At 68.8% G+C, this 112,905-nt stretch carries 100 protein-coding genes, 1 tRNA gene and 1 pseudogene (1 of these 102 only partly in view); 40 read left to right on the top strand and 62 right to left on the bottom strand.

Annotation, left to right across the window (positions count from 1 at the left end; translation table 11 throughout):
- The 6 genes from ABB55_RS26440 to ABB55_RS26415 form a co-directional block, all read right to left on the bottom strand.
- Nucleotides 1-99: the 5' portion of a LysE family translocator gene (locus tag ABB55_RS26440; protein WP_054361501.1), read on the bottom strand. It extends 513 nt beyond the left edge of the window; the window shows 99 of its 612 coding nt (coding positions 1-99); its start codon is at nt 97-99; its stop codon lies beyond the left edge, outside the window.
- A 95-nt stretch (nt 100-194) separates the two neighbouring features.
- A complete protein-coding gene (locus ABB55_RS26435; RefSeq protein WP_244472129.1) occupies nt 195-1,055 on the bottom strand; it encodes an AraC family transcriptional regulator in 861 nt (286 codons plus the stop codon).
- Nucleotides 1,052-2,290, bottom strand: a complete 1,239-nt coding sequence (locus ABB55_RS26430; RefSeq protein WP_054361499.1) for a cyclic nucleotide-gated ion channel — start codon at nt 2,288-2,290, stop codon at nt 1,052-1,054. Before ABB55_RS26430 ends, ABB55_RS26435 begins: the two co-directional genes overlap by 4 nt.
- 452 nt (nt 2,291-2,742) lie before the next feature.
- Nucleotides 2,743-5,409 carry an alanine--tRNA ligase gene (gene alaS, locus ABB55_RS26425; RefSeq protein WP_054361498.1) on the bottom strand — a complete coding sequence of 889 codons (2,667 nt, stop codon included), beginning with the start codon at nt 5,407-5,409 and terminating at the stop codon, nt 2,743-2,745.
- A gap of 334 nt (nt 5,410-5,743) precedes the next feature.
- The gene (gene recA, locus ABB55_RS26420; protein WP_054361497.1) at nt 5,744-6,823 is read right to left on the bottom strand and encodes a recombinase RecA; all 1,080 of its coding nucleotides are present in this window, start codon (nt 6,821-6,823) and stop codon (nt 5,744-5,746) included.
- 312 nt (nt 6,824-7,135) lie between these two features.
- Nucleotides 7,136-9,595 (bottom strand): autotransporter outer membrane beta-barrel domain-containing protein, encoded by a 2,460-nt coding sequence (locus ABB55_RS26415; protein ID WP_054361496.1) that lies wholly within the window; start codon nt 9,593-9,595, stop codon nt 7,136-7,138.
- Between the two features lie 148 nt (nt 9,596-9,743).
- Between ABB55_RS26415 and ABB55_RS26410 the strand changes: the two genes are divergently transcribed.
- Both ABB55_RS26410 and ABB55_RS26405 read left to right on the top strand, forming a co-directional pair.
- On the top strand, nt 9,744-10,664 hold the full coding sequence (locus ABB55_RS26410) for a pseudouridine-5'-phosphate glycosidase (protein ID WP_083463971.1): 921 nt from the start codon (nt 9,744-9,746) through the stop codon (nt 10,662-10,664).
- Nucleotides 10,665-10,884: 220 nt separating this feature from the next.
- Nucleotides 10,885-11,970 (top strand): TRAP transporter substrate-binding protein, encoded by a 1,086-nt coding sequence (locus ABB55_RS26405; protein ID WP_054361494.1) that lies wholly within the window; start codon nt 10,885-10,887, stop codon nt 11,968-11,970.
- A gap of 166 nt (nt 11,971-12,136) precedes the next feature.
- Here ABB55_RS26405 and ABB55_RS26400 read toward each other — a convergent pair whose 3' ends face one another.
- A complete protein-coding gene (locus ABB55_RS26400) occupies nt 12,137-13,075 on the bottom strand; it encodes an N-carbamoyl-D-amino-acid hydrolase (protein ID WP_054361493.1) in 939 nt (312 codons plus the stop codon).
- Between the two features lie 239 nt (nt 13,076-13,314).
- Here ABB55_RS26400 and ABB55_RS26395 point away from each other — a divergent pair, with 239 nt between their 5' ends.
- Nucleotides 13,315-14,451, top strand: a complete 1,137-nt coding sequence (locus tag ABB55_RS26395; protein WP_054361492.1) for a site-2 protease family protein — start codon at nt 13,315-13,317, stop codon at nt 14,449-14,451.
- A gap of 89 nt (nt 14,452-14,540) precedes the next feature.
- On the opposite strand, the gene ABB55_RS26390 is transcribed toward ABB55_RS26395, so the two are convergent.
- Together ABB55_RS26390 and ABB55_RS26385 are read right to left on the bottom strand one after the other, a co-directional pair.
- On the bottom strand, nt 14,541-14,918 hold the full coding sequence (locus tag ABB55_RS26390; protein ID WP_054361491.1) for a DUF1850 domain-containing protein: 378 nt from the start codon (nt 14,916-14,918) through the stop codon (nt 14,541-14,543).
- 115 nt (nt 14,919-15,033) lie between these two features.
- Entirely contained in the window at nt 15,034-15,420 is a 387-nt protein-coding gene (locus ABB55_RS26385; RefSeq protein ID WP_054361490.1) for a hypothetical protein, read from the bottom strand.
- Nucleotides 15,421-15,640: 220 nt separating this feature from the next.
- Between ABB55_RS26385 and ABB55_RS26380 the strand changes: the two genes are divergently transcribed.
- Together ABB55_RS26380 and ABB55_RS30045 are read left to right on the top strand one after the other, a co-directional pair.
- A complete protein-coding gene (locus ABB55_RS26380; protein WP_054361489.1) occupies nt 15,641-16,255 on the top strand; it encodes a hypothetical protein in 615 nt (204 codons plus the stop codon).
- A gap of 68 nt (nt 16,256-16,323) precedes the next feature.
- Nucleotides 16,324-16,896, top strand: a complete 573-nt coding sequence (locus tag ABB55_RS30045) for a hypothetical protein (RefSeq protein ID WP_054361488.1) — start codon at nt 16,324-16,326, stop codon at nt 16,894-16,896.
- 12 nt (nt 16,897-16,908) lie between these two features.
- Here ABB55_RS30045 and ABB55_RS26370 read toward each other — a convergent pair whose 3' ends face one another.
- From ABB55_RS26370 to ABB55_RS26360, 3 genes are all read right to left on the bottom strand, one after another.
- Nucleotides 16,909-17,535, bottom strand: a complete 627-nt coding sequence (locus ABB55_RS26370) for a glutathione S-transferase family protein (RefSeq protein WP_054361487.1) — start codon at nt 17,533-17,535, stop codon at nt 16,909-16,911.
- Nucleotides 17,536-17,573: 38 nt separating this feature from the next.
- Complete coding sequence (locus ABB55_RS26365) at nt 17,574-19,250, bottom strand: formate--tetrahydrofolate ligase (RefSeq protein ID WP_054361486.1); 1,677 nt, start codon at nt 19,248-19,250, stop codon at nt 17,574-17,576.
- A gap of 322 nt (nt 19,251-19,572) precedes the next feature.
- A complete protein-coding gene (locus ABB55_RS26360) occupies nt 19,573-20,340 on the bottom strand; it encodes an isocitrate lyase/PEP mutase family protein (RefSeq protein ID WP_054361485.1) in 768 nt (255 codons plus the stop codon).
- 158 nt (nt 20,341-20,498) lie between these two features.
- Here ABB55_RS26360 and radA point away from each other — a divergent pair, with 158 nt between their 5' ends.
- The 4 genes from radA to ABB55_RS26340 all read left to right on the top strand — a co-directional run bounded on the left by radA (nt 20,499) and on the right by ABB55_RS26340 (nt 25,446).
- Complete coding sequence (gene radA, locus ABB55_RS26355; protein ID WP_083463966.1) at nt 20,499-22,028, top strand: DNA repair protein RadA; 1,530 nt, start codon at nt 20,499-20,501, stop codon at nt 22,026-22,028.
- Nucleotides 22,029-22,046: 18 nt separating this feature from the next.
- Nucleotides 22,047-22,706: a CvpA family protein gene (locus tag ABB55_RS26350; protein ID WP_054361484.1), complete on the top strand. Its 660-nt coding sequence runs from the start codon at nt 22,047-22,049 to the stop codon at nt 22,704-22,706.
- A gap of 278 nt (nt 22,707-22,984) precedes the next feature.
- The gene (gene purF, locus ABB55_RS26345) at nt 22,985-24,472 is read left to right on the top strand and encodes an amidophosphoribosyltransferase (RefSeq protein ID WP_054362313.1); all 1,488 of its coding nucleotides are present in this window, start codon (nt 22,985-22,987) and stop codon (nt 24,470-24,472) included.
- 242 nt (nt 24,473-24,714) lie between these two features.
- A complete protein-coding gene (locus ABB55_RS26340; RefSeq protein ID WP_054361483.1) occupies nt 24,715-25,446 on the top strand; it encodes an SDR family NAD(P)-dependent oxidoreductase in 732 nt (243 codons plus the stop codon).
- A 127-nt stretch (nt 25,447-25,573) separates the two neighbouring features.
- Here the strand turns inward: ABB55_RS26340 and ABB55_RS26335 are convergent, their stop codons facing one another.
- The 17 genes from ABB55_RS26335 to ABB55_RS26255 form a co-directional block, all read right to left on the bottom strand.
- The gene (locus ABB55_RS26335; RefSeq protein ID WP_054361482.1) at nt 25,574-27,463 is read right to left on the bottom strand and encodes a hypothetical protein; all 1,890 of its coding nucleotides are present in this window, start codon (nt 27,461-27,463) and stop codon (nt 25,574-25,576) included.
- A gap of 37 nt (nt 27,464-27,500) precedes the next feature.
- Complete coding sequence (locus tag ABB55_RS26330; protein ID WP_054361481.1) at nt 27,501-27,980, bottom strand: type III secretion system chaperone; 480 nt, start codon at nt 27,978-27,980, stop codon at nt 27,501-27,503.
- 105 nt (nt 27,981-28,085) lie between these two features.
- Complete coding sequence (gene der, locus ABB55_RS26325; protein ID WP_054361480.1) at nt 28,086-29,483, bottom strand: ribosome biogenesis GTPase Der; 1,398 nt, start codon at nt 29,481-29,483, stop codon at nt 28,086-28,088.
- Nucleotides 29,484-29,493: 10 nt separating this feature from the next.
- Nucleotides 29,494-30,843, bottom strand: coding sequence for an outer membrane protein assembly factor BamB family protein (locus ABB55_RS26320; protein ID WP_140941451.1), 1,350 nt, complete (start codon nt 30,841-30,843; stop codon nt 29,494-29,496).
- Between the two features lie 20 nt (nt 30,844-30,863).
- A complete protein-coding gene (locus ABB55_RS26315) occupies nt 30,864-31,544 on the bottom strand; it encodes a tetratricopeptide repeat protein (protein ID WP_054361479.1) in 681 nt (226 codons plus the stop codon).
- Between the two features lie 279 nt (nt 31,545-31,823).
- Nucleotides 31,824-32,408, bottom strand: coding sequence for an NnrU family protein (locus ABB55_RS26310; protein WP_054361478.1), 585 nt, complete (start codon nt 32,406-32,408; stop codon nt 31,824-31,826).
- Between the two features lie 312 nt (nt 32,409-32,720).
- Nucleotides 32,721-33,662, bottom strand: coding sequence for a competence protein CoiA (locus ABB55_RS26305; protein WP_054361477.1), 942 nt, complete (start codon nt 33,660-33,662; stop codon nt 32,721-32,723).
- Between the two features lie 48 nt (nt 33,663-33,710).
- Entirely contained in the window at nt 33,711-34,076 is a 366-nt protein-coding gene (gene sufA / locus ABB55_RS26300; RefSeq protein WP_054361476.1) for a Fe-S cluster assembly scaffold SufA, read from the bottom strand.
- A gap of 12 nt (nt 34,077-34,088) precedes the next feature.
- Nucleotides 34,089-34,484 carry an SUF system Fe-S cluster assembly protein gene (locus tag ABB55_RS26295; protein WP_054362311.1) on the bottom strand — a complete coding sequence of 132 codons (396 nt, stop codon included), beginning with the start codon at nt 34,482-34,484 and terminating at the stop codon, nt 34,089-34,091.
- 71 nt (nt 34,485-34,555) lie between these two features.
- Nucleotides 34,556-35,773 (bottom strand): cysteine desulfurase, encoded by a 1,218-nt coding sequence (locus ABB55_RS26290; RefSeq protein WP_054362310.1) that lies wholly within the window; start codon nt 35,771-35,773, stop codon nt 34,556-34,558.
- 128 nt (nt 35,774-35,901) lie between these two features.
- Complete coding sequence (gene sufD / locus ABB55_RS26285; protein WP_054361475.1) at nt 35,902-37,239, bottom strand: Fe-S cluster assembly protein SufD; 1,338 nt, start codon at nt 37,237-37,239, stop codon at nt 35,902-35,904.
- Complete coding sequence (gene sufC, locus ABB55_RS26280; RefSeq protein ID WP_054361474.1) at nt 37,239-37,994, bottom strand: Fe-S cluster assembly ATPase SufC; 756 nt, start codon at nt 37,992-37,994, stop codon at nt 37,239-37,241. Before sufC ends, sufD begins: the two co-directional genes overlap by 1 nt.
- A 7-nt stretch (nt 37,995-38,001) precedes the next feature.
- The gene (locus ABB55_RS26275; protein ID WP_338053659.1) at nt 38,002-38,334 is read right to left on the bottom strand and encodes a hypothetical protein; all 333 of its coding nucleotides are present in this window, start codon (nt 38,332-38,334) and stop codon (nt 38,002-38,004) included.
- Between the two features lie 58 nt (nt 38,335-38,392).
- A complete protein-coding gene (locus ABB55_RS26270) occupies nt 38,393-38,608 on the bottom strand; it encodes a hypothetical protein (protein WP_244472127.1) in 216 nt (71 codons plus the stop codon).
- Nucleotides 38,608-40,077: a Fe-S cluster assembly protein SufB gene (gene sufB, locus ABB55_RS26265; RefSeq protein ID WP_054361471.1), complete on the bottom strand. Its 1,470-nt coding sequence runs from the start codon at nt 40,075-40,077 to the stop codon at nt 38,608-38,610. Before sufB ends, ABB55_RS26270 begins: the two co-directional genes overlap by 1 nt.
- An 86-nt stretch (nt 40,078-40,163) precedes the next feature.
- Nucleotides 40,164-41,321 (bottom strand): cysteine desulfurase family protein, encoded by a 1,158-nt coding sequence (locus ABB55_RS26260; protein WP_054361470.1) that lies wholly within the window; start codon nt 41,319-41,321, stop codon nt 40,164-40,166.
- Between the two features lie 99 nt (nt 41,322-41,420).
- Nucleotides 41,421-41,918, bottom strand: a complete 498-nt coding sequence (locus tag ABB55_RS26255; protein ID WP_054361469.1) for a DUF1877 family protein — start codon at nt 41,916-41,918, stop codon at nt 41,421-41,423.
- Between the two features lie 184 nt (nt 41,919-42,102).
- Between ABB55_RS26255 and ABB55_RS26250 the strand changes: the two genes are divergently transcribed.
- The gene (locus ABB55_RS26250) at nt 42,103-42,756 is read left to right on the top strand and encodes an alpha/beta hydrolase (RefSeq protein WP_054361468.1); all 654 of its coding nucleotides are present in this window, start codon (nt 42,103-42,105) and stop codon (nt 42,754-42,756) included.
- 336 nt (nt 42,757-43,092) lie between these two features.
- Here ABB55_RS26250 and ABB55_RS26245 read toward each other — a convergent pair.
- Nucleotides 43,093-43,169 (bottom strand) — tRNA-Asp (locus tag ABB55_RS26245).
- 446 nt (nt 43,170-43,615) lie between these two features.
- Between ABB55_RS26245 and kce the strand changes: the two genes are divergently transcribed.
- Nucleotides 43,616-44,542 carry a 3,5-dioxohexanoate:acetyl-CoA acetone transferase gene (kce, locus tag ABB55_RS26240; protein ID WP_054361467.1) on the top strand — a complete coding sequence of 309 codons (927 nt, stop codon included), beginning with the start codon at nt 43,616-43,618 and terminating at the stop codon, nt 44,540-44,542.
- 93 nt (nt 44,543-44,635) lie between these two features.
- Here the strand turns inward: kce and ABB55_RS26235 are convergent, their stop codons facing one another.
- From ABB55_RS26235 to ABB55_RS26225, 3 genes are all read right to left on the bottom strand, one after another.
- The gene (locus ABB55_RS26235; protein ID WP_054361466.1) at nt 44,636-45,745 is read right to left on the bottom strand and encodes a hypothetical protein; all 1,110 of its coding nucleotides are present in this window, start codon (nt 45,743-45,745) and stop codon (nt 44,636-44,638) included.
- A 152-nt stretch (nt 45,746-45,897) separates the two neighbouring features.
- A complete protein-coding gene (locus tag ABB55_RS26230) occupies nt 45,898-46,389 on the bottom strand; it encodes a type III secretion system chaperone (protein WP_083463965.1) in 492 nt (163 codons plus the stop codon).
- Between the two features lie 170 nt (nt 46,390-46,559).
- Nucleotides 46,560-47,762 carry a benzoate/H(+) symporter BenE family transporter gene (locus ABB55_RS26225; protein ID WP_054361464.1) on the bottom strand — a complete coding sequence of 401 codons (1,203 nt, stop codon included), beginning with the start codon at nt 47,760-47,762 and terminating at the stop codon, nt 46,560-46,562.
- A gap of 140 nt (nt 47,763-47,902) precedes the next feature.
- Here ABB55_RS26225 and ABB55_RS26220 point away from each other — a divergent pair, with 140 nt between their 5' ends.
- On the top strand, nt 47,903-48,217 hold the full coding sequence (locus ABB55_RS26220) for a hypothetical protein (protein WP_054361463.1): 315 nt from the start codon (nt 47,903-47,905) through the stop codon (nt 48,215-48,217).
- 45 nt (nt 48,218-48,262) lie between these two features.
- On the opposite strand, the gene ABB55_RS30040 is transcribed toward ABB55_RS26220, so the two are convergent.
- From ABB55_RS30040 to ABB55_RS26165, 11 genes are all read right to left on the bottom strand, one after another.
- Complete coding sequence (locus ABB55_RS30040; RefSeq protein WP_054361462.1) at nt 48,263-49,147, bottom strand: DUF1186 domain-containing protein; 885 nt, start codon at nt 49,145-49,147, stop codon at nt 48,263-48,265.
- A 32-nt stretch (nt 49,148-49,179) separates the two neighbouring features.
- The gene (gene gyrA / locus ABB55_RS26210) at nt 49,180-51,990 is read right to left on the bottom strand and encodes a DNA gyrase subunit A (RefSeq protein ID WP_054361461.1); all 2,811 of its coding nucleotides are present in this window, start codon (nt 51,988-51,990) and stop codon (nt 49,180-49,182) included.
- A gap of 98 nt (nt 51,991-52,088) precedes the next feature.
- Complete coding sequence (gene purN / locus ABB55_RS26205; RefSeq protein ID WP_054361460.1) at nt 52,089-52,775, bottom strand: phosphoribosylglycinamide formyltransferase; 687 nt, start codon at nt 52,773-52,775, stop codon at nt 52,089-52,091.
- Nucleotides 52,772-53,851 (bottom strand): phosphoribosylformylglycinamidine cyclo-ligase, encoded by a 1,080-nt coding sequence (gene purM / locus ABB55_RS26200; RefSeq protein ID WP_054362309.1) that lies wholly within the window; start codon nt 53,849-53,851, stop codon nt 52,772-52,774. The genes purN and purM overlap by 4 nt, the downstream gene beginning before the upstream one ends.
- Nucleotides 53,852-54,076: 225 nt before the next feature.
- A complete protein-coding gene (locus ABB55_RS26195) occupies nt 54,077-55,228 on the bottom strand; it encodes a M20 family metallopeptidase (RefSeq protein WP_054361459.1) in 1,152 nt (383 codons plus the stop codon).
- The gene (locus ABB55_RS26190; RefSeq protein ID WP_054361458.1) at nt 55,225-56,646 is read right to left on the bottom strand and encodes a M20 family metallopeptidase; all 1,422 of its coding nucleotides are present in this window, start codon (nt 56,644-56,646) and stop codon (nt 55,225-55,227) included. The genes ABB55_RS26195 and ABB55_RS26190 overlap by 4 nt, the downstream gene beginning before the upstream one ends.
- Nucleotides 56,647-56,744: 98 nt before the next feature.
- On the bottom strand, nt 56,745-57,719 hold the full coding sequence (locus ABB55_RS26185; RefSeq protein ID WP_054361457.1) for an ABC transporter ATP-binding protein: 975 nt from the start codon (nt 57,717-57,719) through the stop codon (nt 56,745-56,747).
- Nucleotides 57,716-58,693 (bottom strand): ABC transporter ATP-binding protein, encoded by a 978-nt coding sequence (locus tag ABB55_RS26180; protein WP_054361456.1) that lies wholly within the window; start codon nt 58,691-58,693, stop codon nt 57,716-57,718. Before ABB55_RS26180 ends, ABB55_RS26185 begins: the two co-directional genes overlap by 4 nt.
- Nucleotides 58,694-58,697: 4 nt before the next feature.
- Nucleotides 58,698-59,621 carry an ABC transporter permease gene (locus ABB55_RS26175; RefSeq protein WP_054361455.1) on the bottom strand — a complete coding sequence of 308 codons (924 nt, stop codon included), beginning with the start codon at nt 59,619-59,621 and terminating at the stop codon, nt 58,698-58,700.
- Nucleotides 59,618-60,535 (bottom strand): ABC transporter permease, encoded by a 918-nt coding sequence (locus ABB55_RS26170; protein ID WP_054361454.1) that lies wholly within the window; start codon nt 60,533-60,535, stop codon nt 59,618-59,620. Before ABB55_RS26170 ends, ABB55_RS26175 begins: the two co-directional genes overlap by 4 nt.
- A 124-nt stretch (nt 60,536-60,659) precedes the next feature.
- On the bottom strand, nt 60,660-62,189 hold the full coding sequence (locus ABB55_RS26165) for an ABC transporter substrate-binding protein (RefSeq protein WP_054361453.1): 1,530 nt from the start codon (nt 62,187-62,189) through the stop codon (nt 60,660-60,662).
- Nucleotides 62,190-62,322: 133 nt separating this feature from the next.
- Between ABB55_RS26165 and ABB55_RS26160 the strand changes: the two genes are divergently transcribed.
- Nucleotides 62,323-63,243, top strand: coding sequence for a LysR family transcriptional regulator (locus tag ABB55_RS26160; protein WP_054362308.1), 921 nt, complete (start codon nt 62,323-62,325; stop codon nt 63,241-63,243).
- Nucleotides 63,244-63,302: 59 nt separating this feature from the next.
- Here ABB55_RS26160 and ABB55_RS26155 read toward each other — a convergent pair whose 3' ends face one another.
- The 4 genes from ABB55_RS26155 to ABB55_RS26140 are packed head-to-tail and all read right to left on the bottom strand — an operon-like array spanning nt 63,303 to nt 68,372.
- The gene (locus ABB55_RS26155; RefSeq protein WP_054361452.1) at nt 63,303-63,842 is read right to left on the bottom strand and encodes a sarcosine oxidase subunit gamma; all 540 of its coding nucleotides are present in this window, start codon (nt 63,840-63,842) and stop codon (nt 63,303-63,305) included.
- On the bottom strand, nt 63,835-66,768 hold the full coding sequence (locus ABB55_RS26150; RefSeq protein WP_054361451.1) for a sarcosine oxidase subunit alpha family protein: 2,934 nt from the start codon (nt 66,766-66,768) through the stop codon (nt 63,835-63,837). Before ABB55_RS26150 ends, ABB55_RS26155 begins: the two co-directional genes overlap by 8 nt.
- Complete coding sequence (locus ABB55_RS26145; protein ID WP_054361450.1) at nt 66,765-67,085, bottom strand: sarcosine oxidase subunit delta; 321 nt, start codon at nt 67,083-67,085, stop codon at nt 66,765-66,767. The genes ABB55_RS26150 and ABB55_RS26145 overlap by 4 nt, the downstream gene beginning before the upstream one ends.
- A 36-nt stretch (nt 67,086-67,121) precedes the next feature.
- Nucleotides 67,122-68,372 carry a sarcosine oxidase subunit beta family protein gene (locus ABB55_RS26140; protein WP_054361449.1) on the bottom strand — a complete coding sequence of 417 codons (1,251 nt, stop codon included), beginning with the start codon at nt 68,370-68,372 and terminating at the stop codon, nt 67,122-67,124.
- 103 nt (nt 68,373-68,475) lie between these two features.
- On the opposite strand from ABB55_RS26140, the gene ABB55_RS26135 reads away from it, so the two are divergent.
- Complete coding sequence (locus tag ABB55_RS26135) at nt 68,476-69,645, top strand: GlxA family transcriptional regulator (protein WP_083463963.1); 1,170 nt, start codon at nt 68,476-68,478, stop codon at nt 69,643-69,645.
- Here the strand turns inward: ABB55_RS26135 and ABB55_RS26130 are convergent.
- Complete coding sequence (locus tag ABB55_RS26130) at nt 69,564-70,379, bottom strand: RibD family protein (RefSeq protein WP_083463962.1); 816 nt, start codon at nt 70,377-70,379, stop codon at nt 69,564-69,566. The two genes, ABB55_RS26135 and ABB55_RS26130, sit on opposite strands and share 82 nt — an antisense overlap.
- A 129-nt stretch (nt 70,380-70,508) precedes the next feature.
- Here ABB55_RS26130 and ribA point away from each other — a divergent pair, with 129 nt between their 5' ends.
- On the top strand, nt 70,509-71,684 hold the full coding sequence (gene ribA, locus ABB55_RS26125) for a GTP cyclohydrolase II RibA (RefSeq protein ID WP_054361448.1): 1,176 nt from the start codon (nt 70,509-70,511) through the stop codon (nt 71,682-71,684).
- A 110-nt stretch (nt 71,685-71,794) separates the two neighbouring features.
- Nucleotides 71,795-72,319 (top strand): cytochrome b, encoded by a 525-nt coding sequence (locus tag ABB55_RS26120; RefSeq protein WP_054361447.1) that lies wholly within the window; start codon nt 71,795-71,797, stop codon nt 72,317-72,319.
- 96 nt (nt 72,320-72,415) lie between these two features.
- On the opposite strand, the gene ABB55_RS26115 is transcribed toward ABB55_RS26120, so the two are convergent.
- Together ABB55_RS26115 and ABB55_RS26110 are read right to left on the bottom strand one after the other, a co-directional pair.
- Nucleotides 72,416-73,138: a TerC family protein gene (locus ABB55_RS26115; RefSeq protein WP_054361446.1), complete on the bottom strand. Its 723-nt coding sequence runs from the start codon at nt 73,136-73,138 to the stop codon at nt 72,416-72,418.
- A 111-nt stretch (nt 73,139-73,249) separates the two neighbouring features.
- Nucleotides 73,250-74,197: a DUF2182 domain-containing protein gene (locus ABB55_RS26110; RefSeq protein ID WP_054361445.1), complete on the bottom strand. Its 948-nt coding sequence runs from the start codon at nt 74,195-74,197 to the stop codon at nt 73,250-73,252.
- 161 nt (nt 74,198-74,358) lie between these two features.
- On the opposite strand from ABB55_RS26110, the gene ABB55_RS26105 reads away from it, so the two are divergent.
- From ABB55_RS26105 to ABB55_RS29275, 3 genes are all read left to right on the top strand, one after another.
- Complete coding sequence (locus tag ABB55_RS26105) at nt 74,359-75,570, top strand: UbiH/UbiF family hydroxylase (RefSeq protein WP_054361444.1); 1,212 nt, start codon at nt 74,359-74,361, stop codon at nt 75,568-75,570.
- A gap of 264 nt (nt 75,571-75,834) precedes the next feature.
- Entirely contained in the window at nt 75,835-76,728 is an 894-nt protein-coding gene (locus ABB55_RS29280) for a tyrosine-type recombinase/integrase (protein ID WP_083463961.1), read from the top strand.
- A 9-nt stretch (nt 76,729-76,737) separates the two neighbouring features.
- Nucleotides 76,738-77,574 carry a spermine/spermidine synthase domain-containing protein gene (locus tag ABB55_RS29275; protein WP_083463960.1) on the top strand — a complete coding sequence of 279 codons (837 nt, stop codon included), beginning with the start codon at nt 76,738-76,740 and terminating at the stop codon, nt 77,572-77,574.
- Here the strand turns inward: ABB55_RS29275 and ABB55_RS30035 are convergent.
- From ABB55_RS30035 to ABB55_RS26095, 3 genes are all read right to left on the bottom strand, one after another.
- Nucleotides 77,567-78,430 carry a hypothetical protein gene (locus tag ABB55_RS30035; RefSeq protein WP_152982198.1) on the bottom strand — a complete coding sequence of 288 codons (864 nt, stop codon included), beginning with the start codon at nt 78,428-78,430 and terminating at the stop codon, nt 77,567-77,569. The genes ABB55_RS29275 and ABB55_RS30035 overlap by 8 nt on opposite strands.
- A gap of 138 nt (nt 78,431-78,568) precedes the next feature.
- Nucleotides 78,569-79,633 (bottom strand): CaiB/BaiF CoA transferase family protein, encoded by a 1,065-nt coding sequence (locus ABB55_RS26100; RefSeq protein WP_083463959.1) that lies wholly within the window; start codon nt 79,631-79,633, stop codon nt 78,569-78,571.
- A gap of 225 nt (nt 79,634-79,858) precedes the next feature.
- Complete coding sequence (locus ABB55_RS26095; protein ID WP_054361443.1) at nt 79,859-80,824, bottom strand: AEC family transporter; 966 nt, start codon at nt 80,822-80,824, stop codon at nt 79,859-79,861.
- A 188-nt stretch (nt 80,825-81,012) separates the two neighbouring features.
- Here ABB55_RS26095 and ABB55_RS26090 point away from each other — a divergent pair, with 188 nt between their 5' ends.
- The 3 genes from ABB55_RS26090 to hspQ all read left to right on the top strand — a co-directional run bounded on the left by ABB55_RS26090 (nt 81,013) and on the right by hspQ (nt 83,610).
- Complete coding sequence (locus ABB55_RS26090) at nt 81,013-81,984, top strand: lysophospholipid acyltransferase family protein (RefSeq protein WP_160321326.1); 972 nt, start codon at nt 81,013-81,015, stop codon at nt 81,982-81,984.
- Between the two features lie 168 nt (nt 81,985-82,152).
- Complete coding sequence (locus ABB55_RS26085; protein WP_054361442.1) at nt 82,153-83,193, top strand: HpcH/HpaI aldolase/citrate lyase family protein; 1,041 nt, start codon at nt 82,153-82,155, stop codon at nt 83,191-83,193.
- Between the two features lie 84 nt (nt 83,194-83,277).
- The gene (gene hspQ / locus ABB55_RS26080; protein ID WP_054361441.1) at nt 83,278-83,610 is read left to right on the top strand and encodes a heat shock protein HspQ; all 333 of its coding nucleotides are present in this window, start codon (nt 83,278-83,280) and stop codon (nt 83,608-83,610) included.
- Between the two features lie 122 nt (nt 83,611-83,732).
- Here hspQ and ABB55_RS26075 read toward each other — a convergent pair whose 3' ends face one another.
- Entirely contained in the window at nt 83,733-84,308 is a 576-nt protein-coding gene (locus tag ABB55_RS26075) for an LOG family protein (RefSeq protein ID WP_181184023.1), read from the bottom strand.
- 140 nt (nt 84,309-84,448) lie between these two features.
- Here ABB55_RS26075 and ABB55_RS26070 point away from each other — a divergent pair, with 140 nt between their 5' ends.
- Entirely contained in the window at nt 84,449-84,904 is a 456-nt protein-coding gene (locus tag ABB55_RS26070) for an RrF2 family transcriptional regulator (RefSeq protein ID WP_054361440.1), read from the top strand.
- A gap of 19 nt (nt 84,905-84,923) precedes the next feature.
- The gene (murJ, locus tag ABB55_RS26065; RefSeq protein WP_054361439.1) at nt 84,924-86,333 is read left to right on the top strand and encodes a murein biosynthesis integral membrane protein MurJ; all 1,410 of its coding nucleotides are present in this window, start codon (nt 84,924-84,926) and stop codon (nt 86,331-86,333) included.
- Here murJ and ABB55_RS26060 read toward each other — a convergent pair.
- A complete protein-coding gene (locus tag ABB55_RS26060; protein WP_152982195.1) occupies nt 86,320-86,829 on the bottom strand; it encodes a TspO/MBR family protein in 510 nt (169 codons plus the stop codon). The genes murJ and ABB55_RS26060 overlap by 14 nt on opposite strands.
- Before the next feature lie 282 nt (nt 86,830-87,111).
- Nucleotides 87,112-88,014, bottom strand: coding sequence for a transcriptional regulator GcvA (gene gcvA / locus ABB55_RS26055; RefSeq protein ID WP_054361438.1), 903 nt, complete (start codon nt 88,012-88,014; stop codon nt 87,112-87,114).
- Nucleotides 88,015-88,167: 153 nt separating this feature from the next.
- On the opposite strand from gcvA, the gene ABB55_RS26050 reads away from it, so the two are divergent.
- The 11 genes from ABB55_RS26050 to ABB55_RS26000 all read left to right on the top strand — a co-directional run bounded on the left by ABB55_RS26050 (nt 88,168) and on the right by ABB55_RS26000 (nt 102,083).
- Nucleotides 88,168-89,358: an aminotransferase class V-fold PLP-dependent enzyme gene (locus ABB55_RS26050; protein ID WP_054361437.1), complete on the top strand. Its 1,191-nt coding sequence runs from the start codon at nt 88,168-88,170 to the stop codon at nt 89,356-89,358.
- A gap of 200 nt (nt 89,359-89,558) precedes the next feature.
- Nucleotides 89,559-90,512, top strand: coding sequence for an HpcH/HpaI aldolase/citrate lyase family protein (locus ABB55_RS26045; RefSeq protein WP_054361436.1), 954 nt, complete (start codon nt 89,559-89,561; stop codon nt 90,510-90,512).
- Between the two features lie 283 nt (nt 90,513-90,795).
- Complete coding sequence (locus ABB55_RS26040) at nt 90,796-91,980, top strand: malate--CoA ligase subunit beta (protein ID WP_054361435.1); 1,185 nt, start codon at nt 90,796-90,798, stop codon at nt 91,978-91,980.
- Nucleotides 91,981-91,994: 14 nt separating this feature from the next.
- A complete protein-coding gene (gene sucD, locus ABB55_RS26035) occupies nt 91,995-92,906 on the top strand; it encodes a succinate--CoA ligase subunit alpha (protein ID WP_054361434.1) in 912 nt (303 codons plus the stop codon).
- 260 nt (nt 92,907-93,166) lie between these two features.
- A complete protein-coding gene (locus ABB55_RS26030) occupies nt 93,167-94,138 on the top strand; it encodes a 2-hydroxyacid dehydrogenase (protein WP_054361433.1) in 972 nt (323 codons plus the stop codon).
- Nucleotides 94,139-94,279: 141 nt separating this feature from the next.
- A complete protein-coding gene (locus ABB55_RS26025; protein ID WP_054361432.1) occupies nt 94,280-95,197 on the top strand; it encodes a hypothetical protein in 918 nt (305 codons plus the stop codon).
- Between the two features lie 91 nt (nt 95,198-95,288).
- On the top strand, nt 95,289-96,224 hold the full coding sequence (locus ABB55_RS26020) for a hypothetical protein (protein WP_054361431.1): 936 nt from the start codon (nt 95,289-95,291) through the stop codon (nt 96,222-96,224).
- Between the two features lie 99 nt (nt 96,225-96,323).
- On the top strand, nt 96,324-97,277 hold the full coding sequence (locus ABB55_RS26015; protein ID WP_054361430.1) for a TAXI family TRAP transporter solute-binding subunit: 954 nt from the start codon (nt 96,324-96,326) through the stop codon (nt 97,275-97,277).
- A gap of 313 nt (nt 97,278-97,590) precedes the next feature.
- Nucleotides 97,591-99,867 carry a TRAP transporter permease gene (locus tag ABB55_RS26010; RefSeq protein ID WP_054361429.1) on the top strand — a complete coding sequence of 759 codons (2,277 nt, stop codon included), beginning with the start codon at nt 97,591-97,593 and terminating at the stop codon, nt 99,865-99,867.
- Nucleotides 99,868-100,119: 252 nt separating this feature from the next.
- A complete protein-coding gene (locus tag ABB55_RS30030) occupies nt 100,120-101,673 on the top strand; it encodes a hypothetical protein (protein ID WP_152982194.1) in 1,554 nt (517 codons plus the stop codon).
- A gap of 71 nt (nt 101,674-101,744) precedes the next feature.
- Nucleotides 101,745-102,083, top strand: coding sequence for a hypothetical protein (locus tag ABB55_RS26000; RefSeq protein WP_054361428.1), 339 nt, complete (start codon nt 101,745-101,747; stop codon nt 102,081-102,083).
- Between the two features lie 393 nt (nt 102,084-102,476).
- Here the strand turns inward: ABB55_RS26000 and ABB55_RS25995 are convergent, their stop codons facing one another.
- From ABB55_RS25995 to tig, 5 genes are all read right to left on the bottom strand, one after another.
- Complete coding sequence (locus ABB55_RS25995; RefSeq protein WP_054361427.1) at nt 102,477-102,752, bottom strand: HU family DNA-binding protein; 276 nt, start codon at nt 102,750-102,752, stop codon at nt 102,477-102,479.
- 411 nt (nt 102,753-103,163) lie between these two features.
- Nucleotides 103,164-105,581, bottom strand: a complete 2,418-nt coding sequence (lon, locus tag ABB55_RS25990) for an endopeptidase La (RefSeq protein ID WP_054361426.1) — start codon at nt 105,579-105,581, stop codon at nt 103,164-103,166.
- A gap of 495 nt (nt 105,582-106,076) precedes the next feature.
- The gene (clpX, locus tag ABB55_RS25985) at nt 106,077-107,342 is read right to left on the bottom strand and encodes an ATP-dependent Clp protease ATP-binding subunit ClpX (RefSeq protein ID WP_054361425.1); all 1,266 of its coding nucleotides are present in this window, start codon (nt 107,340-107,342) and stop codon (nt 106,077-106,079) included.
- 486 nt (nt 107,343-107,828) lie between these two features.
- Entirely contained in the window at nt 107,829-108,461 is a 633-nt protein-coding gene (locus ABB55_RS25980) for an ATP-dependent Clp protease proteolytic subunit (protein WP_054361424.1), read from the bottom strand.
- 303 nt (nt 108,462-108,764) lie between these two features.
- Nucleotides 108,765-110,105, bottom strand: coding sequence for a trigger factor (gene tig / locus ABB55_RS25975; protein ID WP_054361423.1), 1,341 nt, complete (start codon nt 110,103-110,105; stop codon nt 108,765-108,767).
- A 245-nt stretch (nt 110,106-110,350) separates the two neighbouring features.
- Between tig and ABB55_RS25970 the strand changes: the two genes are divergently transcribed.
- From ABB55_RS25970 to ABB55_RS25955, 5 genes and pseudogenes are all read left to right on the top strand, one after another.
- Complete coding sequence (locus tag ABB55_RS25970; protein WP_054361422.1) at nt 110,351-110,755, top strand: type III secretion system chaperone; 405 nt, start codon at nt 110,351-110,353, stop codon at nt 110,753-110,755.
- An 18-nt stretch (nt 110,756-110,773) separates the two neighbouring features.
- A complete protein-coding gene (locus tag ABB55_RS25965; protein WP_054361421.1) occupies nt 110,774-111,664 on the top strand; it encodes an ADP-ribosyltransferase in 891 nt (296 codons plus the stop codon).
- A gap of 1 nt (nt 111,665) precedes the next feature.
- Nucleotides 111,666-111,842 (top strand): hypothetical protein, encoded by a 177-nt coding sequence (locus tag ABB55_RS30530; protein ID WP_160321325.1) that lies wholly within the window; start codon nt 111,666-111,668, stop codon nt 111,840-111,842.
- A gap of 12 nt (nt 111,843-111,854) precedes the next feature.
- Nucleotides 111,855-112,313: a type III secretion system chaperone gene (locus ABB55_RS25960; RefSeq protein ID WP_054361420.1), complete on the top strand. Its 459-nt coding sequence runs from the start codon at nt 111,855-111,857 to the stop codon at nt 112,311-112,313.
- A gap of 223 nt (nt 112,314-112,536) precedes the next feature.
- Nucleotides 112,537-112,905, top strand: a pseudogene (locus tag ABB55_RS25955) (BMP family ABC transporter substrate-binding protein); the annotation flags it as partial.

Here is a 112,905-nt window from a genome sequence, read left to right as displayed (position 1 = left end):
CCAGCGGCCACCGGCCAGCGCGGTCGAGAGGGTGTAGAGGACGCCCGGGCCGGGCGAAGCGACGACGATCAATGTGACAATCAGGAACTCTGCGGTCATGGAAGGCGGCTCCGGCGGGCCGGCGACGCGCCGGCCCCGTCCGTCATGGAAGGCCGGAACGCGCCGCTGCGTCTTGAAGCCGATTGCAGACGGGATCAGCGGCAGGCGGCGCGATAGCGGGCCGGCGTGATGCCGAACTGCCGGGAGAAGGCGCGGGTCAGATGGCTCTGGTCGGCGAAGCCGGCCTTCAGGGCCGCCTCGACGGGCGTGTCGCCGGCCGCCAGACAGGCGCGCGCCAGCCCGACGCGCCGCTGCAGGCGATAGGCCGCCGGCGAGACGCCGAAGGCACGCTCGAAGGCCCTGAGCAGCTGGAAGCGCCCGAGACCGGCGAGTGCGGCCAGTTCGGCGAGCGTGGCGGGCGCCGTGGGCGCATCGTCCAGCCGCTGCCGCACGCGCGCGACGGGCGCGGGCAGGTCCGGCCGGGGACCGCGCCGATTGCCGTAGCGGCCGAAGAGGCGGCCCAGGGCCGCAACCAGACCCTCGTCGCCGGGCAGGCTGTCGGTCGATGCGACGCTCAAGGCCCGGGCGGCACCGAGCAGGCGGGCGGCCAGATCGGCATCGGCGATGACCGGCAGGGCGATCGCGTCGGCGTGCGATCCGAGATCGTCGAGGACCGCGCCGGCCGCCGCGGGGTCGAGGTACAGCATGGTCCAGGCCCGGCGCATACCGCCGACGGCCAGTCCGTCATGCATCTCGCCGGGATTGACCGTGATGACCGAGCCGGCGCCGGCTTCGACCATGCCGCGGCCGCTCCATGAGCGCTGCCATCCCCCGGTCAGCACGCCGACCCCGAACTGGTCGTGGCTGTGGCGGGGAAAGCTGCGATCGCTATCGAGCCGACGCACTTCGACGCCGGCGCGCCCGGTCCGCGGCTGCACCACGCCATGGCCGCCGCCGGGCGCGGGCGTCTCCCTGCGCCGGGTATCCGGAGACCCGACATCCCGACCCGCGGTCACGTCCGCCCCTCCGTTGCCGGTCCGGGCGCCGCATCGATCTCCTCGGCGGCGATATCGCCCTTCGGCGTCACGCCCTCGCGCGCCACCCGGGCTCGGGCGACATGGCGGATATGGTCCGCGAGCGTATGATTCTTGGCCATCAGATGCTGCAGATCGGTGGCGTCGAGCAGCATCAGGCGGCAGGGCGTCAGCGCGACCACGTCGGCCGAGCGGGTCGCCTTGCGCAGCACCGCGATCTCGCCGAAGAAGGCACCGTCGGAGAGACGCACCTTCTCGTCCGGCAGGTCGATCTCGACCGTGCCGGAGGCGATGAAATACATGCAGTGCGCCGGCTCGCCCGCATAGGTGATGACCGTGCCGGCCTCGACCGACTGTGCGCTCAACAGCCGCGTCACATCGGCGATCTCGGCCGCGTTCAGTTCGGCAAACAGCGGCACGCGCGCCACCATGCCCCAGGTGACGACGAAATCGCGCTGGTGGATCTCGCGCGCGAAGGCGGTGGCGATGATGCCGACCGGCAGGGCGAACATGCAGAAGCCGAACAGCATGACGACCCCGGCGAGCGCCTTGCCGGCCCCCGTGACCGGGACCACATCGCCGTAGCCGACCGTGCTCAGCGTCGTGACGGCCCAATACATGGCGAGCGGGATCGAGCCGAAGCGGTCCGGCTGCACCTCGCCTTCGATGGCATGCATCAGCGAGGCGGCCGAGACGATCAGGCCGGCCATCACCACCGCGCTCGCCGTCAGCGCGCGCCGCTCGGAGGTCACCGCCTGCACCAGCGAGCCCATGCCCGGCGAGTAGCGCGACAGCTTGAGGAAGCGCAGCAGCCGGAACACGGCCAGGACATTCAGGTCCCAGATGTCGAGGACGAAGCCCAGGATGGTCGGCGCGAAGGCGAGCAGGTCGACGATCGCCGAGGGCTGCAGCATGAACCGCAGCCGCGCCCGGACCGGGCCGATGCGCCGGAACGGCCCGTGCAGGTCCGCCACCCACAGCCGGAGCAGGTATTCGGTGGCGAACATGAGGACGGTGACCAGTTCGACCGCCAGGAACAGCCGGCCATAGGCACGGGCGTAGTGCGGGACCGTCTCCAGGACGACCGCCGACAGATTGACGACGATGATGAGAACGATCACGCGGTTGGCCGCAGTGGCCATCCGGTCGCCCGGGCTGGCCAGTTCGAGCAGGTCGTAGACGCGCTGCTTGATCCGCAGCAGCGACCCGGACGGCATCGGCGGTACCTCTCCTGAACGCCCGATCGCGCGGCGATCCCTGTCTGTCCGGCCCCATCCTGCCGTGCCGTCACGACGAAGTCAGCCCGATCCTTCGTCGCGGGCGACGGTCCACACGCAAGGGGGAGAGCCGGACCCCGACATCCGCGGCCGGATCGCCGTCGGCAGCCGAAGACCGTACCAATGTGGCAAGCCCGTCCCGCCAGATCAGGCCATGGTGCGCCGCCGGACCACGCCCGGCAGGCCGGCGCCGCCCGTGGCGAGCGCGCCGAGGGCCCGCGAACCGTCGGCCGAAACCCCACCGATGTGGCAAGTCCGCGCAAATCAGGCCACGGCGCGCCGCCGCGCCGCGTCCGCCGCATCATCGGCCCGTCGACCCGACGGCCATGCGCCCGGTCCGCCGGCGCCCGCCATCATGGCCTACCGATCGCCCGCAACAGACGACGGCCGCCTCAGGCCGCCGCGATCGCCCCGGCGATCGCCTCGATCGCCTCGGCCGCCTTGCTGCCGTCCGGGCCGCCGGCCTGCGCCATGTCCGGACGGCCGCCGCCGCCCTTGCCGCCGAGCGTTTCCGAACCGATCCGGACCAGATTGACCGCGCTGTTCGCCTGCATCAGGTCCTTGGAGACGGCGACGACGATCGAGGCCTTGTTGTCTTCCGCGACGCCGACGATGGTCACGATGCCCGAACCGAGCTGGGCATTGGCCTCCTCGGCGATCGATTTCAGATCCTTCGCCGAAACCCCGGTCACGACGCGGCCGAGGAACTTGATGCCGGCAATCTCGCGAATGCCGTCGCCGGCCGCCCCGCCGCCACCGCCCATGGCGAGCTTCTTCTTGGCCTCGCCGAGTTCGCGTTCGAGCTTGCGGCGCTCGTCCATCAGCGTCTCGACACGGCCGACCAGGTCGCCCGGTGCGACGCGCAGGACGCCGGCGAGATCGCGCACGCGGCGATCCTGTTCGGCGAGATAGCGCCGGGCGCCGGCCGCCGTGACGGCTTCCAGGCGACGCACGCCGGCCGCGACCGCGCTCTCGGCGAGCACGGTGACAAGGCCGATATCGCCGGTGCGGCCGACATGCGTGCCGCCGCACAGTTCGACCGAATAGGTCTTGCCGGCCCGGTTGCCGTCCGTGTAGCGGCCCATCGACACGACGCGGACTTCCTCGCCGTATTTCTCGCCGAACAGCGCGCGCGCCCCCGAAGCGATCGCGTCGTCGACGCCCATCAGGCGGGTCACGACGGCATCGTTCTGCAGGATGATCGCGTTGGCGATCTCCTCGACACGCACGATCTCTTCGGCCGACAGCGGCTTCGGATGCGAGAAGTCGAAGCGCAGGCGCTCCGGCGCGACCATCGAGCCCTTCTGCGCGACGTGGTCGCCGAGCACTTCGCGCAGCGCCTCGTGCAGCAGGTGGGTGGCCGAATGGTTGGCGCGGATGGCGCCGCGGCGGCCGTGGTCGACGACCAGCTGCAGCGCCTGACCGGGCTCCAGCACGCCGGCCTCGACCACGCCGGAATGGACGAACAGCCCGCCGCCCTGCTTCTGGGTGTCGGTGACGCGGAAGCGGACGCCGCCTTCGCCGGTCATGACGCCTTCGTCGCCGACCTGACCGCCGGATTCGCCATAGAAGGGCGTCTGGTTCAGGACCACCGCGCCCTCGCGGCCGGCCTCCAGTCGCTGCGTCTCGGCGCCGTCGGCGACCACCGCCAGCACCACGCCTTCGGCGGTTTCGGTGTCGTAGCCGAGGAACTCGGTCGCACCGACCCGCTCCTTGATGCCGAACCAGATCGCCTCGGAGGCCGCCTCGCCGGTGCCCGCCCAGTTGGCACGGGCTTCGGCGCGCTGGCGCGCCATGGCATCCTGGAAGCCGTCGATATTGACGTGGATGTCGCGCCGGCGCAGCGCGTCCTGGGTCAGGTCGAGCGGGAAGCCGAACGTGTCGTAGAGCTTGAAGGCCGTCTCGCCGTCGAGCATGTCGCCGGGCTGGAAGCCCTGGGTCGCCTCCTCGAGCAGGCCGAGGCCGCGCTCCAGGGTCCGGCGGAAGCGGGTTTCCTCCAGTCGCAGGGTCTCAGTGACCAGCGCCTCGGCGCGGCCGAGTTCCGGATAGGCGCGGCCCATCTCGCGCACCAGCGTCGGCACGAGGCGGTAGAGCACCGGATCGCGCGCGCCGAGCAGATGCGCATGGCGCATGGCGCGGCGCATGATGCGGCGCAGCACGTAGCCGCGGCCCTCGTTCGACGGCAGCACGCCGTCGGCGATCAGGAAGGAGGTGGCGCGCAGATGGTCGGCGATGACCCGGTGGCTCGCCCGCGCATCGCCCTCGGCGGCGACGCCGGTCAGGTCGACCGAGGCGCGGATCAGCGCCTTGAACAGGTCGATATCGTAATTGTCGTGCACGCCCTGCAGCACGGCGGCGACCCGCTCCAGGCCCATGCCGGTATCGATCGAGGGCTTGGGCAGCCGGGTCCGCGTGCCGTCCGCGAACTGCTCGAACTGCATGAAGACGAGGTTCCAGATCTCGATGAAGCGGTCGCCGTCCGCCTCCGGCGAGCCGGGCGGGCCGCCCCAGATATGGTCGCCGTGATCGAAGAAGATCTCGGAGCACGGGCCGCACGGGCCGGTATCGCCCATCTGCCAGAAATTGTCCGAGGTCGAGATGCGGATGATGCGGTCTTCCGGCAACCCGGCGATCTTCTTCCAGAGCCCGAGCGCCTCGTCGTCCTCGGAATAGACCGTCACGGTCAGCCGGTTCGCCGGCAGGCCGAATTCGCGCGTGACCAGGTTCCAGGCCAGCTCAATCGCGCGGTCCTTGAAATAGTCGCCGAACGAGAAATTGCCCAGCATTTCGAAGAAGGTATGGTGCCGGGCGGTGTAGCCGACATTGTCCAGGTCGTTGTGCTTGCCGCCGGCGCGCACGCATTTCTGCGCCGTCGAGGCGCGCTGGTAGGCGCGCTTCTCGACCCCGGTGAACAGGTTCTTGAACTGCACCATGCCCGAATTGGCGAACATCAACGTCGGATCGTTGCGCGGCACGAGCGGGCTCGACGGCACGATCTCGTGCCCGGCCTTGGCGAAGTAGTCGAGGAACGCCGACCTGATCTCGTTGACGCCGCTCATGAACCTGTCGATCCTTTGGTGCTTGCTCGGAAAACCCCGGAGCTTTTAGCCGCCGGCCGGCCCCCTGTCCACCGCGACGGCACCGTTGCCACGCGCGAAACGCCGGCAAATCCGCCCGCCCAGCAAAAAGGCGCGGCACCGAGGGCACCGCGCCGCATCCGTCACCCGACCGCGGCCCCGCACCGCGAGACCGCCGACCACCGTCGCCCGGCGTTCCGTCCCGCCGGCCGGACACCGTCGGCACCACCGGCCAGACCGGCCGGCACCAGGGCGCAACCTCGGAAAACCGCGGCCGCCAGCCCTCCGGCGGGCCGGCCGCGGCGGCCTCGAAGGATCAATCCGTGACCGGGCCGTCCTCGTCTTCGGCGGTGCCGGTCGGCAGGATCTTGTCGGCGATCAGGCCGGCATTCTGCCGGATGGACGACTCGATCTTCGCCGCCACATCCTTGTTCTCGCGCAGGAAGTTCTTGGCATTCTCGCGGCCCTGGCCGACGCGCTGGCTCTCGAAGGAGAACCACGAGCCCGACTTGTCGACGATGCCGGCCTTGACGCCGAGATCGACCAGTTCGCCGACCTTGGAGATGCCCTCGCCATACATGATGTCGAATTCGACCTCCTTGAACGGCGGCGCCATCTTGTTCTTGACGACCTTGACGCGGGTCTGGTTGCCGGTCACCTCGTCGCGATCCTTGATCGCGCCGATGCGGCGGATGTCCAGCCGGATCGAGGCATAGAACTTGAGCGCGTTGCCGCCGGTGGTGGTCTCCGGATTGCCGAACATCACGCCGATCTTCTGGCGGATCTGGTTGATGAAGATCACCATGGTCTTCGACTTGGAGATCGAGCCGGTCAGCTTGCGCAGCGCCTGGCTCATCAGGCGGGCCTGCAGGCCGGGCAGGCTGTCGCCCATCTCGCCCTCAAGCTCCGCCTTCGGGGTCAAGGCGGCGACCGAATCGATCACCAGCACGTCGACGGCGCCGGACCGCACCAGCGTGTCGCAGATCTCCAGCGCCTGCTCGCCGGCATCCGGCTGGGAGATCAGCAGGTCGTCGAGATTGACGCCGAGCTTGCGGGCATAGATCGGATCGAGCGCGTGCTCGGCGTCGATGAAGGCGCAGATGCCGCCCTTCTTCTGCGCCTCGGCGATGCAATGCAGCGCCAGCGTGGTCTTGCCCGAGGATTCCGGACCGTAGATCTCGACGATGCGTCCGCGCGGCAGGCCGCCGATGCCGAGCGCGATGTCGAGCCCGATCGATCCGGTCGAGACCACCTCGACCTCGACCACCTTGCCCTGGCCGAGGCGCATGATCGACCCCTTGCCGAAACTCCGCTCGATCTGCGTCAGTGCGGCGTCCAACGCCTTGGTCTTGTCCATGCCATCCCCTTCGACCAGCCGAAGTTGCGCCTGTGCCATCTGCCGCACTCCATATCACACGCGCCTGACGACGCGCCAAACCGATCTGCTGTACTCATTTTGTTCCATACGCGATCGAGTCTGTCAAGCGCCTTTGCGGCAAGGCTTTTCGGACATTCGTTTTAGGTTTGTTCCGGCCCCGGATGGAGGCGCCCGCGGGGCCGTCCGGAGCCGCCTGGGGCCTTCGGGAGGGGGCCGGCGGCGCGACTCGGCGGCACGCCGCTATCCGCACCGCCCCGGATGCAGGAACGCCGTCCCGCAACCGGGACGGCGTCCGGGCGCCGGGACGGCACCCCATCGGAAGCGGTTGGATCAGAAGCGGATCTTGGCGCCGAGCCGGGCCGAGCCCCACAGGCTGCCGTCGCGCATCGCGGTGCCGTCGACGCTGGCGGCGACGACCGCGTTGTCGGAGACCGCCGCCTCGAAGCCGATCGCCCCATAGGCGCCGAGACCGGACTTGTCCTTGTCGCGGATGCGGAAGCCGGCGCCGCCGAACGATCCGGTCAGATCCGCGCCCTGCCCGCTCGTCCCGATCACGCCGGCCGTGCCGGTCAGCACCATGCCGGAGCCGACGGCGACGCGACCGTTCAGTTCGAGCCGGCCTTCCAGGGTGCCGGTGGTGCGATCCTTGAAGGTCAGACGGGTGCCGGCGACGGTCTCGTCGTAGCTGTCGTGGAAGACGGCGATGTAGCGCAGGCGCGCCGCCGGGGTCAGCGTGAAGCCCTGGAAGGCGATCGCCTGGGAGAGCGCCAGTTGCGGGCTGAGGAAGGTCTGGTCCGGCGAGCTCTTCGCCTTCACGGTGCCGGAGCCGCCGGCAGCCCAGGTGCGGGTGGTCTCGTCCCGCGTGCGGCCGAGGGTCAGCGATCCGTCGAGATCCATGCCGCCGAGCCCGGTCCGGCCGTAGAGGCCGGCGACCATATGGGTCAGGTCGGAGGATTGCCGGCCTTCAAGGGTGGCCGAGCCGGTCGAACCGCCGACGAAGCCGCCGACCCGCGCGCCGTTCGACAGCGTGCCGTCGATGCCGAACAGGCCGCCCGTCCAACGCGCCGAGAGATTGCGCCCGCTGCCGTCCACGTCGAAGCTGCCGCCGCCCGTAAAGGCCTGGAACCAGGCGCCCTGCCCCGGCTGCCGCCGGGCCGCATCGACGCCGTCGAAGGCCGCCGCCGCCCGGCCGCCGGTCGCCGCATAGCCCAGCGCCCCGCCCTGGCTGGACGGACCGCCGTTGAGCCGGCCCGCCAGAATGGGATCGATCGCCCCGAACAGCGCCGATGTCGTGTCGACCGGCTTTACGGTCTCGTCGAAGGTGGCGATCCGGGTCTGGCTGACGGCGACCGGACCGCGGGCATTGACCGTGACGCCGGTCGTCGAAGCCATGTCGAGGATGCGGTTCTCGCGCGCCAGATTGATCGTATCGGCGCCGCCGCCCATGTCGACCAGGCCGCCGATCACGGCGCCGCGCCGGATGGTCAGGGTGTCGTCGCCGGTGCCGAAGCCGACAGCGCCGGCCGTGCCGACGATCGCGCCGCGGGTGTCGACGACGTTGTTGTAGGCACCGAGGATGCGGACGCCCCAGCCGTCCTTGCCTTCGATCCGGCCGTCATTGACGAGGGTCGTCGCCGCGACGCCGGCCCCGCCCGAGCCGTCGTCGATCAGGATGCCGGAATTGGCGCCGGAGATCAGGCCGCCGGCATGGTTGCGGATGCTGCCGCCGCCCGCCGCAATGCCTTCGGAGCTGTTCGGCAGGCCGCCGCTGTCGAAGCCGCCAGCCCCGGTTCCCTTGATCTTGCCGTAGTTCTCGATGGTCGCCACGCCGTCGATATCGACGCCGTCGCCATCGCCGTTGTTGGCAGTCGTATCGCCGCCGGTCGCATGCGCATAGGCATTGCCGGCACCCGCATAGGCGCCGATGATCGTGCCGTAGTTGATCACCGTTCCGGTCCCGTCGCTGCCGACGCCGGAGCCGTTGCGGCCGATGATGGTCGCGCCGGCTTCGTTGCGGACCCAGATGTCGTCATCGGCGGTGATGGCGTGGCGGGACCCGGTGATGGTGCCGTAGTTGGTCACCGTCACGCCGAGATTGCCGCCGACGTCGATTGCATCGTGAGCGCTCGGCGCCCCGTTGCAGGCCGAGCCGAGATAGTCCGGGCACTTGGTGTTGACCGCGCCGTAGCTGGCGATGGTGCCGTAGTTGATGATGGCGGTATTGGCGCCGGGCCGCAGGGCGTCGTCGCCGTCGGCGCGGATCACCGCGCTGCGGACGGTCGCCGAGCCGTTGGTGATGGTGCCGCCGCCGGTCGAATCGCGCAGGTCGAGCGCCTGGCCGCTGCCGTTGGCCGCGCCGATCTGATGGATCGTGCCGAGATTGGTGATCGCGTAGGTCGCGTTGGCGTTGACCTTGACGATGTCGTCGCCGAGCGCCTGGATCACGCCGCCCTGGCCGTTGGTGACCACGAGCGACAGGGCGCTGCCGCCATTGTAGCGGATCGCGCGGCCGCTGCCGGTCTGGGCGATGGTGCCGTCGTTGACGATGGTCGCCGTGCCGGTGGAATTGGACACCGTGACGGCGACCGTCGAGCCGCCGACCGACAGCGTGCCGCCCGCTTCCACCGTGCCGGTCTCGCCGGCCGCGATGGTCTTGGCGCTGTTGTCGGTGGTGCCGTTCGGCACCGTGAAGGAGGCCGCCCCGACCGGCTGAGATCCGGCGGCGACGGACAGCACCAGGAGAGAGGCACCGGCCAGCAGGGCCGGCCTGCGCGCGAATTTCGACGTCATGTAACCCCCGACAAGCACGACCGATATCAAGATCGGCGCAACCTGCCGGCGCTCGATGACAGTTGTGTAACACCGAAGACGTTTTGCGCGCGGCTTTGCCCGGCGCGGCATCCATGCAACATGAGGCCGAACGGAGATGCCCCGCCCCATGACCCTCGCCGACATCCTCGCCCCCTCGCCCGAAGTCGCCGACGCGCTGGCCGCCGGCCGGCCGGTGGTGGCGCTGGAATCGACCATCGTCAGCCACGGCCTGCCCTGGCCGGGCAACCTGGAGACCGCCCAGGCGATCGAGGCGACCGTTCGGGCCGGCGGCGCGGTGCCGGCGACCATCGCGGTGCTGGACGGCCGGCTGCGGATCGGGCTCTCGGCGGACGATCTCGCCCGGCTGGCGCGGGCCGACGGGGTGATGAAGCTCTCCCGCGCCGATCTCGCCTTCGCGGTCGCGACCGGACGGCCGGGTGCGACCACGGTCGCGGCGACCATGATCGCCGCACGCCTTGCCGGCATCCGCGTCTTCGCGACCGGCGGCATCGGCGGCGTCCACCGCGGCGCGGAGGCGAGCTTCGACATTTCCGCCGACCTGCAGGAACTGGCGCGCAGCGAGGTGGCCGTGGTCTCGGCCGGCGCCAAGGCGATCCTCGATCTGCCCAAGACGCTGGAAGTGCTGGAGACGCTCGGCGTGCCGGTGGTCGGCTGGAAGACGGACGATTTCCCGGCCTTCTGGTCGCGCCGCTCCGGACTGCCGGCGCCGCTCCGGATCGACGACGCGCCGGCCCTGGCGCGCTTCATGGCGGCCCGGCGCGCGCTCGGGCTCGGCGGCGGCCTGCTGGTCGCCAATCCGGTGCCGCCGGCGGACGAGATCGATGCCGACGAGATGGCCGGCCATATCGCGGCCGCCCAGGCCGAGGCCGAGCGCGCCGGCATCCGCGCCAAGGCGGTGACGCCGTTCCTGCTGGCGCGCATCCTCGAATCGACCGGCGGGCGCAGCCTTGCCACCAACCGCGCGCTGGTCCTGAACAATGCGGCCGTCGCGGCCGAGATCGCCGTCGCGCTCGCCGCCGAGGCCTGACCGGCCGGCTCGGCGGCCGTTGGCGCCGTCCTATGCAATCCCGCGCGATTGACCGGCCCGGCCGGGCGTGCTCGCATCCGTGCCGGAGTGCCGGTCGAACCGGCACGCAGGACGCGGCGCCATGCGGCAGGCCAGACCGTATCGCCGCCATGAAACGGAGACCCTTTGCCGAGATCGGGTCCGTCCCGGCCTCCGCATCGGTGTCGACAGGGAGGATGGCATGAAACGCAGACAGTTCCTGACCGCCGCCGGCGCCGGCGCGGCATCGATGGTCGCCGCTCCGGCGATTGCCCAGACGGCCCCGACGATCAAGTGGCGGCTGACCTCAAGCTTCCCCAAGCAGCTCGACACCATCTACGGCACCGCGCTGATCTTCTCGAAATATGTCGCCGAGGCGACCGACGGGAAGTTCGAGATCCAGTGCTTCGCGGCCGGAGAGATCGTGCCGGGCCTCGCCGCCCTCGATGCCGTCTCCAATGCCACGGTCGAATGCGCGCAGACGCCGACCTATTTTTACATCGGCAAGGAGCCGACGCTCGGCTACGGCACCGGCATGCCGTTCGGCCTCAATGCCCGCCAGCAGCATTCCTGGTGGCATTTCGCCGGCGGCGGCGACCTGATCAACGAGGCGCTGGCCAAATTCAACACGATCGCCATGCCGATCGGCAATTCGGGCTGCCAGATGGGCGGCTTCTTCCGCAAGGAAATCCGCGAGGTCGCCGACCTGAACGGCCTGAAGTTCCGTGTCGGCGGCTATGGCGGCCGGGTCCTGGCCAAGCTCGGCGTGGTTCCGCAGCAGGTCGCCCCCGGCGACATCTATCCGGCGCTGGAGCGCGGCACGCTGGATGCGGCCGAATTCGTCGGCCCCTATGACGACGAGAAGCTCGGCCTGCACAAGATCGCGAAATACTACTACTATCCCGGCTTCTGGGAGGGCGGCGCGATGATGCATCTGTGCATCAATACCGCCAAGTGGAACGAGTTGCCGAAGCACTACCAGGCGATCGTCCGCAACGCCGCCGAGGCCGCCAACAACTGGATGCTGGCCAAGTATGATGCCGTCAACGCGCCGGCGCTGAAGCGCATCGTCGCCGGCGGCGGCGAACTGAAGGGCTTCCCGGTCTCCGTCATGGAGGCGGCCCTGAAGGCGACCAACGAGCTCAATGCCGAGATCGCCGCGACCAACCCGCTGTTCAAGAAGACCATGGAAAGCCACGACGCCTATCGCGGCGACGTGCTGCAGTGGTGGCAGGTCGGCGAACTGCAATTCGACACGTTGATGGTCCGCACCCGCGGACGCAGCTGATCGGATCCGGGCTCCGAAAGCAGGCGGCGGCGGACGCGTCGCCGCCTGCTCCCTATGAAATAAGCCGACGGCTCGCCGGCGACCGCAGCGCTGACGACGGCGGCCGGCACCGTCGACCCACCCTCGGCCTCGGCCGACCGCCCGCAAGCGGCCACCCGACTGGCGGTCAGGCTTCCGGCGGGACGGCACCCTTGCGCTCGACGATCATCCGGTACTGCTCCGGCTCGCGGTGCCGGGCGAAGTTGAACACCGTCTCCTTGTAGGAGCGCGTCCAGTCGAGGTCGCAGCGTGCCAGGATCAGTTCGTCGCCGAGCGTGCTGGCGCGGGCGATCACCTCCCCGGTCGGTGCGACGATGACCGAGCCGCCGATCAGCTCGCAGCCCTCCTCGATGCCGGCCTTGGCGATCCCGACCACGAAGGTGCCGTTCTGATAGGCACCCGCCTGCATCACGAGCGCATTGTGGAAGTCGCCGAGGGCGTCGTGGTCGGGGGCCGGCGGGTTGTGGCGCGGCGTGTTGTAGCCGAGCAGGATCATCTCGACGCCCTGCAGGCCCATCACCCGATAGCTTTCCGGCCAGCGCCGGTCGTTGCAGATCATCTGGCCGACATGGCCGCCGAGGGCGCGGACGACCGGCCAGCCGAGATTGCCGACCTCGAAATAGCGCTTCTCAAGATGCTGGAAGGCGCGCCAGGGCTCGTGCTCGGCATGGCCGGGCAGATGGATCTTGCGATATTTGTGCAGGATGCGTCCGTCCGGGCCGACCAGGATCTGGGTGTTGAAGCGCCGCGTCCGGTCGGCCTCCTGGACCTGCTCGGCGTAGCCGAACGAGATGGCGAGACCGAAGCGGGCCGCCGCGTCGAACAGCGGCGCGGTCTCGGCCGACGGCATGGCGCTTTCGAAGAACCGGTCGATCTCGGCCTGATCGGTCATGAACCAGCGCGGAAAGAAGGTCGTCAGCGTCAGTTCCGGGAAGACGACCAGATCGGCGCCGTGGCGATGCGCCTGAGCCATCAGGGCGATCATGCGCGCCACCACTTCCGATCGGTTCTCGGAACGCTGGATCGGCCCCATCTGGGCGCCCGCGACGGTCACGATACGGCTCACGGTCCTGTCTCCCCTGTGCCTGTCGGTCCGGCCTCTCGACGGATCGCCGTCCGGATGCGGCCGCACCGGCCCGGCGGCGCGATGCCCCGCCTCGAATGCAGGTTCCGGACCAGAAGCCCCGGCCGGCATCCCCGCTGTCCGGGACCCGGCCTCGCGCGGCCGCCCTTCCCATCACCGACCCGATCGACCACCATGGCGCGGCGCGGGGCCGCCCTGTCGGGTCGCCCGGGAGAGACATCATGTTCGGGTCCAGTCTGACGCTGTTCCGTGTGTTCGGCATCGAAATCAAGGTCAATCTCAGCTGGGCCTTCATCGCGCTCCTGATCGCCTGGTCGCTGGCGAGCGGCACCTTCCCGGACATGCACGAAGGCCTCGCCAAGGCGACCTACTGGGCGATGGGCATCCTGGCCGTGGTCGGCATCTTCTTCTCGATCCTGCTGCACGAGCTGGCGCATTCGCTGGTCGCGCTGAAGCACGGCATCCCGATGCGCGGGATCACGCTGCATCTCTTCGGCGGCGCCGCCGAGATGGAGGCGGAACCGACCAGCGCGCGCGCCGAATTCCTGATGGCGATCGCCGGCCCGGCCTCCAGCGTCGCGATCGGCCTCATCCTGCGCCTCGTCTTGTGGGCGAGCGGGCTCGGCGGCGACGATCCGGCCGGCATCCTGCTGCGCTATCTCGCCACCCTCAATTTCATCCTGGCCGCCTTCAACATGCTGCCGGCCTTCCCGCTCGACGGCGGCCGGGTGCTGCGCGCCGCGCTCTGGTCCCGGTCCGGCGACCGCGCTGCGGCGACCCGCACCGCCGCGCGGATCGGCGGCGCGATCGGCTTCGGCATCGCCGGGCTCGGGCTCTTGGAGATCCTGGCCGGCGCCTTCGGCGGCGGCCTGTGGCTGGTGCTGATCGGCTTCTTCATCCGCTCCGCCGCGCAGACGGCCGAGATCGATCTCGCCGCCCGCTCGGTCTTCACCGGCCATGCGGTCGCCGACTACATGACCGCGGACCTGATCACGGTCGGGCCGAACATGGCGGTCGGCGATTTTCTGGAGACCGTGGTCTACCGCTCGCGCCACGCCGCCTATCCGGTGGTCGACGGCGCCGGCACGGCCCGCGGCCTGGTCCAGGTCGGCAGCCTGCACAGACTGCCGCGCGAGGACTGGGCGACGACCCCGGTCCTCTCGATCATGGATCCGGCCTCGCCGGAGACCACCGTCAGCCCGGATCGTCCGGCCGTCGATGCGCTCGAGCAGATGCAACGGACCGGACAGGGCCGGCTGCTGGTCGTCGCCGACGGCAAGCTGGTCGGCCTTCTGACGCTGAAGGACCTGCTGGAGACCCTGAGCCTGCGGATGCAGTTCGACCGCCCGGCGAAATGACCGCCGATCCGGGGCGACGACGGTTGCCCTGGGCGACGACCGCCAATCGGGACGGTCTCGGCCGCCGGAAGGTCATTGCCGCCGGCCGATCATTCAGGCCGGCACACCGCCAGCCGGACCGGTTCGTCGGCGGCGAGCCCGGGGAGCAGGTCGACCGGCGCCATGCAGGCGTGGTGCGAGCAGAGCCGCCAGTCGGCCACGACCCCGGAACGCGCCAGACTGAGGGTCGCCTGCGGCGGCAGGTCCGGGCGCCATACCCACCAGCCGTCGACCAGCCGCGCCTCCGGCCCCGGCTCCATGCCGGCGCCCGATCCCTTGACGCGCGCCTCTACCGCGACGAGCCCGGCCGGCGTCGCCGCCCAGGTCTCGCGCCATTCGACCTTCTCGACCGAATGCGTCCAGACCAGCGTCACCAGTTCGGCAGCGGCCACGGCGGAGCGGGTCCCGGCGAGGAGGCAGATCGGCATGGTCGGCTCCTTCCGTGCGAACCGCCGCGATGTCCCGGAGGCGCGATATCCCGGGGCCGCGATGCCCCGGGGCCGCGCCGGCAACCCGGCCGCACCGGGCCCGGCGGTCGGCGAATCACGGCACCGCGTCGGCCTTGCACGGGACCGCGGTCACGTCGCGGCCTTCGGGCACGCCGGTCAAGTCGACCAGCGCCTTGCAGGCGCCGTCCCAGCAGACCTTCCAGTCGCGCGTGCCCGGATCGGCGCCGAAACTGACCACCGGGAAGGCGCGCCGCGCCGTCCGCCAGACGAACCAGTCGCCCTCGCGCTGCGCGCCCGGCAGCGGCGCCTCGGCATCGGCGGTCATCGCCCTGGCCTTCAGCTCGCCCGACACGATGGCGCCCGGCGCGCCGTTATAGGCCCGTTGCCATTCCGCGCCCGTCGCCGCGATCGTCCACGAGACCGAGAAGAGTTCGGCAGTCACGACGGCGACCTTCGCGCCGCCGACGAGGCAGATCGGCATGCTTGTTCCTCCCACGCGACGCCCTGCGGGTCGGGTGCCGAACCGGCGGCCCGCCCGTCTTGTCGTTGGGAACGAGGATTACGGCTTTCCGAACGGCGGATTCATGACGCATTCAGCCGCAGGCCTGCAGGGTCCCGACAGGACCGGCGTCGGGCCGGCGGTTGAGGACGGACCGCCGGAGCCCCAACGCCGCATCGCCCCACCGGAGACAGACCCGATCATGTCCCTCGCCCGCCCGCTTTCCGTCCTCTCCGCCGCCTGCCTGTCGGGCCTCGCCGCCGTGGCCCTGGCCGGGACGGCCGCCCAGGCCGAGGTGCGCGAGCAGCGCCCGCCCTGCACACCGGGCGCCACGGCCAATTGCCTGCCCCTGGTCATCACGCTTGCGGCGCCGGACGGCTGGCGCGAGGATTTCGCCGAAAGCGCCCGGCGCGGCGTCCAGCTGTTCCTGCCCAAGGCCAGCAGCTTCCGCGACGCGCCGGCACTGATCTACGCCAAGGTGCGCCCGAACGCCTCCGGAGCCGACCTGAAGGGCTGGCTGGCCAATTCCAACGCCAAATGGATCGCCGCCCATCCGGATGCGCGCATCGAACCGGTCGAGACGGTCGCGGCGCGTCCGGGCATCGGCACAGTGGCGATCGAGCGCTACGTCTCGCCGAGCCTGCGCGATCAGCCGGCCGAACTCAGCGCGACCTTCTTCGAGAGCGCCCCGGACGGCCGCTCCTACTCGGTCCAGCTGGTCCTGTCCGGCCTCTCCGACAAGGCGATCGCGGGTGCCGTGCCGGCCTTCAAGGCCATGCTGGCGAGCTATGCGGGCGCCACCGCGACCAGGCCGTGAGCGTGCTCCGGACCGCCCTCGCCCTCGCCCACTCCCGTCCGCCCGTCCGACCTCGCCCGGAGTTGCCGATGCGCCGCCTCGTCCTGACAGCCTCCCTCGCCATGCTGGCCTTCGGCAGCCTCGCCGGAGTGCCGGCGCGGGCGGAGGTCGAGAAGGTCATGGTGATCTGCGGCGGCACGCAGGCGCTCTGCCCCTGGTTCCGCGCCGGCGTGGCGCCGCCCGACGGCTGGGCCGAGGACCGCGCCGCGGGCCAGCGCAACGCGATCGTGGTGCTGCTCCCGAAAGGCGCGACGCTCGACGAGGCGGATATCTGGGCCTATGCGCGCGCCACCCACAATCCCGACCGCACACCACTCGATCGGGTGGTGGCCAGCGACATCGAGCGGCTCAAGGCGGAAAGCCCCGGCCTCACCGTGACGCCGCAACCGGACCGCAGCGGCCCCGGCGGGCGCGTGGTCAAGGTCTACGATCTGGCCGAGGATCAGGACGGGACGATGGTTGCCGAACGGGTCGCGACCTTCGACGACACCGACCGCGACGGCAATGCCTTCACGGTCTCGGTCACGGCCGCCGTCCAGGGCGAAGACCGGCGCGGCGAGGCCAATGCCGTGCTCGACCGGCTGCTCGCCAGCTATCGCTGACCGGGACGCCGCTCAGTTCGGCGGAATGAAGGCCTGGGAGATCGCCTGGAAGGCCGGCAGGGCTTCGAGACGGGCGGTGTGGGCGGCGAGCGACGGATGGGCTGCCGCATCGAACAGGCCGGGATGCGCCTCCCGGACGAAGCGCAGCGCGGCCGCGAGCGCGATGTCGGCATGGCCGAGCCGCCCGCCGAACAGGGCCGCCTCCGGGGCGGCCGCCGAGACCTCCTCCAGGGCCGCGAGGCCACCGGCGATCTGGCGGCGGCGGCGTCCGACCAAGAGGTCGGACGCTTCGACATGCAGCCGCATCTCGTAGAACAGGCTGACCGCCACGTCGCCGAGCCCGGTCGCAAGTCCGATCGCCCGGAGCGCCCGGCGCCGGTCGTCCGGATCGGCCGGCATCAGGACGGCCTCCGGCGCGGCGAGCCCGTCCAGATAGGCCAGGATGACGTGGCTGTCGGTCAGCACGTCGCCGGGATCGGTGACCAGCGTCGGCACGCGCGCGAGCGGGTTCAGCGCGATCAGTTTCTCGACATCGCCGAAGCTCGACCACGGCCGGTGCTCGAAGGCATGGCCGTACAGGGTCAGGGCCAGGCCGACGCGCCGCACGAAGGGAGAATCATACTGTCCAATCAGGATCATGTCGGATTCCCCTCGTGCGCCGCCTCAGGTCTCGTCGATCAGCTCAGGCCTTCGATCTGGCCGTCGGCGCCGAGGCGGATATGCTCGGCCGACGGGATCTTGGGCAGGCCCGGCATGGTCATGATGTCACCGCAGATGACCACCAGGAAGCCGGCGCCGGCCGAAAGCCGGACCTCGCGGATCGGAATGGCATGGCCGGTCGGCGCGCCCTTGATCTCCGGGTCGGCCGAGAAGGACGACTGGGTCTTGGCCACGCAGATCGGCAGGTCGCCGTAGCCGGCCGCCTCCAGATCCTTGAACCGCTTCTTGATCTTGCTGTCGGCCACGACCGAGCCGGCGCGGTAGATTTCCTTGGCGATGGTCTCGACCTTGGCGAGCAGCGGCATCTCGGAAGGGTAGAGCGGCTTGAAGCCGGTCGCCTTCGGGCCTTCCGCGATCTCCACGACGGCGCGGGCGAGTTCCTCCGAGCCCTTGGAGCCCTCGCCCCAATGGGTGCAGACGATCGCCTTGGCACCGAGCTTGTCGCGGCACAGATCGACGATCAGCTGCAGCTCGGCATCGGTGTCGGAGACGAACTTGTTGATGCCGACCACGGCCGGCACGCCGAACTTGCCGACATTCTCGACATGACGGGCGAGATTGGCGAAGCCGGCCTCCAGCGCGGCGAGGTTCTCCTTGCCGAGATCCTCCTTCTTGACGCCGCCATGCATCTTGAGCGCGCGCACGGTCGCCACGATCACGGCCGCGTCGGGCGCCAGCCCGGCCTTGCGACACTTGATGTCGAAGAACTTTTCCGCGCCCAGGTCGGCGCCGAAGCCGGCCTCGGTGACGACATAGTCGGCGAGCTTCAGGGCGGTCCGGGTGGCGCGCACCGAGTTGCAGCCATGGGCGATGTTGGCGAAGGGGCCGCCATGGACGAAGGCCGGCGTGCCTTCGAGCGTCTGCACCAGGTTGGGCTGGAACGCATCCTTGAGCAGCACCGTCATCGACGGCGAGGCCTTCAGGTCGCCGGCCGTGACCGAGCCCTTGCCGCGCGTCTCGGCGACCACCATGCGGGCGAGCCGGGCTTCGAGATCGGCGAGATCGGTCGCCAGACAGAACACCGCCATGACCTCGGAGGCGACGGTGATGTCGAAGCCGTCCTCACGCGGGAAGCCGTTCGAGACGCCGCCGAGCGAGGAGACGATCGAGCGCAGCGCGCGGTCGTTCATGTCCATGACGCGGCGCCAGGCGACGCGGCGCGGGTCGATGTCGAGCGTGTTGCCCCAGTAGATGTGGTTGTCCAGCATCGCGGCGAGCAGATTGTGCGCCGACGTGATGGCGTGGAAATCGCCCGTGAAATGAAGGTTGATCGCCTCCATCGGGATGACCTGCGCCCAGCCGCCGCCGGCCGCGCCGCCCTTGACGCCGAAGCAGGGGCCGAGCGACGGCTCGCGCAGCGCGATCGCGGCCTTCTTGCCGATGCGGGTCAGGCCGTCGCCGAGACCGACCGTGGTGGTCGTCTTGCCCTCGCCGGCCGGGGTCGGGTTGATCGCGGTGACCAGGATCAGCTTGCCGTCCGGCCGCTCGGATTGCGCCGCGATGAACTCGTTCGACACCTTGGCGATGTGGTGGCCGTAGGGATGGAGCGACTCGTAAGGAATGCCGAGCTTGGCGCCGATCTCGACGATCGGCTTCGGCGTCACGCTGCGGGCGATTTCGATGTCGCTCTTCATGAACTGTCCTCCCCTGGAGATTGATGGCCGCAAGGCCTTGCATTTGCGACTTTTGTTGCATGCGACGGAAATCACTGTCCATGCGACCGGCGGGCGCGCGACCGAAAGGCCTCCCCGCGCGCCCCGCCCGTCGGCACAGGGCCAGAAGCCCGCCTCATGACGACGGCGAGCTTACGCGCGCGCCGTCGACGGGCCAAGCCCCGGAGCCGACGCAAGTCTTCCTGTGAGCGACAAGGCGACGCAGCGTCGCCGGCCGGCCTCGACCCATGCAGCCCGCTCATGGCAGCGCGAATGGTCGCAGGGGTCCGCAGAAGCCGCAAGGTCAGCGCCGGGGCGGCACCCGTCCCTCCTCCAGGAACAGCCGCGCCGCCGCATCGAACCCGGCCCAGGCCGCCGTCGCCAGCGCCCCGCCGACCGAAACGCGCCGCACGCCGCGCGCGGCCAGATCGGCGACCCGCATCTCCGGCCCGCGCATCAGCACGTTGATCGGCTTCGGCGCCACCGCCCGCACGGTCGCCTCGATCTCGTCGAGGTCGGTCATGCCCGGCGCGTAGAGGCAATCGGCGCCGGCCGCCGCGAAGGCGGTCAGGCGGGCGATCACCTCGCCGAGGTCCGGCCGGCCGACCAGATAGGCCTCGCTGCGCGCGACCAGCAGCGTGTCGCCGCCGGCGGCATCGATCGCCGCCCGCGCCGCCGCGATCCGCGCCACGGCGAGATCGCGCTCATAGAGCCGGCCGTCCGCGGCATCCTCGATCGACAGCCCAGCGATGCCGGTCGCCACCGCCAGCGTGACGCTCTCCGCGACGCCCTCCGGCGCCTCCGCGAAGCCGTTCTCGAAATCCGCATTGACCGGCAGATCGGTCGCGCCGGCGAGCTCGGCGAGATGGTCGAGCACGGTCGCCCGGTCGAGCTCGTAATCCTTGCGTCCGCGCGTCCAGGCGAGCCCCGAACTGGTCGAGGCGACCGCCCGAAAGCCCATCGCCTCCAGCCGGCGCAGGCTGCCGAGATCCCAGGGATTGGGCAGCAGGAAGCAGCCCTCCCGGTGCATCTCGTGGAAATTCCGGCGCTTCTCCGCGGTCGCGATCGGCATGGTCGTCCTCCCTTTCGTTCTGATTGCCACCATCAAAGCACAACCGGCCGGGAGCGTGCAGGCCGGTGGGACCGCATGGCTCGGACGCACAAATCCACCCTGTACAAATCAAGAACATTCACGCATCCTGCGCCGTCAGACACGCGGGAACCCGATTCATGGCCAAGCGCTCCGCCCGTTTCACCTGCCAGAACTGCGGCAGCGTCACGACCCGCTGGGCCGGGCGTTGCGACGCCTGCGGCGAGTGGAACACGATCGTGGAGGAGAGCGACGGCGGCGTCGGCGCCGGTCCGCGCACGATCGGGCTGGCCGGCCGCAAGGGCCGGGTCTTCCCGCTGGTCGGTCTGGCCGGCGAAGCCAAGGAGGCGCCGCGCATCGTCTCCGGGATGACCGAACTGGACCGCGTCACCGGCGGCGGCTTCGTGCGCGGCTCGGCGGTGCTGATCGGCGGCGATCCGGGCATCGGCAAGTCGACGCTTCTGATCCAGGCCGCCGCGCGGCTGGCCCTCAACGGGCAGCGCGTCGTCTATGTCTCCGGCGAGGAGGCGGTCGGCCAGGTCCGCCTGCGGGCCGAACGGCTCGGTCTCGCCGGCGCGCCGGTGTCGCTCGCCGCGGAGACCAGCGTCGAGGACATCCTCGCCACCCTGCAGGCCGGCCCGACGCCGGGTCTGGTGGTGATCGATTCCATCCAGACCCTGTGGACCGAGACGGCCGAATCCGCGCCCGGCACCGTCACCCAGGTGCGCGCCTCGGCCCAGGCCCTGATCCGCTACGCCAAGGCGACCGGCGTCGCCGTGGTGCTGGTCGGCCACGTCACCAAGGACGGCCAGATCGCCGGCCCGCGCGTGGTCGAGCACATGGTCGACGCGGTGCTCTATTTCGAGGGCGACGGCGCCGACCGCTTCCGCGTGCTGCGCGCGGTCAAGAACCGGTTCGGGCCGACCGACGAGATCGGCGTCTTCGAGATGACCGGCAGCGGGCTCTCCGAAGTCGCCAACCCGTCCGAACTGTTCCTCGGCGAGCGCGACGGCAAGTCGCCCGGCGCGGCGGTCTTCGCCGGCATGGAAGGCTCGCGGCCGCTGCTGGTCGAGATCCAGGCCCTGGTCGCGCCGACCTCGCTCGGCACGCCGCGCCGCGCCGTCGTCGGCTGGGACGGCAACCGCCTGTCCATGGTGCTGGCGGTCCTGGATGCCCATTGCGGGGTGCGGCTCGCCAGCCACGATGTCTATCTGAATGTCGCCGGCGGCCTCCGAATCCAGGAGCCGGCGGCCGATCTGGCGGTCGCCGCGGCCCTGGTCTCCTCGCTCAGCGGGGTTGCTCTTCCCCGCAATAGCGTCTATTTCGGCGAAGTCAGCCTCTCGGGATCGATCCGGCCGGTCGCCCGTTCGGACCAGCGTCTCAAGGAGGCGGAAAGGCTTGGATTCACGGGGGGAATCGTGCCCCTCGCCAATCTCGGAGAAGCTGCCGGCGGGGCTCTGTCGGGTGCGGTTTCCGGGGTCGAGGCGCTTGCCGATCTGGTCGCCCGGGTGGCTGCCGGCTCTGCAGGTCTCGAGGCTCCGGCACGCAACCCTGGGATCTCCGGTCGGCCCGCCCCGAAGCCGGCGGTCGCGTTCGATCGTGATCGCAGGCCTGCCGGGAATCGTGCTATCGAAGGAGCGCCCGGCCGGCTGGCAGGGGGCCCAACCTGATCGGCGAGTGTTCGAGCAATGGATTTCCTGACCGTCCTCGACGGCATCGTCATCGTCGTCGTGCTCGTCTCCGCGCTGCTCGCCATGTATCGCGGGTTGATGCGGGAAGTCTTCTCGATCGCGTCCTGGGCTGTCGCGGCCGGGGCCGCCTTCTACTTCCACAAGCCGCTGCTCCCCTACGCCAAGCAGTATATCTCGAACGACTATGTCGCCCTCGGCGTGGTCGCCGGCGGCGTGTTTCTGGTGGTGCTGATCGTGGTCAGCTTCATCACCATGAAGATCTCCGACTTCGTCCTCGACAGCGCCTTCGGCGCGCTCGACCGCTCGGCCGGCTTCCTGTTCGGCGCCGCGCGCGGCGTGCTCCTGCTGGTCGTGGCGATGATGTTCTTCAACTGGTTCGTGCCGGTCGCCCAGCAGCCGAAATGGGTCGCTTCGGCCAAGTCGAAGCCGGTGCTCGACTATCTCGGCCAGCAGCTGATCGCGGCGCTGCCGGAGAATGCCGAGGAGACGATCCTCAACAAGATCCGCAAGCGCAAGGACGGCGACATGCCGGCCGAGCCGGGCGACCAGGACGCGCGCCCGACCACGCCGCAGCGCAGCGGCATCACCGATCCGGCCTACAAGGTCGGCGCCCGCAAGGGTCTCGATCAGTTGATCACGACGTCGGCGCGGCCCTGAGCCGCGGCCCGTGCATGGGCGGGTCGCGCGGATGCGCTGGCATTCGGGGCGGTAACGCCCGATATGGAGAGGATTGCCGGTGGGCGGGCTGAACCCCGTACCGCCGGTTTTGGGTTTTGCGGGGTCCGGGTTTCGATCGCGTCTTCGGACTCGTTCGCACCGATCCGGCCCGCTGCATGGTGCAGGCGGTGTCTGTCGACCGCCGATCCGACCGCGATCGTCGCTCCCTCGGCGATCTCGGCCGTTCCGGGACTGAGGTCCCCTCGGAGACGATGCGCATGACTGAGATCACCGGCGAGGCGGACCACGGTCTTCCGTTCGGCAGCGGCGACGACGACGATCGCTTCCACGAGGAATGCGGCGTGTTCGGCGTCTTCGCCCATCCCGAGGCCGCCGCCCTCACCGCGCTCGGCCTGCACGCGCTGCAGCATCGCGGCCAGGAGGCGGCCGGCATCGTCTCCTTCGATGGCCAGCAGTTCCATGTCGAGCGCCATATCGGCCTGGTCGGCGACAATTTCGCCAAGCCGAGCGTGATCGACCGGCTGAAGGGCAACCGCGCCATCGGCCACACCCGCTATGCCACAACCGGCGGGGCGATCCTGCGCAACGTGCAGCCGATGTTCGCCGAGTTCCACGGCGGCGGCTTCGCGGTCGCCCATAACGGCAACCTGACCAATGCCCTGACGCTGCAGCGGCAGCTGCAGAAGCGCGGCTCGATCTTCCAGTCGACCTCCGACACCGAGGCGGTCATCCACCTGACCGCGACCTCCGACAAGGGCCCGCTGGTCGACCGCTTCATCGATGCGCTGCGCCAGATCGAGGGCGCCTATGCCTTCGTGACGCTGTCCGAGAAGAAGATGATCGGCGTGCGCGATCCGCACGGCGTGCGCCCGCTGGTGCTCGGCCATGTCGACGGCGCCTTCGTGCTGGCGTCCGAGACCTGCGCGCTGGACATCATCGGCGGCCGCGTGATCCGCGAGCTCGAACCCGGCGAGATGGTGATCATCACCGAGGAGGGCATCGAGAGCCTGAAGCCGTTCGGCCCCGCCCGCTCGCGCTTCTGCATCTTCGAGTTCGTCTATTTCGCCCGCCCCGATTCGCTGATCGCCGGCACCAGCATCTATTCGGTCCGCAAGCGCATCGGCCGCGAACTGGCGCGCGAGAACCCGGCCGCCGCCGACGTGGTCATCCCGGTGCCCGATTCCGGCACGCCCGCCGCCATGGGCTTCGCCGAGGCTTCCGGCCTGCCCTTCGATCTCGGCATCATCCGCAACCATTATGTCGGCCGCACCTTCATCCAGCCGACCGATTCGATCCGCCACATGGGCGTCAAGCTGAAGCACAACCCGAACCGGGCGGTGATCGAGGGCAAGCGCGTCGTTCTGGTCGACGATTCCATCGTGCGCGGCACGACCTCGCAGAAGATCGTGCAGATGGTGCGCGATGCGGGCGCCACCGAGGTGCATATGCGCATCGCCTCGCCGCCGACCACCGATCCCTGCTTCTACGGCGTCGACACGCCGGAGAAGTCGAAGCTGATCGCCTCGCGCATGTCGGTCGAGGAACTGGCCCGCTTCATCAACGTCGACAGCCTGTCCTTCCTGACCATCGACGGGCTCTATCGCGCGGTCGGCGAGGCGCGGCGCAACAACGAGATGCCGCAATATTGCGACGCCTGCTTCACCGGCGAGTATCCGACGCGGCTGACCGATCGGTCCGGGTCCGACAATGTCCGCCAGCTCAACCTGATCGCCGAGGCGAGCTGATCCCGCCGCGGCCCGCGCGGCACGGTTGCCGCCGCCGCCTGCGCACCGGGTCGACACGGTTGACGCCGGGCCGCGACGGGTTCAGACAGCGGGCGCACGGGACCGTACCAGCGTCGCCCGCCAGGTCGCCCGCCGTGTCACCGGTCGCGTCGGCTGGCGATGGGCGGCAGGTCGGCCCGCGCCGAATGCGCCGACCGTTCGCCCCAGATCGCCCCAAGCCGCCGCCGGAGCGCCGAGCCAGCATGTCCGACAAGCCTCTCAATGACCGCATCGTCGTGGTGACCGGCGCCTCGCGCGGGATCGGCCGCGCCGTCGCCCTGGAGATCGCGCGCGCCGGCGCCCATGTGGTCGCGGTCGCGCGCACCGTCGGCGGGCTGGAGGAACTCGACGACGCCATCCTGGCGGTCGGCGGTACCGCCACGCTGGTGCCGCTCGACCTGAAGGATTTCGACGCGATCGACCGGCTCGGCGCCGCGCTTTACGGCCGCTTCGGCCGCATCGACGGCCTGGTCGGCAATGCCGGCGTGCTCGGCGTCCTGACCCCGCTCGGCCATGTCGACGTGAAGGTCTGGGACGAGGTGATGGCCGTCAACGTGACCGCCAACTGGCGCCTGATCCGCTCCTTCGACCCGCTCCTGAAGCAGTCCGGCTCGGGCCGCGCGCTGTTCGTGACCTCCGGGGCAGCTCGCAAGCGCAGTGCCTATTGGGGGCCCTATTCGATCTCCAAGGCCGCCCTCGAGGCGATGGTGGCGACCTATGCCCGCGAGGGCGCCATTGCCGGCATCAAGGCCAACCTGATCAATCCCGGCCCGATCCGCACCGCCATGCGCGAGAAGGCGATGCCCGGCGAGGATGCCGCGACGCTGCCGGCCGCCGAGGAGCTCGCCCCGTATTTCGTGCCGCTGCTCGGCACCGGTCTGGTCGAGACCGGGCGCGTCTGGGACTTTCCGAGCCGCTCCTGGCTGCCGGAGTAAGGCCGCCGGTACAAGCGGTCCGCCCGTCCCCCCGGCCCGTCCCCCTCGGGCCCATCCCCGACGTCGACGGCTCGCCATCTCCGACGGCCGTCGCCGGTCCCGGGGACCGGCTGTTTCCGGAGACCGGTTACGACGATGCGATCTTGCGCCCGAACAGCCGCTCGGTATCGACGCCGAAGGGGTTGGTGGTTTCGGTGAAGATCGCGTCCAACCGCTCCTCGAAACGCCGCTTGGCGACATCGCCGTCGAACGGGTTGGTCCCGGTGTGTTCGAACGTGATGGTGCCGTCGGTGACCACGACCTTGAAGTCGGCGTCCGTCATCTCCGTCATCAACTGGTCGACGATGCCGCTCCGGATGCGGTCGAGGGAGCGGGTCACGGTCGCGAACTGATTGTCGGACAGCTCCGTCTTCGCGCGCGCCAGATCGAACCCGGTCTGGCTCAGAAGCGTGTGCATGTTCAGCGTGTCGACGGCGATCCGGTTGATCTGCTGCGGCGACAGGGCGTTGTCGTTGTCGTCGGTCAGCTTGATGCCGTGCGCCTTCAGATAGGCCTCCGGGGCGCCCGGCTTGCCGAGATCGACCGCATTGAACTTCAGCGCCTGCGCGGGGGTGAAGGTCGGCACCTGCGACGACGAACCGGACTGCTGGGTGGTCGGCCGCGGCGGCATCGGCGGCGGCTTGGAAGTCCAGTCCGGCTGGATCTGGTCGACGTGATCCTTGTTGCCGAACGCATTGTCGAGATTGTCGAGCAGGGCGAAGGGCTCCGTGCTGCCGAGCGCGAACAGGGCATAGACCTCCTGATACGGCCCGTTCTTGTCCAGCATCGCCGTCTTCATGGACATGAGCTTGGTGATCATGTCGAGAACCGACTGCAGCTGCTCCTCGTTCAGGCCCTGCAGGAATTCGGGATCGCGCAGCATCACGAGATTGGCGTCGATCTGGTCGAGCCGCTTGTTCAGACTGGCGGCCTGCTCCTGGCAGACCTCCCGCATCCGCACGCCGGCGGCATTGCGATCGAGCCTCCCGGCCTTGTGGTCCTTCAGCACGTCGGCGACATGACCGAGGCTCTCCGACAGACCGATATGGGCCTGACCGACCAGCGCCAGCGCTTCCGAGCCGAAACGGTGCTGGCTGTAGAGCGCGTATTTCTCGGGGTTGTTCTTCTGGAGTTCCGATTTCGCATGCGCCCATTCCGGCGAATTCTGCGCCTTGCCGTAGGCCGACGACAGCGCGGGATCGTTGGCCATCGCCATCGCATATTTCAGGCCGTCACGGCCGAACTTGGCGACCGACAGCAACGCGTCGCAGTCGTTCCGGTCGTTGATGCAGCGCGCGAAGTCCTTCAGCTTCTCGGACGACCGTCCCTCCAGCCCGCCATTCTTCAGGAACCGCGTCGCCGCTTCGCGCATCTCGTCGACGGACGCGAAGCCGCCGGCGCGGACCTTGAACGGATCGGGTCGCGGCGGGGTTCGGGTCCCATCGGTGCGGTCGCTGCCCTGGCTCTGGACGTTGCCGCCGGAGCCGACCTGTCCGGAGTGGCCGACGCCCTGCTCCGATCCGGGCACATTCCCGCCCTGGACCTGACTGTCGACCTGTTGGTCCGACCCCTGCTGGACCTGGCCTTCGGGTTGCCTCCGCCGCGAACCGAGCAGGTCGACCTGGCCGCCGTCCTGGGCGACCGGGCCGAGCCCGTCGGCCTTGTTGCCGAACTCGCCCATCTTGATCAGGTCGCGCACCACGCGGGCGGTCAGCGGCTTGCCCTTGAGCCCGCCGATGGTGTCGTCGATATGCGAGCCGAGGCCCGGATAGGCGCTCTTCAGGGTCTTGACGACCTCCGACTTGACGGCCGCCTGCTCCTTTTTGGGCTGCATCATCTCCGCGATGCGCCCGAAGAAGCCGGTATTCGACCGGACGACGATGAGCTTTTCCTTGCCCTTGCCCTTGTCGGGGCCCAGGCCGAGGTTGCCGTCCGTCCCGGTGACGGCCTGTTTGAGTGCCTGAAGAGTGATCGCCATGGTGGTCCCCTGGATGGGAATTGGTATCGCCGACGGCTCAGACCCGAATCATGCCCAGGACGCCGAGATCGTCGTCGCGACCCGGCGCCGGCAGGGTCACGGCGCTGTCGGCGCTCAGGAAGGCGGGCCGCGCCAGGACGGCCTTCAGGCCTTCCAACTGGTCGATGAAGTCCTTGATGAAATCCGACAGGTCGTCGACGGTCGCACGCGCGATCGGGAAGCGTGCCGACAGCGACAGGGTGCCGTTGCTGGGATCGAGCGCGATCGCGCCGACGCCGACCATGACGGAGACGAAATTGAGCTCCATCAGTCGGCCGAGGACGACCGCCGGCATCTGCCGCGACAGCTGCGCCAGTTCGGCGGATATGAAGAAGATCCGCTGGTTCGGGCGGTGTTCGATCTCCACCTCCATGCCGTCGAAGGCCAGGAGGCTGAGATTGTCGTCGAAGGCGAGTTCGGGCAGGCCGAGCCGCACGCCGAATTCGCTCAAGAGCCGGTCACCCGCCGTCCCCACCATGCGCTGTCTCCCCGTCGCCGGTCGATCCCGGCGTGAACGGGACCGACCATAGCGGGTGCGTGCGATGGTGATGTGATATTCGTGACTGGCCCGGCGCCGGCGGCGTCAGGACTTGCCGGGATCGTAGGGATTGTCGCTGCCGCCACGGATATGCAGGCGCAGCGGAATGCCGGTCAGCTCGAACGTCTCGCGCAGATCGTTGGAGAGATAGCGGACATAGCTGTCCGGCAGCGCCTCGGGACGCGAGCAGAAGATCGCGAAGGTCGGCGGGCGCGACTTGGCCTGGGTGGCGTAGCGGATCTTGATGCGCCGCCCGGAGACCGCGGGCGGCGGATGCCGGTCGAGCACGTTGCCGAGCCAGCGGTTCAACTGGCTGGTCGAGACGCGGCGGCTCCAGACCTCCTCGATCGCGATCACCGCCGCCATCAGGTCTTCGAGCCCGTCGCCGGTCAGCCCGGAGACGCGCACCAGCGGCACGCCGCGCACCTGCGGCAGCAGCCGCTCGCAGGTCTCGCGCAGCTCGCGCCAGACCTTGTTGCGGTCCTCGATCAGATCCCACTTGTCGATCGCGATGACCAGGGCGCGGCCCTCCTTCACGATCAGGTCGGCGATCTGCAGGTCCTGCTTCTCGAACGGGATGGTCGCATCCAGGCAGAGCACGACCACCTCGGCGAAGCGGATCGCGCGCAGGCTGTCGGCGACCGAGAGCTTTTCGAGCTTGTCCTGGATGCGCGCCTTGCGGCGCAATCCGGCGGTGTCGAACAGCTTGATGCGCCGGCCGCGCCATTCCCAGTCGACCGAGATGGAATCCCGCGTGATGCCGGCTTCCGGGCCGGTCAGCATGCGGTCCTCGCCGATCAGCGCATTGACCAGCGTCGACTTGCCGGCATTCGGCCGGCCGACCATGGCGATGCGCAGCGGCTTGGCCGGACCCGGGGCAGGACCCGCCTCGCCGTCCTCGACCGCCACGTCCGTCTCCGCCACGTCGTCCTCGCCTTCCGGCTCGGGACCGTCGCAGAAGGGCATCAGCGCGTCGTAGAGATCGGACAGGCCCTCGCCATGCTCGGCGGAAAGCGGCACCGGATCGCCGAAGCCCAGCTCATAGGCCTCGTAGGCCCCCGCGCCACCGACGCGGCCCTCGGACTTGTTGGCGACCAGGATGACCGGACGGCCGGAGCGGCGGACCAGCTCGGCGAAATGGTGGTCGAGCGGCGTCAACCCGACGCGGCTGTCGGTCAGGAACAGGACCACGTCGGCGCTTCGGATCGCCTCCTCGGTCTGCGCCCGCATCCGGGCCGACAGGCTGTCGGCCTCCGCCTCTTCGAGGCCGGCGGTATCGACGATGGCAAATTCGAGATCGCCGAGCCGGGCATCGCCCATGCGGCGGTCGCGCGTCACCCCCGGCGTGTCGTCGACAAGCGCGAGGCGCTTGCCGACCAGCCGATTGAACAGGGTCGACTTGCCGACATTGGGGCGGCCAACGATGGCCACGGTCGGTCGCATAAGGGTCCGATCAGTTGAAGGCTTCGAGCGTGCCGCTGCCGGATAGCACGATCAGCTTGCCCGACGCCACTACCGGAGCGAGCATCGCGGGTTCGCCCGTGTCGCGCGTATTGACCACCTGGCCGTTGGCGGGGTTGACGGCGACCAAGCCGCCCTCGTTGGAGACCAGCCAGAGCGAGCCGCCGGCCAGCACCGGACCGGCCCAATTGGTCCGCTTCTTCTTGGTCCGCGTCACCGGCAGCTTGTTCGACCACAGCACCTCGCCGGACTTGCGGTCGAAGGCGATCAGATTGTCGTCGAGATCGACCACGAAGACCGCATTGCCGGAGACGACCGGGGTATGGGCCGAGCCGATCGCCTGTTCCCAGATCCGGTTGCCGGACTTGAGCTGCAGCGCCACGGTGCGGCTGCCGACGCCGGTCGCATAGACGACGCCGTCGTCGATCACCGGGCTGGCGGCGATATCGGCAAGACCGGTGACCGCATAGTTGCGGCTCGCCCGGGCCAGGCCGTCGCTCCACACCGGCTTGCCGGTCTTGATGTCGACCGCGACCAGCTCGCCCGACGAGAAGGGCACCACCACTCGGTCGCCGGCAACCGCCGGGTTGACCGAGGACAGGAGACCGCCGACTTCGGGTACGCCCTTGAACGTCCAGGCCTCGACGCCGTCGCCGGCATTGAGCGCATAGAGCACGTTGGCTTGGCTGACGGCGAAGACCTTGCCCTGCGCCACGGTCGGTGCGCCGCGCGCCGGCTCGCCGATCTTCTGCTCCCAGACCTTGGCGCCGGAGGTGGCGTCGAGCGCCACCACGGTGCCGTAGCCGGTCGCCGCATAGACCCGGCCGCCCTCGGCAGCGACGCCGCCGCCGGCCACCGGCTCGTCGTCGCGACCGGCCGGCCGCAGGCTGACTTTCCAGAGCCGGCCGCCGCCGTCGGCCGAATGGGCCGAGACGTTGCCGTTGGGATCGTAGACGAAGATGCGTCCGTCGGAGGCCACGGGCCGTGCGAAGACGCGCGGCGCCCCGCGCAGCATGCTGCCGGACGAGACATCAGCCGCGTTGGTCGCCCAGATGCGGTTTCCGGCGGTGCCGTCGAGCGCGACATGGCCCGGATTGTTGGTCGCCGGACCGGAGGCCTGGCCCCAATTGCCGGCGGGACGCGGGCCGGTCACCGAGACCGGCTTGTTCTTGGCAAGCTGGGCCGGCGACTGGTCGGGCAGGACCGGCTTGCGGGCGCCCGGCAGGTGCTTTTCCTGGGCGCCGAACGGATTGAGCGAGGTCAGCGTGTCGCTGAAATCGTCGGACGAGGTGCAGCCGGCCAGGGCGAACGCGGCCGTGGCGGCAAGGAGGACAGGGCGCAAGGACCGAAGCACGATGCACCTCACTGTGCGGGTTTCTCGGCGGGCTTCGCCGAGGCGGAGGCTCGGATCAGCCCCATCAGGATTTCGGCGCGGGCCGTGAAATCGCGCGGCACGTCGGCCTCCTTGGTCAGCGCCTCGAACTCGCGTCGGGCCGCCTCCATGTCGCCGGCCTTGTAGGCGGCGAGCGCAAGGATCTCGCGACCCGAGAAGCGCCAGGGATCGTTGGCGGCGGTCAGCGCCTTGGCGCGCGCCTCGACGGCCGCGCGGTCCTCGATGTCGAGCGCCAGATAGGCGGCCCGCGCCCGGGCCGTTCCGGCGAGAAGCGGCGGCGTCGTGGTCTGGCGGGCGAGGTCGTCATAGGCCTTGATGGCGCCGGCCGGGTCGCCGGCGAGCGCCATTTCGCCCGCCGCCCGAAGGCCGGCCAGCACCGGATATCCGGAGAAGCCGGCAGCCCCAAGCTGGCGGAAAGCCTCCTCGGCGCCCTTGTGGTCGCCATTCGCGGAGAGCTTCACGGCCGCATAATACTGCTGGCCATAGGCCTGGGACTGCTGCAGACGCCAATATTCCCAGCCGCGCCATCCGGCCACACCGGCAACGATCAGGAAGGCGAGCCCGAGGATCACAGTCGAGTAGCGATCCCACAGCTTCTTCAGCTGGTCGCGCCTGAGATCCTCGTCGATTTCGTTGAAGATATCCGCCATTGATCCTCGTTCCCGGTCAGCCCGGCCTGTTCTTCTCGGCGCCGGCGGCTCTTATGACGACCTTGGTCGCCCAGAACCGCACTGCCCTGCCCGGCCGCCGCCGCACCGATGGCACGACAGGCAAAGCCGCCCCGTGACGGGCGGCGCACCATAGCCGGAGGGCTCGATCCCCGCAAATCGGGCGGGTCGAAAACCGACCTCCCTGCTGTCGCGCCGGATTCGTTCCTTTTCGTGGCGGATTTGCGTCCGCCCCCACCGCGGAGACGGTGCCGGGCCGCGTCACACCGGACTGACGCCGATCAGCCACAGATGCAGGCGGAACACGAAGGCGAGATAGAGCGCGAGGCCGACCGCCACGGCGATGGTGTCGCGCGGCGTCCAACCCGTGACGGCCGGCGGCGTCTGGACGCCACGGCGCTCGACCGAGATGCGGTCGACCACCGCCCAGGCCAGGATCGAGCCGAACAGGATCACGTCCGGCACGCTGCCGTTGGCGATCAGATGCGCGACCGCCCAGAGCTTCACGGCGACCAGCATCGGATGCTTGACGATCGTGCGGATGCACGACGTGCTCCCGGTCGCGGCGAGCAGCGGGAAGACCGGGATCATCAGGAGCGCGACCAGGTGGCGCGTCCAGGCCGGCGGATTGTAGAGCATCATCGAACCGGTCAGGCCGGCGGACCGCGCCGCGCCATAGCCCCAGACGATCAGAACAAGGCCGCCGAGGGCGGCGATCGCGAACAGCGCGGCATAACCGGTCTGCCCGAACCGGCCGACCAGCGCGCCGCGCAAGGCCGGCCGCGTCGGCACCGTATGGGCGCCGAGAAAGAGCACGAGACCCAGGACCAGGAAAAGGATCGGCATGACGGCAGTTCCTCAAGCGTTTCCGGGCCAACCGGAACCGGTTCGCCGTCCGGACTCATGAATGATTCCAACGGCCCAGGATGCTGACGCATCGGGCCGATGAAGGAGCGCGAATTTCTCATAAGCGTCAGAGGCATGAGAAATTCGCGTCTCGAAGACCGACGATCATTCCATGACCGTCGGTATGACGCGAAACCCGGCCGCGTTCCGACGGTCGGCCAAGCTGGAAGCGTTCCAAAGGCGAGACCGGTTCGTTGTCGCAGAGCGCAACCGGCCCTTCAATGCGGCCGGGCGTAAAAAAACGCGGAGCATTCACGGCAGACGGGGCTCCGTTCGCCTCCGATCGGACGCCGCCGCGGCCGGTCGCCCGAGCACCGCCGCGCGCGCGGTCCGGTAGCCGCGCGTGAAGGTCTCGATGCGGCCGTCGAGCCCGTCCTGGGTGTCGAACCAGGCGATCGGTCCGGCCGGCAGGTCGACGTCGCCGATCCGCGCTGCCCGCCGGCGCGAGGCGCGGAGGACGAGCGCGTCGAACGGCACGGGGCCGTACAGGCGCAAGTCGACGCGGGTCTTCATCGACCGCCAGCGGCCGCCGACGTCCTGGAACCCGATCTCCGGATCGCCGCGGCGGAACGGTTCGGCGAACTGGCGGGAAACCTCCTGCCGGCCGATCCACAGCGTGCCGGCCGCGGGATCGAGCCAGGCGCTGCGGCCGAACGCCAGACGGCCGGCGAATCGTGCCCAGGCCGGCAACGGCAGGCGGTCGAGAAAATGCCCCTCCGGGCTCAGGCCCGCGCCGGCCCGTCCGGCTTCGATGCGCAGCGCCAGCGCGTCGTCGACGAGCCCGACCCAGACGACCGGAACCCCGGCCCGCATGAAGCTGGTGGTCCGTGTCCGGATGTCGGCGAGTGTCAGGTCGGAACGCTGGATTTCGATCGCCACCATGCCGCCGCCCGGCAATGCGACCGCCAGATCGGTGCGCCGCTCGGCCGGTTCGCCGACCAGCCGCCGTTCGACCTCGGCGTCGGCGCCGCTTTTAAGAAAGGCGTCGCGCAGCACCGCCTTGGCCCAGTGGTGCGCCTCGGTCTCGCCGCGCGCCTCGCGACATTCGACCGGCGGCAGATGGGCGAAATGGGGGATCTTCAGTTCGCCCCGCCGCAGGATCAGGGCGCGGCCGCATTCGGGACAGACGAAGCCGTCGTACCGACGCGCTGCGGCCGCCTCGATCAGCAGGCCGTCACGCTCCGCAACCAGCATCGGACCGCCCCCGATGGCGAGACCCGGGCCGCGCGCGGCCCGAACCGGTCAATGCGTCCCGGCGATCTCGGCGGGCTTCAGCTCGACGGATTCACCGCAGCCGCAGGCCGAGACCTCGTTCGGATTGCGGAACACGAAGCCGGAGGACAGCTTGCTGGTCTCGAAATCCATGGTCGTGCCGAGCAGGAACAGCGCCGCCTTGGGATCGACGAAGACCTTCACGCCCTTCTCGTCGACCACGTCGTCCTTGGGATCGGGCGTCTCGACATAGTCCATCGTGTAGGACATGCCGGCGCAGCCGCCCTTCTTGACGCCGAGCCGGAGGCCCTGAATCGGCCGGTCCGACCCGGACATGATCTCCTTGACGCGCTCGGCGGCCGCGTCGGTGAGCGAGATGACCTTCAATCCGAACATGGATGTCGCCCCTCAGTACCAGTCCAGCGCCACGCGCGCCTCATCGGACATGCGTCCCTGATCCCACGGCGGATCGAACACCATGCGCACGCGCACGTCGCCGACGCCCGACACGGAATTGACCGCATTCTCCACCCAGCCCGGCATCTCGCCGGCCACCGGACAGCCCGGCGCGGTCAGCGTCATGTCGATGTCGACATTGCGGTCGTCGTCGATGTCGATCCGGTAGATCAGGCCGAGCTCGTAGATGTCGGCCGGAATCTCGGGATCGTAGACCGTCTTCAGGGCGCCGATGATGTCGGTCGTCAGACGCTCCAGTTCCTCGGGCGGGATGGAGCTCGTCGCACCGCGCGCGGGCGCGGCGGGCGGCTGCCCAAGCGGTTCGGTGTCGTTCACTCTTGCGTCCATGGCCATCGGCCCTCGCCCGTCCAGTCTCGTTTCCCGCCCGGCACGCGGTCGCATGCCGGACCGTCCATCCGTCATGCGAAGAAATCATGTGCCTTCTGAAGAGCTTCGGCAAGCCGGTCGATCTCTTCGCGGGTATTGTAGAGGCCCATGCTGGCCCGGCATGTGGAGGTGACGCCGAAACGCTGCAAGAGCGGCTGGGCGCAATGGGTGCCTGCGCGCACCGCAACCCCGTAGCGATCGAGGATCGTCGCTACGTCATGGGCATGGGCGCCATCGAGTTCGAAGGAGACGATCGCCCCCTTGCCGGGCGCGGTGCCGAAGATGCGCACGCGGTTGATCTGGGACAGCCGCTCATGGGCATAGTCGCGCAGGGCCGCCTCATGGGCGGCGATCCGGGCGCGGCCGATATCCTCGATGTAGCGCAGCGCCGCGCCGAGCCCGACCGCCTCGATGATCGGCGGCGTGCCGGCCTCGAAGCGATGCGGCGGCTCGCCATAGGTGACGTATTCCTTGGTCACGTCGCGGATCATCTCGCCGCCGCCGAGGAAGGGCGGCATTTCGGCAAGCAGTTCGCGCCGGCCGTAGAGCACGCCGATGCCGGTCGGGCCATAGAGCTTGTGGCCGGTGACGCCATAGAAGTCGGCGCCGAGATCCTGAACGTCGACCGGCATGTGCACGGCCGCCTGGGCGCCGTCGACCACCACCTTGGCGCCGACCGCCTTGGCGACCCGGACGATGTCCTTGATCGGCGTGACGGTGCCGAGCATGTTCGACATGTGGGTGATCGCCACCACCTTGGTGCGCGGCGTGACCAGCTTCTCGAACTCTTCGAACAGGAAGGACCCGTCGTCGGCGACCGGCACCCACTTGATCACCGCGCCCTTGCGCTCGCGCAGGAAATGCCAGGGCACGATGTTGGAGTGGTGCTCCATGATCGACAGGACGATCTCGTCGCCCTCCCCGATCGACTGGCCGAGCGAGGCGGCGACCAGGTTCAGCGCCTCGGTGACCGATTTCGTGAAGATGATCTCGTCGGTCGAGGCCGCCCCGAGATAGCCGCGGACGATCTCGCGCGCCTCCTCGTAGGCCTCAGTCGCCGCATTGGCGAGATAGTGCAGGCCGCGGTGGACATTGGCATATTCGGTGGTCATCAGCCGCACCATGCGGTCGATGACCGCCTGCGGCTTCTGCGCCGAGGCGCCGTTGTCGAGATAGACGAGGTCGCGGCCGTTGACTTTCATCGACAGGATCGGGAAATCCCGCCGGATCGCCTCCACGTCGTAGGGCATGGCCTGAGCCGGATCGATGGCGATGTTCACGGGTCGTCCTGCCTTCCCGGCAAGCGGCCCGCCGCCTGCCTCACGTCGCTCGTCCGCCCCGCCCCGGACCGGTGATCCGGGGCGTCGGGCATCGATATTCACGCCGCCTTCGCGGCCGCACGCCGTTCCAGCCACGCCTCGATCTCGGCGGTGACCTGGTCGCGCAGCGCCTCGTCGGCGATGGTGTCGACCGCCTCGCCGAGGAAGGCCATGATCAGCAGCGTCTCGGCCTCGGCGGCCGGGATGCCGCGGCTCATCAGATAGAATTTCAGCCGCTCGTCGAGTTCGCCCGCCGTGGCGCCGTGGCCGCAGACCACGTCGTCGGCGAAGATCTCCAGCTCCGGCTTGTTCATCGCCTCGGCCGCGTCGGTCAGCAGGACGGCGTTGGAGGCCATCTTGCCGTCGGTCTTCTGGGCGTGCTGGCGGACCACGATCTTGCCCTGGAAGACCGACTTGGCCTCGCCGTCGATGACCGCGCGGTAGAGCTCGCGGCTGGTGCCGTGCGGCACGGCATGGTCGACGACCAGCGTCGCGTCGGCATGCCGGCGGCCTTCGAGCAGCGTCGCGGCCCGGGTCGAGAGCGTGGCGTGTTCGCCGGAGAAGCGCGCGAAGACCTGCGCGCGGGCGACCGCGGCGCCGGCCCCGAGCGCGAAATGGTCGAGCTCGGCCTTCTCGGACAGATCGACCACCAGGGTCGAGAAATGCGCCGCCGCGAGGCCTTCGGTCTGCAGCTTGACCCAGTGCACGGTCGCGCCGTCGCCGATCGTCAGTTCGACGACCTCGTTGACATGGCTGGCCGCGTCCGCCGGACCGCGATAGCGCTCGACGATCGTGACCTCGGCCAGATCCTCGACCGCCACGGCATGGCGCAGGAAGGCCGCATGGGCGCCGGTCGCGACATGCTCGATCGCGATCCGCTCCGCCACCTTGGTGCGCGCCGCGACCCGGATGACGACGCCGTCGCGCATGAAGGCGGTGTTGAGGCCGACCAGCGGGTCCTGCATCGCCGTGGCCGAGAGGCCGAGCCGGTCGCCGAGCGTGTGGCCGTGCGGCAGCAGGTTGGCGAGGCTCTCGACCGTGACGCCCTTCGGCAGGGCGCCCGACAGGGCGGGCTCGAAATGGCCGTCGACGAAGACCAGCCGCACCTCGCCCTCGGCCGCCGGACCGGCGGCAGCGCGCGCGGCCTCGACATCGGCGCGGCCGGCCAGCGGCGGCACCGTCTTCAGGAGCGCGCGCAGGTCGGTATACTTGTATTCCTCGACCCGGCGATGCGGCAGGCCGGCCTTGTCGAAGCGCGCGATGGCGGCATCGCGCAGCGTGGCGATCGCGGCCGAATCGGCGCGCTCGGGCTTGCGCCGCCACAGATCGAGCAGGTCCTTCTCGGCCTGCGTCCGGAGAATGCGCGGTTCGGCGGTCATGACGGCGGACTCCGGCATCAGGCGGCCTCTCCGACATAGTCGGCGTAGCCCTTGGCCTCCAGCTCCAGCGCCAGTTCCGGCCCGCCGGAGCGCACGATGCGGCCCTTGGAGAGGACGTGGACGAAGTCCGGGCGGATATGGTCGAGCAGGCGCTGGTAGTGGGTGATCACCACGAAGGCGCGATCGGGCGAGCGCAGCGCGTTGACACCTTCGGAGACGATCTTCAGCGCGTCGATGTCGAGGCCCGAATCGGTCTCGTCGAGGATGCACAGCTTCGGCTGCAGCACGGCCATCTGCAGGATCTCGTTGCGTTTCTTCTCGCCGCCCGAGAAGCCGACATTGACCGGACGCTTGAGCATGTCCTGGTTGATGGCCAGCTTGCCGGCCTCGCTGCGCACCAGGCGCATGAAGTCCGGCGTCAGGATCTCGCCCTCGCCGCGCGCCTTGCGCTGGGCGTTGAGCGCGGCCTTCAGGAAGGTCATGTTGGCGACGCCGGGGATCTCGACCGGATACTGGAAGGCCAGGAACACGCCGCGCGCGGCCCGCTCGTCGGCCTCCATGGCCAGGAGATCGGCACCATCAAGGGTGACCTCGCCGTCGGTGACCTCGTAGTCCGGCTTGCCGGCCAGCACGTAGGAGAGCGTCGACTTGCCGGAGCCGTTCGGGCCCATGATCGCATGGACCTCGCCGGGCTTCACGACCAGATCGAGACCGCGAAGGATCTCACGGTCTTCGTCGGCGATCTTCACATGGAGGTTCTTGACTTCAAGCATCGTTCCATCATCCCGTTTCCGCGGCGATCCGATCGGCTTCCGTGAAGGATGCGACGACCTCGATCAAGCCGACGATATTCGCGTTGAACTCCGGCAGCCCTTCCGCCGGGATCCAGTATTCCTCATGGTCCGCGCCGCCCACGATCCGCGTCTCGAAGCGACCCAGATAGCGCTTCAGGACGGAAAAGCGGGTGACATGACCGAGCCGGTCGCCCACCTTCGTATTCCAATCCCGCGCGATCCGAACCGCGTAATCGAAGGTCGTGACCGGATAGAAGATCGGCTGATCCGGCAGCCGCGGCGGAAAGGCCCGCCACCCCGCCTCCGCGATCAGCTGCAACTCTCCCGACCCAACCGGCCGGAACAGTGTGGCGACGGCAGGCGGCGTCACCTCTTGATCACTCGACCAGATCGAGCCGACGCTCGATCCTGTCGACCCTTAGCTTGAGCTCGGCGATATCGCCGTGGTCGTGATCTTGCAGCGTGACGATCGCGGCGAGTTGGTGGCGGATCGCCGTCGTCTCGGCCTGCATCGTCTGCATCGCCCCGTTCATCCGCGCCATGTCGCGACGGATCGCGCGCAGGTGCTCGAGGATGAGATTGTCGGTCTCCATCACCCCACGCTCCCCTCCAGGCTGATGCCGATCAGCTTCTGCGCTTCGACGGCGAATTCCATCGGCAGCTGCTGCAGCACGTCGCGGACGAAGCCGTTGACGATCAGCGCCACCGCCTCCTCCGACGACAGCCCGCGACTGACGCAATAGAACAGCTGGTCCTCGGAGATCTTCGAGGTGGTCGCCTCGTGCTCCACGGTCGCGGTCGCATTGCGGGTCTCGATATACGGCACCGTATGGGCGCCGCAGTCGTGGCCGATCAGCAGCGAGTCGCAGTTGGTGAAATTGCGCGCGTTGGTCGCCTTGCGGTTGATCGAGACCAGCCCGCGATAGGTGTTGTTCGAGCGGCCGGCCGAGATGCCCTTGGAGATGATCCGGCTCGACGTGTTCTTGCCGAGATGGATCATCTTCGTGCCGGAATCGACCTGCTGGTAGCCGTTGGAAATGGCGATCGAGTAGAACTCGCCCTGGCTCTCGTCGCCGCGCAGGATGCAGCTCGGATATTTCCAGGTGATCGCCGAGCCGGTCTCGACCTGCGTCCAGGAGATCTTGGCGCGCGCCTCGCGGCAATCGCCGCGCTTGGTGACGAAATTGTAGATGCCGCCCTTGCCGTCGCGATCGCCCGGATACCAGTTCTGGACGGTCGAATACTTGATCTCGGCATCTTCCAGCGCGACCAGTTCGACCACCGCCGCATGCAGCTGGTTCTCGTCGCGCTGCGGCGCCGTGCAGCCCTCCAGATAGGAGACATAGGCGCCGCGGTCGGCGATGATCAGGGTGCGCTCGAACTGGCCGGTATTCTTCTCGTTGATGCGGAAATAGGTCGACAGCTCCATCGGGCAGCGCACGCCCGGCGGCACGTAGACGAACGACCCGTCGGAGAAGACCGCCGAATTGAGCGTGGCATAGAAGTTGTCGGTGACCGGCACGACCGAGCCTAGATACTTCCTGACCAGCTCCGGATGCTCGCGCACGGCTTCCGAGATCGAGCAGAAGATCACGCCGGCCTTCTTCAGCTCATCGCGGAAGGTGGTGACCACCGAGACCGAATCGAACACCGCGTCGACCGCGATCCGGGCGCCCTGCACGCCGGCAAGCACTTCCTGCTCGCGCAGCGGGATGCCCAGCTTCTCGTAGGTGCGCAGGAGCTCCGGATCGACCTCGTCGAGGCTCTTCGGACCCGCGGTGCCCTTCGGCGCCGCATAGTAGTAGAGGTCCTGGAAATCGATCTTCGGATAGTCGACCCGCGCCCAGGTCGGCTCCTCCATGGTCTGCCAGCGACGGAATGCGTCGAGGCGCCACTCGAGCAGCCATTCGGGCTCGTTCTTCTTGGCCGAGATGAAGCGGACCGTGGACTCGTCCAGGCCCTTCGGCGCGAGATCGGACTCGATCGCGGTCTCGAAGCCATACTTGTACTGGTCGACGTCGATCGCCAGAACCTGGTCGACCGTTTCCTGAACTGCCGGCATTCTGCTCTCCCCCGACGCGGCTTCAAGGACCGCCGGTTCAAGACTGGATCATGGAACCGAGGGGCCGCAGCCCCTCACACTCACTTCTACGCCGCGCGCCCGGATCCGGATCCGAGCCGTGCGACGACACGTTGCCAGACGTCGATGAACCGTTCGACATCCGCCCGCTGCGTCGACCAGCCGAGACTGATCCGGAGGCCGCCGCGCGCCGCCCCGTCCGACATGCCCATGGCCTTGAGGACATGGGAGGCGCCGACCTTGCCCGACGAGCACGCCGACCCGGCCGAAACCGCCACGCCCTCGAGATCGAAGGCTATCACGGCTGTCTCCGCAGCGACACCGGGGAGCGTCACGCACAGCGTATTGGGCAGACGATCCGCGTTTTCACCGATGACCGTCAGGCACGGAGATATAGTGCGCAAGGCGTCGCGGAGCCAGTCCCGGAGGCCGGTCAGCGCGCCGATATTTTGAAGATCGTTGACGGCCGCCTCGGCGGCAGCGCCGAAGGCGGCGATGGCCGGCAGCGCTTCCGTGCCGGCGCGGCGGTTGCGCTCCTGGCCACCGCCGGTCAGCAGCGGAACCGGCCCGCAATCGTCGCGCGCCACGATCGCGCCGGCGCCGGCGAGCCCGCCGATCTTGTGGCCGGACAGCATGAGACAGTCGGCCGGCACCGATGCGAGCGGCAGCCGACCGGCCGCCTGCACGGCATCGCAGACCAGAATGCCGCCATGCGCCTGCACCATCCGGGCGACCGCATCGATCGGCTGGATCACGCCGGTCTCGCTGTTGGCCAGTTGCACGGCCACCAGGGCCGGCCCCGGCCCTTCCGCCAGCAGAGCCTCCAGGCGGTCCAGCCGGACGATGCCGTCGGCATCGACGTCCAGCACGCTCACCCGATCGGCCGCAAAGCGCCCGCCGCGCAGCATGCAGGGATGCTCCACGGCCGAAACGATCAGCCGCGCGAAGTGCAGCGGCCGGCCCTCAGCCGTCCAGTCCGGCTGCAGCAGGGTCGCCGCCGCCTCGGTCGCGCCGCTCGTGAAGGTGACCCGGCCCGGCGAGGCGCCCGCCAGCCGGCCGACCGCGGCACGCGCCCGCTCGATCGCCGCCCGCGCCGCCCGCCCCTCGGCATGGACCGAGGAGGCGTTGCCGCCGGCCTGCATCGCCGCGACCGCCGCCGCCATCGCCTCGGGGCGGAGCGGCGCGGTCGCGTTGTGGTCGAGATAGAGGCGCGGTTCCACGGGCATGAACTCGGATCGGGTCGGAGGCATCGGCGACGGACGAAGCCTCGTGAATGGCTGCGATCGGCCCGCTCCGCAAGGGGGCCGGCGCGGAACGCGGCGACATCAGTCCCGGGTGACCAGCACGGCGAGCCCCCGGGCGGCGGCCTGCCGATGGAAATCCCGCAACGCGACGAAGTCCGCCGCGACACCCGCCGGCAGGCCCGCCGCATCGGCCTGCTCGATCTTGTAAAGCCCGGCGGCGGCCATCGCGGACGGATCCACGGCCCGCTGCACCGCCGTCGGGTCGAGCCGATCGAGGGCGGCGGCCACCGCCGCGACCGCCGCTGCGTCGCTCCAGCGATAGGCGAAGCCCTGGCTTGCCGCCAGGCCGGGCGCGACGACGGCCTGCCCGAAGACCGCCGCCTCCGCCATCTGCGGACCGAGCAGACCGGCGAGGACGAAGCACAGCCAGTCGAAGCGGCGGTCGAGACGGCAAGTCAAGCGGGCCCCGCCTTCGATGGCGGCCAAGATCTCGAAGGTTCCGTCGTCGTCGGGGGAAAGTTCGGCCAATCCGGCGGCGGCCGCAGCCGGGATCGCCCGGAGAGTGACCTCGAAACCCATCGCTTCGGTTCCTATTTTAACGCTTGTATTCGCCACCCCCCGCCATGGTAACAGAAGCGGACGCGACGCTCCGGCTGCCGCTCCGGCGGGGCTTTCCAGGTCGGGGACGCCGGAACGGACCCTCGAACGCGATCCGCCGCATTCGACGGCAGAATCTCACAAGAAACCGAACAGGACTTTGCCCATGCCCGAGGTGATCTTCAACGGACCCGCCGGACGCATCGAAGGTCGCTTCCAGCCCGCCAAGGGACGCAACGCCCCGATCGCGCTGATCCTGCACCCGCATCCGCAGTTCGGCGGCACGATGAACAATCAGGTCGTGTACCAGCTGTTCTACATGTTCGCGAAGCGCGGCTTCGCGGTGCTGCGCTTCAACTTCCGCGGCGTCGGCCGCAGCCAGGGCGAGTTCGACCATGGCGGCGGCGAGCTGTCGGATGCGGCGGCGGCGCTCGATTGGGCGCAGACCATCCATCCGGATGCCCGCTCCTGCTGGATCGCCGGCTTCTCCTTCGGCGCCTGGATCGGCATGCAGCTTCTGATGCGCCGGCCGGAGATCGAAGGCTTCATCTCGATCGCCCCGCCCGCCAACCTGCACGACTTCTCGTTCCTGGCCCCCTGCCCGTCCTCCGGCCTGATCATCCATGGCGACGTGGACAAGGTCGTGCCGCAGAAGGACGTGCAGACCCTGGTCGACAAGCTGAAGACCCAGAAGGGCATCGTCATCGACCAGCGCATCGTCGAGGGCGCCAACCATTTCTTCGAGAACAAGGTCGAAGAGCTGATGGGCGAATGCGAGACCTATGTCGACCGCCGCCTGGCCCGGGTCGACGCGGCCTGAACGGCGCCCGGCACGATGTCATGACGGATCGGACGGGCGCTTCGGCGCCCGTCGTCGTTTCAGGACCAGGGCTGCAGACGGGACGCCGTTCGGGGCCCTACGGCGCGAGCCAACGCGCAGCAGGGCACGACGGTCATGACAGCAGGGCTTTGCGCCCAAGCATGAAAGGCCGTCGTCGCCGGACGCGACCCGGTCGACAGGCTCGGCCATTCAATCTTGCGCGTTGGATTTTGAGCACCACCGGCGAGCGCGCCGAAGGACCCATCGGGTCCGTCGCATCGGGCGTCAACTCGCAGCGGGTGTGTGGGGAAAGCCAATCGATCTCAAGGAGATGATTGGCGGGAGCGACGGGGCTCGAACCCGCGACCTCCGGCGTGACAGGCCGGCACTCTAACCAACTGAGCTACGCCCCCACTCGGCGCCGGCTCATGTCCGGCGGCGATGGCGGGTGTTTAAGGCGGGTCGATCCGCATGTCAACACGGCTCGCGCGGCGAGTTTGGGGAAAACTGCAGGAACCGGCGTAGCCGTTGGAAAGGATGGCGGAATCCCGCCGGATTTCCGCCGGTCCGAACCTTTTCGCAGTGCCGAGGAAATTTCCCCGGCTTCCCAACCGGCCGCTTCGCGACCGGCCGTCTCGGTCGCCGGAACAGCCCTGCGCGGCCCGGATGACCGGCCCGCGGCATCGCGCTTGGTCCGGTGCAGGGTCAGCAGATACAAGGGTTTCGGCGGCCGGTGCGGCATCGCCGCGGTCCGTCCGTACGGACGAGGCCGCGCGATTCGCGATCCGCCCGACCGGCCACCAGAGCCGGCGCGCCGAGCCGGCGGCTTTGCCCGGCCGAAACACAGGAGGAAGGTCCCATGGCCCGGAAAGTCGTCATCACCTGCGCGGTCACCGGTTCGATCCATACCCCGTCCATGTCGCCGCATATTCCGGTGACCGCCGACGAGATCGCCGAGGCCGCGATCGGCGCCGCGGAGGCAGGCGCGGCCATCGTGCACCTGCACGCGCGCGACCCCCATGACGGCCGCCCGGACCAGAGCCCGGAGCGCTTCCTGCCGTTCCTGTCGCGCATCAAGCAGCAGAGCGACGTGGTCGTGAACATCACCACCGGCGGTGCGGCGACCATGACCATCGAGGAGCGTCTGAAGCCGGTCGCGACCTTCAAGCCGGAAGTCGCCTCGCTCAACATGGGGACGATGAATTTCGGCCTCTATCCGATGCTGGAACGCTTCAAGACCTTCAAGCACGACTGGGAGCGGCCCTATCTGGAAGGCTCGCGCGAGCGCATCTTCAAGAACACCTTCGCCGATATCGAGGCGATCCTGACCACCTGCGCCGAGAACGGCACCCGCTTCGAGATCGAGTGCTACGACATCGGCCATCTCTACACGCTCGCCCATTTCGTCGAGCGCGGCCTCGTCAAGCCGCCCTTCTTCGTCCAGAGCGTCTTCGGCATCCTCGGCGGCATCGGCCCGCATCCGGAGGACGTGGCGCATATGAAGCGCACGGCCGACCGCCTGTTCGGCGATGCCTATCGCTGGTCCGTGCTCGGCGCCGGCCGGCACCAGATGCCGATCGCCGCGATGGCCGCCGCGATGGGCGGCAATGTCCGCGTCGGGCTGGAGGATTCGCTGTGGCTCGGCAAGGGCCGCTTCGCCGCCTCGAACGCCGAGCAGGTCGCCCATGTCCGCCGGATCATCGAGGGCCTCGGCCTGGAGATCGCCAGCCCGGCCGAGGCGCGCGACATCCTGGAGCTCAAGGGCGGCGACCGGGTCGAGTTCTGAACCGATCGCTCCGACCGGCCCGCATGTCGGGCCGGTCTTCCCTCCGGGCAAACCGGCCTTTCCGCCGGTCCGGGGCATCCGAGCCCGGCGCCCTCAGTTCTTTGGCTTCCTGATCGTGACCTCTTCGTCGATCTCGCCGATATCGTCCTGCGGAACGTTGTTGGTCCGGGACTGGTCACTCTCATGCGTTTCGACGGCGGCCTGGTCGGAGACGACGGGCTTCTTCAGGCTGCGGACCGATTCGGCCAGATCGTCGAGAACGGCGAGCTTCTCGGCCTTGGTCATGTCCGTGCGATCGAGCACCGTGGTCATGATCTTGGCCAGGTTGCCCATCGGAAGCTTGAGAGCCTGCTCGAAGCCCTGCCGCACCGGCGAGTTCTCGTCATGTCGCCCGCTGAGCATGGCCTTGCCGTAGTCGACCGGGTTGTCGAACTCCTCCGGCTTCGGCTCGTGGTCGCCGCGCACGCGATCATTGCCGCGGTTCTCGGGCTTTGCCACAACTTCCTGATGGCTCTTGCCGGCGTTTATGTCGACCTGCGACAGGATGAAGCCATCGATGAAGTCCTTGTTGTCCGAGAAGGCGCCGACGAAGGTGTAGATGTCGTCGAAACCGCGTTTGCTGGACACGGCTTCCTGCCCGCCTTCGGAGCGCACATCTTCGCGCAAGGTGAAATAGCGCGCAGCGACATCCAGAAGACCGCTGTCCTTGGCAACCTGATACGGATTGCCGAACCCGGTTTGCATGATGCCCTTGCGCGTATCGTCGTCGGTGTGAAGCTTTTCCATGCCGACCTTCGCGGTGCCGTAGGCCAGCGCATGCAGTTGGGTTCGCGAGAGAGATGCGTATTCGGTCTCGCTCAGGTCCTTGACGCTGCCATTGAACAGCTTGATGGCGAGCTTCGCCTGATCGAGGTCGAGCGGCTTGGACGATTCGTAGTTGATGACCGACTTCAGCGCCTCGATCTTCTTCGAGGCGATGGGCCCGTCGAATTTCCCCGTTCCGACCAGCGCCTGAAGGAAGTCGTCCTTGACGGCCTTGTTGTGACCCGACCGGAGCTTATTGACGACCCAGCTGATCGGATTGGACTTGGACGAGATCTTGACCGAATCCTGCTTTCCGGTCTCCATGTCCCCAAAGCTGAGCGAACTGACGAAGCCGGACTTGACGGTGCTGTTGGCAATGCTGCGCAGAATGTCGGCCATGGCGGCAATCCTTTGGCTGCGTGATGAGGATCGGCCTTCCACCGTCCGAACCGGACCGAAAGCCGCTTGAAATTTCAGGGCCGGCGCTGTCCGGCCCGGTCGGATCGGGCTTGATCGGGACGGGCTTGATCGGGACGGGCCTGATCGGCCCGTCAGCCCCGGAACAGCATCATGTCGCCGTCGCCGCCGGCGGCCGCAGACGCGTCCGCCGTCCGGCTGCGATCGTCGTCCACGAGCCGGACCAGTTCCCGGCGCCAGAGGCCGGCGCCGCGGGCGGCCCAGGCCAGCGCGGCGAGAAGCCCGTCGGCGGTCAATCCGCGCAGCGCGATCCGGTCGAACCAGGCCAGCTCGCCCCGCTCAGTGTCGAACGCCACGCTTCCCAGGCCGCGCGCCGCCGAGTGTCCGTTGGCCCGAAGCAGCATGCTCAGGGCATTGTCGGTCGGCGGCAGGGAGCCCGGCGGGATCGGATGGCGGACTACGAAGCCCGCCTCCTCCCCGACAAAGGCGATTTCGAGCACCAGCTCTTCATATTCGATGACGCATATATTTTGATCATCGAAGGCCATGCCCGGTATTCCGACCAGGCTGGCGAAATCTTCCATCAGTCGATCGACGCCTCGCGGTCGTCCGGCCTGCTCACTCATCGCTCCATCCCCCTGCCATGAACCTAACGTGGCAGGGACGGCCGCGATGTCATTTACGGCACATCAAAAATCAGCTCGCGGCGCGGACCGCACGCCGCTCGTCACGATCGGCGACGCTCCGCGCCGGCCGAACCGTCCGTCCGGGTGCGGCACGTCCGGCCGGAGCGTCCTCAGCCGACCCGCCGCCAGCGCTGCAGGGCCAGGAAGGCGCCGCCGGCGAGCAGGCCCCAAAGCGCCCCGCCGATGCCGAGGAAGCCGACCCCGGAGGCCGTGATCACGAAGGTGATCATCGCGGCCTCGGTCTTGTCCTTCTCGGCGACCGCCCCGGTCAGCGCGGCGGCGAAGGAGCCGATCAGGGCAAGCCCGGCGACCGCCTGGATCAGGAGCGGCGGGGCGGCGGTCAGGAAGGCCGCGAAGGCGGTCGCGCACAGGCCGAACAGGCAATAGACGATGCCGCTGACCGCCGCCGCCCACCAGCGGCGCGCCGGGTCGGGTTCGGCATCCGGGCCGGCGCAGAGCGCGGCGGTGATCGCCGCCAGGCTGACGGCATGGCCGCCGAACGGCGCGGCCAGGATCGAGAAGATGCCGGTCAGCCGGAACAGCGGCCCCGGCGCCGGCCGGTAGCCGTTGACGGCCAGCACCGCGATGCCGGGAATGTTCTGCGACGCCATGGTGACGACGAAGAGCGGCAGGGCGATCGTCGTCAGGGCGTGGATCGACAGCGACGGCACGACCAGCACCGCCTCCGGGGCGAGCGGGCCGAGTTGCGCCAGCCCGACCGGCGAGGTCGCCACGAAGGCGATCGCGGCGACGACCAGCGCCACCGGCACGGCGAAGAGCCGGTTGATGCGCGCGGTCACCGCCCAGGCGGCGACGATCGCCAGCGCCGGCAGCGGCATCGCCGCCACCGCCTTGACGGGCGCGACGCACAGCCCGAACAGGACGCCGGCCAGCATGGCGCTGGCGAGCGGGTTCGGGATCGCCGCCACGGCGCGCCCGAGCGGCCGCCAGCTGCCGGCCGCAACCACCAGCGCGCCGGAGACCAGGAAGGCGCCGACCGATTCGGCGAAGCCGCCGGCCCCGACCCCTTGCGCGGCCAGCAGCGCCGCGCCGGGCGTCGACCAGGCGAGCGAGATCGGCATGCGCGAGCGCGCGCTCGCCCACAGCGTGCCGATGCCCATCGCGAAGGACAGCGCCATCAGCCCCGAGGCCGCCTGCGTCTGGCTCGCCCCGGCCGCGATCAGCCCCTGCAGGGCGACCGGCAGGGAGGACGCGAAGCCGACCACGGCGGCGAGCGTCCCGGCCGCGATGGCCGGAAAGGTCGGGCCGCGGGCGGGCGCGGGCACAGAGGCGGACGATTGCGGCGAGGACATCGGAACCTGACCCGGGCGTGATTGGCCGTTCCGGTATGGTCGATCCCGGCCCTGGGGCGCAAGCCGCAGATCGGCCGCTGTCGCCGGCGCAGCCGAATGGCTATGCTCCCACCCGGAGAATCCACGGTGAGTTTGGACCCATGATGCGCACTGTTTTCGCCGCCAGCCTCGGTCTGCTGATCTCGACCCTGCCGGGCCACGCGGCCCTGCCGCCGCAATATCAGCGTCTGGCCGAGATCCGCGCGATCCTGGACGACAGCGGCGTCGCGCAACTTTTCGATGTCGCCCATCCGATCGACAAGATCGAATATGTCTCGCCGGATCTCTATCGCGTCTCGAGCGGCACCTGTTCGATGGACGTGGCTATCGCGCCGGATCCTGCCTGGAAGCCGAAGCCGAACTGGGTCGGCCCGCGCCATTTCATCGTGGTGCCCGGCAAGCTCGTCTGCAAATAGCTGCTGGCCGCAAACACGCGGCGTCCCCGTCCTCGCCCGAGGTCGTCACATCGCCTCAAAAGCCGGTAACGCTTTGCCGAGGCAGCATTTCTTGAACTTTTTGCCCGAGCCGCACGGGCATGGTTCGTTCCGGCCGACCTTGATGGCGGCCGGCTGCAGCGCCGGGATCGCCCGCGGCTTCGGCACTCGGCCTTCGGCGATCCGCGCGAAATGCCATGTCTCCAGGGTCGCGACCGTGTTGTCGATCGGCCGGCAGCGCTTCAAGGCCATGGCGGCCATCCGGCCATGGCCGGCCAACTCCGCGGCCAAGTCCTCCTCGAAATGCCCGAGGGTCTGGATCTGCGGGTCGATCCGGCCGTCGCCATAGGCAGCCTTCACGCGCGGCGCGAAGTCCGCGAGGCCGAGGGTCGCGGTCGCTTGCGCCCATTCGAACCAGATCGGTTCGTGCTTCGCCGCAATCAGACCGCCGTCGGCGCGATCGAGCCAGCCGACCAGGGTCTCCCGCGGCACGCGATCCATCAGCACCAGCGCAAGGATGGCCTCCAGAACGGTGGATCGGACGAAGCTCGCGACCTGCGGGTCGTCGACCAGGGCGAACAATGGATCGGCATCGCCGTCGAACACCGAAACCAGCACCGCCGGCAGCGCTTCGGTGATCATGTCGCCGAGCGCCGCGTCGACCGCCGCCGCGTCCCCCGCAAGCATCCGGCAAATGGCCGGCGTCGCCCCGGTTTCGCGCCATTCCGCGAGCAGGAACAGCCCGAAGAAGAACGCGCCATCCCGCGGCCGGGACTCGCGCCAGCCGTCAATCTCGGCGATCAGACGCGGTGCCAGCGTCTCGCGTCGCCGACGGGCCGCCTCCAAGGCCTGGCGCGGGAAAGCGGCCGGCACGGCCAGCGCGGCCAGGATCGCATCGTCGGTCCAGTCCATCGGCGCCCCGCCTCTCCCCTAGCGGAAGTCGCTCACCCCTCGGTCGGCGCCTCGCCGGCCCCGGTGCCGCCCTCGCCCTCCTGGGCGCCGTCCTCTTCCTCGCGGATGCGCTCGACCGAGACGACCTTCTCGTCGGCGGCGGTGTTGAAGACGATGACGCCCTGGGTCGAGCGGCCCGCGATGCGGATGCCGTCGACCGGGCAGCGGATCAGCTGGCCGGCATTGGTGACCAGCATCAGCTGGTCGCCGTCCTCGACCGGGAAGCTCGCCACCAGCGGACCGTTGCGCGGGGTCACCGCCATGGCGACGATGCCTTTGCCGCCGCGTCCGGTGATCCGGTACTCGAAGGTCGAAGTCCGCTTGCCGTAGCCGTTCTCCGAGATGGTCAGGATGAACTGCTCGGCGGCACTCATCTCGACATAGCGGCGTTCGCCGAGCACGTCGGCGCCCGCCCCGGCGGCCGTCTCGGCGCCGGCCTCGGCGCCGGCTTCTGTGCCCTGGGCGTCGTCCGCCTCGGCATCCGTGCCGTTGCCCTCGGCCGCATCGACCTCGCCGCGCAGTGCGCGGCTGCGCTTCAGATAGGCGATGCGCTCGTCGGCGACGGCCTCGAAATGCCGGATCACGGTCATCGAGATGACCTGATCCTCGTCGCCGAGCGCGATACCGCGCACGCCCATGGAATCGCGGCCCTTGAACACGCGCACGTCGGTGACCGGGAAGCGGATGCACTGGCCGAGCGCGGTGGTGATGACCACGTCGTCATGCTCCGTGCAGGTCTCCACCGACACGATGCCCTCGCCCTCTTCGAGCTTCATGGCGATCTTGCCGTTGCGGTTGACCTGGACGAAGTCCGACAGCTTGTTGCGCCGGATGGTGCCCTTGGTGGTCGCGAAGACCACGTCGAGCGTCTCCCAGGTCTCCTCGTCCTCCGGCAGCGGCAGGATCGAGGTGATGCGCTCGCCCTCCTGCAGCGGCAGCAGGTTGACCAGCGCCTTGCCGCGCGCCTGCGGGGCGGCCAGCGGCAGGCGCCAGACCTTGGTCTTGTAGGCCATGCCGCGCGACGAGAAGAACAGGATCGGCACGTGGGTGTTGGCCACGAACAGCCGGGTGACGAAATCCTCGTCCTTCATCGAGATGCCGGAACGGCCCTTGCCGCCGCGCCGCTGCGCCCGGTAGGTCGACAGCGGCACGCGCTTGATCCAGCCGGCATGGGTCACGGTGACGACCATGTCCTCGCGCTGGATCAGGTCCTCGTCGTCGACCTCGCCGTCGAGTTCCAAGATCTCGGTGCGGCGCGGAGTGGCGAACTCGGCCTTGATGGCGGCAAGCTCGTCCTTGACGATGGTCTGGATGCGCTCGCGCGAGCGCAGGATGTCGAGATAGTCCTCGATCTCCAGAGCCAGCTTGTTCAACTCGTCGGCGATCTCGTCGCGGCCGAGCGCGGTCAGGCGGGCGAGGCGCAGTTCCAGGATGGCGCGGGCCTGCTCGTCGGAGAGCCGGTAGGTGCCGTCCTCGTTGAGCGTGTGGCGCGGATCGGCGATCAGCGCGATCAGCGGCGCCATGTCCTTGGCCGGCCAGTCGCGGCCCATCAGCTGCGCCTTGGCGGTGGCCGGATCGGGCGCGGTGCGGATGAGGTGGATGACCTCGTCGATATTGGCCACCGCGATGGCCAGGCCGACCAGGATATGGGCGCGGTCGCGCGCCTTGTTGAGCAGGAAGCGCGTGCGCCGGCCGATCACCTCCTCGCGGAAGGTGATGAAGGCCTGGATGATGTCGCGCAGGTTCATCAGCTCCGGCTTGCCGCCGTTGAGCGCCACCATGTTGCAGCCGAACGAGGACTGCAGGGTGGTGAACTTGTAGAGCTGGTTCAGCACGACTTCCGCCATCGCGTCGCGCTTGACCTCGATGACCACCCGGTAGCCGTCGCGGTCGCTTTCGTCGCGCACCTCGGCGATGCCCTCGACGCGCTTCTCGCGCACGAGTTCGCCGATCCGCTCGACCATCGAGGCCTTGTTGACCTGATAGGGGATCTGGTCGATGACGATGGCCTCGCGGCCGCCGCGCGCGGTCTCGAACTTGACCCGGCCGCGCACCATGATCGAGCCGCGCCCGGTCAGATAGGCCGAGCGGATGCCGGCCCGGCCGAGGATGATGCCGGCGGTCGGGAAGTCCGGCCCCGGGATGATCTCGATCAGGTCGGCGACGGTCATGTCCGGCTTGTCGATCATCGCGATCGCGGCGTCGCAGACCTCGCCGAGATTGTGCGGCGGGATGTTGGTCGCCATGCCGACCGCGATGCCGCCGGCACCGTTGACGAGCAGGTTCGGGAAGCGCGACGGCAGCACCGTCGGCTCGTGCTCCGAATTGTCGTAGTTCGGCTGGAAGTCGACCGTGTCCTTGTCGAGATCCTCCAGGAGGCTGTGCGCCACCTTCTCCAGACGGACCTCGGTGTAGCGCATGGCCGCCGGCTGGTCGCCGTCGACGGAGCCGAAATTGCCCTGGCCGTCGACCAGCGGCACCCGCATCGCGAAATCCTGCGCCATGCGCACGAGCGCGTCGTAGACCGACTGGTCGCCATGCGGATGGTACTTACCGATCACGTCGCCGACGACGCGAGCCGACTTGCGATAGGCCTTGTTCCAGTCGTAGCCGTTCTCGTGCATCGAGAAGAGGATGCGCCGGTGCACCGGCTTCAGGCCGTCGCGCACGTCCGGCAGCGCACGGCTCACGATCACGCTCATGGCGTAGTCGAGATAGCTGCGGCGCATCTCGTCGGTGATGGAGACCGGCTTGATGTCCGACGGGCTTTCCCCGCCCGGGACCGGCTTTTCGGATGAGGCCAAAACGCGTCACTCTTCGGTCTGGATGTCGACGGCTCGTCTATAGGCGATTCCGGCCGAAGACGCCAATTTCGCGCGCGGGCGCACGCGGGATTCTAAAGTCATGCCGTCCGTGGCCAGATCATGGCGGCCGGCGGCGCAGCCTCGCCGAGGATTTCGACCTGTTCGCCGCCGTCCTCGCGGGTCACGATCCGGGTCCGCCCGGAGGCGACCAGATCGAGGGCATGCGGATAGAGGCGGTGTTCGGCCGCCAGCACCCGGGCGGCCAGACCGTCCGGCGTGTCGCCCGCCAGCACCGGCACGGCGGCCTGGGCGACGACCGGCCCGGTATCCATCTCCTCGCGCACGAAATGCACCGTGCAGCCGGCGAGCTTGACGCCGTCCCGCAACGCCCGGGCATGGGTGTGCAAGCCCGGATAGGCCGGCAGCAGCGAGGGGTGGATGTTGATCATCCGGTTCTTCCACTGACCGATGAACCAGGGCGTCAAGAGCCGCATGAAACCGGCGAGACAGACGAGTTCGACGCCGTGGCGGACGAGTTCGGCATGGAGCGCCATCTCGAAGCGCTCGCGGTCCGGAAAGCCCTTGTGGCTGATCACCACCGCCGGCACCCCGGCGGCCGTCGCCTTGGCGAGCCCGCCGGCATCGGCGCGGTTGGAAAGGACCAGCACGGCCTCGGCGGGGAATTCGGCCCGCTTGGTCGCCGCCACCAGCGCCGCCATGTTGGACCCGCCACCGGAGATGATGATGCCGACGCGGAGCTTGCGCGGCTGGCCGGCCGTCGTCATCGAGCGAGGTCCAGGTGGCCGACCGGATCGACGAAGGGCTCGTCCGGCCCGGCCTCGATGGTGCCGAGTTCGACCACCGTCTCGCCGGACGCCGCCAGGCTGGCGACGACCTCGGCCGCACGGGGCCCCTCGACCACCAGCACCATGCCGATGCCGCAGTTGAAGGTGCGCAGCATCTCGCGTTCGGAGACGCCGCCGGCCGCGGCCAGCCACCGGAACACCGGCAGGACCGGGACGCGCGCGAGATCGATGCGCGCCGCCGTGCCGGCCGGCAGGACGCGCGGGATGTTCTCCCAGAAGCCGCCGCCGGTGATATGGGCGAGCGCCTTGACGGCGCCGGTGGCGCGGATGGCGGCCAGCACCGGCTTGACGTAGATGCGCGTCGGCGTCAGCAGAGCTGCACCGAGCGTCGCCTCGGGGGCGAAGGGCGCGGCGTCCTGCCAGGTCAGGCCGGCCGCGGCGACGATGCGCCGGACCAGCGAATAGCCGTTCGAATGCACGCCCGACGACGCGAGCCCCAGGATCACGTCGCCCGGGCCGACATCGGCGCGCGGCAGGATGCCGGTGCGCTCGACAGCCCCGACCGCGAAGCCGGCGAGATCGTAATCGCCGTCCTGGTACATGCCGGGCATCTCGGCGGTCTCGCCGCCGATCAGCGCCGCACCGGCCTCCCGGCAGCCGGCCGCGATGCCTTCCACGACGCTCGCGGCGACATCGACATCGAGCTTGCCGCAGGCGAAATAGTCGAGGAAGAACAAGGGCTCGGCGCCCTGCACGACGAGATCGTTGACCGACATGGCGACGAGATCGATGCCGACATGGGCATGGATCCCGGCATCGATGGCGACCTTCAGCTTGGTGCCGACGCCGTCATTGGCGGCGACCAGCACCGGGTCGGCATAGCCGCAGGCCTTCAGGTCGAACAGGCCGCCGAAACCGCCGATCTCGGCATCGGCCCCGACCCGCGCGGTCGCCTTGACGAAGGGCTTGATGCGCTTGACCAGCAGGTTGCCGGCGTCGATATCGACCCCGGCCTTGGCATAGGTCCAGCCGTTGCCGTTCTGGTCGTCGCTCATGTGTCGCAGGCTCTTGTCGCGGAACAGGGAGTGGTCGGCCGAAGCCGGGGGGACGGCCGAAGCCGGGGTGTCGGCCGAAGCCGCGGCCCGGCCGGAGCCGGACTCCAGGCGGGACATGAACCATCGCAGCCCGGAATGCAAGGGCGGGCCGCGCCGGTCCGTTCGTCAAGCGCCAGCCCTCCTCCGTCCGGTCCCTCCCCCGTCCTGCCCCACGCGATCCCGCCGCTACCCGTCCAAACCGGCGATGGTCGCCGCCAGGGCCTGGGCGCGGGGGACGAGGGTGTCGAGGCGGCACCATTCCTGGTCGGTATGGGCGCCGCCGCCGACCGGGCCGAGGCCGCAGAGGGACGGCACACCGAGCGCGGCGGTGAAGCCGGAATCGGCGCAGCCGCCGGTGAACTCGCCGTCGACCGCAAAGCCGGTCGCGGCCGCGGCGGCCTGGTAGCGGGCGAAGAGGTCGGCCGAATGGCGCGCCTCCAGCGGCAGGAACAGGTGCCCCTTCTCGTAGCCGGCCCGGGTGCCGGGCACGTCCTCGGCGGCCAGGATGGCGTCGACCGCCGCCAGGATGCCGTCCAGTTGGTCGACGGCGACGAAGCGGATGTCGAGTTCGGCTTCCGCGTGGTCGGCGACGGTGTTGTGGGTGCGCCCGCCGCGGATGGTGCCGACATTGGTGGTGATGCCGGCGGCATAGTCGGTCAGGGCGTGCAGGCGGACGATCTTGGCGGCGAGCGCGCCGATCGCGCTGGCGCCGTCGGCATGGTTGGCGCCCGAATGGGCGGCCTTGCCGGTCACCGTGATGTCGAGCGTCAGGCCGCCCTTGCGGGCCGTCACGACGTTGCCGGAGGCCCGGCCGGGCTCGGCATTGAAGGCGGCGCGGGCGCCCCGGGCGACGGCCTCGATCATCGGCCGGCCGGACGGCGAGCCGATCTCCTCGTCGGCGGTGAACAGGCCGATCAGCGGGAAATCGGTGCCGCCGGCGGCCTTCAGCGCCCGGAGCACGAAGAGATCGACGACCAGCCCGCCCTTCATGTCGGCGACGCCGGGGCCGAAGCCCAGGTCGCCGTCGCGGCTGAACGGCCGGCGGGCGACGGTGCCCTTCGGGAAGACGGTGTCGCGATGGCCCATCACGAGGACCGGCGCGCCGCCGCTCCGGCCGGGAATTTCCGCTTTCAGGACAGCCCCGTAGGTCTCGTTCGGAAAGCACTCGACCGCGATGCCGTCCCCCTCCAGCAGCGCCGTCATGGCGTCGCCGACCGCGTCGATGCCGGCCTGGTCGCGGCTGCCGGAATCAATGTCGACCAGCCGCTGGAGGAAGGCCTCCATCTCGGCGCGACGGGGGGCGAGCCAGGCGCTGGCCCGGGTGGCGAGAGTGGTCATGCGCGGCGGGCCTCCAGGATCTTCGGACCGGTTTCGCCGAGATCCCAGAACAGACCGGCCATGATTCGCAAAGCCTCTTCGGCGACCGGACCGAGCAGATGCTCGTCCGGGGCATGCTGCGAGCAGGCCGGATAGGAATGCGGCACCCAGATGGTCGGCAGGCCGAGCACCTCGGAGAATACGTCGTTGGGGATCGAGCCGCCGAGATTGGGCAGAAGCGCCGGCTTCTTCCCCGTGGTGGCGGCGAGCGAGGCGAGCGCCCAGCCGACCCAGGGGTCGTTCGGATCGAGCCGGGTCGCGGCGAAAGTCTCCATCCGGCTCGAACGAACTTGAACTTTCTCGAAGCCATTCGCAGCAAAATGCGTACGGATTGCATCGACGGCCGCGATCGGATCGGTGCCGACCACGAAGCGCAGCTGGATGGTCGCCTTGGCCGAGGCCGGCACGGCATTGACCGGGGCCGCCGGGGTGCCGGTCTCGTAGGCGAGCACCTCGAGCGCGTTCCACCCGAACACCCGCTCCTCCGGCGTCAGGCCGGGCTCGCCCCAGTCCCGGTCGATCTCCGGATCGTTCGGGCCGCCGCCGACCTTGAGGTCGGCGATCGCCTCCCTGACCGCCGGCGGGATCGGCGGCGGACGCAGGGCGTCGAGCAGGATGCGGCCGTTGCCGTCGACCAGCGACGCGATGGCGTTGGCCAGGATGGTGCCCGGATTGGCGAGGAGCCCGCCCCAGTTGCCGGAGTGATGGGCACCCTCGCGGAGGTCGACCGAGAGGTCGATGTTCATGGCGCCGCGCGAGCCGAGGAACACGGTCGGGCGCTCGGCGGTCAGGCGGGGGCCGTCGGAGGCGATCAGCACGTCGGCGGCGAGCCGGGCGCCGTGGCTCTCGGCGAGCGCCCGCAGACCCGGCGAACCGGCCTCCTCGCCCATCTCGATCAGGATCTTGGCGTTGAAGCCGAGCCGGCCGCCGCGCTCGGCGAGGACCGCCTCCAGCGCGGCGATGTTGACCGAATGCTGGCCCTTGTTGTCGGCGGTGCCGCGGCCGTACCAGCGGTCGCCCACCACGGTGACCGACCACGGTTCCAGCCCCTCGCGCCAGCGGCCCTCATGGCCGAGCACCACGTCGCCATGGCCGTAGACGAGCACGGTCGGCAGGCCGGCATCCTCGATCCGTTCGGCGATCAGGAACGGGCCGCGGCCGAGGACCGGATTGGCGACGAGGGTCGAGGCGAAGCCGAGCCGGTCGAGGCAGGGCACCATCTCGTCGGTCAGATAGGCGGCGAGTTCGACGCCGCGCTGGCCGGACTGGCTTTCGGTCTTGATCGCGACCCGGCGGGTGAGATCGGCGAGGAAGCGGCCGGAGGCGAAGAGATCGGCGGCACGGGCGACGGCACCGGCGCGCGACGGCATGACGGACATGGGATGGGACCTTGGGTCGGTAGGACGGATACGGGAGACGAAGGATCAGGACCGGATCGGACGGCGGCGGGGCGCCGGCCTTGCCGGTCCGGGCGGGTTCAGCCGGCGAGTGCGAGGGCCGGCCCGGCATTGTGGCAGGTGGCGAAGCCGTCCGCGAAGGCCACGCTGGCCGGGGCCTCGCGGCTGCAGCGCTCGGTCGCCTGCGGGCAGCGCGGATGGAAGGTGCAGCCGGAAGGCGGGGCGATCGGGTTCGGGAAGGCGCCCGAAATGCCGGCCTCCGGCATGCCGAGATCGGGATCGGGCGTCAGCACGCTGTCGAGCAGGGCCCGCGAATAGGGATGCGCCGGCGCGCCGAACAGCCCTTCCCGCCCCCGCTCCTCGACGATCCGGCCGAGATACATCACCGCGACCCGGTCGGCGAGATGCTCGACCACCGCCAGATTGTGGCTGATGAAGAAATAGGTCAGCCGGAACTCGCGCTTCAGGTCCATCAGCAGGTTGAGGATCTGGGCCTGGACCGAGACATCGAGTGCGGAGGTCGGCTCGTCGCAGATCAGCACGTCCGGCCGCATCACGAGGGCGCGGGCGATGGCGACGCGCTGGCGCTGGCCGCCGGAGAGCTGGTTCGGATAGGCATCGATCACCCGGCGGGGCAGCCCGACGGCATCGAGCATCTCGGCGACCTTGGCCTGGCGCTCGGCCGAGGACCCGATGCCGTGGGCGACCAGCGGCAGCGCGACCAGGTCGGCGACCGACTTGCGCGGATTGAGCGACGAATAGGGATCCTGGAACACCGGCTGGATGCGCCGGGCGACCTCGCGCCGGTCGGTCTGGCCGATCGGCACGCCGTCGATGCGAATTTCGCCCGAGGTCGGCGCGATCAGGCCGAGCAGCAGCTTGGCGAGCGTCGACTTGCCGGACCCGCTCTCGCCGACCAGCGCATGGACTTCGCCGCGCGCGACCGTCAGCGACACGCCGCCGACCGCCGTCAGCGTCGCCTTGGGCTTCATGAAGCCCTGGCCGACCCGATAGGTCTTGGTCACGTCCTTCAGTTCGAGCACCGGAACGGTCATTGCGGGCTCCCGACGGTTTCGAGGATACAGGCCATGCGGTGGTTGCCGCCGAGCAGCCGCTCCGGGATGGCACCCGCGCAGGCCTCGGCGGCATGGTCGCAGCGGTTGCGGAAGGCGCATCCGAACACGTCCCCGACGAGGCCCGGCACCTGGCCGGGGATCGTGCCGAGCGGCTCGCCCGGCCGGGTCCGGCCCGGCACCGGGATCGAGCGCAGCAGGCCGCGCGTATAGGGATGGCTCGGCGCGCCGAACACCTCGCGCACGGTGCCGGTCTCGACCAGGCGGCCGGCATACATCACCGCCACCTTGGTGGCGACGCGGGCGACGACGCCGAGATCGTGGGTGACCAGGATCAGCGCCATGCCGAATTCCTGCTGCAGGTCGCGCAGGAGCCGCAGGATCTGGGCCTGGATGGTCACGTCGAGCGCGGTGGTCGGCTCGTCGGCGATGATCAGGTCGGGCTCGCACATCAGCCCCATGGCGATCATCACGCGCTGGCGCAGGCCGCCGGACAGCTGGTGCGGATACTGGCCGAGCCGGGAGGCCGCCGCCGTGATGCCGACGCGCTCCAGGAGATGCACCGCCCGCTCGCGCGCCGCCTTGGCCGATACGGTGCGATGGCGGCGCAGCGCCTCGGTCAGCTGGTCGCCGATCGTATAGGCCGGGTTGAGCGAGGTCATCGGCTCCTGGAAGATCATCGCCATGCGGTCGCCGCGCAGATCCTCCTTCTGCCGCTCGCCCGCCGCCATCAGGTCGATGCCGTCGAAGCGCAGGGTCGCGGCCTTGCGGATGGCGCGCGACGGCAGCAGGTCCATCAGGGCGAGCGAGGTCAGCGACTTGCCCGATCCGCTTTCGCCGACGATGGCCAGCGTCTCGCCGCGCTCCAGCGTGAAGGAGACCCCGCCGACCGCATGCAGCAGGCCGGCCTCGGTCGGGATGTCGATGGTCAGGCGGTCGACTTCGAGCAGCGCCATCGGTTCAGCTCCGGTTTTCGGGCGCGGTCACGTCGCGCAGGCCGTCGCCGAGGAGGTTGATCGCCAGCACCAGGCTCGCCAGCGCCACGCCCGGAATGGCGATCACCCAGGCGCTGAAGAACATGAACTGCTTGCCCTCGGCGATCATCAGCCCCCAGGACGGCAAGGGCGGCTGCACGCCGAGGCCCAGGAAGGAGAGCGCGGCCTCGAGCAGGATGGCGTGGGCCATCTCCAGGGTGGCGACCACGATCAGCGGGTTGAGGATGTTGGGCATCACCTCGGACAGCACGATGCGCCGGGTCGAGCAGCCGATCGCGCGGGCGGCGGCGATATAGTCGGCATGGGCGACCTGCATGGTGGCCGAGCGGGCGACCACGGCGAAGCGGTCCCAGAGCAGGAGGCCGAGTACCAGGATGACGGTTTCGAGCGAGGACCCGACCAGGGCGGCGGCGGCGAGCGCGATCAGCACCACCGGCAGCGCCAGACGGACATTGACGACATAGCCGATCGCCATGTCGACCCGGCCGCCGAAATAGCCGCCGGCGACGCCGAGCGCGGTGCCGATCAGGCCGGAGACGACGACCGTGGCGATGCCGATCAGGAGCGAGATGCGCGCGCCGTAGACCAGCCGGGCGAAATAGTCGCGGCCGAGCTTGTCGGTGCCGAGCCAGTGCTCCCAGCTACCCTTGGCGTGCCAGACCGGCGGGATCAGGCGGCGGGCGATGTCCTGGTCGTAGGGGTCGTAGGCGGTGATCAGCGGCGCGAACAGCGCCATCGCGACGATGATGGCCAGCACGGTGGCGCCGATCATGAAGCTCGGATTGCGGCCGGCGCGGCGCAGGAAGCGGGCGGTCGGCGAACGGCGCGGCGGCACGGCTTCGAGCGCGGCGGCAGGGGCCAGGGCGGAGGAAGGCGCAGGGGCGGTCATGCGACGCGGATCCTCGGGTCCAGCCAGGCGTTGATGAGATCGGCCAGGAAGGTCAGGCCGATATAGATCGAGGCGAGCAGGAGCACGATCGCCTGCACGACGGGGAAGTCCTTGCGGCCGATCGCCTCCCAGGCGAGATGGCCGAGGCCGTGCATGGAGAAGACCGCCTCGACCACGATCGAGCCGCCGAGCATGAAGCCGAACTGCACCGCCGCCAGCGCCACGACCGGCACCACCGCGTTGCGCAGCGCATGCTTGAAGAGGACGGTCGGCCAGCGCAGGCCCTTGGCGCGGGCGGTGCGGATATAGTCGGAGGCGAGCACGTCGAGCATGCCGTTGCGGGTCAGGCGCATCACCGCCGGCACCGCGTACCAGCCGAGCGCGATCGCCGGCATCACGAAATGCGCCCAGGTGGCATTGCCGGAGACCGGCAGCCAGCGCAGGTTGACGGCGAAGACGAGGATCAGCGTCAGCCCGAGCCAGAAGGTCGGGATGGCCTGTCCGAGCACGCAGAAGACCAACGCGGCGCGGTCGATCCAGCCGCCCCGGTTGACCGCGGCGACGACGCCGAGCGGGATCGCGACCAGAAGCGCCAGGCCGAGCGCGATGGCACCGAGCGTCATGGTCACCGGCATGCGCTCGGCGACCAGCGCGGCGACCGTCTCGCGGAAATAGAAGGAGCGGCCGAAATCGAAATGCAGCGCCCCGGCAAGCCAGTCGAGATACTGGACCGCGAGCGGCTTATCGAGGCCGTATTGGATGCGGACCTGTTCGACCTGTGCGGGCGACGCCTCCGGCCCGGCGATCGCCAGGGCGAGGTCGCCGGAGAGATGCAGCAGCAGGAAGGCGACGATCGACACGGTCAGGGCGACCGACAGCGCAACGCCGAAGCGCCGCAGGATGTAGAGAAGCATGGAAGCCTCCGGAAACCGGGGAGCGGGCGACAGGGCGCGCGATCGGAACGGCGCGCCCTGTCCGGCAGGTCCGGCAGCGGGTGGCGGGCTTTGGGATCGGGATCCCGACCGCCCGCCCCTCGCCTCACTTCCAGCGGGCCGCGTAGAAGCGCGGCATCTCGTCGGGCTGTGCCGCGAAGGCGAGATCGGACGAGAAGGCATAGTTGGTCGAATAGGAGAAGAGCGGGAACAGATAGGCCTTGGCGGCGATCGCCGAGAGGGCCTCCTGGTAGGTCTTCTTGCGCTCGGCGAGGTCGATGGTGGTGTCGGCCTTGTCGAGCAGGGCCTTGATCGAGGCATCGCGGCTCATGTCGTCCTCGTCGCCCTTGAACCATACGCCGGTGAAGGCCGAGGCATCGCCGACCGAGAAGGAACCCCAGGTCTGGTAGTAGATCGGCACCTTGCCGGCCCGGTTCAGCTCGCGCAGGGCGCCGTATTTCAGGTAGTTCAGCTTGGCGCGGATGCCGACCGCGCGCAGGTAGCCGATCACCGCCTCGGCATAGTCGCGCTCGCGATAGGCATAGAACTCGATGTCGAAGCCGTTCGGATAGCCGGCCTCGGCGAGCAGCGCCTTGGCCTTGGCCGGATCGTAGGCATAGCGCGGCACGCCCTCGTCGGTGCAGCCGGTCTGGTCGATGAAGCAGGCCGAATTCATCACGCGCGCGCCGCCGCGGACCAGATTGTCGACCATCGCCTTGCGGTCGATGGCATGCGAGATGGCCTGGCGGACCTTCTCGTTCTTGAGCGGAGTATTCGAGTCGGACCGGCCGATGGCGTCGAACTGCAGGAAGCCGACGCGCATGGTCTCGGCGGCCAGCACGGTCACGTTGGGCACCGATTCGAGCTGCTTGGCCTGGTCGGTCGGCACCCGCCAGATCCAGTCGACGCCGCCGGTCATCAGTTCGGCCATGCGCGTGTCGCCGTCCGGGATGACGCGGAACTCGAGCTTGCCGATGGCGACGTCGCCGAGCGGGCTGCCCTTCCAGTAGGTTTTGGACTTCTCGAGCTTGACGCCCTTGCCGCTGTCGACCGACGTGATCCGGTAGGGTCCGGTGCCGACCGGCGCCTTGGCGAAGCCGTCGAGACCGACCTTCTTGAAATAGGCCGCCGGGAAGATCGGCGTCGGGCCGGCGAGATATTCGAGCGCCGCCGGGAACGGTCCCTTCAGCTTGATGCGGACCTTGTAGTCGTCGAGCTTTTCGGTCGACGCCATCCAGCTGACATTCTGCTTGGTCACCACCTTGGCTTCGGGCGTCAGCACGTAGTTGAAGGTGAAGACGACGTCGTCGGCCGTGAAGGGCGAGCCGTCATGGAAGGTGACGCCCTTGCGCAGGTCGAGATCCAGCGTGACCGGATCGACCCAGGTCCAGGAGGTCGCCAGATAGGGCTCGTAGGCGCCGGTCTTCGGATTGCGATGGACCAGCGTCTCCCAGGCGTGGCGGGCGATGATCACGCCCTCGCGCACGTTGTTGTGGTAGGGGCTGATGTTTTCCGGTTCGCTGTCGGACGCATAGACCAGCGTATCGTTGGCCTTGCCGGCCAGGGCCGCGCCCGGCAGGCCCAACGCCATCGCCGCCGCCAGGACCCAAAGGCTTCCGCGCTCGATTGCCACCATGCCCCATCTCCACCGTGGTTGTGTGCGCTGCACCAAAGTTGACCATGGCACGGTAATAGGCAAAACGGCCTCTCACAATTATAATATTTGGATCGGATCATTGCCGTTTCGGCAAGGCATGGGAACCGGCAGCATGCATGGCACGGCATTGCGCTACTTCATGGAGGTCGTCCGGACCGGCTCGATCGCTGAGGCCTCGATCCGCCTGAACGTGGCCGGATCGGCGATCAGCCGGCAGATCGGCAAGCTGGAGGCCGATCTCGGCGTCGAGCTGTTCGAGCGCCGGCCGCGCGGCATGGTGCCGAGCCAGGCCGGCGAATTGCTGGCCCGCCACGCCCGGCGCACCTTCCTGGAGGCCGAGGCCGTCGCGCACGACCTGCAGCGCCTGCGCGGACTGGCAACCGGCGTCGTGCGGGTGGCCGCGACCGAGGGCTTCGGCATGATCCTGCTGCCGGCCGCGATCCGCAGCTTCCGGGAGCAGCATCCGGGCATCCGCTTCGAGCTCAAGGTGACGGCGCCGGGCGCGGTGACGCGACTGGTGCGCGGCGGCGATGTCGATATTGGGCTGACCTTCACCTTCGCGCCGGAGCCGGACGTGCGCATCATCGCAGCCGGGCGGGCTCAGATCGTCGCCGTGATGGCGCGCCATCATCCGCTCGCCGCGCGTGCCGCCCTGTCGCTGGCCGAGCTGGCGTCGGAACCGCTCGCCCTGCCGGAGAAGGACACCACCGCCCGGCAGATCTTCGACATCGCCTGCGGGCTCGCCGGGGTGACGGTCGAGCCGGTGCTGGAATCCAACTACATCGCCGGGCTGTGGAGCTTCGTCGAGATGGGCGGCGGGCTGACCATCGCCAGCGCCTTCACGGTGCATACACGCTCGACGCAGGATCGCGTCGCCTCGGTGCCGATCACCGGACCGGCGGTCGACCAGCGCCGCTACGAGGTCCAGGCCATGCTCGGCCGGCGCCTGCCCGACGCCGCCGAGGCCTTCGCAGTGCATGTCATCGCCGCGATCGACGAGTTGCTGGCGGCCTTCCCGTCGCCGGGGGACTGACCCGCACCGGCGAACGGCATCGACGGCCCCGGCGGCCCTTCAGCGATCCGGACGGCCCCTCAGGCGGCCCGCTCGCCGGCCGCGACCCGCGCGCGCGTCGCCGCGACCGCATGATCGAGCCACTGGGCGAAGCTCTCGGCATAGCTGCGCGAGACCGCGACCTGGAAGGATGCGGCATCCTCGGTCCACAGCCAGACCGGCATGCCGGCGATCTCGGTGACCGCCGCCGCACCGGCCGGGAAGACCGAGACATGCAGGTCCAGGCTGCAGCCGGTCTCCAAGAGCAGCCGCGCGGCCGGGCCTTCGATCCGGAAGCCCTCGCGCGCATCGGTCTGGTCGGTGACCAGCGCAGTCTCGCCGAGGCTTGCGGCCAGGCGCCGCTCCAGCGCCCAGCCGTCGCCGGGGGCGGCCGCGACCCAGTGGTCGACGCCGATGCCGAAGGCCATCAGGTCGCCGGCGCGGGCGAGGCGCGGCCCTTCGGGCAGCGCGAAGCCGAAGGTCTCGGCGAAGCGGGACCGGGCGGCGGCGGCACGGCTGCGGGGGGCGACGATGGCGGCGAACCCGGTCTCGAACGGGCGGACGGTGACGGCATCAGGCACGGGCGCGGTTCCCTTCCGGATCGACGAAGCACGGGGCGACGACCTCGACCTCGACATCGCCGCCGCGCACCGGATCGTAGGCGCGGACGATCTCGGCGTGGCGCTTGTCGCCATGGGCCAGGAAGCCGAGCCCGATCCAACAGCCGAGCGTCGGCGAATGGGCGACCGAGGTGATCCAGCCCTGGTCGTGGGCGGCGGTGGCATCCGGCCCCTTCGGCAGGAGATGGGCGCCGGCCCTGAGCCGTGCGGCCCGGTCGACCGGCTTCAGCCCGACCAGCCGGCCGCGGGCCGGATCGGTCAGATAGGGCCGTGCGGCGAGTACGCGGCCGATGCAGTCGTGCTTGCGTTCGGCGAAGGCGCCGAGCCCGAGCATGTGGGCGGAGGTCTGGCCGTTGATCTCCGAGCCGACCGGATGGCCCTTCTCGATGCGCATGGCGCCGACCGCCTCGGTGCCGTAGGGCACGATGCCGAAGTCCTGGCCGGCGATCAGCAGCCGGCGCATCAGGTCGGCGCCGCGCCGGGCCGGGACGGCGATTTCGAAGGCCAGTTCGCCCGAGAAGGTCAGGCGGAACAGGCGCGCGCGCACGCCGCCGAGCACGGTCGTCTCGGCGCAGGCGACCGGCGGGAAGGCCGCGCCGGACAGGTCGAAGCCGGGATCGACGATGCGGGCGAGCACGTCGCGGGCGCGCGGGCCGGCCAGCGCCAGCTGCGCCCATTGCTCGGTGGCCGACTGCACCACCACGTCCATCTCGGGGAACAGCACCTGCCGGGCATATTCGACCTGCTCGTAGACCTTGGCCGCATGGGCGGTCGAGCAGGTCATGACGAAGCGTTCCGGGCCGAGCCGGGCGACGGTGCCGTCGTCATAGGCATAGCCGTCCTCGCGCAGCATCAGGAAATAGGCGCAGCGGCCGACCGCCAGCTTCATCACCGAATTGGCGCAGAGCCGCGTCAGGAAGGCGGCGGCGTCCGGGCCGAACACCTCGATCTTGCCGAGGGTCGACATGTCGCAGACGCCGACCGCCTTGCGCACCGTCGTCACCTCGCGGTCGACGCTCTGCTGCCAGTCGGTCTCGTGCGGCAGCGGGAACCATTGCGCCCGCCACCACGGGCCGACCTCGATCATCTGCGCCTCGCGCTCGACCGCCACCATGTGGATCGGCGGCAGGCGGCGCGGCCGGAAGGCCATGGCGCGGTGATGGCCGGCCAGCGCCCCGATCGCCACCGGTTCGACCGGCGGGCGCATGGTGGTGATGCCGGTCTGCGGAATGGTGCGGCCGGTCAGTTCGGCCAGGATGGCGAGGCCGTTCAGATTGGCGGTGCGGCCCTGGTCGGTCGCCATGCCGAGGGTCGTGTAGCGCTTCAGATGCTCGACCGAGACGTAGCCCTCGCGCGCGGCCAGCGCCACGTCGGCGTCGGTCACGTCGTGCTGGAAGTCGACAAAGGCCTTGCCGGCGCCCTTCGATCCCCCGACATGCCAGAACGGCGTCAGCGCCGCGCCCTCAAGGTCGACCGCCGCCTCCGTGCCCCCGGCCGCGAAGATGTCGGCGAGCCGGAAGGTGCCGGCGGCCGCGCCGGCGAGGCGGATGCCGGGCGGCAGCTTTCCGGCCGTGAAGGCGGCATGGGCGTCCGACCAGACCGGGCGGTCGCCGCGATGGGTGGCGAGCTGGATGTCCGGCTGCCAGTTGCCCGAGACGCCGAGCGCGTCGGTGGCGATCCGGTCGGACCCGCCGCCCGGCAGATCCACGTCGATCGCCTCCAGAGCCTTGCCGCCGAGCGCGCGCCGCAGCCGCGCCCCGGCGAGCGCCCGCCCGCTGCCGGCCGCCACCGCGGCGGTCAGCGCCGGGGCGACATCGGCACGCGGGTCGATCACGGCCGCGACCGTGACGCCGGAGGCGATCAGGTCGGCGGCGGCGTGCCAGCCGCTGTCGTTGGCGGTGAAGAGGGTGACGGCGCGGCCCGCCGCCGCCCCGTAGCCGACCGCATAGTGGCGCAGCGCGCCGGCCAGCATGACGCCCGGCAGGTCGTTGCCGGGGAACACGATCGGCCGCTCGATCGCACCGGCGGCGACGATCGCCTCGCCGGCGACCAGCGTCCAGGCGCGCTGGCGCGGGCAATGCGGCGGCGGCACCGGCAGATGGTCGGCGACCCGCTCCAGCGCGCCGAACTGGCCGCCGTCATAGGTGCCGAACACGGTCGTGCGCCGGAGGATGCGGACATGCGGCGCCGCGGCGAGTTCCGCCTCGACGGCGGCCGCCCAGGCGGCGCCGGGCTGGCCGTCGATCGTCCGCCGCGTGGTCAGGAGCGAGCCGCCGAGCCGGGCGTCGCGCTCGACCAGGATGACCCGCCGCCCCGCACGGGCCGCCGTCCGGGCAGCGAGCAGGCCGGCCGGGCCGGAACCGACCACGAGCAGGTCGGCATGAGCGGTCGCGGTCTCGTAGCTGTCCGGGTCGGGCTCGCCGGATAGGCGGCCGAGACCGGCCGCACGCCGGATCAGCGGCTCGTAGAGCTTTTCCCAGAAGCTCGAAGGCCACTTGAAGGTCTTGTAATAGAAGCCTGCCACAAAAAGCTTATCGAGCAGGCCGTTGACCGCCATCAGGTCGAAGGTGAGCGACGGCCAGCGGTTCTGGCTCCAGGCCTCCAGGCCGTCATAGAGCTCGACCACCGGCGCCTTCAGGTTCGGCTCGCGCCGGGCGCCGCCGCGCAGTTCGACCAGCGCGTTCGGCTCCTCCGGCCCGGCCGCGAACAGGCCGCGGCGGCGGTGATACTTGAACGAGCGCCCGAACAGGCTGACGCCGCCGGCCAGCAGCGCCGAGGCGAGGCTGTCGCCGGCGAGGCCCTGATAGGCCTTGTCGTCGAAGCGGAACGAAAGTCGGGTGGCGGGATCGACCAGCGTGCCGCCGGCGGAAAGACGATAGCCGCTCATCGGGCACCTCCCTCGGCTTCGACCGCCACCGCGGCTTCGGCCGCCACGACGGCTTCGGCCGCCACCGTGGCTTCGACCGGCACGACGGATTCGATCGCATGGGTCCGGGTATCGCGCGTCACCGTCACCCAGCCGTGGCAGCCGGCGCGGTGGAACCAGTGCTCGCGGATCGGGCCGGCCGGATTGTCGCGCAGATAGACATAGTCGAAGAAGGCCGCCTCGCCGGCGTCGGCCGCGGGGCGCACCGGCGCGGCATCGCCGCGGTAGGTGAATTCGGCCGCATCGCGCAGGCCGCAGAAGGGACAGGTGATCAGCATGGTTTCGGCTCGCGCGGCATCGGTGCGGGTGCGGCTTCAGTGCAGGTTCGGCTGGGCGCCCATGCCCTTTTCGTCGACCACCGCGCCGGAGCGGAAACGGTCGAGGGTCAGCAGCGTCGCGGTGGGATGCGGCGCGTCGCGGGCAAGGAGATGCGCGAAGGTCATGCCGGAGGCCGGCGTCGCCTTGAAGCCGCCGTAGCACCAGCCGGCATTGAGATAGAGCCCGTCGATCGGCGTCCGGTCGATGATCGGCGAGCCGTCCATGCTCATGTCCATGATGCCGCCCCAGTGGCGCAGGATGCGCGCCCGGCCGATCATCGGCATCACCGCAATGCCGCCCTCGCAGACATCGCGGATGACCGGCAGGTTGCCGCGCTGGGCGTAGGAATTGTAGCCGTCGATGTCGCCGCCGAAGACCAGGCCGCCCTTGTCCGACTGGCTGACATAGAAGTGGCCGGCGCCGAAGGTGATCACCCCGTCGACGGTCGGCTTCAGCCCCTCGGAGACGAAGGCCTGCAGGACGTGGCTCTCGATCGGCAGGCGCAGCCCGGCCAGGGATGCGACCCGCGAGGTGTTGCCGGCGACCGCCATGCCGACCTTGCCGGCCCGGATCGCGCCGCGGGAGGTCTCGACGCCGACGATGCGACCGCCCTCGCGCAGGAAGCCGGTCACCTCGGCATTCTCGATGATGTCGACGCCGAGCCGGTCGGCGGCGCGGGCATAGCCCCAGACGACGCCGTCGTGACGGGCCGTCCCGCCGCGCCGCTGCAGGAGGCCGCCGCGGATCGGGAAGCGGGCATTGTCGTAGTCGAGATAGGGATGGCGGGCCATCACCTCCTCGCGGGTCAGGAGTTCCGCGTCGATGCCGTTGAGGCGCATGGAATTGCCGCGCCGGGCATAGGCGTCGCGCTGCGAATCCGAATGGTAGAGGTTCAGGACGCCGCGCTGGCTGACCATGGTGTTGAAGTTGAGGTCGGCCTCCTGGCGCTCCCAGAGCTTCATGGACAGTTCGTAGAAGGACACGTTGCCGGGCAGCAGATAGTTCGACCGGATGATGGTCGTGTTGCGCCCGGCATTGCCCGAGCCGATCCAGCCCTTCTCGACCACCGCCACGTTGCGGATGCCGAAGGTGGCGGCGAGATGATAGGCGGTGGCGAGCCCGTGGCCGCCGCCGCCGACCACCACGACATCGTAGGACGGCTTCGGCTCCGGCTTGCGCCAGGCCGGTTTCCAGCGGCGATGGCCGGTGAGCGCACCGGCGACGAGCGAGGCGATCGAATAGGTCATGGAAGCGCGCGGAGCCTCAGAACGGCGGACGGGCCAGGACGATGCGGGGCGGTCGGCGAAAACCGTTGTGGCCGCCAGTCTCCCGGGCTAGGACATCCCCTGCATGCCCAAGAACGCTGACTTCTTGCCTGAAAGCGCGGAACTTGCGATCGGCTTCCTGCTGCTGCCGGACTTCGCGATGATGTCCTATGCCTGCGCCAGCGAACCCTTGCGCGCGGCCAACCGGCTCTCCGGGCGGACGCTCTATCGCTGGCGCCATTTCTCGGTCGACGGCGGACCGGTGATGGCCTCGAGCGGCGTGCCGATCGTGCCGGACGGGCGCATCGGCGACGATGTCCGGCTCGACGCCCTGTTCGTCTTCGCCGGCGGCAATCCGTCGACCATCGAGCATGGCCCGACCGAGGCCTGGCTGCGCACGCTGGCGCGGCGCGGCGTCCGGCTCGGCGGCATTTCCGGCGGCCCGTTCCTGCTCGCCCGCGCCGGCCTGCTCGCCGGCCGGCGGGCGACCATCCACTGGGAGCATCTGCCGGCCTTTGCGGAGAGCTTTCCGGATGTCGGGACGACCGGCACCGTCTACGAGATCGACGGCGACCGGATGACCTCGGCCGGCGGCGTCGCCGCGCTCGACATGATGATCGAGCTGATCGCGCGCGATCACGGCGCGGCGCTGGCCGCGGCCGTCGGCGACTGGTTCCTCAGGAGCGAACTGCGCGCCGGCGGCACGCCGCAGCGCACCGGCACGGCCGAGCGGCTCGGCATCGCCGATCCGCGGCTCCTGCGCGTGCTGTCGCATATGGAGGCGAACCCGACCGAGGCGCCGTCGCGCCTCCGGCTGGCGCGCATCGCCGGATTGTCGGTGCGGCGGCTCGAGGACCTGTTCGCGGCCCATCTCGGCAGCACGATCGGGCGCCATGCGCTGGCCCTCAAGCTCGACCGCGCGCGCCGGCTGCTGACCCAGAGCGGATTGTCGGTGATCGAGGTGGCGACCGCCTGCGGCTTCCAGAGCGCGAGCCATTTCTCGCGCAGCTACCGGACCCGGTTCGGGATTCCGCCGAGCGCCGATCAGGCCGGCCGCGCGGGCCTGCCGCGCGACGGGCCGGGCCGGGAGCGCCCCGGTCGGGAGGGATCCGGCCGGGAGGGCCCTGGTCGAGAGGGATCCGGTCGGGAAAGCCCGGGGCGGGATGGCTCCGGTCAGGATGGCTCCGGTCGGGATGCAGCCGGACGGGCCGCGGTCAGATCGCAATCGAACAGGACGTCGCCGCCGAGCCGATAGATGCCGGCCGGCGGCCTGAGCACGTCCGCCAGCCGTTCGACGCCCGGCAGCGCGATGCCGGTCGGTCCGGCGCCGATCAGCACCGGCGCGACGATGACATGCAGCCGGTCGAGCGCGCCGGCGGCGAGGAAGCGCGACACGGTCTGCGCCCCGCCCTCGATCAGGAGCCGTCCGAGCCCGGCCGCCGCCAGCGCGTCGGCGACCGCGGCAGGCGCCAGTCCGCCGGGTCCGGCATCGACGACCAGATGCTCGACGCCGGGCGGCAGGTCGGGCGAGGCATCCGGGCCGGTCACCACCACGCGCCGGGCGCCGTCGTCACGAAAAAGTTGGAGCGCCCGCGGCGTCCGCCCGTTGGGATCGATCACGACGCGGGCGGGCGAACGGCCCTCGCAGAAGCGCACGCCGAGCTGCGGGTCGTCGGCGACGGCGGTCGAGACGCCGACCACCACGGCATCGACCAGGGCGCGCAGCCGGTGCAGGTGGGCGAGCCCGCCCTCCCCGTTGATATATTTGGATTCCCCGCTCGGCGTCGCGATCCGCCCGTCGAGCGACTGGCCGAACTGGCCGACCACGAAGCGGGCGCCCCGGAACGGATCGAACAGGGCTGCCCAGGGGCCGGGCAGAGCGCCGCCGCTTTTGCAGGCGGTCGTGATGGCGCGCCACTCGGCGTCGCCCGGCTGGTCGTGATAGGGTGTCAGCGGTCTCGCCTCACATTTTCGTTCACGGGATGTCATCCATCCGGTGCGGAGATATGTATATGGCGATGTGACGAACAGGAAAGCGGCATCGCGCCGATGAAATCCGGTCTCGTCTGATCTGTATCCGCAGCTTTTCAAGAAGCGCTGCGCCGGGAGACGCGTTGCATGACGGCCTTGGAAACCCTGTTCGGAAGCGATGCCCGCCGCGGCGTCGAGCGCGCCGTGGCCGAATTCCGTTCGGGACGACCCTGCCTGATTTGCGATCACGACGGCGCCTCGCTTCTGGCCGCGCCGAGCGAAGGGCTCGACGATGCCCGGCTCGGCGCGCTGTCGGCGCTGGCCGGCGGCCGCGCGCCGAGCCTCATCCTGACCGGGCGTCGGGCGCACTGGCTGGGTCTCCTGGATCACGAGCCGGAAGCCGTGGCGCTGGACATGCGCGCCGGCGTCGATGCCGCGACGGTCGCCGGTCTGGTGCTCGGCGCCCGCGAACCCGCGGCGATGCCGGTCGCCGCCGATCTCCGGCCGGCCGACGCCTTCGGGCGCGCCGCGGTCGACATCGCCCGCCTCGCCCATCTCGCGCCGAGCGTCGTCCTGATGGCGCTGTCGCCCGCGCGCATCGCCGAGATCGCGCCCTTCGTGGTCGGTGTCACGATCGGCGAGGTCGCGGCCTACCGGGCCAGCGTGCCGTCCGACCTGATGATCGTCTCGCAGGCGCGCGTGCCGCTGCGCCCCGACGTGCCGAGCCGCTTCGTGGTCTTCCGCGGCGGCGGCAGCCTGCACGACCAGGTCGCCATCGTGGTCGGCACCCCGCCGGTCGATGCGCCGGTGCCGGTCCGCCTGCACTCCGCCTGCCTGACCGGCGACCTGTTCGGATCGCTGAAATGCGATTGCGGCGACCAGTTGCGCAACACCGTCGCGCGCTTCCACGAGATCGGCGGCGGCGTGCTGCTCTATCTCGACCAGGAAGGCCGCGGCATCGGCATCGCCAACAAGATGCGCGCCTACCGGCTGCAGGAGACCGGCTTCGACACCATCGATGCCGATGCGCAGCTCGGCTTCCGCGACGACGAACGCGACTATTCGGAAGCGGCGCGGATGCTGCAACTGCTCGGCTATTCCCGGGTGGCGCTGCACTCCAACAACCCGCGCAAGCTGGAGGCGCTCAGGCGCGCCGGGCTGACCGTGGTCTCGCGCGAGCCGGTCAAGACGCCGGTCACGCTGGAGAATGCCCGCTATCTGAAGACCAAGGCCGCACGCGCCGGCCACCTGATCGATACCGCCTGGGTCGACGAGGTCGAGGCGGCGCTCGTCGCGTCCGCCCGGGCGACGGCCGCCGAATAGGCGCGGCGCGATCGCTGCGGCCGCGCCTTGTTCCCGAGGGAACAGACGCGGCCGGCGCAGCCTGCTAGCGTCGTCCCTGCGGCACATGTCCTGCCGAAGGAGGAACGCCGATGGGAGAAGCGCAGCGCTATACCCGCGTCGCCAGGGCCTTGCACTGGCTGATCGCCCTGCTGGTGGCCGGCAATGTCGTGGGCGGCATCGTCATCGCGAATGTCGAGAACCAGAACACGCTCTACGACCTGCACCGGTCGACCGGCTTCGTGATCCTGTGTCTTGCGGCGATCCGGATCGTGTGGCGGCTGACCCATCGGCCGCCGCCCTTGCCGGCCCATATGCCGGCCTTGCAGAAATTCGCCGCCGAGGCGGTGCATTGGGCGCTCTACGGCTTCATGTTCGCCACCCCGCTCGCCGGCTGGGCGGCCGCCAACGCCTATGGGGCGACGGTCTCGGTCTATTGGCTGTTCAACCTGCCGTCGATCGCGCCCAAGGACGAGGGATTGTTCAACATCCTGAAGGGGACGCATGCGGTGCTGGCGATCAGCTTCACCGGCGCGATCCTGGTCCATTTCGCCGGCGCCATGTTCCACACTATCGTCCAGCGCGACGGCCTGATGCGGCGCATGTGGCCAGTCTGAGCCCGGGGCCGGTCTGAGCCGGGGCTCGATGCCCGGCCGGGCGTGAAGTCCGACCGGGCGGCGACGGATCGTCGCCCGGTCGGGGATGGTGTGCGGTCACATCGGCCGGTTCTTCTTGCGCCGCTTGATGATGTTGATCGCCTCGACGCCGGCCGAGAAGGCCATGGCGGTGTAGATGTAGCCGCGCGGGATGTGGAAGCCGAGGCCATCGGCGACCAGCGCCACGCCGATCAGCAGCAGGAAGGCCAGCGCCAGCACCTTGGTGGTCGGGTGGCGCTCGATGAAGGCCGAGACCGGGCCGGCGGCGACATACATGACGCCGACCGCGATCACCACGGCGGCGACCATGACCTCGACATGGTCGGCGAGACCGACGGCGGTGATGATCGAATCGACCGAGAAGACGAGGTCGATCAGCACGATCTGGCCGATCACCAGGTTGAAGGCCTTGGGCGCGGCGATCTTGGCCTCGCTGACGGCATCCTCCTCGACCTCGTCGTGGATATGGCCGACCGCCTTCCAGATCAGGAAGGCGCCGCCGCCGATCAGGATGATGTCCTTCCACGACAACGCAAACCCGAAGGCGGTGAAGACCGGATCCTTCAGCGCCACGATGGCGGAGATGAAGAACAGCAGGATGATGCGGAACACCAGCGCCAGCATCAGGCCGATCTGGCGCGCCCGCTTGGCGAGTTCGGGGCTGAGCTTGGCGGTCACCACCGAGATGAAGACCACGTTGTCGATGCCCAGCACGATTTCGAGCGCCGTCAACGTGATCAGGCTCGCCCAGACCGCAGGGTCGGTCAGCAGTTCGATCATCCCACTCCTCGCATTGCGGTGTGCCGCGCGGCCCCGTGCCGGCAGCTTAACCGATGCGCTGGAGATAGAACGCTGCGCAATTGCCGCAAGGTCCACCCTGTCAGGTTTCGGTCAGTTTAGTCCCGCTGCGGCCAGCAGCCGCGCGCCGACCGGCGAGGCCAGGATCAGCCCGGCGCCCCAGGCCGCCAGCAGGAGCCCGATGGCATAGGACAGGCCGCGCGAGACGACGGCCTTCTCGACCGTCATGATCGCGCCCAGGATCGCGATCCAGACCACGTTCATGATCCCGACCGCGAACATCACCGCCATCAGCGCCCAGCAGCAGCCGAAGCAGGCGATGCCCTGCCCGATGCCGAAGCGAATGACCGCGCGCCGGTCCGCCCGCCAGCCGGAGGCGAGCGCGGTCGCCGGGACCCGGCAGCGCACCAGGCAGGCGGCCTTCATCGGCGTCAGCTGGTAGAGGCCGGCGGCGATCAGCGTCGAGCCGGCGAGCACCAGGCTGGCCGGCGCCATGGCCGGCGTCAGCGCGCCGAGCACCGTGAGCCCGGCCTGGACGACGGTGGCGGCGACCGCGAACAGCGTCCAGACGGCCAGATAGCCGAGCGCGACCAGCACCGTCGCGGCCGATCCGATCCGTTCCGCCCGCGCGCGCCGGTCGAAGGCGGCGAGCATCGGTGCGGCGCTCGGCAGCATCATGGCCAGCACCATGGCGAGCCACATCAGGAAGACCAGCGCCAGATCGCCCGCCCCCCAGGGCCCCGCCCCCGGCATGCCGAAATGGCCCGCATCCGGCGTGCACAGCACCGCGAGCGCGGCCCGTGCGCCCTCGGGCAGTCCGGCGAAGAGATTGAAACGGTTCAGCCAGCCCATGCCGGGACCGAGCGCGGTCATGTCGGTCGCCGGCAGCATGGCGGCGACCAGGACGGCGAGCCAGGCCCAGCCGAGGCCGACGGCGAGCGCGAAGGAGACCATCAGCGGCGCCGGCACGCGCGCGCCCGCCTCCTGCCCGGAGGCGCGGCGTTCGGGATCGGCGGCGAGGCTCGCGGATGGGAACGGCATGGCGGGCGGCTGTCTCGCGGGTGTCTCTTCGGAACCGGATTTATCCCCTTAGCACGACAATCGCGCGCTGGCTTTGATCCAACCCCATGTGCGGATCGCCGCCGCGGGCTATATGAAGGCGCCAGCATGCCCGTTCCGCCGATCCGACCCGGAGAGTGCCCATGACCGCGCCCGTAGCCGCAGCCTTCGACGTTGCCGTGGTGGGGGCCGGCCCGTCCGGGCTCGCCGCCGCGCTCCTGATGGCGCAGTCCGGCTTCCGCACCGTCTCGATCGCCCCGCAGGCGCTCCCCGCCGACCACCGCACCACGGCCCTGCTCGGCGGCTCGACCGCGCTCCTGGAGCGCATGGGCGTCCTGGAGGCCCTGACCGCGCGCGGCGCGGAGCTCCGCACCATGCGCCTCGTCGACGTGACCGGCCGGCTGATCCGCGCGCCCGAGGTCGATTTCCACGCCCGCGAGATCGGCCGCGGCTCGTTCGGCATCAACGTCACCAACGGCGACATCCTCGACGTGCTCGGCGCGGCCGCGGACGCGACGCCGAACCTGACCCGGATCGACGGGATGGTCGAGACCGTCGAGCTCGGCGAGCGGCTGGCCCGGCTGACCACCGCGTCCGGCGCCGTCATCGAGGCGAAGCTCGCCGCCGCCGCCGACGGGCGCCGCTCGCGCCTGCGCGAGGCCGCCGGCATCGGCGTCAAGACCTGGACCTATCCGCAGTCGGCGTTGATCCTCAACCTGAAATGCGAAGTGCCGCATGACGAGGTCTCGACCGAGTTCCACGGCCGCCACGGCCCCTTCGTGCTGGTGCCGCTGCCCGGCAACCGCATATCGGTCGTCCTGGTCGAGCAGCCGGCCGAGGCCGAGCGCCTGGCCGCGCTCGACGACGCGGCGCTCGCGCGCGAACTGGAGCGGCGCGCCCATTCGCTGCTCGGCCGCTTCACCGTCGACAGCCCGCGGCAGGTCTATCCGCTGTCCGGCCTGACCGCGCAGCGCTTCGCCGACCGCCGCGTCATGCTGATCGGCGAGGCCGCGCATGTCTTCCCGCCGGTCGGCGCGCAGGGGCTCAATCTCGGCCTGCGCGATGTCGGCTTCCTGGCCGAGGTCGCCGTCCGCGCCCGCCGCGCCGGCCGCGACATCGGCGGCCCCGAGACTTGCGCGGATTTCGACCGCGCCCGGCGCGGCGACGTGACGCTGCGCACCGCCATGGTCGACATGGCCGACCGCGCCCTCCTCTCCGACCACCTCCCCGCCCAACTCCTGCGCGGCCTCGGCCTCGCCCTCGCCGACCGCATCCCCCCGCTGCGCCGCCTGATCATCCGCGAAGGCCTGACCCCGACGTTTGGTACGCCGCGGGTGATGCGGGAGGTGTCTTAGGAAGGGCGGCGTTGAAGGGGCAGATCTTTCGATCCAGCGCAAAGCAGGCGGTTCGTCCCGTCTTCCTGCTTCTGCGTGTAAATGGGTTCTGTTCGCCTCATCAATGTTATTTTCCGATCGCACCTTGATGCGCTGGCAGCCTCAACCACAAGTTCCGTCGAGCTTTCGCGCATCACGATCTAAACATCGGAAGCCAACCTGTTGACATAGATTATGCTACGCACCTGATCGCACTTCGCTGAATTGCGGGTCAGGAGCTTCTCGATGGATATGAATACCGCAATAACTGCATTTCTACGGCATTGCCGAGCCGAGCGAGACCTTTCAGACAACACGCTCAAGGCTTACCGCCAAGATCTCCGGGAGCTCTCGAATTATCTGGTTCAAGGCCATCCCTCTCCGGATTCTCCGGGCGAGTTGGCAGCCTATGCAGAATGGCTCACCACGGTGAGGACACTCGCCCCCGCTACCGTAAAGAGGCGCCTTGCCTGCCTTAGGGCCCTCTTCGCATGGGCCGAGCGTCGAGGTGAAATCAGCGCCTCACCGTTTCGAACTGCCGAGTTAAGGGTGCGATTGCCAAGACGCCTGCCTCGATGCCTGACGGCGGTGGAACTGAGAAAGCTGTTCGCCTCGCGCCGAGACCGGGGCGCAGCCATCGCTCTCGCCATTCTGTTGCTATTCACGACGGGGATGCGGGTATCGGAATTGACGGCTCTGACCGTTGCCGACATCGACCTTGAGCGTAGGACGTTGCGCGTTCGCGGAAAGGGCAATCGAGAACGGCTTGTATTCCTTGCGTCGGCCGACGTCGTATCGGAACTGCGATCCTTCTTGAAAACTGAAGGAAGGCATCGAGCTTCCCCGCGGGCGTATTTGTTCCACAACAAAGTTGGCGGGCGCCTCTCAACGGATCAAATTAGGCGCGGGCTAAGAGCCGTTGCTGCCAACGCTGGAATTCCCCGTCGGATCACACCGCATATGCTTCGTCATTCAGCTGCGACAAGTTTGCTCGAAGCGGGCATTGATATTCGATTCGTCCAGCGACTGCTTGGACACCGGTCGATTTCAACCACTGAAATTTACACCCAAGTGAGCGACGAACGTCTCAAGCAGGCCGTGCTCAAGGCAAACACCTTAGGGAGGCTACGAGCAGGATAACTAGGAATTATGGTTGACTTCTGCGAACTGAAAAGCGGGGCCGTCTGGCTATCAGATTTGGAGGTTTTAGTTGAAATAGATAGTATCATTCAGAAATTCAGATACTATTCGTCGAAAAATTTCGGGCGCATACTCGTCATAGACAACGAAGTTCAACACGTTGAGTACTGGGCTCCATTTTATCATGAAATCATCGTTCATTTGCCATGTAGTTTCTTGAAGGAACCGAGAAATGCCTTGATTATTGGAGGAGGAAGTCTCTTCGCGGCTCAAGAGCTAATGAAATACGATTCAATTGAACATATTGATTTAGTTGATCATGATGCAAACGTTATTGAAGCAACAATGCTGGCATATCCTGAACGAAAACATATATTAGATGACCGAAGATTAAGAATATCATTTCAGAAATACGAGAAATTTCTCCCGGAGTGCAAAAATACGTATGATCTAGTTGTAAATGATTGCTTTGATTTGTATGAGGTTACAACTAGGAGAGAGATAGATTATTATAATATTCTTCTGAATCTTCTGAGTGAAGAAGGCATTTGTTCAGATTTAATATACAGAAGTATTTATGATGATGGCATACTGAATCGCGCTATACGTCGAATTCCAAGTCATCTCAATTACGCTGGATCATTAATCGCGGTGCCCGAGTATCCCGGTGTATTCCACTTATTAACGTTGTGGGGGAAATGCGGGGCTTTGGATAAAAAATTAACAAGATCGATAAACAATGAGCAAATAAATATGTCTCTCAACGGAGAATTCGCAGTTTTTGATCCGTCATTCTTAAACTATTATCTGTACTTGCCGCCATATTTAAATAGATTCGTTAGATAAATATCCGCGAAAATGTCACATCGGCAGAATCTGCAGTCATTTCATCAAAATATACTTTTGTCTTATTCCATTGGGGTCTCGCGCGTAGTTTCTCTGCGCAGATTTTTAACTCAGATCTATCACTGAAATGACCATATTCTAGAAGGTATTGCTCATTCTTGCTATCAGTTAGTGACCATTGCGAGCCAAGGAGACTGCAAGTCGATTCATGAGGTTTTCTCCGCAGATATATTGAGTTAACCTGCAGATAGTATAGTTCTTTGTATGGCGTTGTATCCAGCTTTACCCCAGAATGACCGGCAATTCCTTGTAGGACAAATCCGTGCTGCGTAGGGCAACGAGCTACTCTTCCCCCAATTCTTGCAACTCGTCCAAAAAAATCCGGATGAAAGAAATCTGGTATCACATTTTTTAGATAGGTCGTAGAAACAACACCAAGTAAACCCTCTCCTACATACCCATATCGCGCAAATATTCCAATCAAACTCTCACCATTCAGACTCTTCAATCGCAATGAAGAATCACTTCCATTTAGGAATTCCATTGCCTGATACTTTTCGCTATCAATTTTACCATCGAAATCGTATACATTTCGCCACTTCTTAGCATTTCCAAAAGGATTTCCAGGAAACAGTTGAATGTACGGCGATACGAGCCCGTCGATATAAACTTGATCTCCTTCTGAGATGCCGCCTTGTTGAAGACCTCTCATCCAGAAATCTAACGGGCCTTGATAAAGGTTTTTATAGAGAGCAGTTTCAATTACTTTTGCAAATGCATAGCTGCCGATCGCGCCAACGATTGTTTGCGCAGACGCCTCGAGCAGAGGTTTCCACAGAAGAGCATCAAGAACCATAATTCCTAGTTATCCTGCTTTGAAATTCGGTTGCTAGAGGTGAAATTTACACCGAAAGGTCGCTGAGTGCAAAGCGATTTCGATAAGACTGTCACAATGCAGCGTCCTGGCGAGCCACCGTCTGCACTTGCCACCCCCTCACCGCAACCCCGGCGCGATCGGGACCGGGATCGCCGTCAGCTCCCCGCCGCCCGGCACCTCCACCCGGCCGTTGAACAGCCCGCGGGCCTGGAAATGTGGGTCGGCGAGGGCTTCGTGGAGGGGGGCGACGAGGGTGGCGCAGCAGTCGGCGGCGGCGAAGATGGGGTGCCAGGCGGCGGCGGGGCGGGCGCGGAGGCGGTCAGCGACGGCGGCGCGGGTGGCCTCCGGGGTGGCGGCGTCGTCGCGATAGGCCGGCGGCAGGGCGATCGCGTCGCAGAAGGCCTGCCAGAACTTCTCCTCCAGGGCGCCGACGGCGATCAGGCGGTCGTCGGCGGTGGCATAGAGGCCGTAGCGCGGGCGGCCGCCGGTCAGGAGGTCGCCGCCGGGCGGCGGGGCCAGGCCGGACGCCTCAGCCTCGGCGAGCGCGAAGCCGGCGAAGGCGAACAGGCCGTCCGCCATGGCGATGTCGAGATGGGCGCCCTGCCCGGTCCGGCCGCGGCGGATCAGCGCCAGGAGGATGTTGATGACCGCCGGCAGGGTGCCGCCGCCGATATCGGCGGTCTGGGTCGGTGTCACGGTCGGGTTTCCGGCGGCGCCGGGCGACAGGGCCAGGATGCCGGTCAGCGCCTGGTAGTTGATGTCGTGGCCGGCCTCCAGGGCGCGCGGGCCGGTCTGGCCGTAGCCGGAGATCGAGCAATAGACGAGGCGCGGGTTGAGCGCGCGGACGGTCTCGTAGCCGAGGCCGAGCCGGTCCATGACGCCTGGCCGGAACTGCTCGACGAGCACGTCCGCGCCGGCGATCAGGGCGTCGAGTTCGCCGCGCGCGGCCGGGTCCTTCAGGTCGATCTCGCGGATCGTCTTGCCGCGGTTGAGCAGCAGCCAGGGGATCGAGACCGCCGCGGCGCCCTCGCCGCGGAAGGGCGGGAAGCGGCGCATGTCCTCGCCGCCGGGCCGCTCGATCTTGATCACCCGCGCGCCCGCCTCGGCCAGCATCAGCGTCGCCAGCGGCCCCGGCAGCAGGGTGGTGAAATCGAGGACGGTGATCCCGTCGAGCGCCTGCATGGTCCGTTTCCCCGGATCGCGTCTGTCCGGGGCGATCCTAGCGGAAGTGCATCCGCCGTCCATGCTGGCCGGGCGGGCCGGACGCGTTGGACACGTCGACTTGGCTCAAGTCGACGCCCGGACCGTCGGCGCAACGGGTCGACAGCGCCGCGCATCCGTCGCCCGGCGGCGGCATGCAGGCTTCAGGCGGGACATGCGTACGGCGGCGTGCGCGGCCCGCCGGGATCAGCGTCCGAACAGGGCGAGCGGCAGCAGGTCGTGCGAGATCAGGTAGAGCATGCCGGTGACGGTGACGACCGACACCACCGTGCCGATCAAGACGGTCGAGGAGGCGCGCTCGACATAGACGTTGTATTGCCGGGCGATGACGAAGACGTTCAGCGCCGGCGGCAGCGAGGCCATCAGGGTCGCGGTCATCACCCAGACGCGGTCGAAGCCGCCGATCCAGTTGAGCACGACGAAGACCAGGACCGGGTGCAGGAGCAGCTTGATCGCCAGCATGAAGCCGATCTCGTGCGGCACGCGCCGGATCGGCCGCTGCGCCACCGTCACGCCGAGCGCGAACAGGGCGCAGGGCGCGCTCGAGCCCATCAGGTAGTTGAGGATCTTGTCGATGAATACCGGCGGGCGGAATCCGATCGCCGCCGCGCCGACGCCGACCATGGTGGCGATGACGAAGGGATGCAGGAAGATGCCCTTCAGGATCGACACCGCCATCGCCCCGGCCCGCTCGCGGTTCTCGCCGCCGAGCGCCATCAGGAGCGGGATCAGCGTGAACAGCACGACCGTGTCGAAGCAGAAGATCAGCGCGGTCGGCACGGTCGCGGCCGGACCGAGCGCGGCCAGCGTCAGGCCCGGGCCCATATAGCCGATGTTCGAATAGGCCGAGCCGACCGCCACGATGGTCGCCTCGCGCAAGTTTCCGCGGGTGGCGATGAGGCCGACGACGAGGCCGAGCGCCAGCACCGCGGCGGTGGCGAAGGAGGTGCCGGCGACATAGGCCCAGTTGGCGAGCTGCTCGATCGGCGTCTTCGACAGGAGCTGGAAGAACAAAGCCGGCAGCGAGACGTAGATGATGTAGAAATTGAGCCAGGCGAGGCCTTCGTCCGGGATCTTCTTGATCAGCCCGCAGGCATAGCCGATGAAGATCAGGCCGAAGAACGGCAGGGCGAGGGTCAGGACCTCGTTCATGGTCGGTCTTCAGCTGGAGGGATCGGGCGGCTCGGAGGCATCGGAACCGGATGCGCTTCGTTGCACCGGGACCGATGGTCGGCTATGGACGTGCCGTTACCTGCTCGCCGGCTCCGGGTCAATTCCCGACCGTGCATGGGTGCCCCTCTCGTGGAATCGCCGTGCCGCCCAGAGCCAACGTGCCCCCCGTGCCCCCCAGAGCCGACGCGCCCCCCAAAGCCAATACGCCGTCCGGACCCGGCGCGCCGGGTCTGCCGTCGCCGAGCCTGAAGCACCGTCTGGAAGCCGCCGGCGTGGCGGTGGCGCGCGCCCTGTTCCGGGCGCTGCCGATGGATGCCGCCTCCGCGCTTGGCGGCCGGCTGTGGCGATGGATCGCGCCGCTGACGCCGCGCCACGAACGCGCCCTGACGCATCTGCAGATGGCGTTCCCGGACATGGGAGACGCCGAACGGCGCGCCATCGCGGCCGCCATGTGGGACAATCTCGGCCGCGTCTTCGCCGAGACCTTCGTGCTCGACCGCCTCGCCGCCGACCCGTCCCGGCTGATCATCGGCGACATGGCGCCGGCCGAACGGATCGCCGCCTCGGGCCGCGGCGGGGTCGTCGTCTCGCTGCACATGGCCAATTGGGAACTATCCGCCCAGGCCCTGGTCCGGCTCGGCCTGAAGCCGACCGGCATGTACCAGCAATTGCGCAATCCGCTGGTCGAGGCGACGGTGCGGGTGCTTCGGGAAAACGTCTTTCCGGGCGGCCTGTTCGGCAAGGGCGGCGACGGCGGGGCGGACACGGCGATGCGGGTGGTCGGCATCGTCCGGCGCGGCGGCTGTCTCGGCATCCTCGGCGACCTGCGCGAGCCGACCGGCCCGGCCGTGCCCTTCTTCGGCATCCCGGCCCATGCCACGCCCTTCCCGGCCCTGGTCGCGCGCAGCCTCGGCGTGCCCCTGGTCGCCGCCCGGATGCGGCGCCTCGACGGCGCGCGCTTCCGCATCGATGCGGTCGAGATCGAGGTGCCGCGGACCCGGGACCGCAAGGCCGACGTGGCCGCGGCGACCGCCGGGCTGCACCGGGCCTTCGAGACCTGGATCCGCGAGACGCCCGAGCAATGGTTCTGGATTCACCGGAAATGGGCACCGCCGGGCAACAAGGACGCCCCGCGCTGAGGCCCGCGCGTAGCGGCCGGACGCGGAACGGGGGCGGCCCGCAGGGGCGGCGGCCGGCGGGTCGGGACGCCGCACCCGGCTTTCGGCCCATTGCCGGCGGCAGCTCATCCCGGTAGAGGTCGCTCTGTCATTGCTGCATTGCGATGCCGACAAGCCGACGAGGATGCCATGAAGAGCCCGCGTTCCTTCTTCAAGCCGCTCGCCATCGGGGCGCCCGAGCCCTTCCGCGAACTCCCCGTCCGGCTGGAGCGCATGATCCATTTCGTGCCGCCGCATCTGGAGAAACTCCGCGCGAAGGTGCCGGACCTCGTCCGGCAGGTCGACGTGGTGCTCGGCAATCTCGAGGATGCCATCCCGGCCGACCAGAAGGTCGCGGCGCGGCGCGGCTTCATCAAGATGGCGCAGGAGGTCGACTATGGCGCGACCGGGCTGTGGACGCGCGTCAACTGCCTGAACTCGCCCTGGATCCTCGACGACCTGACCGAGATCGTCGCGGAGGCCGGCAACAAGCTCGACGTGATCATGCTGCCGAAGGTGGAGGGTCCCTGGGACATCCACTATCTCGACCAGCTGCTCGCCCAGCTGGAGGCGCGCCACGGCATCGCCAAGCCGATCCTGATCCACGCGATCCTGGAGACGGCCGAGGGGGTCAAGAATGTCGAGGCGATCGCGCTGGCCTCGCCGCGCATGCACGGCATGAGCCTCGGCCCGGCCGATCTCGCCGCCTCGCGCGGCATGAAGACGACCCGCGTCGGCGGCGGCCATCCGGACTATGCGGTGCTGGCCGATCCGCGCGGCGACGCCCCGCGCACCGCCTTCCAGCAGGATCTCTGGCACTATACCGTCGCCAAGATGGTCGATGCCTGCCAGTCGGCCGGTATCAAGGCTTTCTACGGTCCCTTCGGCGACTTTTCCGACCCGGCCGCCTGCGAGGCGCAGTTCCGCAACGCCTTCCTGATGGGCTGCCTCGGCGCCTGGTCGCTGCATCCGACCCAGATCGACATCGCGAAGCGCGTCTTCTCGCCCGATCCGGCGGAGGTCCAGTTTGCGGCCAGAATCCTCGACGCCATGCCGGACGGGACCGGCGCGGTGATGATCGACGGCAAGATGCAGGACGACGCCACCTGGAAGCAGGCCAAGGTGATCGTCGACCTCGCCCGCCTGGTCGCCTCCAAGGATCCGGCCCTGGCGGCAGCCTATGGGCTGTGATTTGTCTGACAGCGCTTGACAATGATACGCCAGAACGGGCTATACGTCGAAGCTATGACGCCTCATCACCCTGCGTTTCAAGCCATGGACGAGATCCCGCGGGCCAAGTTCCGTATCGGTCAGGTCGTCCGCCACCGGGTCTATCCGTTTCGTGGCGTGGTCTTCGACGTGGATCCGGTCTTCAGCAATACCGAGGAATGGTGGCAGGCCATCCCGGAGGACATCCGGCCGCGCAAGGATCAGCCGTTCTACCATCTCTATGCAGAGAACGCAGAATCCGAATACGTCGCCTATGTGTCGGAACAGAATCTGGTCGCCGACACCTCCGGAGAGCCTCTGCGCCATCCCCAGGTCGAGGAAGCCTTCTTCGAGGACGACAACGGCGACCTGCGCGCCCGCGAGCGGGTCATGAACTGATCCGCCGCCCGGCGCCGCACGCGGACCGGGCCGGCTTGGTCGCACGATCGGCCCGCATCACGCCCAAAACCGCGCCGGCGGTCGCCATCCGCCGGCCGCCGCAGGCTCGCAGGCTCCTGCCATTAAAGCCATTTCGGGACGGTGACGCGCTCGGCGACCATCAGCGCGTCGATCAGGCGGGCCGGGTCGGCCTCGACCACGATGGCGCCGCGATGGGCGGCCGGCAGGAAGCCCTCGGCGATCATGTGGTCGATGAAGGCGACGAAGGGCTGCCAGTAGCCGGACACGTCGAGAAGCCCCATCGGCGTGTCGAGATCGCCGAGTTGGTTCAGCGTCCAAGCCTCGGCGAATTCCTCCAACGTCCCGACGCCGCCCGGCAGGGCGACCAGCGCATCGGCCATGCCGGCCATGCGGGCCTTGCGATCGCGCATGGTGGCGACGATCTCGTGGCTGGTCAGGCCCGGATGCAGGTGGCCCTTGCCGTTCAGCCGCTCGGTGATCACGCCGTGGACCCGGCCGCCGCCCGCCAGGGCCGCATCCGCGGTCACGCCCATCAGCCCCTTGTGGGTGCCGCCATAGATCATCGCGATGCCGCGCCGGGCCAGTTCCGCGCCGAGTTCGGCGGCCGCCGCCCGATAGGCGTCGCCGCGCCCGAAATTGGAACCGGAATAGACGGCGAGGCTGCTGATCGACGGCATGCTGGCTCCCTCTGTGGCCGGGGTGCAAAATCGCCGCGATTCCGACGCCTTGCGGCGGGAATCCGGTCGGAATTCTTTGACGCTCTTGCGCTATGGGTGTAGCTCGCTCCCTCGACGACGGCGACAGGATTCCGATCCGGATGATTTCCCAGAAAGCCCGCTACGCCTTCAAGGCCCTGATCGCGCTGGCCCGCATCGGACATGGCGCCAGCCTGCAGGCCCGGGAGATCTCCGCCCAGGAGAACGTGCCGCAGAGCTTTCTCGAGCAGATCCTGCTCGATCTGAAGCGCGCCGGCATCATCGGCAGCCGGCGCGGCCGCGAGGGCGGCTACACGCTGATCAAGGATCCGACCACCATCTCGTTCGGCCAGGTGCTGCGCTTGATCGACGGCCCGGTCGCCCCCCTGCCCTGTCTGTCGCGCACGGCCTACCGGCGCTGCGAGGATTGCGCCGACGAGGGCCGCTGCGAGGTGCGCCGCGTCTTCGCCCGCATCTACGACGCCCAGGTCGAAATTCTCGATTCCACCTCGATCGGCGACGCCCTCCTGGCCGGGCCGGCGCCGGAGATGCTGGCACCGCTCCTCGAAGCCAGCTGACGGCCGGAGCCCCAGCCTCATGCGCCTGGACACCCTGATCAAAGGCCGCGGCGGCGCCTTCCTGCGGCGCGTGAGCGTCGTCTCCGGCATGACGCTGGTCTCGCGCGCCACCGGCTTCCTGCGCGACATCGTCATCGCCAACCTGCTCGGTGCCGGCGCGCTGGCCGATGCCTTCTTCATCGCGCTGCGCCTGCCGAACCATTTCCGCGCCATCTTCGCGGAAGGCGCCTTCAACGCCGCCTTCGTGCCGACCTATGCCGGGACGCTGGCGCGCGACGGACTGGAGGCGGCCCAGGCCGCGGCCGGGCGCATCGTCTCGGCCCTGATGCTGGTGCAGATCGTCCTGCTGCTCGTCGCCGAGATCTGGACGCGCGGCCTGCTCGAATGGGTGACGCCCGAATTCGGCAAGGGCGAGCTCGCCGACCTGACCGTGGCGCTGACCCGCGTCACCTTCCCGTATCTGGCGGCGGTGACGCTGGTGACGGCGATCGGCGCGGTCCTCAACGCGCACCAGCGCTTCGCCGCGGTGGCCGCGGCACCGGTTCTGTTCAATCTCGGCATCATGGCCGGCCTCGCCGTCGGCGCCCCCTTCGGCAGTCCGGCCTATGGCGCCGCCTGGGGCGTCGCCGCCGCGGGGCTCGCCGAAGTCGTGCTGGTGGTCTTTGCGGCGCGCCGCGCCGGCATCCTGCCGGCCGCGCGCAGGCCTACGCTCGACCCGGCGGTCCGCACCTTCCTGGTCCGCCTCGGCCCGGCGCTGATCGGTTCGGGGGCGGCGCAGATCGCCATGTTCGCCGATACCATCCTGGCCGCCGCCCTGCCGGCGGGTGCCGTCTCGGCGCTCTATTATGCCGACCGGCTCTACCAGCTACCGGTCGGCGTGATCGCGGTCGCGCTCGGCACCGTGCTGCTGCCGGAACTCTCCGAACGCTTCGCCCGCGGCGATCTCGCCGGTGCGCAATCCGCCCGACGCCGGGCTCTGCTGGCGAGCGTGGTCGTGACGGCGCCCTTCGTGGTCGCCTTCTCGGTCTATGGCGACAGCCTGATCCGGATCGTGTTCGCGCATGGCGCGTTCCGGCCCGAGGCGGTCGACCGCGCCGGCGACACGCTGCAGGCCTATGGGCTCGGCCTGATGGCCGTCGTCATGCTGCGCCCGGTCGTCGCCGGCTTCCAGGCGCGCGGCGACACGCGGACGCCGATGCTGGTCGGTCTCGGCGTTCTGGTCGTCAATGTCGGGCTGAAGATCGCCCTGACCGGGATGATCGACGTCCAGGGCCTGGCGCTGGCGACCTCGGCGGCCGCCTGGTCGAACCTGATCATCCTGATGGCCCTGTCGCGCCGCATCGAACGCCGCCTGATGCAGGAGGCCGCCCTTGGCGAAGCCGGAGGCCGCGATGGCGACCGCCGGCCTCCCGATGTTACCGGTTCATGACCAGGATGGTCGCATTGAGCAGGGTCGCGTAGCTGACCCAGGCCAGATAGGGCACGAACATCCAGCCGGCGGCGCGGTCGATCGCGCCGAAGCGGCGCAGCGTCATCAGGACCGAGATCCACAAGGGCACGATGACGGCGAGGCCGAGCGCCGGGCTTTCCGCGCCGAAGAAGGCCGGCGTCCAGAGCGCGTTGAAGACCAGCTGGACGGCATACCAGCCGAGCGCTTGCCTGCGCGCCGGACTGGCCGGCCCCGACCAGACGCGCCACGCGGCGACCGCCATCATGATGTAGAGCAGCGTCCAGGCGACCGGGAAGGCCCAGCGCGGCGGCGTGAACCAGGGCTTGGCGAGGCCGGCATACCAGGTCGGGATCTTCGAGGCCGTCACGATCCCGCTGGCCCAGCCGATCAGAAGCGTCACGAGGACGAACGCGGCCAAGATCAGCCAGCGGTAAGGGCGCGGCATTTCGTCCCGAAAGGCGGATATCGAGGTCATCGGATCAGAGAACTCCATTGTGCATTGCAATATAATTAGCGCGCCGAGCCGCCGCGCCAAGATGCAGCCAAGATGTCGCAGGGGTCGATTGCCGTCGCAAATCCATGACCACATAGCGGGTGCGGCAGGATGGTCGCGTCATGGTTGCATCACCATGCGACACCGATATCGCGTTTCCGACCGCCCCGAGGACCGGCCGTGCGGGCCGCCGCCGCTGCCGGCATTACCAGGATTCATATGTGGCCGAACACTGCCGCCGCCCTCGTGGGGCCGGCGGCGGGTTCAGCGGACCTCGGCGCGGATCCAGTCGCGGAAGCGCTGGGCGCTGTCGGAGAGCGGCACGTCGGTCGGATAGACGAGATAGAAGGCGTTGTCGGAGACGAGCGCCGTCTCGATCGGCCGGATCAGGTCGCCGCGGGCGATGAAATCCTCCGCGAGGCGCTGGCCGCACAGCGCGATGCCCTCGCCGCGGATCGCGGTCTGCAGCAAAATCAAATAGTTGTCGAAGGTGAAGCCGCGCTTGGTGGGACGCATGGTGACGCCCAGCTGCTTGAACCAGGCCTCCCAGGTGACCCAATTGCGGTCGAAGGCGCCGAGATGCAGCAGCGTCTCGTCGAGCAGGTCCTCGACCGATTTCGGCGGCTCGCGGCCTTCCAGATAGCGCGGGCTGCAGACCGGCCAGATCTCGTTGCCGAACAGTCTTTCCGCAACGACGCCAAGCCATTGGCCGGAGCCGTAGCGGATCGCCACGTCGATCCCGGCCGATACCAGGTCCGAAACCGGGGCCGAGGCGACCAGGCGCAGATCGACATCCGGATGGGCGGCGCGGAAATTGTTCAGCCGGCCGACCAGCCAATAGGACGCGAAGGTCACGCTCGAGGAGACCGTCAGATCCTTGGGGCCGCGGCGGCGCCGGATGTCGACGCAGACCGTGGCGATATATTCGAGCCCCATGGTGGTGGCGTAGTGCAGCCGCGTGCCGTCCTTGGTCATGGTCAGGCCGCGCGCCTGGCGCTGGAACAGCGGCGCGCCGAGCGAGGCCTCCAGGGCCTGGATCTGGCGCGATACCGCGGCCTGGGTCAGGCCCAGCTCGCTCGCGGCGCGGGTGAAGTTCAGGTGCCGGGCGGCGGCCTCGAAAATCACGAGGCTGTTGACGGGCGGCAGTGTGCGGCGCAGCGAAGCCATGATCCTACCTCATGCCCGTATAAACATTCTTGCCGTTTTCATCGGTAATGCCGGATCCCACCATGGCGTTAAGGAGAAGGCGCCGCTCTCCATCGCCGGGTTGCATCGGCCGGGGCGGCGGATCCTTTCTAAGCCACGCCATTGAGGAACGCCATGCGCTATCATCCCGGTCTCTTCATCCCCGGCCCGACCAACGTCCCCAACGAGGTGCGCATGGCCATGAACCTCCCGATGGAGGACATGCGCTCGCCGGACTTCCCCAAGCTGACCCTGCCGCTGTTCGCCGACCTGAAGAAGGTCTTCAAGACCGAGACCGGCCAGCCCTTCATCTACCCGTCGTCCGGCACGGGCGGCTGGGAGGCGGTGCTCTCCAACACGCTCAATCCCGGCGACAAGGTGCTGATCTCGAGCTTCGGCCAGTTCTCGCTCCTGTGGGCCGACATGTGCCAGCGCCTCGGCTTCGACACCCAGGTGGTCGAGGTCGAATGGGGCGAGGGCGTCCCGGTCGAAACCTTCCACGACATCCTGAAGGCCGACACCGAGCACAAGATCCGGGCCGTCCTGACCACCCAGAACGAGACCGCGACCGGCGTCACCTCCGACATCGGCGGCGTGCGCAAGGCGATGGACGCGGCCGGCCACCCGGCCCTGCTGTTCGTCGACGGCGTCTCCTCGGTCGGCTCGATCGACTTCCGCATGGACGAATGGGGCGTCGACGGCATCGTGTCGGGCTCGCAGAAGGGCTTCATGCTGCCGACCGGCCTCGCCATCATCTGCGTCAGCCAGAAGGCGCTGGAAGCGCACAAGTCGTCCAAGATGGGCCGCTGCTTCTTCTCCTTCGAAGACATGGCGCGCATGAACAAGGACGGCTACTTCCCCTACACGCCGGCCACCACGCTGCTGCGCGGCCTGCGCGCCTCGCTCGACCTGATGTTCGAGGAAGGCCTGGAGAACATCTTCACCCGCCACCACCATGTCGCCTCCGGCGTGCGCGCCGCGGTCGAGGCCTGGAACGGCTGCCGCCTGGTCGCCGCCGCGCCGAAATGGCATTCCGACACCGTCTCGGCGATCTACGTGCCGGCCGGCGTCGATGCGGTCCGCGTCATCCGCCATGCCTATGACCGCTACCACACCTCGTTCGGCTCGGGCCTCAACAAGCTCGGCGGCAAGGTGTTCCGCATCGGCCATCTCGGCGCGATGAACGAACTGATGCTGCTCGGCGCGATCTCGGTCGCCGAGATGGCGCTGGTCGATTGCGGCGCCAAGATCGAACTCGGCTCCGGCGTCGCCGCCGCGCAGGGCGTCTACACGACCCGCCGCAACTCCCTGGCGCAGGCGGCCTGACCCCGCCGCCCGGACGACCGCCGGGCCCCGGTCCGGCGGTCATCTCTCCGGAGGTTCGCCTCCGAGGCCGTGCGCTCTGACGACAGGCGCCGGACCAGGCCGCAGGATCAAGCGTTGCGGCCGACACTGAACAACAAGACACTTCCGCTGGTCCGGCGTCCCGCCGGCAAAACCGCCCTTCGAGGGAGGAAGAGCATCCTATGAGCTTCACCCAGTACAAGCCCGTGGCGACGCGCCTGCAGCGCTCCGAACTCGCCTGCCCGGGCTCCAATCCGACGATGATCGACAAGGCCGCCGACAGCGCCGCCGACTTCGTGTTCCTCGACCTCGAGGACGCCGTCGCCCCCGGCGACAAGGAGCAGGCCCGCCGGAACATCATCCAGGCGCTGAACGACATCGACTGGAAGGCCAAGGGCAAGACCGTGTCGGTCCGCATCAACGGCCTCGACACCCACTACATGTATCGCGACGTGGTCGACGTGGTCGAACAGGCCGGCTCGAAGCTGGACACGATCCTGATCCCGAAGGTCGGCACCCCGCACGATGTCTACATGGTCGAGGCCATGGTCGCCCAGATCGAGGAGGCCAAGCGCCTGCCGAACCGGATCGGCCTGGAAGCCCTGATCGAGACCGCGATCGGCATGGCCAATGTCGAGGACATCGCCCGCCAGCACTACACCAAGCGGCTGGAAGCGCTGCATTTCGGCGTCGCCGACTTCGCCGCCTCGCGCCGCTCGCGCACCGTGGTGATCGGCGGCCTGAACCCGGACTATCCGGGTGACCAGTGGCATGCCGCCATCGACCGCATGGTCACCGCCTGCCGGGCCTTCGGCCTGCGCGCGATCGACGGTCCGTTCGGCGACTTCAACGCCCCGCAGGACTATATCGCCGGCGCCAAGCGCGCCGCGGTGCTCGGCTGCGAGGGCAAGTGGGCGATCCATCCCTCCCAGATCGCGCTCGCCAACGAGGTCTTCTCGCCGCCGCCGGCCGAGGTCGACCGCGCCAAGCGCATCCTGATCGCCCTCGACGAAGCCGCCGCCCAGGGCAAGGGCGCCGCCTCCCTCGACGGCCGCATGATCGACGCGGCCTCGGCCCGCATGGCCATGAACGTGGTCAAGGTCGCCGAGGAGATCGCCAAGAAGCAGGCGGCCTGACGCCCCACCGGTCCGGCGCCCCCGATGGGGATGCCGGACCGCCCCTTCCGGGCCCACGCCGGGGCCCGCCTGGCGGAGCCGCGATCGAGCGGCGCCCCGCGAATACCGACCCATCCTGCGGACGCGGCGCATGACGGCCGCAGGGACCCAAGCCGTAAGAACGCACCACCCGGCCTTCGGCCACCTTTCCCGCCCCCGGGAAAGGGGAAGGAAGACGCACGCCCGCATGCCGGACCGCCTGCGCCGCCCCGACCGCTGACGCCACTCACCCGAGGAGCCGACCATGGACATTCACGAGTATCAGGCGAAGGAAATTCTCGCGAAGTTCGGCGTACCGATCCCCAAGGGCGGCCTGGCCTATTCGCCCGAACAGGCGGCCTACCGGGCCCGCGAGATCGGCGGATCGGTCTGGGTCGTCAAGGCCCAGGTCCATACCGGCGGCCGCGGCAAGGCCGGCGGCGTCAAGGTGTGCAAGACCGAGAACGAGGTCGAGGAAGCCGCCGACCGGATGCTCGGCCGCAAGCTGGTGACGCACCAGACCGGCCCGGCCGGCAAGATGGTCGGCCGGCTCTATGTCGAGGGCGGCGTCAACATCGCCAAGGAACTCTATCTCGGCTTCGTGCTCGACCGCTCCGAGCAGCGCGTCATGGTGATCGCCTCGACCGAGGGCGGCATGGAGATCGAGGAGGTCGCGGCCGCGACACCGGAGAAGATCGTGCGCATGCCGGTCGAGCCCGCCGTCGGCATGCAGGCCTTCCAGGCCCGCGAGATCGCCTTCGCGCTCGGCATCCCGGCCAACGCGGTCACCGAAGCCAGCCAGCTGATCCTGCGCGCCTATCGGGCCTTCCGCGACAAGGACGGCACGATGCTGGAGATCAACCCGCTCGTGCTGACCCATGAGGGCCACCTGGTCGCGCTCGACGCCAAGATGAGCTTCGACGACAACGCGCTCTTCCGCCACGCCGACATCTCGGAGCTGCGCGACAAGAGCCAGGAGGACCCGCGCGAGACGCAGGCCGCCGACCGGGGCCTCTCCTATGTCGGCCTCGAGGGCGATGTCGGCTGCATCGTCAACGGCGCCGGCCTCGCCATGGCGACCATGGACATGATCCTGCTTGCCGGCGGCGCACCCGCCAACTTCCTGGATATCGGCGGCGGCGCCACGCCCGAGCGGGTCGCCAAGGCGTTCCGGCTGGTGACCCAGGACGGCAACGTGAAATGCGTGCTGGTCAACATCTTCGCCGGCATCAACCGGTGCGACTGGGTCGCCCAGGGCGTCGTCAAGGCGGTCGAGATGACCAACCTGAAGCTGCCGCTGGTGGTCCGGCTGGCCGGCACCAATGTCGAACTCGGCCAGCAGATCCTGCGCGAGTCCGGCATCAACGTCATCACCGCCGACACGCTGGCGGAAGCCGCCGAGAAGTCGGTCGCCGCGGCGAAGTCCGTCGCCGCCAAGGCCGCGGCCTGAGAGGAGGAAGACCCATGTCGGTTCTGATCAACAAGAACAGCCGGATCCTCGTTCAGGGCATCACCGGCAAGATCGGCTCCTTCCATGCCGAGGACATGATCCGCTACGGCTCGCCCGTGGTCGGCGGCGTGACCCCCGGCAAGGGCGGCACCGAGGTGCACGGCAAGCCGGTCTTCGACACCGTCAAGCAGGCCGTCGAGGCGACCGGCGCCGACACCACGATCGTGTTCGTGCCGCCGCCCTTCGCGGCCGATTCGATCATGGAAGCCGCCGATGCGGGCATCAAGGTCTGCGTCTGCATCACCGACGGCATCCCGGCCCAAGACATGATGCGCGTGAAGCGCTACATGCGCCGCTACAAGGCCGACAGCCGCATGCGCCTGCTCGGGCCGAACTGCGCCGGCGTGATCACCCCCGGCGAGGCGCTGGTCGGCATCATGCCCGGCCACATCTACCTGCCCGGCCGCATCGGCATCGTCGGCCGCTCCGGCACCCTCGGCTACGAGGCGGCCTCGCAGCTGAAGGCGGTCGGCCTCGGCATCTCGACCTCGGTCGGCATCGGCGGCGACCCGATCAACGGCTGCTCGCATCGCGACGTGCTCGAACTGTTCGAGAACGATCCCGACACCGATGCGGTGATCATGATCGGCGAGATCGGCGGGCCGCAGGAGGCCGAGGCCGGGCAGTATGCGCGCGACCACATGACCAAGCCGGTCTGCGCCTATATCGCCGGCCTGTCGGCACCGAAGGGCCGCAAGATGGGCCATGCCGGCGCGATCGTCTCCGCCTTCGGCGAGAGCGCGGCCGAGAAGGTCGAGATCCTGAAGGCCTGCGGCGTCACCATCGTGCCGACCCCGTCGGAATTCGCCCCGACGGTGCAGAAGATGCTCGCCGACCGCGGTCTCCTCGCCGCGGCGGCCGAGTGAACGGCGGGCCGGTCGGCGGACGCTTCCCGCGCCGCCCCCGGCCCGTCCCTCCGCCGGATCGCTCCCCGGACCGCTGCCGGTTCGGCCATGCCGGGGGCCGCCGGTCCGGCGCCATCCAACGACGCGGCGCCCGCCCGGACCCGCATCCGTGGCGGGCCTGCGACATCCGATGTCGCAGGTACCCGTGGCATCCCAGACGCCAGAATGCGTAAGATCGTCGAGGCGCCGCCGCGCCGGAACCCACAAGAGGAATCGCTCCCGTGTCCAAGCCCAAGGTCCTCGTCACCCGCCGCTGGCCCGATGCCGTCGAAGCCCGGCTGAAGGCGCTCTACGACGTCACGCTCAACGAATCCGACGTGCCGATGACCGCGGACCAGATGCGCCAGGCCCTGAAGGACTACGACGCCTTCTGTCCGACGGTGAGCGACAAGGTCGACGCCTCGGTGCTCGACGTCGCCGGCGCGCGCACCCGAATCATCGCCTCCTACGGCGTCGGCTACAGCCATATCGATACCGAGGCGGCCAAGAAGGCCGGCTTTGTCGTCACCAACACGCCCGAAGTCCTGTCCGAATGCACCGCCGATCTCGCCATCACGCTGATGCTGATGGCCGCGCGCCGTGCCGGCGAGGGCGAGCGCGAGGTGCGCGCCGGCAACTGGACCGGCTGGCGGCCGACCCACATGATCGGCACCAAGGTCTCGGGCGGCACCTTCGGGGTGCTCGGCTTCGGCCGGATCGGCCGCGAGGCGGCCAAGCGCGCCCATGGCGGCTTCGGCATGAAGGTGATCTATTTCGACCCCTTCCCGGTCAAGCCGGAACTGGCCGCGGAGACCGGCGCCGAGAAGCGCGACACCATCGAGGAGGTGCTGCGCGAGTCCGACGTGGTCTCGCTGCACATGCCGGGCGGCAAGGACAACTATCACCTAATCAATGCCGAGCGGCTCAAGATGATGAAGCCGACCGCCATCCTGGTGAACTCGGCGCGCGGCGAGGTGATCGACGGCAAGGCGCTCGCCGAGGCCCTGAAGGCCGGCACGATCAAGGGCGCCGGCCTCGACGTGTTCGAGGGCGAACCCCGGATCGAACCGAGCCTGCTCGCGTGCGAGAACGCCGTCCTGCTGCCGCATCTCGGCTCGGCGACCCAGGCGACCCGCGAGGCGATGGGCTGGCGGGTGATGGAGAATCTGGAGGCCTTCTTCGCCGGCCAGGCGCCCCGCGACCGGGTCGCGTAAGACCTTAAATCCGGCCGTCGCACTCGGACGGGCTTTTGTCGGACGGGCTTCCGGACTATTCTGGATGCCCGAACGGCATGGCGAAGTATGCGATTTTCAACAGGTATTTCGATTCCACTGGGCCGGCCGCGGATCATCTGGGTGGTCGGCGACGGCACCGAGGCGGGCAAGTCCACCGTCGCCATGGCGGTGATCCGGCTCCTCAACCGGAACGGCGTCCGCACCATCCCGATGAAGCCCTATTCGGCCAGCCAGCTGACGCTGCTGCCGGACCGGCTCGCCATCCGCGATCCGGCCAGGACCGCACCGGAGGTCGGCGGCGACGCGATGCGGCTCGCCCGCACCTCGCCCCTGACCGACGGCTATTTCGACCTGGTCGCACCGATTTCCGTCGTCTGCCACCCGACCTTCCGGACCACCATCGCGGCCCGGTCCGGCTCGCTCTTGCTCGGCAACATGGCCTACTACCGGCCCGAGCCCGCCTGGCCGCAGCCCGAACCCGAGATCGTCGCCGACGCCATCGGCAAGCTCGGCGTGCCGCTCGACCGGGCGCGGCCCTGGCCCGGGCTCAACTTCCGCGATGCGCCGCGGCTCGATCAGGCCGCCGTGCGGGCCGCCTATCGCCGGCTCCTGACGCTCAAGCCGCACACCATGGTGATCGAGGGCGCCGGCGCCTTCCTGCCGAGCTTCGACGGCATGCCGACCATCGACCACCTGATCCACGTCCAGCGGCCCGCGGTCAGGGTCTATGCCGGCATCGGCGCCCGCCTGCGCTTCGAGCCCGGCCGGCAGCTGGTTCCGGCCGCCCCCTTCGTCGACCGCCTGGAGGCGCGAGGCTATCGCCCCGCCGCCTTCGTGCTGCCCGAGGTTGCCGAGGACGACCTCGCGCGGGTGGCCGAAGCGCTCGCGGCGGATATCCTCGCGGTCTTCGACCGGGCCGAGAGCCTGCGCGGCCGTCTCCAGCGGCTGCGCCCGCCCCGCTGGCTGCGCTGGCGTGCGCCGCCGGGCGACGCCACCGGATCCGGGCAACCGCTCAAGACAGAAGGCCGACGCTCATGACGGGCGCGACCGCCGCGGACCGCCGGATTCGATCGTCCGGGTCACGCGCCGAGGCCATCGGGGCCGAACGACAACCGGCCGAGGGACGCTCATGACGATTCGACTGCCCCGCCTGCACCGCCCCCCGCGCATCATCTGGGTCACCGGCAGCGGAACCGAAGTCGGCAAGACCACCATCGCGTCGGCCCTGGTGCGCGTGCTCGTCCGCAAGGGCTACCCGGCACTGGCCTTCAAGCCCTATGCGGCCGGGATCATGGCCGAGATGCCCGAGCGGCAGGTCTGGCGCGATCCGGCCCGCACGGGACCCGAGATCGGCCACGACGCCATCCAGCTCGCCAATGCCTCGCCGCTGACCCACGGCTTCCTCGATCTGGTCGCGCCGGTCCAGTTCGTCTGCTTTCCCGACTTCAGCAAGACCGTGATGGCCCGGGCCGGCTCGACGCTGCTCGACAACCGCCGCTTCTTCCGGCCGGAGGTCCCCCTCGCGGTCGCCGATCCCGACACCCGCGACGCGCTGGTCCGGAGCCTCGGCCTGGCGCTCGACGACGCCGTCCCGATGCCCGGCCTCAATTTCCGCGATGCCAGCCGGATCGCGCCCGGGCTGGTCACCGCCGCCTTCCGCCGCCTCCTGAAACTTCAGCCCCATACGATCGTCATCGAGGGCGCGACCAAGTTCAATCCGTCCTTCCGCGGCGGCCTGCCGATCGACCATCTGGTCTATCTGTCCCGCCCCGCGATCACGGTTCACCCGGCCGTGCACCGGCCGCAGCCGCACTTTCAGGCCCGCAGCCAGCTCGTCGTCAACGACGGGCTGATCCGATCGCTCGCCGAATCCGGCCGCCCGCCGGCCGTCCTGACCCTGCCGGAGGCGGAGGAAGACCGGCAGGATGCCGTCGCCGAGGCCGCGGCGTCGGAGATCCTCGATCATTTCGACCGGACCGAGGGCCGATGGGCGCGGTTCAAGGCCGCGGTCTGGCTGCGCACCCGGCGGACCAAGACCCTCGCCCCCGGCCGCCGCCGCGGGTGATCGCCGGCGGACCGGCACGCCCCCTTGCAAATTTTCAGTTTTCTCCCGGCCCGTCGTTTGTCTACGATCGGTGCTACGTAAAGATCGGGAGGAGATCACATGCGTAAATTAGCATCAAAGACCGTCGGCCTGGCCGCGGCCCTCGGCTTCGTGCTGGCTCCGGCGCTCGCCCGGGCCGACGAGTTCGTCAACGTGCTGACCGGCGGAACGTCCGGGGTCTACTATCCGATCGGCGTCGGCATCTCCAAGATCCTGACCGACAAGATGCCCGGTGCCCGGCCGTCGGTGCAGGCGACCAAGGCTTCGGTGGAGAATCTGAACCTGATCCAGTCCGGCAAGGGCGAGATCGGCTTCGTCCTCGGCGACGCGGTCCAGGCCGCCATCGCGGGCGACACCGAGATGGGCTTCAAGGGCAAGCTCGACAAGATCCGCACCATCGCGGCGATCTATCCGAACTATGTCCAGATCGTCGCCTCCGCCGACAGCGGCATCAAGTCGCTCGCCGACCTGAAGGGCAAGCGGCTCTCGGTCGGCGCGCCGAAGTCGGGCACCGAACTCAACGCCCGCGCCATCCTGAATGCCGCCGGCCTGCAATATTCCGATCTCGGCAAGGTCGAGTATCTCGATTTCGGCCAGTCGGTCGAACTGATCAAGAACCGCCAGCTCGACGCGACCCTGCAGTCGGCCGGCCTCGGCGTGGCCTCGATCCGCGACCTTGCCAATTCGGTGCCGATCACCGTCGTGGAAGTGCCCGCGAGCGTGATCCAGAAGGTCGGCGCGCCCTTCGTGTCCGCCACCATCCCGGCCAAGACCTACCAGGGCCAGGACGCGGACGTGCAGACCGCGGCGATCATCAACTATCTGGTCACCCGGTCCGACCTCTCGGAGGATACCGTCTACCAGATGACTAAGGCGATCTTCGACAACCTGAACGACCTCTACGCTGCCCATGCGGCCGCCAAGGTGATCAAGATCGAAACCGGCGCCAAGAACCCGATCGCCCCGCTGCATCCCGGCGCGGCCAAGTATTTCAAGGAGAAGGGCGCGCTCTGATCCGGCGCCCCGGCCGGAGACCTCCGGCCGGGTCCTTCGAAAATGCCCGGAGACCTCCGGGAGCTCCCTTCGCATTCGGCCGGACCTCCGGCAGCTCCCTTCCCAATCGGCCGGAGACTTCCGGCAGCTTCCTTCCCAATCGGCCGGAGGTCTCCGGCCGGCGCCTTCGCCATCGGCGGATTGCCATCCGCCCCTGCCCCACCGCCCCTGCCTCAAGGACGGTCCGCCCTGTCCCGATCGGACGGCGGTCCGTCCGCATCCGCCATCCGATGCGGACGCCTGCATCCCCGCGCGCGCGGGTCCGGAGCCCTTCATGACCGATACCCCGATTGCGCAGGACGAACTCGCCCGCCCCAGCCACGCCGACAATCCCGAAATCCACCTGCCGGAGGATTTCGGCCCGGGTCTCGGCGGCACGATCCTGTTCTGGATCGGCGTCGCCTTCTCGACCTTCCAGATCGTCACGGCCTTCGGCATTCCGCTCGACAAGCCCTTCCTGCCCGGCCTCGACGCCATCCGGGCCTCGGGCGGCTTCCTGATCCTCTGGGCCGTGTGGACCGGATGGCGCGCCAGCCGCGGCGCCGCGGTCGTCGGCAGCGTGATCGGGCTCGTCGCCATGGCGGCGACCTGGATCCTGCTGGCCCGCTATGCCGGCGGCGTGCCGAGCCAGGTGCTGCGCGCGCTGCATGTCGGCTTCCTGTGCCTTCTCGCCGGCGGCATGCTCGCCAACCACCGCAGCGGCCCGGGTCTCGGCCGCATCCTCTCCTGGGCGATCGGCATCGCCGCCTTCGCCATCGGCCTCTACCAGTGGCATCTCTACGAGGCCCTGGTGCAACGCTCCGGCGATCTCACCCCGCTCGACTTCGTCGTCGGCGGCGGCGCTCTCGCCATCCTGGTGATCATGGTCTGGCGCGCCATGGGGCCGGCCCTGCCGATCGTGGCGCTGATCTTCCTCGCCTACAGCCTGTTCGGTCATTGGCTGCCGCGTCCGCTCGACCACCGGCCCTACGATGTCGAGCAGGTCGTCGAGCACATGGTGTTCGGCACCGAGGGCATCTACGGCACTCCGACGCTGGTCTCGGCGACCTACATCTTCCTGTTCATCCTGTTCGGCGCCTTCATGGAGAAGGCCGGGGTGATCGATTTCTTCAACGACATCTCGATGGCGCTGTTCGGCGGGTCGCGCGGCGGACCGGCCAAGGTCTGCGTCGCCTCCTCGGCGCTGATGGGCACCGTGTCGGGCTCGGGCGTCGCCAACGTGGTCGCCTCGGGCCAGTTCACCATCCCGCTGATGAAGCGCTTCGGCTTCACCTCGGCCTTTGCCGGCGGCGTCGAGGCGACCTCCTCGATGGGCGGCCAGATCATGCCGCCGGTGATGGGGGCGGTCGCCTTCATCATGGCCGAGACCATCGACGTGCCCTATTCGGAGATCGTCAAGGCGGCGATCATCCCGGCCTGCCTCTATTTCGCGGCCTGCTTCTGGTCGGTGCATCTGGAGGCCGGCAAGCTCGGCCTGCAGGGCCTGCCGCGCGCCGAACTGCCGAGCTTCTTCGGCGAGGTCCGGCGCAACTGGTTCCTGATCCTGCCGCTGGCGGTGCTGGTCTGGCTCCTCTTCGCCGGCTTCACGCCGCTCTTCGCCGGTGCGGTCGGCGTGGCGCTGACGGTGATCATGATCATCGGCACGGCGCTCGCCTTCGGGCTCGGCTCGGTCGTCGTCCGAACCGTGTTCTGGCTCGCGCTCGCCGGCCTGTCGGCGGCCTCGCTGTGGTTCTCGGTCGCCGCCGTCACCGCGGTGGTCTTCGCCATGGTGATCCCCGCGCTCCTGACCGGGCGCGGACGCGAGACCCTGCTCGGCTGCCGCGCCGCGCTCGCCGACGGCGCCCGCCAGGCGCTGCCGGTCGGCCTCGCCTGCGCGCTGGTCGGCATCGTCATCGGCACCATGACGCTGACCGGGCTCGGCACCATCGTCGGCAACAGCCTGATCTCGCTCGGGAAGGAGAATCTGGCGGCGACCCTCGTGCTGACCATGATCTTCAGCCTGATCCTCGGCATGGGCATTCCGACCATCCCGAACTACATCATCACCTCCTCGCTGGCGGCGCCGATCCTGCTCGGGCTGAACATCCCGCTGATCGTCAGCCACATGTTCGTGTTCTATTTCGGCATCATGGCCGACCTGACCCCGCCGGTCGCGCTGGCCGCCTTCGCGGCGGCACCGATGGCCAAGGAATCCGGCATGAAGATCGGCATGCAGGCGGTGCGCATCGCCCTGCCCGGCTTCATCATTCCCTATATGGCGATCTACGATCCGACCCTGATGCTGCAGCCGGTGGCGGGCCTCGACGGCGCGCTCTACTGGCTCGCGGCCGGCTTCACCACCCTCAAGGCGGTGATCGCGATGGCGCTGTGGGGGATCGCCGCCTTCGGCCATCTCGACCGGCCGGTCTCCTGGCCGGAGCGAATCTATTGCTTCGTGGCCGCCGGCTTCCTGATCTTTCCGAGCACGGCCACCGACTTCATCGGCCTGGTCGCCACCACCGGATTCCTGGCGTGGCGCTTGCTACTCGCCCGGCGCAGGGCCGCAGCGTAGGTTAACAAAATCGCTTCCGCCCCAATTCGGGATTGGGGCGCGGGGCGGAACGCTGTAGCATACAATCCGCGCACGGACACGGTGTGCGAGGGTGGAGTTCAGCCGATGCTATGGGCCGCCGTGGGGCGTTGCGGTGCATGGTTGCGGAGTGCATCGCTGTGCGGTGGGCTCGCAGCGGGGTTGTGCTGGGGCGATCCTGTCGCCGCACAGGATGCGGGACGCGCCGCGGGCGCGGATTCCGCGCGGGCCGGAGTGGCCGCCACGGCCCGGCCGCTGCGCGATCCGACGGCGAGCTTCGCGCAGACCGCCCTGGTCCCATTTTCTACCGCGCCGTTCCCATATCGGGGCGACGTTCCCGGCCAGGGCAAGCCCTTCCTGGATGTCGTGCAGGACGGCCGCGCGGGCCATACCTCGCCGCGCGGCGGGGTCTATTTCGAAGACCAGACCTATAGCGATTCCAACGTCCTGCTTTCGATCCCGCGCGGCTACGACCCGGGCAAGCCGACGCTGATCGTGCTCTATCTGCACGGCAACGAGGCGAAGCTGGAGCGCGACGTGCGCGACCGGCAGCGCGTGCCGCGCCAGGTGGCCGAATCCGGTCTCAACGCCGTGCTGGTGGCGCCGCAATTTGCCGTCAACGCGCTCGATTCCAGCGCCGGCATGTTCTGGCAGCCGGGCCACTTCGCCAAGTTCCTGCAGGAGGCGGCGGCCGAACTCGCCCGCCTCAGGGGCGATCCCCCGCTCGCCGAGACGCTCGCCAAGGCGCCCGTTCTGATCGTCGCCTATAGCGGCGGCTACCTTCCGGCGATCTACGCCATGAGCGTCGGCGATGCGGCCGAGCGCATCCAGGGCGTGGTGCTGCTCGACGCCCTGTTCGGCGAGGAGGATCGCTACGCCGAATGGCTGCCGAAGCGCGGCCGCGCCTTCTTCTTCAGCGCCTATTCGAGCGGCTCGGAGAGCAACAACACCCGGCTGATGAACGCGGCCGAGGCGCGGCGCGTCCCGTTCGAGATCGGCATACCGGCCCGTTTCGAGCCGGGCCGGGTCAGCTTCCTCTATGGCGGACGCAACGCCAACCATCGCGACTTCGTCACGCGGGCCTGGGTGTCCGACCCGCTGCAGTCGGTGCTGAGCCGCATCCCCGGCTTCTCGCTGGACCGCCGCCCGCCTGGGATCGGCAACACGATCGCCGGCATCGGCCCCGATCGCGATCCCGGCGATGGCGCGGGAGAGGCCGAAGCCGCGCCGACGATCTCGGCCCAGCCCCGTCCGAAGCCGACGCGGGTCTCCGCCGCGGGCGCGACCGGGCCGGCGGCGACGGCCAACGAGGGAGTTCCGCCCGGCCTCGGCGACAGCGGCCCCGGACCGGGCGGCCCGGGCTCGCTCGCCACCGCCCAGCCGCCGGGGCCGCCGCTGACGACCTCGCGTCCGGCACCGCCGCCACCACCGCCGGTCCCGACCGTTGCGGCCGCCGGCGCAGGTCCGGGCAAGCCGCCCTCGCCGCTCGGCAGCCCGTCGGTGCCGGCCGGCGGCAAGGCGCCTGGCGGCCTCGATGCCGCCGCGGCCGGCGGCCTGCCGCCGGGCGACAAGGGTGGCGCCCGCGTCGTCGGCCGGCCCTTCCCGGCCGTCCCGCTGCTTCCGGCCGCCGCGCCGGCGCCGGTCAACAACGGCGTCTGGGCGCCGACCATGACGACGGACGATTTCGACAAGTTCCGCTCGGGGTTCGGCAACGACAGCGCGTCGAGCACGACCCGGCCGGGCCCGACCGGCGCCGCAGGCGCAAAGCCGAAGCCGGCCCAGCCGTAGGCGACGGCTGTCGCACGGCGCGGCACCCGGCTGGTTCACGAAACGCCCGACGCGCCCAGGGAGCTCCGCCAGTGCCTCGATTTCTTGCCGTCTACACCATCACGCGCGAGGCCATCGCGTCGTTTCGAAGCCGGCCCAAATCCGAGCAGGATGCTGTCGATCAGGAGGGCGTCGCCCAATGGGCGGCGTGGGAGGAACGCCATGCGCCGGTCATTCGCGATCGCGGCGGCATGGTCGGCAAGACGACCCGCGTGACCCGGGACGGTATCGCCGATGCCGTCAACCCGGTCTGCGGCTATCTGGTCGTCGAGGCGGAAAGCGCCGATGCGGCGGCACGGATGTTCCTGGATCACCCGCACCTCACCGTCTTCCCGGGCGACGGCGTCGACATCATGCCCTTCGTCACCTGAAGACGGCGGCAGGCCCCCGGCCTGGCAGCTCCCCGGGCCCGGCAGGCCCCCGGCCCGGCCTGGCGCCGGGCTCAAGAGCGGGTCGCCCGGAGCGACCGGCCTGGAACGGCCCAAGCCTGCGTCTCTTGATCCCAGCGGCCCAGGATGCGGACGCATCGGGCCGCTGAATTAAGGCGAATTTCTCATAGGCGTCAGAGGCATGAGAAATTCGCGTAGCGAAGACCGACGATCATTCCATGACCGTCAGTCTGATGACCGACAGGGTCATCCGATCCCTACAGATGGGGTGGTGCCCCGAAACGGCCCCTCCGTCCCGGGCCGGGACACGAAAAAACCCCGCCCGGCGGACCGGACGGGGCTGCAGCCTGTGCGGGCGATCGCCCGGGCGTCGGATCAGCCGTTGACGGCGTCCTTGAGGCCCTTGCCGGCCCGGAACTTCGGCGACTTCTGCGCCGGGATCTTGATGGTCTCGCCGGTGCGCGGATTGCGGCCTTCGGAGGCGGCACGCTCGGCGACGTTGAAGTTGCCGAAGCCGGCGATCTTCACTTCGTCGCCCTTGGCGAGCGCGGCGGCGATCGCTTCGAAGGTGGCATCGACGGCCTCGCCGGCAGCGGCCTTCGTCTGGCCGGTCTTGGTGGCGACTTCGGCGATCAGCTCGTTCTTGTTCATACTCGCGTTCCTTCTTTCGTCTCTGCGGCCGTCCCGGAGGGCGCCGGCCGATCTCGTGGACGGATCGGGCCCCGCTTCCACCCGAAGCCCGCCCGGCTCCTGACCGGGTCAATGATCGCGGTTCCGGCCGACCGGCGGCGTCCGTGCAACGGCGCCCCGTGACCGGAAACTCCTCGCCTCGCCTTCGGGACCTTTCCCGGAGGCTCGCGGGCGCCCCTTCGAGTCGGGACGATCACGGGATAGCCAAAAGCCCCGAAAAGTGGCCTTCCGCAAGGCCTTTCGCAGCCGACCCCCGAAATATCCGGGAGTTTGCCGCCCTTTTTCCTGCCTGCGACACCGCGTCGGGGCCCCGCAGACACGAAAAAGCCCCGCCTTCAGGGGGCGGGGCTTTCGCAGATTGCCGGTACGGGATCAGTGGGCCGTGATGCCGGACGCGTCCTCGTCGCCAGGCGTCGAGCGCGGCGGCGTCGCCGGCTCCTCCCATTCGATCGGCTCGGGCATGCGGCTCAGCGCGTGCCGGAGCACCTCGTCCATCCGGCTGACCGGAACGATCTCGAGCCCGCTCTTCACGTTCTCGGGGATGTCGGCCAGGTCCTTGGCGTTGTCCTCGGGGATCAGCACCTTCTTCAGGCCGCCGCGCAGGGCCGCCAGGAGCTTCTCCTTGAGGCCGCCGATCGGCAGCACGCGGCCACGCAGCGTGACCTCGCCGGTCATGGCGATATCCTTGGAGATCGGGATACCGGTCATGACCGAGACCATGCAGGTCGCCATGGCGATGCCGGCGGACGGACCGTCCTTCGGCGTGGCGCCTTCCGGCACGTGGACATGCACGTCGCGACGATCGAACAGCGGCGGTTCGATGCCGAAATCGAGCGCGCGCGAGCGGACATAGGAGGCCGCCGCCGAGATCGATTCCTTCATCACGTCCTTCAGGTTGCCGGTGACCGTCATCTTGCCCTTGCCGGGCATCATGACGGCTTCGATGGTCAGAAGCTCGCCGCCGACCTCCGTCCAGGCGAGCCCGGTGACCGCGCCGACCTGATCCTCGCGCTCCGCCTCGCCGTAGCGATAGCGCGGCACGCCGAGATACTCCTCGAGCTTGACCAGATCGACCAGCACCTTGTCGGTCTTCTTGAGCACCAGATCCTTGGTCGCCTTGCGGGCGAGCGTCATGATCTCGCGCTCGAGATTGCGCACGCCCGCCTCGCGGGTGTAGCGGCGGATGATCTGCTTCAGCGCTTCCGGCTCGATCTCGAACTCGCCGGCGGTCAGGCCGTGATCCTTGTTCGCCTTCGGCAGCAGGTGCCGGCGCGCGATCTCGACCTTCTCGTCCTCGGTGTAGCCCGCGATCCGGATGATCTCCATCCGGTCCATGAGCGGCGCCGGGATGTTGAGCGTGTTGGCCGTGGTCACGAACATCACGTCCGACAGGTCGTATTCGACCTCCAGATAGTGATCCATGAAGGACTGGTTCTGCTCGGGATCGAGCACTTCCAGCAGGGCCGCCGAGGGATCGCCGCGGAAGTCCATGCCCATCTTGTCGATCTCGTCGAGCAGGAAGAGCGGATTGGACTTCTTGGCCTTGCGCATCGACTGCAGGACCTTGCCCGGCATGGAGCCGATATAGGTCCGGCGGTGGCCGCGAATCTCGGCCTCGTCGCGCACGCCGCCGAGCGACATGCGCACGAACTCACGGCCCGTGGACTTGGCGATCGACTTGCCGAGCGAGGTCTTGCCGACGCCGGGCGGGCCGACGAGGCACAGGATCGGCCCCTTCAGCTTGTTGGCGCGCGCCTGCACGGCGAGATATTCGACGATCCGTTCCTTGACCTTGACGAGGCCGAAATGATCCGTGTCCAGGACCTCCTGGGCATGAACCAGATCCTGCTTCAGCTTGGACTTCTTGCCCCAGGGCAAGCCGAGCAGCCAGTCCAGATAGTTGCGCACGACGGTCGCTTCGGCCGACATGGGCGACATCTGGCGCAGCTTCTTCAGCTCGTTGCCGGCCTTTTCGCGGGCCTCCTTGGAGAGCTTGGTCTTCTTGATCCGCTCCTCGAGTTCGGCCAGCTCGTCGCGGCCTTCCTCGTTGTCGCCGAGCTCCTTCTGGATCGCCTTGATCTGCTCGTTCAGATAGTATTCGCGCTGGGTCTTCTCCATCTGGCGCTTGACGCGCGAGCGGATGCGCTTCTCCACCTGGAGCACGGAGATCTCCGACTCCATATGGCCGAGCACCTTCTCGAGCCGCTGGGCGACCGAGACGATCCCGAGCATCTCCTGCTTCTCGGGGATCTTGACGGCCAGATGCGAGGCGACCGTGTCGGCCAGCTTCGAGTAGTCCTCGATCTGGGTCACGGTGCCGAGCACCTCGGGCGAGACCTTCTTGTTCAGCTTCACGTAGTTCTCGAATTCCGAGACCACGGAGCGGGCCAGCGCCTCCATCTCGACCTTGGCGCTCACTTCCTCGGCGAGCGGCTGCACTTCCGCTTCGTAGAGGTCCTGACGGTCGGAGAAGCGCACGATCTCGGCACGCGAGGCGCCCTCGACCAGCACCTTGACGGTGCCGTCGGGCAGCTTCAGCAGTTGCAGCACGCTCGCCAGCGTGCCGATCGTGTAGATCGCGTCGGTGGCCGGATCGTCGTCGCTGGCATTGATCTGCGTCGCGAGGAGGATCTGCTTGTCGGCGCGCATGACTTCCTCGAGCGCGCGAATCGACTTCTCGCGGCCGACGAAGAGCGGAACGATCATGTGTGGGAAGACGACGATGTCCCGGAGCGGTAGCACCGGAAAGACTTCGGCGGGTCCCCCGGCGGCGCGGGGCTTCTCGGTCATTCTCTCGTTTCCTTTCTCGTCGCTCTCGGCATCCGGGCCACCTGTCGCGGCCCCGGGAAGAGCGGACCCGCAACGGACCGGCCGGTTGCCGCGCCCTGTCTCCAGGGTCGACGACGCTGCCGCATTCGGCCGACCCGCCGCGCCCCGACCAACTTGGGCACGCGAACAGATCTCCGAGGACCGTCTCAGGTGTTTATTAGGTGGCGACGCGACAGGGGGGTGTCAAGGCGATCGGATATCCCCGCCGGAAATAGCGCCGGGCCGCGAAGTTCAATGTCACCCGACACTTAATTCTGCCATCGCATTGCGGCGGACAAGATCCCCGCGGGATTGCGTCACAAAGGTGACGGCGCGTGGCCGCGCTGCAACGACGTGGCCTCCCGGCGCCCCCGCTCGAACAGCCAGCGCGGGCGGGCAGCGCGTACGGGCCGCGCCGAACGGAAAGGGGCGCCCGCTCGTCGCGGACGCCCCGGAGACCGACAGGACGGGATCGGATCAGGCCGAGATGCCGGCCTGCGCCTGATCCTCGTAGGTGTAGAGCGGACGCGCCTTGCCGTCGACGACCTCCGAGGAGATCACGATCTCCTTGACGCCCTTCAGGCCGGGCAGGTCGAACATGGTGTCGAGCAGGATGCCTTCCAGGATCGAGCGCAGGCCGCGGGCGCCGGTCTTGCGCTCGATGGCCTTGCGGGCGATCGCCTTCAGCGCCTCCTCGTGGAACACGAGCTCGACGCCTTCCATCTCGAACAGCCGCTGATACTGGCGGGCGAGCGCGTTCTTCGGCTCGGTCAGGATCTTGACCAGCGCCTCCTCGTCCAAATCCTCCAGCGTCGCCACGATCGGCAGACGGCCGATGAATTCGGGGATCAGGCCGAACTTGAGCAGATCCTCCGGCTCGACCATCCGGAACAGCGTTCCGGTGCGCCGCTCCTCGGGCGCCGCCACGCGGGCCTTGAAGCCGATCGAGGTGCCGCGGCCGCGCTCGGAGATGATCTTCTCCAGGCCCGCAAAGGCGCCGCCGACCACGAACAGGATGTTGGTGGTGTCGACCTGCAGGAACTCCTGCTGCGGATGCTTGCGGCCGCCCTGCGGCGGCACCGAAGCGACCGTGCCTTCCATGATCTTCAAGAGCGCCTGCTGGACGCCCTCGCCCGACACGTCGCGGGTGATCGAGGGATTGTCCGACTTGCGGCTGATCTTGTCGACCTCGTCGATATAGACGATGCCGCGCTGCGCCCGCTCGACATTGTAGTCGGCCGCCTGGAGCAGCTTCAGGATGATGTTCTCGACATCCTCGCCGACATAGCCGGCCTCGGTCAGCGTCGTCGCATCCGCCATCGTGAAGGGCACGTCCAGGATGCGGGCGAGCGTCTGCGCGAGCAGCGTCTTGCCCGAGCCGGTCGGGCCGATCAGCAGCACGTTGGACTTGGCCAGCTCGACATCGTTGTTCTTCGACGCGTGGTTCAGGCGCTTGTAGTGATTGTGCACCGCGACCGACAGCACCTTCTTGGCGTGCTCCTGGCCGATCACGTAATCGTCGAGGACCTTTCGGATCTCGCGCGGTGTCGGGATCCCGTCACGGGACTTGACCAGCGAGGACTTGTTCTCCTCGCGGATGATGTCCATGCACAGCTCGACGCACTCGTCGCAGATGAACACCGTGGGCCCGGCGATGAGCTTGCGCACCTCGTGTTGCGACTTGCCGCAGAACGAGCAGTAAAGGGTGTTCTTGGTGTCGCTTCCGTTTTGCTTGACGCTCATCATCGTCTCCGTCGGGTGCGCCTTTCGGATTCCATCGGGAACCCGTCCGGCCACCGCTGATCAGGGCGCGGCCCCCGCGGTTGCGGGGTCGCCCCCTCGACCGCCATTGGCTGTCGCCCGGAAGCCCTCGTCCCGGTCGCCCGGTCCGTGGCCTCCCCTCCTCTGCCCGTCTCGCCGGGGCACCCGTCGGAACGCTCGTTCCAGGCGGGGACCGGGTCGCCGGTCGACTTCCGATCCGTGCGTCCCGGTGCCGCCGCGGGGCGGTCGACCGATTCGCGCGCAGTTCTGGCAGCCATTCCGTCAGGCTAGGGAGCGAAAGTTCAAGGTTGTCTTAAGAACAACCGAAACCTCGCCGCCGTGCCCGGCGGGCTGCAGTCCGCCAGCGTGGCATCGTCCCGGTCCGCGCGACGCCCGCTCGGGGCGGACAGGGCGCGGACCCTCAAATTTGCGGCGGCCGGCCGAACCGGCCCCGCCGCGTCGCAGCCTTTAGGCGGCGGCGGCCTCGAGGGCGGCGCGACTGGAGATCACGCCGTCGATGAGACCGAAATCCTTCGCCTTGTCGGGCGTCATGAAGTTGTCGCGCTCGAGCGCGCTCTCCACGGTCGCCAGATCCATGCCGGTGTGGCGCACATAGAGCTCGTTCAGGCGCCGCTTCAGGTTCAGGATCTCCTGGGCGTGCAGATGGATGTCCGAGGCCTGGCCGCGGAAGCCGGCCGAGGGCTGGTGCAGCATGATGCGCGAATTGGGCAGCGAGAAGCGCGAGCCCTTCTCGCCGGCGCCGAGCAGCAGCGAGCCCATCGAGGCCGCCTGGCCGATGCACAGCGTCGAGACCTGCGGCTTGATGAACTGCATGGTGTCGTAGATCGCCAGGCCGGCCGTCACCAACCCGCCGGGCGAGTTGATGTACATGGCGATTTCCTTGTTCGGATTCTCGGCTTCGAGGAACAGCAGCTGGGCGCAGACCAGCGTCGCCATCACGTCGTCGATCGGACCCGACACGAAAATGATGCGCTCCTTCAGGAGGCGCGAGAAGATGTCCTGATAGCGCTCGCCGCGATTGGTCGTCTCGATGACCTGGGGAATCACGTAGCTCATATAGGTGTCGATGGGATCCCGCATCTGAGGTCCTTGTTCCTGGCACGTTCCCCGCGGCGGGGCGACGGCTGCGGCCTTCCGGCCCAAACTCTGTCGGGAACGGCCCATGCCGCACCCCGGACCCTGTCGAAAAGCGGACAGAGTCGCCTGATCGTCGATACATATTGCAAGGAACCGGCCAGCGAAAGGGGCCCGCTCGGCCGGACCCCATCGTCGTGACGGTAACGTGAACGCCAGCGGCCGCGTCACCATCCCCCGGAAATGCAGCGAGCCCGCCAGGTCAGGCGGGCTCGGCAACCGTGCAGATCGTGATCCCGAAGGGCTTTTTCAAGCCTCTTCGGTTTCCTTGAAGAGCTCGTCCTTGGCCACGGTCTTGTCGGTGACCTGTGCCTTGCCGAGGATGAAATCCACGACTTTCTCCTCGAACAGGGGAGCGCGCAGGGTGGCCAGAGCCGCCGGGGTCTTGCGATAGTATTCGAACACCTCGCGCTCCTGGCCCGGGAACTGGCGGGCCCGCTCGACGAGCGCGCGGCTGACCTCGTCGTCGGTGACCTGCACTTCGTTCTTCTCGCCGACCTCGGAGAGGACGAGACCGAGGCGCACGCGACGCTCGGCGATGCGGCGGTAGTCGGCCTTGGCGGCCTCCTCGGTGGTGTTCTCGTCGGCGAAGCTCTTGCCGGCCTGGGTCATCTCGTCGACGACCTGCTTCCAGATCTGCTCGAACTCGCCCTCGACCAGCTTCTCGGGCAGGTCGAACTGGTAGACGCCGTCGAGCTGGTCGAGCAGCGCGCGCTTGACCTTGGCGCGGCTGGCCTGGTCGTACTGCGAGCGGATCTGATCGCGCAGGATTTCCTTGAGCTTGTCGAGGCTCTCCAGGCCGAGCTTGGTCGCCCATTCGTCGTCGACGACGAGTTCGCCCGGGGCCGAGACCGACTTCACGGTCACGTCGAAGGTGGCGGCCTTGCCGGCCAGGTGCTTGGCCGGATACTCGGCCGGGAAGGCGACCTCGACGGTGCGCGCGTCGCCGGCGGAAGCGCCGACCAGCTGGTCCTCGAAGCCCGGGATGAACTGGCCGGAGCCGAGCGTCAGGTCGACGCCCTCGCCCGAACCGCCCTCGAAGGCCTCGCCGTCGATCTTGCCGACGAAATCGATGGTGACGCGGTCGCCGGTCGCGGCGGCGCCCTCCTTCTCGACGAAGGGACGGTTGCCCTCCGCGATGCGCGCGAGCTGCTCGTCGACCTCGGTCTCGGCCACCTCGGCCACCGGACGCTCGACCGCGATGGTCGAGAAATCCTGGATCTCGAAGGCCGGCAGCAGCTCATAGGTGGCGGTGAAGATCAGGTCGGCCTCGCCGTCGACCAGCTTCTCGGCCTCGACCTCTTCGGACAGCTTGACTTCCGGGTTGAGCGCCGGCCGCTCGTTGCGGTCCTCGACCACCTTGCGGATGGTCTCGCCGATCACGTTGTCGATGATCTGCGCCATTTCCTGGCGGCCGACCAGGCGACGCAGATGCGCCACCGGCACCTTGCCGGGACGGAAGCCGTTGATGCGGACGCGATCCTTCATCTCGACCAGCCGCTGGTCGAGGCGGCTGGAGAGGTCGTGGGCCGGAACGACGAGCTTGAGTTCGCGCTTCAGGCCCTCGGAAAGGGTCTCGGTCACCTGCATGGGGCGGATTCCTGTGGCTTTTTTGTGTGCGGTCGTACGCCCCGCGGCTGCCATGGCCGGAGGGCGCTTCGTTTCGAGCGGCCCTCATAGTCGAAAAGGCGGGCGGAAGGGAAGCGAAAAAGCGCGGAGCGCCGCCGCCATCGGATCGATCGGCGGCACCGGGCGCCACCGTGCGGTGGCAGTCACAAACGTGACAACGGCCCGGGAGGGCCATGTCATGGTGGCGCCATCACGGAGGTGAACGCATGGATATCGGCAAGTATATCAGCGCCCTGGAGCGGCGCATCGGCTTCGAACTCGACGAGCCGGACGACGGTTTCTACGGTCTCGTCGTGGAAGGCACGCAGCTCGTCAACATCGGTTTCGACGAGACGGCCGCGACGATCACGATCCGCACGCCCGTCAACGCCTATTCGCCCGCGCTGCCGACCGATCTCGTCGCCTCCCTCCTCGAACTGAACCTCCCCAACGGCGTCACCGCCGGCGCGATGCTGGCCTGGCCGGAGGACGGCTTCGGTCTCGAGCTCGTCAACGTGATCCCGGCCGCCGCGATCGAGCCCGACCGGCTCGGCGACCTCGCCGGCGCCCAGGGCAAGGGCGCCCTGGAGGTCTCGCGCATCATCAACCGCAAACTGGCCCATGCGGCCTGACGACCGGGGGACAGAACCATGGCCGACATGAACGTCAATGCCCCCAAGGGGACCCACGCCAACTTCGGCATCGGCACGACGCAGCAGAACCCCACCGAAGTGAAGGGCAACGCCTTCACCCGCTTCTTCAGCAACCTGTTCGACAAGATCGGCAAGGCCTTCTCGTCCGGCGGCAAGAAGGCCGAGGCGCAGCCGAAGCACGATGCCGGCGGCGGCGAGGTGGTCTTCTCCGCGACCACGAGCAAGAAGGACATCCAGCGGGCGAAGAAGGAGTTCAGAAACAGCGAGATGTACCAGGCCGTGAAGGACGGCGACAGCGGCATCAACAAGAAGAACCTGGAAACCGGCATGAAGGTCGTGCTGTCGCGCCCGGAATGCGTTAAGATGATGAAGGATCATGGTCTGACGCTGGGCGAAGCGGTCGGCATCTTCATGTACACGACCGGCGACTACACGCCGATCAACAATCAGCTGCGCTCCGGCAAGCCGCTGTCCGACGACGTGAGCGCGCTCAACAAGGAAATCATCTCCGGGATGGCCAAGCTGCCGAGCTATCAGGGTCCGTCCCTGACCCGGCTGACCGATCTGCCGGAGCACATCGCCGATCAGTATCAGCCCGGCAACACCGTCGAACCCGGCGGCTATTCCTCGACCAGCACGATCACCACCGGCGCGATGGACTTCCTCGGCGGCGAGTTCGTGATGCGCATCGCCGTGAAGGGCGGATCGTCGGGCAAGGACGTGCAGGCCTTCTCGAACAAGCAGGAGGAGAACGAGATCCTGTTTCCGCCCGGAACGCAGTTCAAGGTGCTCAAGCGGGCGGAACCGCAGCCCGATCCCTATACCATGATGGGCATGCCGAAGAAGCTCGAAGAGACCAAGATCACCCTCACCCTGCAGGAGGTCTGACATGAAAGTCATCAAGGGCACGCTGACCCCCGAGGAGATCGCCCAGGCCGAGGCGATCGACGCCGAATATGAAGCCCGGGCCCGCAAGGAGACCCGCAACCCCTTCACGCAGGACTTCATCGACAAGATGACCTCCGCCGACGCGCCGCCGAAGGCCCGCGACGACAAGCAGTCCTGAGGGAGCGAAGCCATGCATCTCAGTTCGAGGGCCACGGCCCTGCTCCAGGAACTCGCGCGGGACCACGGCCTGCGGTCGCTCGACTTCGACCGCAACGGGCTCATCCCGATGAAGGTGCGCGAGACCCAGACCTCGATCGCCTACAGCCCGGCCAACGATTCGTTCTATCTGATGGCCGTCATCGACCCGGATGCCGGCGGCCGTCTGGCCGATCCGGCCGCGGTGCTGAAGACCAACGGCGACCTCGCCGCGCGGCGCACCCGGATCGCCATCGAGCCGGACACCAAGGCGGTCATGCTGGTGCGCGACATCTTCCTGGCCGGGCTCGCCTATTGGGAGTTCAGCAAGGCCGTCGAGGCCTTCGTGGCCGATGTCGAGACGGTCACGGCCGGCTATCGGCGTGCGGATGCGCGCGGCAACCGGGCGGCGGCGGACGACATCCCGTCCGACTACGTGACGCTGCGGCTCTGACCGGCCCGGATGTCCGTCGGAGGCGCGGGCCGCCCGGCCGGCGTCTCCGCTGTCTGCCGCGTTCTTGCGCAAGCCGGCCCGCATCCGCCTCCGGAAAGGGCATCCGATCCATTCACGGCGGTGGGCATGCCCACCCCATGGCCTTGCGCAAAACTTGACCATATGGCCAAATTCATCCGCCCGGCCGAGGGACAGGTCCGGACCCGGGCGGATGGGGAGCCACATGACCGACTTTCTCGATCTCACCGCCAGCCGCCGCGCGGTCCTCGCCGGAACCGGCGCGACCCTTCTGAGCGCCGTCCTCGGCAGCCCGGCGCTGGCCGCCAAGGCCAAGCCGATCTCGGTCGCCATGGTGACCTCGGTGCCGATCGAGCAGCAGTGGATCTCCCGCCTGCACATCGCCCTGAAGGCGGCGGTCGCGCGCGGCGACATCACCTATGTCTATTCGGAGAACGTCGCCGATACCGACGCCGAGCGCGTCATCCGCGAATATGCCGAGGCCAAGAAGGATCTGGTCATCGGCGAGGCCTTCGGTCTGGAGCGCGCCGCGCGCAAGATCGCCTCGGACTACAAGAACACCGCCTTCCTGATG

The organism is Prosthecodimorpha hirschii, assembly GCF_001305515.1.
GTDB lineage: Bacteria > Pseudomonadota > Alphaproteobacteria > Rhizobiales > Ancalomicrobiaceae > Prosthecodimorpha > Prosthecodimorpha hirschii.
The sequence above is the reverse complement of the archived record's forward strand: the minus strand, read 5'-3'. Positions and strand labels throughout refer to the sequence as shown.

What these genes read in the sequence shown, in the direction of transcription:
- ABB55_RS26430 (WP_054361499.1), bottom strand. Translation starts at nt 2,290, where the DNA reads ATGCCGTCCGGGTCGCTGCTGCGGATCAAGCAGCGCGTCTACGACCTG.
- alaS (WP_054361498.1), bottom strand. Translation starts at nt 5,409, where the DNA reads ATGAGCGGCGTCAACGAGATCAGGTCGGCGTTCCTCGACTACTTCGCC.
- recA (WP_054361497.1), bottom strand. Translation starts at nt 6,823, where the DNA reads ATGGCACAGGCGCAACTTCGGCTGGTCGAAGGGGATGGCATGGACAAG.
- ABB55_RS26415 (WP_054361496.1), bottom strand. Translation starts at nt 9,595, where the DNA reads ATGACGTCGAAATTCGCGCGCAGGCCGGCCCTGCTGGCCGGTGCCTCT.
- ABB55_RS26410 (WP_083463971.1), top strand. Translation starts at nt 9,744, where the DNA reads ATGACCCTCGCCGACATCCTCGCCCCCTCGCCCGAAGTCGCCGACGCG.
- ABB55_RS26405 (WP_054361494.1), top strand. Translation starts at nt 10,885, where the DNA reads ATGAAACGCAGACAGTTCCTGACCGCCGCCGGCGCCGGCGCGGCATCG.
- ABB55_RS26395 (WP_054361492.1), top strand. Translation starts at nt 13,315, where the DNA reads ATGTTCGGGTCCAGTCTGACGCTGTTCCGTGTGTTCGGCATCGAAATC.
- ABB55_RS26390 (WP_054361491.1), bottom strand. Translation starts at nt 14,918, where the DNA reads ATGCCGATCTGCCTCCTCGCCGGGACCCGCTCCGCCGTGGCCGCTGCC.
- ABB55_RS26385 (WP_054361490.1), bottom strand. Translation starts at nt 15,420, where the DNA reads ATGCCGATCTGCCTCGTCGGCGGCGCGAAGGTCGCCGTCGTGACTGCC.
- ABB55_RS26380 (WP_054361489.1), top strand. Translation starts at nt 15,641, where the DNA reads ATGTCCCTCGCCCGCCCGCTTTCCGTCCTCTCCGCCGCCTGCCTGTCG.
- ABB55_RS30045 (WP_054361488.1), top strand. Translation starts at nt 16,324, where the DNA reads ATGCGCCGCCTCGTCCTGACAGCCTCCCTCGCCATGCTGGCCTTCGGC.
- ABB55_RS26370 (WP_054361487.1), bottom strand. Translation starts at nt 17,535, where the DNA reads ATGATCCTGATTGGACAGTATGATTCTCCCTTCGTGCGGCGCGTCGGC.
- ABB55_RS26365 (WP_054361486.1), bottom strand. Translation starts at nt 19,250, where the DNA reads ATGAAGAGCGACATCGAAATCGCCCGCAGCGTGACGCCGAAGCCGATC.
- ABB55_RS26360 (WP_054361485.1), bottom strand. Translation starts at nt 20,340, where the DNA reads ATGCCGATCGCGACCGCGGAGAAGCGCCGGAATTTCCACGAGATGCAC.
- radA (WP_083463966.1), top strand. Translation starts at nt 20,499, where the DNA reads ATGGCCAAGCGCTCCGCCCGTTTCACCTGCCAGAACTGCGGCAGCGTC.
- ABB55_RS26350 (WP_054361484.1), top strand. Translation starts at nt 22,047, where the DNA reads ATGGATTTCCTGACCGTCCTCGACGGCATCGTCATCGTCGTCGTGCTC.
- purF (WP_054362313.1), top strand. Translation starts at nt 22,985, where the DNA reads ATGACTGAGATCACCGGCGAGGCGGACCACGGTCTTCCGTTCGGCAGC.
- ABB55_RS26340 (WP_054361483.1), top strand. Translation starts at nt 24,715, where the DNA reads ATGTCCGACAAGCCTCTCAATGACCGCATCGTCGTGGTGACCGGCGCC.
- ABB55_RS26335 (WP_054361482.1), bottom strand. Translation starts at nt 27,463, where the DNA reads ATGGCGATCACTCTTCAGGCACTCAAACAGGCCGTCACCGGGACGGAC.
- ABB55_RS26330 (WP_054361481.1), bottom strand. Translation starts at nt 27,980, where the DNA reads ATGGTGGGGACGGCGGGTGACCGGCTCTTGAGCGAATTCGGCGTGCGG.
- der (WP_054361480.1), bottom strand. Translation starts at nt 29,483, where the DNA reads ATGCGACCGACCGTGGCCATCGTTGGCCGCCCCAATGTCGGCAAGTCG.
- ABB55_RS26315 (WP_054361479.1), bottom strand. Translation starts at nt 31,544, where the DNA reads ATGGCGGATATCTTCAACGAAATCGACGAGGATCTCAGGCGCGACCAG.
- ABB55_RS26310 (WP_054361478.1), bottom strand. Translation starts at nt 32,408, where the DNA reads ATGCCGATCCTTTTCCTGGTCCTGGGTCTCGTGCTCTTTCTCGGCGCC.
- ABB55_RS26305 (WP_054361477.1), bottom strand. Translation starts at nt 33,662, where the DNA reads ATGCTGGTTGCGGAGCGTGACGGCCTGCTGATCGAGGCGGCCGCAGCG.
- sufA (WP_054361476.1), bottom strand. Translation starts at nt 34,076, where the DNA reads ATGTTCGGATTGAAGGTCATCTCGCTCACCGACGCGGCCGCCGAGCGC.
- ABB55_RS26295 (WP_054362311.1), bottom strand. Translation starts at nt 34,484, where the DNA reads ATGGACGCAAGAGTGAACGACACCGAACCGCTTGGGCAGCCGCCCGCC.
- ABB55_RS26290 (WP_054362310.1), bottom strand. Translation starts at nt 35,773, where the DNA reads ATGCCCTACGACGTGGAGGCGATCCGGCGGGATTTCCCGATCCTGTCG.
- sufD (WP_054361475.1), bottom strand. Translation starts at nt 37,239, where the DNA reads ATGCCGGAGTCCGCCGTCATGACCGCCGAACCGCGCATTCTCCGGACG.
- sufC (WP_054361474.1), bottom strand. Translation starts at nt 37,994, where the DNA reads ATGCTTGAAGTCAAGAACCTCCATGTGAAGATCGCCGACGAAGACCGT.
- ABB55_RS26270 (WP_244472127.1), bottom strand. Translation starts at nt 38,608, where the DNA reads ATGGAGACCGACAATCTCATCCTCGAGCACCTGCGCGCGATCCGTCGC.
- sufB (WP_054361471.1), bottom strand. Translation starts at nt 40,077, where the DNA reads ATGCCGGCAGTTCAGGAAACGGTCGACCAGGTTCTGGCGATCGACGTC.
- ABB55_RS26260 (WP_054361470.1), bottom strand. Translation starts at nt 41,321, where the DNA reads ATGCCCGTGGAACCGCGCCTCTATCTCGACCACAACGCGACCGCGCCG.
- ABB55_RS26255 (WP_054361469.1), bottom strand. Translation starts at nt 41,918, where the DNA reads ATGGGTTTCGAGGTCACTCTCCGGGCGATCCCGGCTGCGGCCGCCGCC.
- ABB55_RS26250 (WP_054361468.1), top strand. Translation starts at nt 42,103, where the DNA reads ATGCCCGAGGTGATCTTCAACGGACCCGCCGGACGCATCGAAGGTCGC.
- kce (WP_054361467.1), top strand. Translation starts at nt 43,616, where the DNA reads ATGGCCCGGAAAGTCGTCATCACCTGCGCGGTCACCGGTTCGATCCAT.
- ABB55_RS26235 (WP_054361466.1), bottom strand. Translation starts at nt 45,745, where the DNA reads ATGGCCGACATTCTGCGCAGCATTGCCAACAGCACCGTCAAGTCCGGC.
- ABB55_RS26230 (WP_083463965.1), bottom strand. Translation starts at nt 46,389, where the DNA reads ATGAGTGAGCAGGCCGGACGACCGCGAGGCGTCGATCGACTGATGGAA.
- ABB55_RS26225 (WP_054361464.1), bottom strand. Translation starts at nt 47,762, where the DNA reads ATGTCCTCGCCGCAATCGTCCGCCTCTGTGCCCGCGCCCGCCCGCGGC.
- ABB55_RS26220 (WP_054361463.1), top strand. Translation starts at nt 47,903, where the DNA reads ATGATGCGCACTGTTTTCGCCGCCAGCCTCGGTCTGCTGATCTCGACC.
- ABB55_RS30040 (WP_054361462.1), bottom strand. Translation starts at nt 49,147, where the DNA reads ATGGACTGGACCGACGATGCGATCCTGGCCGCGCTGGCCGTGCCGGCC.
- purN (WP_054361460.1), bottom strand. Translation starts at nt 52,775, where the DNA reads ATGACGACGGCCGGCCAGCCGCGCAAGCTCCGCGTCGGCATCATCATC.
- purM (WP_054362309.1), bottom strand. Translation starts at nt 53,851, where the DNA reads ATGAGCGACGACCAGAACGGCAACGGCTGGACCTATGCCAAGGCCGGG.
- ABB55_RS26195 (WP_054361459.1), bottom strand. Translation starts at nt 55,228, where the DNA reads ATGACCACTCTCGCCACCCGGGCCAGCGCCTGGCTCGCCCCCCGTCGC.
- ABB55_RS26190 (WP_054361458.1), bottom strand. Translation starts at nt 56,646, where the DNA reads ATGTCCGTCATGCCGTCGCGCGCCGGTGCCGTCGCCCGTGCCGCCGAT.
- ABB55_RS26185 (WP_054361457.1), bottom strand. Translation starts at nt 57,719, where the DNA reads ATGACCGTTCCGGTGCTCGAACTGAAGGACGTGACCAAGACCTATCGG.
- ABB55_RS26180 (WP_054361456.1), bottom strand. Translation starts at nt 58,693, where the DNA reads ATGGCGCTGCTCGAAGTCGACCGCCTGACCATCGACATCCCGACCGAG.
- ABB55_RS26175 (WP_054361455.1), bottom strand. Translation starts at nt 59,621, where the DNA reads ATGACCGCCCCTGCGCCTTCCTCCGCCCTGGCCCCTGCCGCCGCGCTC.
- ABB55_RS26170 (WP_054361454.1), bottom strand. Translation starts at nt 60,535, where the DNA reads ATGCTTCTCTACATCCTGCGGCGCTTCGGCGTTGCGCTGTCGGTCGCC.
- ABB55_RS26165 (WP_054361453.1), bottom strand. Translation starts at nt 62,189, where the DNA reads ATGGTGGCAATCGAGCGCGGAAGCCTTTGGGTCCTGGCGGCGGCGATG.
- ABB55_RS26160 (WP_054362308.1), top strand. Translation starts at nt 62,323, where the DNA reads ATGCATGGCACGGCATTGCGCTACTTCATGGAGGTCGTCCGGACCGGC.
- ABB55_RS26150 (WP_054361451.1), bottom strand. Translation starts at nt 66,768, where the DNA reads ATGAGCGGCTATCGTCTTTCCGCCGGCGGCACGCTGGTCGATCCCGCC.
- ABB55_RS26145 (WP_054361450.1), bottom strand. Translation starts at nt 67,085, where the DNA reads ATGCTGATCACCTGTCCCTTCTGCGGCCTGCGCGATGCGGCCGAATTC.
- ABB55_RS26140 (WP_054361449.1), bottom strand. Translation starts at nt 68,372, where the DNA reads ATGACCTATTCGATCGCCTCGCTCGTCGCCGGTGCGCTCACCGGCCAT.
- ABB55_RS26135 (WP_083463963.1), top strand. Translation starts at nt 68,476, where the DNA reads ATGCCCAAGAACGCTGACTTCTTGCCTGAAAGCGCGGAACTTGCGATC.
- ABB55_RS26130 (WP_083463962.1), bottom strand. Translation starts at nt 70,379, where the DNA reads ATGACATCCCGTGAACGAAAATGTGAGGCGAGACCGCTGACACCCTAT.
- ribA (WP_054361448.1), top strand. Translation starts at nt 70,509, where the DNA reads ATGACGGCCTTGGAAACCCTGTTCGGAAGCGATGCCCGCCGCGGCGTC.
- ABB55_RS26120 (WP_054361447.1), top strand. Translation starts at nt 71,795, where the DNA reads ATGGGAGAAGCGCAGCGCTATACCCGCGTCGCCAGGGCCTTGCACTGG.
- ABB55_RS26115 (WP_054361446.1), bottom strand. Translation starts at nt 73,138, where the DNA reads ATGATCGAACTGCTGACCGACCCTGCGGTCTGGGCGAGCCTGATCACG.
- ABB55_RS26110 (WP_054361445.1), bottom strand. Translation starts at nt 74,197, where the DNA reads ATGCCGTTCCCATCCGCGAGCCTCGCCGCCGATCCCGAACGCCGCGCC.
- ABB55_RS26105 (WP_054361444.1), top strand. Translation starts at nt 74,359, where the DNA reads ATGACCGCGCCCGTAGCCGCAGCCTTCGACGTTGCCGTGGTGGGGGCC.
- ABB55_RS29280 (WP_083463961.1), top strand. Translation starts at nt 75,835, where the DNA reads ATGGATATGAATACCGCAATAACTGCATTTCTACGGCATTGCCGAGCC.
- ABB55_RS29275 (WP_083463960.1), top strand. Translation starts at nt 76,738, where the DNA reads ATGGTTGACTTCTGCGAACTGAAAAGCGGGGCCGTCTGGCTATCAGAT.
- ABB55_RS30035 (WP_152982198.1), bottom strand. Translation starts at nt 78,430, where the DNA reads ATGGTTCTTGATGCTCTTCTGTGGAAACCTCTGCTCGAGGCGTCTGCG.
- ABB55_RS26100 (WP_083463959.1), bottom strand. Translation starts at nt 79,633, where the DNA reads ATGCAGGCGCTCGACGGGATCACCGTCCTCGATTTCACCACCCTGCTG.
- ABB55_RS26095 (WP_054361443.1), bottom strand. Translation starts at nt 80,824, where the DNA reads ATGAACGAGGTCCTGACCCTCGCCCTGCCGTTCTTCGGCCTGATCTTC.
- ABB55_RS26085 (WP_054361442.1), top strand. Translation starts at nt 82,153, where the DNA reads ATGAAGAGCCCGCGTTCCTTCTTCAAGCCGCTCGCCATCGGGGCGCCC.
- hspQ (WP_054361441.1), top strand. Translation starts at nt 83,278, where the DNA reads ATGGACGAGATCCCGCGGGCCAAGTTCCGTATCGGTCAGGTCGTCCGC.
- ABB55_RS26075 (WP_181184023.1), bottom strand. Translation starts at nt 84,308, where the DNA reads ATGCCGTCGATCAGCAGCCTCGCCGTCTATTCCGGTTCCAATTTCGGG.
- ABB55_RS26070 (WP_054361440.1), top strand. Translation starts at nt 84,449, where the DNA reads ATGATTTCCCAGAAAGCCCGCTACGCCTTCAAGGCCCTGATCGCGCTG.
- murJ (WP_054361439.1), top strand. Translation starts at nt 84,924, where the DNA reads ATGCGCCTGGACACCCTGATCAAAGGCCGCGGCGGCGCCTTCCTGCGG.
- ABB55_RS26060 (WP_152982195.1), bottom strand. Translation starts at nt 86,829, where the DNA reads ATGACCTCGATATCCGCCTTTCGGGACGAAATGCCGCGCCCTTACCGC.
- gcvA (WP_054361438.1), bottom strand. Translation starts at nt 88,014, where the DNA reads ATGGCTTCGCTGCGCCGCACACTGCCGCCCGTCAACAGCCTCGTGATT.
- ABB55_RS26050 (WP_054361437.1), top strand. Translation starts at nt 88,168, where the DNA reads ATGCGCTATCATCCCGGTCTCTTCATCCCCGGCCCGACCAACGTCCCC.
- ABB55_RS26045 (WP_054361436.1), top strand. Translation starts at nt 89,559, where the DNA reads ATGAGCTTCACCCAGTACAAGCCCGTGGCGACGCGCCTGCAGCGCTCC.
- ABB55_RS26040 (WP_054361435.1), top strand. Translation starts at nt 90,796, where the DNA reads ATGGACATTCACGAGTATCAGGCGAAGGAAATTCTCGCGAAGTTCGGC.
- sucD (WP_054361434.1), top strand. Translation starts at nt 91,995, where the DNA reads ATGTCGGTTCTGATCAACAAGAACAGCCGGATCCTCGTTCAGGGCATC.
- ABB55_RS26020 (WP_054361431.1), top strand. Translation starts at nt 95,289, where the DNA reads ATGACGATTCGACTGCCCCGCCTGCACCGCCCCCCGCGCATCATCTGG.
- ABB55_RS26015 (WP_054361430.1), top strand. Translation starts at nt 96,324, where the DNA reads ATGCGTAAATTAGCATCAAAGACCGTCGGCCTGGCCGCGGCCCTCGGC.
- ABB55_RS26010 (WP_054361429.1), top strand. Translation starts at nt 97,591, where the DNA reads ATGACCGATACCCCGATTGCGCAGGACGAACTCGCCCGCCCCAGCCAC.
- ABB55_RS25995 (WP_054361427.1), bottom strand. Translation starts at nt 102,752, where the DNA reads ATGAACAAGAACGAGCTGATCGCCGAAGTCGCCACCAAGACCGGCCAG.
- lon (WP_054361426.1), bottom strand. Translation starts at nt 105,581, where the DNA reads ATGACCGAGAAGCCCCGCGCCGCCGGGGGACCCGCCGAAGTCTTTCCG.
- clpX (WP_054361425.1), bottom strand. Translation starts at nt 107,342, where the DNA reads ATGAGCGTCAAGCAAAACGGAAGCGACACCAAGAACACCCTTTACTGC.
- ABB55_RS25980 (WP_054361424.1), bottom strand. Translation starts at nt 108,461, where the DNA reads ATGCGGGATCCCATCGACACCTATATGAGCTACGTGATTCCCCAGGTC.
- tig (WP_054361423.1), bottom strand. Translation starts at nt 110,105, where the DNA reads ATGCAGGTGACCGAGACCCTTTCCGAGGGCCTGAAGCGCGAACTCAAG.
- ABB55_RS25970 (WP_054361422.1), top strand. Translation starts at nt 110,351, where the DNA reads ATGGATATCGGCAAGTATATCAGCGCCCTGGAGCGGCGCATCGGCTTC.
- ABB55_RS25965 (WP_054361421.1), top strand. Translation starts at nt 110,774, where the DNA reads ATGGCCGACATGAACGTCAATGCCCCCAAGGGGACCCACGCCAACTTC.
- ABB55_RS30530 (WP_160321325.1), top strand. Translation starts at nt 111,666, where the DNA reads ATGAAAGTCATCAAGGGCACGCTGACCCCCGAGGAGATCGCCCAGGCC.
- ABB55_RS25960 (WP_054361420.1), top strand. Translation starts at nt 111,855, where the DNA reads ATGCATCTCAGTTCGAGGGCCACGGCCCTGCTCCAGGAACTCGCGCGG.